The following is a 114,729-nucleotide window of genomic DNA, read 5'->3' as shown; positions in this document are numbered from 1 at the left end:
AATGGCGCGTTTCACGTAAAACGTCGTCAGTCGGATCAAGAGCTCACGTCCGTTCATGTTCCACGTGAAACACTCCGCCTCATGGGCATCTAGGGGTCCTACCCGTTTCACGTGAAACCCCTACGCCATTGGCGGCTTCCAGCATCCCTGCCGTCCCTGAGAGCCAATACACGCGCGCGTCTCCAGGCTGACCTTGGTCCGATCAGAACGCGCCAGACGTCGCAGAATCGTGAGGGGACGGCAATTTAGAAACGGCAATCGTCCGACGCGCGGCACTGTCTACACGCAAGAGACCGTTTCATACCTATCGGCTCCCAGCCGCCCTGAACAGATCCGACGAGCTCAACTCAGGTCAAGGATGAGTACGTTTCACGTGGAACAAGAAGCGCGATGTGGAGTGCTCATCACAACCGACGGTCAAGACGCGCTTCCCTCAAGACGGCCTACCAACCAGAATCCAGTCTCGGTGTGATGGAAGATCACCGCGCTGCAGTAACCCAGCGATCAGGACCCCCACCAATGAGTCGGTCCATGGGCGGCACTATCCGCAATTCTCCCGTGACCCCGTCGCGTGAAGCCGAGCTGCCGGACCAGCACCGCTGAGCTGCACGTCATCTCCTCAGTGAATGCACCATCATTGCCTTTGGAAGCAACTTGGGAGGGGCTAGCCCCCCCAGCCCTTGGTCGACGTGGCTGTTTCACGTGAAACGGCACGCCTCCGACCGCCAGGGTTTTCCCACTGAACGCGGTGCTATCCCGCCGACGCCACCCACGGTATGCGAGTCGAGTCGCATCGACAGGCGCGGTGCGCTCAAGGTGCAAATCATGCCAACCACCGGCGGTAGTTCGAAGCCAGACGCCAGCTGTGGGGAGATGCAAAGTGGGCGCTGCGGTCGAGATTCAGTGCTCCTCAGCCCAACGACGCTGGCTATCGCACGTTGACATTACCTAGTTTCACGTGAAACAGCATAGATGCGGCCGTTCTGGACAGAGCCTCCAAGACGAGGCGCTTCCTCGATGAAAGGGGCGCACCTATTCCAACCTTTTCCCGGCGCCACGTCAGGCAACTGCTCCAGCGCGATGCACTGCGCAAGGGCCGGCCCTAGAATTCAGCCTCTACAGCGGTAGCGGCCTCAGAAGGAATAGCAGGTATCAGCCAGAAGTGATTGATTCAGACAACAGTGCACATCTGCATCGCCACGTCAGATGCCGGCTGCGTGACCCCGATCAGCTATCTCCACCGCAGCCTCCCGGTAGGACAGGGCACCGGTGGACTGCGGATCATAGGTGAGCACCGTCTGCTGGAAGCTCGGAGCCTCGGAGATGCGAACGTTGCGGGGGATCACGGTCTTGAGCACCTCGGCCGGGAAATGCTCACGCACCTCGTCAGCCACCTGGGTCGCCAAGTTGGTGCGTCCGTCGTACATGGTCAAGATGATCGTGGACACCTTGAGCGACGAATTCAGGTGCTTCTGGATCATCTGGATGTTGTTCAGCAGCTGCGAGAGACCCTCAAGTGCGTAGTACTCCGTCTGAATCGGGATGAGGACTTCGCTCGCGGCCACGAAGGCGTTGACGGTGAGGAGACCGAGGCTCGGAGGACAATCGATGAAGACATAGTCGATCCGCGGGAGACCCTGCTTCTCCCGGTAGGTGAAGTACTCGTTCAGCGCACGAGACAGGCGTTGTTCACGGGCCACCAGGGAGACCAGCTCGATCTCTGCTCCTGCCAGGTCGATCGTTGCCGGAGCCACCACCAGCCCATCCACATCAGGACAGGGCTTGACCACATCGGCCATGGGCAGTTCGTCGATGAGGACGTCGTAGACACTGTCCACGTCCGAGTTGTGGGGGATGGCCAGCGCGGTGGAGGCATTCCCCTGGGGATCGATGTCTACGACCAGGACCTGCATGCCCGCGCGCGCCAGGGCCGCCGAGAGGTTGACCGTCGTCGTGGTCTTGCCGACACCGCCCTTCTGGTTGGACACGGTGACAATGCGCGTCTCACTCGGCGTGGGCAGTTTCCGGCCCTTCAGCTTGTCCCGTCGACGGTTCTCCTGGGCCAGCTCACGGGCCAAGGGCGTCTCGATGTCATCCGCCACGGACGAGTCCACGATGCTGACGGTTTCCCGTGAAACTTCCGACTCATTGGTCAATGAGAACAACCTCCCGAGGTTGATAGACGGCGAAACAAACCTTCGGCCGTGGCATCCAGCCACTCCAGCCTACTGGTCAGCGTGAGGAGCCCACACGCACCCGTACCACCGTGGTGGGTTCAGCCAGCAGATCCTCGCCCACGATCTCAATGACCGGGGTGGACCCCTTGTGCTTCTTCAGGACCTTGGCCGCCGACTTGACCTCGTCGGCCGCACTCCGACCCTTGATGGCCAACAGTTGTCCGGACCCCTGCAGCAGTGGAAGGGTCAACGGAATCAAGGTCTTGAGGGCAGACACGGCGCGGGCGGTCACGATGTCCACGACCACGTTGCCCACCACCTGTTCCGACCGGGCCCGGACCACGTCGACGTTGTCCAATCCAAGATCATCGACCACCATGTCCAACCAGGCCACCCGCCGTTCCAGCGGTTCGATGAGGATGAACTGGCAATCTGGCCGGGCCAACGCGAGGGCGAGGCCCGGCAATCCGGCGCCCGAGCCGACGTCGGCCACCAGGGCGCCTTCCGGCAGCAGATCACCGACCACGGCGCAATTCAAGACGTGTCGTTCCCACAGCCGCGGTACCTCGCGCGGACCCAGCAGCCCCCACTCGATCCCGGTGGAGGACAGGTGTTCCACGAAACGAACGGCGAGATCGATCCGGTCGCCGAAGAGTTCCTCAGCTGCGGTCAACAGGCCACCGGTCAGTTCTGGTGGGTCCTGGGCCTCGATCGGGGGCTTCTCAGCATCCCGAGTGGGCTGCGGAGAGGTCTGGTTGTTCTCTGGTTGGGGCTGATCAGACACCGGCGGAGACCACCACATGCCGGCGCGGGCCCTCGCCCTCCGATTCGCTCACGAGACCACCCTCAGCGATGACGTCGTGAACGATCTTGCGTTCGTAGGCGCCCATCGGCCTCAGGTGCAGCGGCTCTCCGGTCTCCCGGACCTTGACGATGGCCTCTTGGGCGAGCTGCTCCAACTCCTGTGCACGTTCGGTGCGGTGCCCTGCGACGTCCAGGACGAGCCGGGAGCGGTTGCCGGTGGCTGACAGCACGGCCAGGCGCACCAGCTCCTGCAGGGCCTCCAGGCCCTTGCCGTCCTTGCCCACGAGGCCGCGCAGACGGTCGTCTCCCTCTTCCGCGATCACAGAGACGTAGGTGCGGCCATTGCGGATCTCGATGTCGATGTCACCGTCGAGGTCAGAGATGTCCAGCAGTTCCTCGACGTAGTCGGCAGCGATGTCCCCCTCCTCCTCGAGGCGGCTGGCGGACGGGGCGGAGGAGTCCTCGGACGCATCCGGCGACGCGACAGCGCCCTGGCCGGCCTCTGCGGACTCTTGCTCTCCGGACACGGCCTCGGCTGCAGAGAGGTCTGCGGGTGTCGTCGAGCCGGTGGGTGTCACGGTGGCCTGATCAGTGGACTGCCCGATGGCTTGGTCCGCGGTCTCGGCCGACTCCGCGGCCTCACCGGACGGCGTGCTGGACGCGTCACTCATGGTCATCTCCTCTTCTTGGTCTTGCGCTTGGGCTGCTGGCGCTGACCGGTCTGCTGCGGCTTGGCCGCCTCGATCTCCGCCTTGGCAGCCGCCTCCTGGGCAGCCTTGCCGACGGGGGGAAGGCCCTTGACCGCGCGGCGTTCGTTCAATTCCTGCTCCGCCAGGGAGCCCGGGGTCGGGTTGTTGCGGATGATCCACATCTGCTGGGCCACGGCCCAGAAGTTCGTGGCGGTCCAGTAGATGAGCACGCCGATCGGGAAGTTGATGCCACCGATGCCGAACACCAACGGAAGGATGTAGAGCATGAACTTCTGCGACTGGGCGAAGGGCCCGGTCATGGCAGCTTCGGACATGTTCTTGCTCATCAGCATCTTCTGCATGAAGAACTGCGAGCCGGACATGAGGATGATCATGACCACGGAGACCATGATGACGGCCACGTTGAGGTTCTCGCCCAGGGACCCCAGGAACGTGGACTGCATGGGGGCGCCGAGGAAGATCGCGTCTCCGAAGGAACGGATCTGGTCCGCAGTCAGCGCGGCCTCACCCTCACCTCGCTCGGCGGCGGCTCCGGCTCCGGTCAGGATCTGGAACAGGGCGAAGAAGAAGGGCATCTGCACGAGCATCGGCAGGCAGGCCGCGAAGGGGCTGGTGCCGTGTTCCTTGAACAGGGCCTGCTGTTCCATGGCCATGGCCTGACGGGACAACTGGTCCGTCTTGCCCTTGTACTTGGCCTGGAGCTTCTTGATGTCCGGCTGGAGCGCCTGCATGGCGCGCTGCGATTTGATCTGCTTGACGAACAGCGGAATCAGCAGGGTCCGCACGAGCACCACGAGCAGGATGATCGACAGGGTCCAGGTGAACCCGCTGTCCGGGTCCATGCCGACCAGTTCCAGGACCGTGTGGAAGGCACCGAGGATCCAGGACATCACCCACTTGAAGGGCCAGAGAATGATTTGGAAGAAGTCCATGATCTCCTACTGTTCCGCCGGAGGATCCGGGGGGATGACGGGATGGTTTAGGTCAATGATCTTGGGTCGGCGGCCCGGTGGCCAAATCCTTCGGCCGGGTGGGACCGCATCGACACCGCCTTTCGACCAGGGGTGGCAGCTGCCGAGACGGCGTGCCGAGAGCCACGAGCCCTTCACGGCCCCGTGGACGTGGACCGCCTCGAGCGCATAGGCCGAGCACGAGGGAAAGTAGCGGCAGACCTGGCCGTAGAGCGGCGAGATCACCGCGCGGTAGGCCATCAGCAGCCAGGCCAGCAGGGTGGACGGCAGGGCGCGAGGCCAGCTCCACTCGGCAGCGCCGGGCCGGGTGGTGAACGGGGACTGCGTGATCATGCGTCCATCTCCGTCCCCGGGCCCTGATCCTGTGATGCGGACCGCCCGTGAGGCACGGGACCGCCGGGACGACGCCGGCCGGTTTCCTTCCGCAGAGCACCCGCCAAGGCCGAGTCCAGGTCCTTCTTGAGCTCGTCCCAATCGGCCGTTCCCGACGCCGGCAGGGCACGGACCACGACCGTCGCACCTGGATGCCGCGCCAGTGGTCCGTTGAGCTGATCGGCCACGGCGGCCCGAAGCCGGCGCTTGACGCGATTGCGCACCACCGCGTTGCCGACGGCCTTGGAGACGACGAAACCCACGCGCACCGGTCCGGCCGAGCTATCGGCCTCGCTGGGGAGCGTGGGATCGAGGAGGTGTGCGGACACGACAACGTTCCGGCGCCCTGTCCGGGCGCCGGAACGCAGTGTCTGGGAAAAATCCGCGGGGGTGCGTACCCGTTTCTCGCGGGGCAGCACGCCGTGTCGTCCGCTCTGCTGATCGGCCTCAGGCCGGATCAGGCGGACAGTTCCGTGCGGCCCTTGGTACGGCGGGTTGCCAGGATGGCGCGGCCGGCGCGGGTACGCATCCGGGCGCGGAAACCGTGCTTCTTGGCCCGGCGGCGGTTATTCGGCTGAAAAGTCCGCTTGCTCACTTGATATCTCCACAACGTGTGTATGCGCCCGGACCCGTTGTACCTGGGGGAAGAACCGGTAGACGCTCTGACTAGGACTTCCCCGCTGAGGACACCGATCCACAGGCCTGGGCCTTCGGGTGTCCGCTGGTTGACTGCGTCCTGAGGTCGATCCGGATCATTCCAGTCGGTTCAGAGCACGGCTAAACAACCCCGCGGGGACCAATCAAGTTTAGGGACGGTGGGCTATCAGCGTCAAATTACCCTCTCCGGTGGCCACGTGGGCACCGGACCTGTACCCTCGCCGGAGTTATCCACTGCCTGTGAATAACTCTGTGGATTGCCGTTAGACTCGGTTCGACGCCGACGGAAGGACCCCAGCCCCCATGGTTGCAGATGAGGCTGTCAGCAGCTCGTGGCGCAAGGTGGTCCGCACCCTTGAGGAAGACGACCGCGTCTCACCCCGCCAACTCGGTCATGTCGGCCTCGCACAGCCCCAGGGGCTGATCGGTACGACCCTGTTGCTCGCTGTTCCGAACGAACTGACCCGTGAGGTCCTGCAGTCCCAGCTCAAGGACTCCCTCGCCGAAGCGCTCGGGAACGTGTTCCGGACCGAGATCCTGTGTGCCTATTCGATTGACTCGACCCTGATGGCCCAGTCGAGCGACGACTACCAGCTCCCGACCGCCGCGGTGCCGCCGGTCCGCGAGGTCCAGCACACCCGTTCGGCGCCGTCCCCCCATGCCCCGGTCCGCTCAGCTGCGCCGGCGCCAGCGCCGCCGTCGACCTCGGATGAGACCAGCCGGCTGAACCCGCGGTACCACTTCGAGACCTTCGTCATCGGTTCCTCGAACCGTTTCGCCCATGCCGCCGCAAACGCCGTTGCCGAGGCGCCCGCGAAGGCCTACAACCCGCTGTTCATCTACGGCGAGTCCGGGCTGGGGAAGACGCACCTGCTGCACGCGATCGGTCACTATGCCCGTCACCTGTACCCGGGGCTGCGCGTCCGGTACGTGAACTCCGAGGAGTTCACCAACGACTTCATCAACTCGATCCGCCACGACGAGGGAGCGAGCTTCAAACAGGTGTACCGCAATGTGGACATCCTCCTCATCGACGACATCCAGTTCCTGGCGGACAAGGAAGCCACCGTCGAGGAGTTCTTTCACACGTTCAACACCCTCTACAACAACAATAAGCAGGTCGTGATCACCTCCGATCTGCCGCCGAAGCAACTGTCCGGCTTCGAGGAGCGCCTGCGTTCCCGCTTCGAGTGGGGTCTGATCACGGACATCCAGCCGCCGGACCTGGAGACGCGCATCGCCATCCTCCGGAAGAAGGCAGAAGCCGAGGGACTGACGGCCCCGCCCGAGGTCCTCGAGTACATCGGCTCCAACATCTCCACCAACATCCGCGAGTTGGAGGGCGCCCTCATTCGCGTCACCGCCTTCGCCTCGCTGAACAAGCAGCCGGTCGGGATCCAACTGGCAGAGCAGGTGCTGCGTGATCTCATCACCCATGAGGACGCACACGAGATCACCGCGCCGACGATCCTCAACGAGACGGCCGCGTACTTCAACCTGACCATGGAGGAGCTGACCTCCAAGTCACGGACCAGGACCCTCGTCACGGCTCGGCAGATCGCCATGTACCTCCTGCGTGAGCTGACAGAGATGTCCCTGCCGAAGATCGGCCAGGAGCTCGGTGGACGGGACCACACCACGGTGATCCACGCTGACCGCAAGATCCGAGAGCTGATGGCTGAACGCCGGACGATCTACAACCAGGTCACCGAGCTGACGAACCGGATCAAGCAGCAGCAGCGCGCCCGCTGACCACTGTGGTCGTTGCGGCCGGACCCTCCCGAATCTCCAGGTCTCGGCCGGCCCCAGCCCGAGCCCTCCCTCATCCAGAGGCAACCTTGATCCTTAACGACAAGGTCGTTCCACAGGCAGAACCCCGGATCGAGCGCTCGAGACCTTGTCTTATCCACAGTCGTCCACAGATATCCACAGGTCTGGAGAGGCCCTCGCCGAGCACAACCCACAGCTGTGGACAAACCTGTGGATGCTTAAGTGGAGTGTTCGGGCGAGTCTCTGGATAACTACACGCTTCCCTGTGAATTCGCAGATCCACGCATGAAAGTTATGCACCAACGGTGCACAGGGCAGACGAGAGAAGTCCACCGCAGGGTCCACAGGAAGAACGCCGGAACCATACCGACGGATCGGGTTATCCACAGTATCCACAGGACTTATTAACACTACTAATCCCTGTTAAGAATGAATCCCAAGAACATCCACTCCTGCCTGCCGAACGCCGCTCGCCGGATCTGACGAATCCGTCGAAACGTGGGACGCTTCGAGGACGGTCCTCATCCCCGAGACACATCGCCCAACCACATCCGAGGCTCAAATGCCAACATTCGCGCCCTCGGCGAGTCACGGTAAGCTGACACAGCACACGGGTCAGACGTGTGATTCAAAAGATGCCCGGCGGGGGTATCTGGAGGAAGACCACCATCACCTGCCGTCTACGAGAAAGGCGGAAACTTCTGTGAAGTTCACCGTTGAGCGAGACATCCTGACGGACGCCGTCTCCTGGACCGCACGTTCCCTGTCCCCTCGCCCGCCGGTACCGGTGCTGTCCGGGCTGCTGATCACCGCCGAGGACAACCTGGTCTCCATCGCCAGCTTCGACTACGAGACCTCAGCGCAGCTCGAGATCGAGGCAGACATCGAGGCACCCGGCAAGATCCTGGTCTCCGGCCGGCTGCTCAACGACATCGTCCGGTCTCTTCCGGCAGCGCCTGTCACCCTGGAAACCGATGGCTCCAAGGTGGTCCTGACCTGCCGGAACTCGCGCTTCTCCCTGGCCACCATGCCCGTCGAGGAGTATCCGGCCCTTCCGGAGATGCCTGAGTCGGCTGGCACAGTGGACGGGGACGCCTTCGCACACGCCGTCGCCCAGGTGACCGTGGCGGCTTCCAAGGACGACACCCTGCCCATCCTCACCGCCGTGAAGCTTGAGATCGAGGGCGACCGCATCACCTTCCTCGCCACAGACCGGTACCGGCTGGCCATGAAGGAACTCAACTGGTCTCCTGCCGATCCCTCGATCTCGACGTCCCTGTTGGTCAAGGCCAAGACCCTCACGGAAGTCGCCAAATCATTGGCTGGCGGCGGGGATCTGCAGCTGCGGTTGCCCAAGGAGTCATCCACCTCGGACCTGGTGGGCTTCGCCTCCGGAGGACGACGCACCACGAGCCTGCTGGTGGACGGGGAGTACCCGAAGATCCGGGCACTCTTCCCGGAGTCCAGCCCTATCCACGCCGTGGTCCCGACCGGTCCGCTGGTCGAAGCCGTCCGGCGGGTGGCCCTCGTCGCCGAACGCAATACCGCCGTGCGCATGATGTTCAATGACGGCCACGTCACCCTGGACGCCGGTGCCGGCGACGACGCCTCGGCGAACGAATCCCTGGACTCGGTCCTCGACGGCGACGAGATCACCGTGGCGTTCAACCCGTCCTACCTGGGCGAGGGACTCAACGTCATCAACGCCCCGTACGTGCGCTTCTCCTTCACCACGGCCCCGAAGCCGGCCCTGATGACCGCCCAGCAGGAACAGGACTCACCCGAACAGGACGACTACCGGTACCTGGTCATGCCGGTTCGCCTGGCCAACTGACCCGACTGCCAGCCCAGTCAGGTCACCGACAGCGAAACGTGTTTCTCTCCCACCTCTCCCTCACTCAGTACCGCTCCTACCACCAGGCCGATGTCTCCCTGGTGCCAGGTCCCAATGTGCTGGTCGGATCCAACGGGGTCGGAAAGACGAATATCGTCGAGGCGGTGGGTTACCTGGCCACGCAGGTCTCCCACCGCGTGTCCACCGACTCCCCCTTGGTGCACTTCGGTGCCTCGCAGGCGATCATCCGCGGGCGCATCCACCGAGGAGACCGGGCCATCTCCCTCGAACTGGAGATCAATCCCGGGAAATCCAACCGGGCCGCCGTCAACCGGGGCGCCCCACAACGGGCTCGCGAGGGCCTCGGACTGCTCCGGTCGGTGCTGTTCGCTCCGGAGGATCTGGCCCTGATCAACGGCGACCCGTCCGTTCGGCGTCGGTTCCTGGATGACCTCGTGGTTCAGCTGCGCCCGGCCCTCGGGGATGCCCGCAGCGATTACGACCGGGTGCTGAAGCAACGCAACGCGCTGCTGAAGAACGCCAAGCACTCCGGACGATGGACTGAGGAACACACGCACACCCTCGGGGTGTGGGACGAACATCTCGCCCGTGCCGGTGCCCGGGTCCTCAACGGCCGGCTCCATGTGCTGCAGATGCTCGCCCACCCCCTCACCGAGTCCTACACCGCCCTGGCCGCCAGTGTGAAGACCGCAGGGTTCAGCTATGAATCCACTGTCCCGCTGGCGGGCGGCCAACATCAGAAGATCCCGGACGAACAGGAGCTCCACGAGGCACTGCTCGCAGAACTCGAGTCCCGTCACCGGCAGGAACGGGACCGCGGCGTCACCCTGGCCGGCCCGCACCGGGACGATCTGGCCCTGACCCTCGGCCCGGCCCCGGTGAAGGGGTTCGCCTCCCATGGCGAGACCTGGTCCATGGCATTGTCGCTCAAGCTGGCCAGCTACCGCATCCTGGTGGCCGACGATCCGGATCCTCATGCCCGGCCCGTGCTCATCCTCGACGATGTCTTCGCCGAACTCGATGCCGCCCGCCGCAGCCGGCTCGCTGAGTTGGCCTCCGACGCGGAGCAGCTGCTGGTCACGGCCGCCGTCGCCGCAGACATCCCGGACGAGCTGTCCGGGCCGAGGATCAACGTCACTCTGGGGGACGACGGGAGCGTGGTCCACCAGGCTGAATCCTCCGGATCGGCCGCCGCACCCGAGCCGGAGGACGCCCCGTGAGCGGCCCTGACGAGCCGGTGCCCCCACCGGAGCGGGAAACCTCCCCGGACGGGATCGAGGATGATCCTGATGCGGCGATCGTGGCCCTCAACCGAGTGCGCCAGGCCGCGGAGTCCCGGGGTGAGGTCCGACGTCGGCGCCCGGCAGCCAAAGGCCGCGGGGCCACCGAGGCATCGGGGGCCGGGAGCGGGCCGGCACCGGGCCGGCGTCGGGGTCCGGATGCCCGGGACCCGAGGATGGTGGGCGATGTCTTCGGCCGGCTGGTCACCGAACGCGGTTGGTCCTCGCCCGTGGCCGTGGGATCCGTCCTGTCCCGATGGGACGAACTGGTCGGCGCAGACATCGGGCTGCACTGCCGGCCCGAGAGCTTCGAGAACGCCGTGGTGACCGTCCGCTGCGATTCCACCGCATGGGCCACCCAGCTCAAGCTGCTGACACCGGCCCTGCTCCAGCGGTTCGAGGTGGAACTGGGTCCCGGGATCGTGACGAGCCTGCGGGTGGCGGGCCCAGCTGCTCCCTCGTGGCGCAAAGGCCCACGGGTGGTCAAGGGGCGCGGCCCCCGGGACACCTACGGTTGATCGGATCTGGTGCTGGCGCAGGTTCCAGAGGTCGCGGCATGCGCTGGAGAACCCGCCAACGGCGATTTGGCGAACTGGAACCCCGTTGGGCGGATCGGGACCGGGAGGGGGTACCCCGAGTGGTCGGAATCGCCGATTCTGTTCCGTAGAGGCCATGTTTTATCCCCGGAACACCCCTCTGAAGACGCACGAATCGGCGTGTCGGGGGTAGAATGAGACGGAATCGTGCCGAAAGGGACATCTTCCGTGCGCCCCAGCGCCAGAACCCCTTGGTACATGCGATGTGAAACCCAGTACCCCAACAGAGGAGCCGTAGACGCCCGTGGCCGAAGAGAACAACGGCACAGATCAGAGCGGCGCCCCGCAGGATCCCACCGTCGAGACCGCCGCCCCGGCGGAGATCGACGCGGCGGTCCCGGAGGCATCCACCCCGTCGACGCAGATCACCGAGGCGACCCGCAAGGTGGAGCACGAATACGGCGCCGGTGACATCACGGTCCTCGAGGGGTTGGAGGCCGTCCGCAAACGCCCCGGCATGTACATCGGTTCCACGGGCCCGCGAGGTCTGCACCACTTGGTGTCCGAGGTCGTGGACAACTCGGTGGACGAGGCGTTGGCCGGGTACTGCGACACCATCCACGTGACCCTCCAGGCGGACGGCGGCGTGCGCGTGGAGGATAACGGCCGCGGCATCCCGGTGGACATGCACCCCACCGAGGGCAGGCCCACTGTGGAGGTCGTCATGACGATCCTGCACGCCGGTGGCAAGTTCGGCGGCGGCGGCTACGCGGTCTCCGGTGGTCTGCACGGAGTGGGCATCTCCGTGGTGAACGCGCTGTCCACCCGCGTGGACACCGAGATCCGCCGCCAGGGAAACCTCTGGAAGATGAGCTTCGCCGATGGCGGTGTGCCGCAAGGCGAACTCGTCAAGGCCGGGGAGACGGACGAGACGGGCACCACCCAGACGTTCTACCCGGATCCCGAGATCTTCGACACGGTCGATTTCGACTTCGAGACCCTGCGCGCGCGTTTCCAGCAGATGGCGTTCCTCAACAAGGGTCTGCGCATCACCCTCACGGATGAGCGGTTGATCGAGACGAACGAGATTCAGCAGGACGAGATCGCCGGGGACACCGACGGCGACGGCGTCCCGGGCACCGAAGCGGACCGCCAGACCGAGAACGAAGCCCAGCCGGACACCATCGGCGAGGACCTGGCCAGCGCGAAGAAGCGGATGGTCGACTACAAGTACGACAACGGGCTGCTGGACTACGTCCAGCACCTGAACTCGAACAAGAAGGTCGAGATGGTCCACGAGGACGTCATCGCCTTCGAGACAGAGGACACCGAACGCAAGATGGCCGCCGAGGTGGCCATGCAGTGGACCACGGCCTACTCCGAGTCCGTGCACACCTACGCCAACACCATCAACACGCACGAGGGCGGCAGCCACGAAGAGGGGTTCCGTGCGGCCCTGACCTCCCTGGTCAACCGCTATGCGCGGGAGAAGGAGATCCTGAGGGCCAAGGACGAGAACCTCTCGGGTGATGACGTCCGCGAGGGACTGACCGCCGTGCTGTCCATCAAGCTCTCCGAACCGCAGTTCGAGGGCCAGACCAAGACCAAGCTCGGCAACTCCGAGGCCAAGGGCTTCATCCAGAAGATCGTCTCCGACCAGCTCGGTGACTGGCTGGAGCGCAACCCCGGCCCGGCCAAGGACATCATCCGCAAGGCCCAGCTGGCCTCCCAGGCGCGGATGGCCGCCCGCAAGGCCAGGGACAATGCCCGCCGCAAGTCCCCGCTGGAGTCCTTCGGCATGCCCGGCAAGCTCGCCGACTGCTCCTCGAAGAACCCCGTCGAGTGCGAGGTCTACATCGTGGAGGGTGACTCCGCCGGCGGCTCGGCCAAACAGGGCCGCAACCCCGGCACCCAGGCCATCCTCCCACTCCGTGGCAAGATCCTGAACGTGGAGCGGGCCCGCCTGGACCGTGCGCTGTCCAATGCCGAGATCCAGTCGATGATCACCGCCTTCGGTACCGGTATCGGTGAGGAATTCGACATCACGAAGCTGCGGTACCACAAGATCGTGCTGATGGCGGATGCCGATGTGGACGGCCAGCACATCACCACGCTGCTGCTGACGGTGCTGTTCCGCTACATGCGGCCGCTGATCGAGCACGGATTCGTGTTCCTGGCGCAACCCCCGCTGTACCGGGTCAAGTGGTCCAACGCGCCGCACGACTACGTCTTCTCCGACGAGGAGCGGGACCAAGCGGTGGCCGCGGGTCTCGCCAGGGGCTGGCGCTACCCGAAGGACAACGGCATCCAGCGCTACAAGGGCCTGGGTGAGATGGACTTCAAGGAGCTGTGGGACACCACCATGGACCCGGAGCACCGCACCCTGCTGCAGGTCACCATGGACGACGCGGCCGCGGCGGACGAGATCTTCTCCATGCTGATGGGAGAGGACGTCGAATCACGCCGTTCCTTCATCCAGCAGAACGCCAAGGACGTCCGCTTCTTGGACATCTGAGCCTTCTGAGGCTTCTGATCCCCTTCGCTACCCACCCCGGCCGGAAACGGCCACGGCCCGGCAGCACCGAGTGATCGGCGCCCGGGCCGTGGTGCCGGCCCCCCACACTTCGAGACCCGAGGACACCGCGCGTGACTGACGAGCAGAACCCTGAGAACGAGAACGTGAACCCGGACAACACCGGGAACCCCGACGCCGGCCTGCCGGCTGGCGAGGGAGAGGCCCCGATCATCGCCCCGGCACTGACCGAGCACGACAAGGTCGAGCAGGTCGACCTGCAGACCGAGATGAAGCGGTCCTACCTGGACTACGCCATGGCGGTCATCGTGGGCCGCGCACTGCCGGACGTGCGGGACGGGCTGAAGCCCGTGCACCGCCGGGTGCTGTACGGCATGTTCGACGGCGGCTACCGTCCGGATCGCTCGTTCAACAAGTCCGCCCGCGTGGTCGGCGAGGTGATGGGCAATTATCACCCGCACGGCGACTCGGCGATCTACGACGCCCTGGTCCGTCTCATCCAGGACTGGGTCATGCGCTACCCGCTGGCCCTCGGCCAGGGCAACTTCGGATCCCCCGGCAACGACGGCGCCGCCGCCCAGCGTTACACCGAGACCAAGATGGCGCCGCTGGCCATGGAGATGGTCCGGGACATCCAGGAAGACACGGTCGACTTCCAGGACAACTACGACGGCAAGCAGCAGGAGCCGACCGTCATGCCGGCCCGGTTCCCGAACCTGCTGGTCAACGGCTCCTCCGGCATCGCCGTGGGCATGGCCACCAATATCCCGCCGCACAACCTCCGCGAGGTCGTGGACGGCGTGCAGTGGTACCTGGAGAACCCCGAGGCCTCCCGCGAGGAGCTCCTGGCCGCCCTGATGCAGCGTATCAAGGGGCCGGACTTCCCCTCCGGCGCGCAGATCCTCGGCCGCAAGGGCATCGAGGACGCGTACCGCACCGGCCGCGGCTCCATCGCCATGCGGGCCGTGGTCAACGTCGAGGAGATCCAGGGCCGGACCTGCCTGGTGGTCACCGAGCTGCCGTACATGGCCAACCCGGACAACCTGGCCGCCAAGATCGCCGAGATGGTCCGCGACGGCAAGCTCTCGGGGATCGCGGACATGCGCGACGAGACCTCCGGCCGCACGGGTCAGCGCCTGGTGATCGTCCTCAAGCGGGATGCCGTGGCCAAGGTGGTGCTCAACAACCTCTACAAGCACACCCAGCTGCAGGAGAACTTCTCCGCCAACATGCTGGCCCTCGTGGACGGTGTCCCACGGACCCTGTCCCTGGACGGATTCGTGCACCACTGGGTGATGCACCAGATCGAGGTGATCGTCCGGCGCACGGAGTTCCGCAAGCGCAAGGCCGAGGAACGTGCCCACATCCTGCTGGGGCTGCTCAAGGCCCTGGACATGCTGGACGAGGTCATCGCCACCATCCGGGCCTCCGCCAACGCGGATGCGGCCCGGGACGCCCTGATCTCGCTCCTGGACATCGACGATGTCCAGGCCAAGGCCATCCTCAACATGCAGCTGCGGCAGCTGGCCGCACTGGAACGCCAGGGGATCCAGGACGAGTACGACGAGTTGCAGGCGAAGATCGCCGAGTACAACGCGATCCTGGCCTCCCCGGAGCGCCAGCGCGAGGTGGTCTCCACCGAGTTGGCGGAAATCGTGGCGAAGTACGGTGACGACCGCCGCACGGAGATCATGTACGGCTATGACGGCGACATGTCGATCGAGGATCTGATCCCCGAAGAGGAGATGGTGGTCACCATCACCCGCGGCGGCTACATCAAGCGCACGCGGATCGACAACTACCGGGCGCAGAACCGTGGCGGCAAGGGCGTGCGTGGTGCCTCCCTGCGCAACGACGATGTGGTGGAGCACTTCTTCACCACGTCCACGCACCATTGGATCCTGTTCTTCACCAATCTGGGCCGGGTCTACCGCATCAAGACCTACGAGCTGCAGGAAGCGGGGCGGGATGCCAAGGGCCAGCACGTGGCCAACCTGATGGCCTTCCAGCCCGAGGAGCGGATTGCCCAGGCACTGCCGCTCGCCGACTACGGACGGGCGCCCTACCTGGTGCTCGCCACCCGGCAGGGCCTGGTCAAGAAGACCCTGTTGGCGGACTACGACACCAACCGCACTGCCGGCGTCATCGCCATCAAGCTGCGCGATGACGACGAGGTCGTCTCGGCCAAGCTGGTCTCGGAGGAGGATGACCTGATCCTGATCTCCAAGAACGGCCAGTCGCTGCGCTTCAACGCCACCAACGAGGCACTGCGTCCCATGGGCCGCGCCACCTCCGGCGTCACCGGCATGAAGTTCCGTCAGGGGGACGAGCTCCTCACCGCAGACGTGGTCCGCGAGGACGCCTTCGTGTTCATCGTCACGGACGGCGGCTACGCCAAGCGTTCCACGGTGGACGAGTACCGCGTGCAGAATCGCGGTGGACTGGGCATCAAGGTCGGCAACATCGTCGAGGATCGCGGAGAGTTGACCGGCGGCCTCGTGGTGGAGGAACAGGACGAGGTGCTCGTGGTGATGAACTCCGGCAAGGTGGTCCGCTCCGCCGTCACCGGTGTTCCGGCCAAGGGCCGCAACACCATGGGCGTCATCTTCGCCAAGCCGGACAAGAACGATCGGATCATCGCCGTCACACTCAACAACGAGAAGCAGCTCAACGGTGTGACGGACGAGGATCCCGAGGGCGAGGTCGCAGGGGATGTTACCGAGGGTGAAGTACCCTTGGACTCTGAGACGGCCGCCCCCGCCAGTGCGGAGGGGACCGACACGACCGTGACAGCCACCGAATCCGCAGCGGTCGATCCTGACCCGGACGCGGAGATTGACGGAGGACAGTAGTGAGCACATCCGGAACGCCCCGGCCTGCAGGCCAACGCCCGGCCGGCGGTTCGTCGGACAGGGGAGCCGCACCTCGCGGGACGCAGCAGCGACCCTCGGCGCAAGGTTCCCGTCAGCCCGGCCAGCGTCCGCAGAATGCCCGTCCCGCAGGGTCCTCGGGATCCGGACAGAAGCGCCCCGCGCAGCGACCCGCCGCCCAGGGCTTGGTGCGTCCGGCGCCCAAGGCCAAGGTCCGCAAAGCCCGGCTGCTCGTCTCCAAGGTCGATCCGTGGTCAGTGCTGAAGATGGCCTTCCTGCTGTCGGTGGCTTTGGGCATCGTCACCGTTGTCGGAGCCGTGGTGCTGTGGACCGTCATGGACCTGACCGGCATCTTCGACCAGGTCAACGACCTGTTGGCCCAGGTCCTGGGCTCAGAGGGAGGATCGTTCACGGTGCAGCAGCTGATCTCGCTGGGCCAGGTCGCCTCCTTCGCGACGATCATCGCGGTGGTCAATGTGGTGCTGCTGACGGCCTTGAGCATGCTCGCCGCCGTCCTGTACAACATCTCCGCGACCCTCGTCGGCGGGATCGGGGTCACCCTGACCGATGACTGAACACCACAGCGTTCGCTGCGCGGGCAGAGATGAGGGTTAAGCACCTCTGATCTCTGCCCGCACAGCGAGAGGCTCGACCGGATCATTCATCGATTTTGACGGTCAGCCCTGCTGGGGTAATGTTGACTCTCGTTCCGGAGACACGATTTGGTTCGGTCTTTCGAAACGTGAGGGCGTATAGCTCAGGCGGTTAGAGCGCTTCGCTGATAACGAAGAGGTCCCAAGTTCAAGTCTTGGTACGCCCACCCACGCAGTCCCCCATCCGGCCGTAGGCCGGGGAAGGCGGCACCATGAAGCCGGTAGTTCGACTGGCTGCCCTGGCAGCTGGCGTGGCCGCAGTGCTCGGAATCCGCTTCTGGCGGGAGAACGAACGTGGCAAGCAGGTCTGGAGTTCCGCCACAGATTCACTGGACAGCCCCGGAGATCCGCGTGAGAATCAACCGGACGCACATAACTGAACACCCCTCGGGGGCATGGCGCAATTGGTAGCGCACCTGCTTTGCAAGCAGGGGGTTAGGGGTTCGAGTCCCCTTGCCTCCACCGAGAGAAGGGCCCGGGACACCAGTGGTGTCCCGGGCCCTTCTGTTTCAACCGGCAGCCGGGCGCCGGGTCAGCATCACTCTGCGGACTTCGGGGCGGGAATCCCCTCGACCTTCTCCTCGGGGGCATCCACGGAGTCCACGGTGGCGGTGCCCGCGGCGACGCTGGGAGCCGGGGTGGCTGCAGCGGAGCTGGTGGCGGGAGTCGGCCCCGGAACGGAGGGAGCCTTGGTGGCCAGGTCCGGATCGGCACCGGCCGATGCCGGGGCGGACGGGGCGTCCTGCTTCGGCAGCGGTGAGGGGGCCGGGGTCTTCCACGGATCCTCGACCGGCTTGGTCAACTGCCAGACGGCGATCGCCGCGACGCCAGCGGCCACCACGATGCCGGTCACGAGCCAGCCCTTGCCGCCCTTGTGCTGCTTCTTGGCCTGCTTCTTCAGCTGCTTCTCCGCCGCCGTGGCGTACTCCTCGGCGGCCTTCTTCAATTTCTTCACGGTCTTCTTGTCACCGGTGATGTTCACCAGGGCCTTCTCGACAGCTGGGGAGACCTTGACGCCGTGAGCCGCCTTCGAGGCCTGGCCGGCCACCGTGGCGAGGCGTGCCGACGCGGCGGGGACGTACTCGCCCTCCACCTTGCTTCGAGCCCCCTCGAAGGCCGGGGCCAGCCGGTCGAGCTGGGCCTGGACCTGCGGGGAGACCCTGTCAACGGCCCCAGACAGCACCGAGCTCGCCTGAGCCAGGCCGGCCCTGACCTGCGGGCTGAGCTTCTCCACGGCCTCGGACACCTGCTGGGAGGTCCTCTCCCCGGCGGCCTTGCCCTGGACCTTGCCCTCACCGAGGCCCCGTTCGGCCCAGGCCAATGCGGCCTCCACCTTCGGGGCAGCCCAATGTGCCGCATGGTCCACGCCGGAGTTGATCCGGTCTTCGATGCTCGGGACAGTCGTCTTCTTGCTCATCTGAACCTCCATGACGTGCGGTTGTGCACTGTGGTGTGCCGGCAACCCACCGGTCCGCCGGTCCTGGAGATAGCCTACGGGGTCCGGGCCGCCACGGCACGGTGAGCCCGGAGCGCGGGGATTCGGCTGTGGGCGAAGTTGTCACCACCGTTGAGCCGCGGCGGGCTCTGACCGGCGCGGTGATGGAACAATGGCGACCATGACTGCCATTGCAACGCACACCGCCACCATCAAGACCACCGCCGGCGACATCCTCGTCGAGCTCTACGGCAACCACGCCCCGAAGACCGTCCAGAACTTCGTCGGGCTGTCCACCGGCGAGCGGGAGTGGACCCACCCGCAGACCGGGGAGACCCACAACGGCACCCCGCTGTACAACGGGACCGTCTTCCACCGCATCATCAAGGACTTCATGATCCAGGGCGGAGACCCGCTCGGCCAGGGTTTCGGCGGCCCCGGCTACCAGTTCGACGACGAGATCAGCCCGGACCTGGACTTCAACGCCCCCTACAAGTTGGCCATGGCCAACGCAGGCATCCAGAACGGACGCGGGACCAACGGCTCCCAGTTCTTCATCACCACCGTGCCGACCACCTGGTTGCAGGGCAAGCACACCATCTTCGGTGAGGTGAGGGACGAGGCCTCCCAGAAGGTCGTCGACACCCTGAACGCCGTGGCCACCGATGGTCGTGACAAGCCGCTCGAGGGCGTCTCGATCGAGTCCATCGAGATCAAGGAAGCCTGAGTCTCCTTGTCCCACCAGACCGCGGGCGGTCCGGACGGAGGGGCGGGCCGGCAACTGCCGGTCTGCCCCCGCCACCCGGACCGCCCTTCGTTCATCCACTGCCAACGCTGCGGACGTCCCGCGTGCCCGGAATGCCAGCGTCCGGCCGCCGTCGGCATCCACTGTGTTGACTGTGCCGCTGGCCGGGGCCCGGACGGAATAGGCAGTGCCGGCCCCGGACAGCCGTCCACCGATCCGTGGGGGGTTCCGCTCTCCGGACCGGCCGAGGGGGCGAGGCCACCCTACGGCGAGGGCCGGCTGATCCTTCCGACGGGCACGGGCAGGGGCCGTCCCGGGCAGACAGTCGTGCGCCGCCGGTCCGGGCAACCGTGGGTCACCTGGACCATGATCGGGCTCTGTGTGGCCATGTACGCCCTGCAGTGGGTCACCTCGGGCCAGCGCATCGGGATCACCGAGCAGTTCTTCTACGCCGGATTGCACACCTCTTCACAGGCCATGGAGCCGTGGCGCATGCTGACCTCGGCCTTCCTGCACTCGCTGGGCAACCCGCTGCACATCGTGCTCAACCTGTACACCCTGTGGCTCATGGGACGGATGCTGGAACCCGTTCTCGGATGGCCTCGGTTCCTCGCGCTCTACCTCCTGTCCGCCTTCGGCGGCTCCGTGGCGGTGCTGTTGCTCTCCAACCCCTACGTCCCGGTGGTGGGCGCCTCCGGCGCCGTGTACGGACTCTTCGCGGCCCTGTTCATCGTGATGCGCAGGACCGGGGGGAACGTCACCGGGATCGCCGCCCTGATCGGTGTGAACCTGGTGATCTCCTTCCTCCCGGGGGCCAACATCTCCTGGCAGGGCCACGTCGGCGGCCTGGTCACCGGGGCCGCCTGCGCCGCGGTGGTGGCCTATCTGCCCCGTGGTCATCGCGGGCCAGGGTTTCCGGCGCGATTGGACCAGCGGGCGGTCACCGTCCAGTGGCTCCTCCTGGCGGGGATCCTCGTGGTGCTGGCGGCCCTGACGGTCGTGGGCATCCTGCGGCTCACGGACGCCACGCTGGTCGAGTACTGGCTGGACACGTGAGCAGGCCATGCCTGGTCGCTGACGCCGGGCCTCTGACTCGCACCGGTTGACGCCCTCCGAGTCACGCTGAGGCGGTGCGGCAGCACGGACCCGTGGAGGTTCGATCCGTGAGGATCGATCCGCCACGGGTCTCTTGTTTATCCACAGAGTTATCCACTGATGTGGATGGAATGACATGGTTGTGATTCGACGCCCAAGTTATCCACAGGCGTTATCCACAGTGTGGATGAATCACAGGCATGTTGTTCACACTGTGGATAGCTCTGTGGATAGTAAACCACCATGTCAGAGACGCAATTGCAGAGAATCTGGCAACTGTGGAAAACTCGGGCGTTTTGTTGATCCTCTCCGGCAGGTCTTCCACAATTGCGAAGGAGGCGGGAACATCGGATCATGACCGAGGAAGCCGCTGAATCCACAGGCCCGTCAAAAGATAACCACAGGCCTGTCGGCCTGCCGCTCGAACAGCTGGCACAGCAATTGCGCTGGCATTGGGACCACCATCTGTCCGCCCGTCTGGCGGGGATGAGCGACGAGGAGTACCACTGGGAACCGGCACGCGGGGCGTGGGGTCTGCGTCCACGGGGCGCCGCTCCACCGGACTATCCGGGCGCCGTGCAGGCCGGTAGTGGCGACTGGGTGATCGACTTCGCCTTTCCCGAGCCGGAACCCGCACCGGTGACGACGATCGCGTGGAGGATGGCCCACGTGCTCGTGGGCGTGTTCGGGACACGGATGGCGGGGCACTTCGGCGGTCCGGAGATGGACTACTTCACCTATGACTACCCGGGTACGGCACGGGAGGCCTATGAGAGGCTCGACGCCGCTGTGGCGGCCTGGTGTGAGGCGGTGGACACGCTCGATGCGGATGCACTCAGCGCAGCCGCGGGAGAGGCCGAAGGGCCGTGGAAGGAGCACTCCATGCTGGAGCTGGTCCTACACATCAACCGCGAGGCCATCCACCACGGGGCCGAGATGTGTCTACTGAGGGACCTCTATCGCGCGGACAGGAACGTCTAGCGCCGACGTGTGATCGTACGGATGGGAAGCGTCTAGCGCCAACGCGTGGTCATGAGGAAGCCCACGCAGGCGATGCCGAAGCCGATGCCGATGTTCCAGCCACCGGCCTGTGGAATGGGTGCCACGCCCATGGTCAGGTAGTAGACGACGATCCACAGCAGGCCGACGATCATCAGACCGAACATGATGGCCTTGTACCAGGTGGGCAGCGGGCCCGGCTCGGGCTTCTCCGCGCGGCGATCGGCCCGGCGCTGGCCTCGCTCGGCCTGCGCAGCAGTCTTGCTCTTCTGGCCGATCTGGCCGGTCTTGCGGGACTTCGACTCGGGCACTTCGATTCCTGTCCACGATGGTTCGGTCACGTCGCCGCACCGGAAGCGGTCACGGCGTAGTCTGCTTCAGATGAAGTACTCGGCCCAGTCTAGCGGCGAACTGGTGGAGGACCTGGGTCCACCCGTGGGTCCACCCGGGGGCTCGCCCCGTTGCGCCGAGAACCTCCCGACCCGCCTCCGCTGCCCTGCCCGCCCGACACACGATGGGACCTCTGCTCATGACCTCCCCGACCGCATCCACCGACTCGGACCACGCCGCCGTCTCCGGGGTCGGATCCTCCGCCCGGATCCTCGTGGTCGACAACTATGACAGCTTCGTCTACACACTGGTGGGGTATCTGCGGGAACTGGGGGCAGACACCCTCGTGGTCCGCAATGATGCCGTGAGCCTTGATGAGGCCACCGAGCTCGCGGCAGAACGGGACGGGATCCTGTTGTCCCCCGGCCCCGGGACCCCCGCTGACGCCGGGATCAGTACGGACATGGTCCGGTGGGCCGCCGCGCAGGGCAAGCCCCTCTACGGGGTCTGCCTGGGCCATCAGGCGATCTCCGAGGCCCACGGGGCCACCGTGACGCACGCCGAGGAACTCATGCATGGCAAGACCTCCCGGGTCCTCCACGGGGGACACCCGATGTTCGCCGGCGTCCCTGACCCGTTCACCGCTACCCGCTACCATTCCCTGGCGGCCGTGCGCGCCACCGTCCCGGAGGAACTGGAGATCACCGCGGAGACGGACGGCGGGATCGTCATGGGTGTGGCCCACCGCAGCGCTCCGCTGTGGGGCGTGCAGTTCCACCCGGAGTCTGTGCTGACCGAGGGCGGCTACCGGATGCTGGGCAACTGGCTCGAGTACCTTGGCATGGCAGGTGCCGCCGCCCGGGCCGATACGCTCTCACCGGTGATGGACTGACATTCCCGCCGCTGTTGCATCCGGCGAGCCTGTCGCTCAGCCGCTCAGCCGCTATGCCCGTGGCCTCGATTGTTGCCCGGTCCGGTGGGCCGAGACCCGGAGGCCCCGGCAGACGATTCCGACGGGCTGGGCGACTCGCTGGGTGAGCCGGTTGCGGAGTCGCTCGGACTCGGGGACCCGCTGGGCGACTCACTTGACGGAGACGGCGAGGCAGACGACTCCTCGGGGGCCTTCGCCACCTCGACCGTGACGGACGAGTCCTGGGGCACCTCGGTTCCCTCGGGCTGTTCCTGGCCGACCACAGTGCCCGGTTCCACCGGCGCTTCGCGTTCCACCTCGGAGACGGTCATCTGCAGGCCCAACTCCTGGAGGGCCGCTCGAGCCTCCTCCTGGGTCAGGCCGACGAGGTTGGGCACCCCGACGTCGCCGGAGGACATCTGCAGCTCCACGGAAGAGCCCGACTTCACGGTGGCTCCGAGTTCCGGGGAGGTGCCGACCAGTCGGTCCCGCGGGACGTCCGCCGAGGGGACATAGCGGACCGAGGAGATGGACAGACCCACACCCTCAAGGGTGTCCCGCGCCGTGGCCTCTGACTGCCCAGCCAGGTCCGCGGAGATCTCCACCTGTTCGGGGCCCTTGGAGATGAAGAGGGTGATCTCCTGGTTCTTCTGGACGGTGGTTCCGCTGTCGGGTTCAGTGCCGACGGCCAGATCCCGCTGGATCTCGTCATCATGCACCTCTTCCAGGATGGGCCGCAGTTCCGCGGAGGTCAGCGCGTTCTGGGCCTCGATCTGGGTCATCTCGGCCACGGACGGGACCGTCACCTGATTGGCCTCCACATTGCGCCGGTTCAGTTCCTCCATCAGGAACCACCCACCGGCCACGGCGGCCAGGGCCAGGATGACCACGAGGATGGGCACCCAGACGCGGTGCGCCTTGCGCTTCTTCTTCGGGGTACCCGGGCGTGGCTCCTCGCCGAGGTCCAGCGGGTGGCCCGCGTCTTCCGGGGGAGCGGGAGGCGTGGCCGCGGTCGGGGCCGAGAGTCCTCCGGCCGGCTGACCGGAGTACCGGTCACCCGAGAGGCCCGTGTACCTCTCGGTCCTGGGCTCGCCACCGGACTCATTCCCGACGGCGGCCATCGCCCTGGTCTCTCCCTCCGGCCGGGGAGAGACGGCCGTCATGGCCTCCGTGGCGCCGTCCGGATACATCCCGGCGGCGGCACCGGCGGCAGCTCCAGCGGCGGCACCGGCAATGCCGCCGGATCGGTCCCCAGCGGCAGTCGGGCGGGACGAGTGCTGCGCAGAGCTGGCATCGGGCTGCTCAGCTGCCCGGTACAAGCTGGCACGGAATTCCAGGCCGGACTGAAACCGATCCTCTCGGTCCTTCGAGAGCGCGCGGGAGACCACTGCGTCCAGGGCGGGCGAGACGGTCGGGTTGAGCGTGGAGGGAACCGGAGGTTCCTCCCGGACATGCTGGTAGGCCACGGCCACGGGGGAATCCCCCACGAACGGCGGGCGCCCGGTCAACAGCTCGAACAGCAGGCAGCCGGCCGAGTACAGGTCGGACCGTGAATCCACGGACTCGCCCCGGGCCTGCTCCGGTGACAGGTACTGGGCGGTTCCCACCACGGCCTGGGTCTGGGTCATCGTGGCGGCCGAATCGGACAGGGCGCGGGCGATGCCGAAGTCCATGACCTTCACGGCCCCGGACTTGGTGACCATGATGTTGGCCGGCTTGATGTCCCGGTGGACGATGCCTTCCTCGTGGCTGTAGTTCAGGGCAGCCAGTACCCCGGAGGTCCACTCGATGGCCTGGTCCACGGTGATCTCGTCATGGCGCAGCAGGTCGCGTAGCGTGCGGCCGTCCACGAACTCCATGACCATGAAGGGGCAGGCGACACCCTGGTAGGCGCCGTCCTCGAACCGTTCCTCGCCCGTGTCGAACACCGAGACGATGTTCGGGTGGTTCAGCGCGGCGGAGGACTGAGCCTCCCGGCGGAACCGGGACTGGAACTGCGGATCGCGGGCCAGGTCCGGGCGCATCAGCTTGATGGCGATCTTGCGGCCGAGTTTCTGGTCCCGACCCTGGAACACATCGGCCATGCCACCCCGGCCGATGAGGTCACCGACCTCGTAACGGCCGTTGAGGATGCGTTGATGTGGCACTGTCGTTCGTCCTGTTCTCGCTGAAGTTGCTGGCTGGCCGGGGTCCCCGGGCGGTCTAGGCGGCCGGGCTCTCGTCCGTGCCCGTGGGGTCGATGGGACTCTCGGCGCTCTGGGGGGCCGTAGTCGCCGTGGGCGTTACGGTCGGAGCCGCCGAGGTCTCGGTGGGACCCGGGTCCAAGGGTGGCGGGGTCTCCGTGCCCGTGTCCGTGGGGGTGGATGGGGCCGGCGTGGTCGGGTCAGGCTGCGGGCCGGCGGAGTAGGTGACGATGATCAGCGAGCCGACCTCGACGTCCGTGTTGCTCGGCGAGAGATTGATGACCGTACCGGCGGGGGCATCGTTACGGATCTCGGCGCCCTCTACCTCCATGCCCAGGGCGCGCAGCTCACTTGCGACAGTCTCGAAGTCCCGGCCTTGATACGTCGCGGCCTGGATCGACACGGTCTCGGCCCCGGTCTCGGTGGGAGTCGGCGACTCGGTGGTCGGTTCGGACGTGCTCGGTGAGGGCGAGGGCGAGGCGGAGCCCGACTCCGACTCGCTGGCCGAGGAGCTGGCGGAGGTCACTGGCGCCGAGGAAGACTCCTCGCCACCGCCGCCGGTCAACTGGGGCCCGAGCCAGATGCCGAGGATGACGAAGACGATGAGCGCAAGCAGCCCGATCATCGGCCAGGTCCACGGGCTGCGCTTCTTCCGTCCGGCGGTGCGGTCGAGCTGGTCGTTGTAGCCCTCGGCGTCCGGGTCCAGGGAGTCTCCGGCGCGGTAGGCATCGGGGTTCTCCGTGGCGGAGATGGCACTGGCTGCGCCAGCGCCGGCACCTGCGCTGGCGGCCTCGGCCACGGGCAGTGCGGAGGTGCCCGTGCCCTCCGAACCGGAGGCACCGCTGATGACCTCGGTGGCATGGGTGTCTGACATGCCCGAGTAGTCGACGGCCTGTGTGAGCGCTTGGGTCTGGGCGCCCTGGGCGGCAACGGCCGCGGCGGCGGCACCTCCGGTCAGGAACGGAATCATTCCGGGCACGGCGGCGGCGGCGGACGCCGTGTCCTGCTGGCGCAGGGACTCTGCAGCCTCGGCCAGGGCGGTGGCGTTGGCCGGACGCTCGTCGGCCTCCTTGGCCAGCATGGACATGATCAGGGCCCGCACCGGCTCGGGGATGGTGTCCGGCAGGGGCGGTGGTGGGTCGTTGACCTGGGCCAGCGCGATCGCGATCTGGGACTCACCGGAGAAGGGACGGTGTCCCACGAGGCTCTCATAGCCGATGACACCGAGGGAGTAGATGTCCGAGGAACCGGTGGCCTGCTGTCCCGTGGCCTGTTCCGGGGCCAGGTACTGGGCGGTGCCCATGACCTGGCCGGTGGCGGTCAACGGCACCTGGTCGGCGAGCCGGGCGATGCCGAAGTCGGTGACCTTGACGCGTCCGTGCGGCGTGATCAGCAGGTTCCCGGGCTTCACGTCGCGGTGCACCAGGCCCTGGGCGTGGGCGGCGGACAGGGCACGGGCGGTCTGCGCGATGATGTTCAGGGTCCGGTCCGGGGAGAGGACCTTCTCCTTGTCCAGGATCGCCGAGAGTGGCGGTCCGGGGACCAACTCCATGACGAGGTAGCCGGAGCCGTCCTCCTCGCCGTAGTCGAAGACGTTCGCGACGCCGGGATGGTTCAGCAACGCCGTGTGCTGGGCCTCGGCCCGGAAGCGGCGCAGGAAGTTCGCGTCACCGGTGTACTCCTCCTTGAGGATCTTCACCGCCGTCAGCCGGCCCAGGATCTTGTCCTTGGCCTTCCAGACCTCGCCCATGCCGCCGATGGCGATGCGTTCGGTGAGCTGATACCTGCCGCCCAGCGTGATACCCGATGTCGGCCTCACTGTGTGACCACCGCCTCCATGATTTCCTTCAGGTTGGTCGACGTCAGCTCGCTGCCGGTGTCGAAGTCGATGTTCTGGTACACGATCGTGACGGCCACCTGCGGGTCATCGGCCGGGGCGAACCCGGTGATCCAGGAGTTGACCAGGTCATTGTCCGCTCCCAACTGGGCAGTGCCGGTTTTCGCGGCGATGTCCACGCGGTCTGACTGGGCCCGGTAGGCCGTCCCGCCGTCGAGCGGGCCGCGCATCAGCTCCGTCATCTGTTCGGCGATCTCCGGGGTGGTGGAGCGCTTGAAGACCTCCGGCTGCACGTCCTCCAGCAGCGTCAGGTCCGAGCCGCGGATCGTGTCGATCAGCTGCGGTTTCATCATCGTCCCGTCGTTGGCGATCGCGGCGGCGACCATGTTCATCTGCAGGGCGGTGGCCTTCACGTCCCGCTGGCCGATCGAGGACTGGGCCAGGGCTGCGTCATCCAGGTCCTCGGGGAACTGCGAGGCGGCGACCGTCAAGGGGATGTCGAAGGACTCGTTGAACCCGAAGTTCTCCGCCGTGGTGCGGATCCGGTCCTGGCCCAGCTCCATGGCCGCGAGGGCGAAGGGCGTGTTGCAGGACTGGGCGAAGATCTCGGCGAGGGTGGCCTCGTCCATCGGGCCGCACAGGCCGCCGCCGAAGTTACCCAGGGGCGTGTTCGTGTTCGGCAGGGTGATGGAATCCGGGACGTCGAGGACCTGATCCGGTTGGTACTCGCCGGACTCGAGCATGGCCACCGTGTCGATGAGCTTGAACGTGGAGCCCGGGGCCGGCAAGGAGGCGGTGGGCCGGTTGAGGTAGGGGCTCAAGCCCGGCACAGACTGCAGCTCCTCCATGTTCGCCGAGGCCTCGGCCCCGCTGTGCGTGGCGAGCAGGTTCGTGTCATAGCTGGGCTTGGAGGCCATGGCCAGGATGTCCCCGCTCTCCGGATCGGTGATCACCACGGAGGCCTCCACCCCCTCCGGCATCACCGAGTAGGCGAGTTCCTGCATCTCGGGGTCGATCGTCAACTCCACCTGGGCACCCTCCATCTGGGTGCCGGAGAACAGTTCGATGATGCGATCCACGAACTGGCCGTCCGAGGAGCCGGCCAGGTAGCGGTTGAGCTTGTCCTCCAGGCCGGTGGCGCCGTAGGTCAGCGAATAGAAACCGGTCAGCCCCGAGTACAGCTCGGTGTCGTGATAGACGCGCTGGTAGTTGAAGTCGTCGTTGGACTCCACCGATTCGGCGATCGGGTTGCCGTCCACGAGGATCGGTCCGCGGGCGGAGCCGAACTCCTGGTAGAGCTGCCGCGAGTTGAAGTCGTTGTTCTTCAGGGCATCGGCGGCGATGACCTGGATGATGGAGATGGCCACCACGAGCACCATGAACATGGCGACGATGACGACCCAGGAATTACGGATGGCCTGATTCATGCGGTGACCCCTCCTGCCGGCGTCTCGACCGGAACCCCGGACGTGCGGTCCTGGTGCCCTGATCCAGAGCCGGACGCGTTGACCATGGGGCCGACGGCGACCGGCTTGCGCGCCGACTGGGACACCATCAGTACGAGCGCCACCACGATCCAGTTGGCCAGCAGTGAGGAGCCACCGGCCGCCATGAACGGAGTGGTGAGGCCGGTGAGCGGGATCACCATGGTGACTCCACCGATGACCACGAAGCACTGCAGGGCCATGGTGAAGGCCAGTCCGGCGGCCAACAGCTTGCCGAAGGTGTCACGGGTTCCCAGGGCGGCGCGGAGCATGCGGGTCACCAGCAGCACGAAGAGCATCAGAATCGCGGACAGGCCGATGAAGCCCAGCTCCTCGCCGAACGAGGCGATGATCATGTCCGAGTTGGCGTAGGCCACGATGTCTGGCCGCCCTCCGCCCAGGCCGGTGCCGAGGAGTCCGCCGGAGGCGAGACCGAACAGTCCCTGGACGATCTGGTAACTGCCGGCGCCGCGGTTGTAGACCTCCGGGTCGAAGGCATGGAGCCAGGCGTCCACGCGCAGCCCCACATGGGAGATGGTGTTCACGGCGATCAGCCCGCCCACGGCCACGAGGACCAGGCCGAGAATGATCCAGGACACCCGGGAGGTGGCCAGGTAGATCATGGCCATGAACAACCCGAAGAACAGGATGGCGGAGCCGAGGTCCCGCTGGAACACGAGCACGCCCATCGAGATCAGCCACGCGATCACCAGGGGGCCCATGTCCCGGAAGCGGGGGAAGGTCACGGGGCCGATCTTCTTGCCGGCCAGCAGGATGAGGTCCCGGTTGGCAGAGAGGTAGCCCGCGAAGAAGATGGCCAGGGTGATCTTGGCGATCTCTCCCGGCTGGAAGGAGCCCACGCCGAGGTTGATCCAGATCCGGGCGCCGTTGATCTCCATGCCCAGCCCCGGGATCAGCGGCAGCAGCAGCAGGATGCCGGAGGCGGCGAGGAACAGATAGGGCCAGCGCCGCAGGACACGGTGGTCCTTGAGCAGCCAGAGCAGGGCGATCGCCACGCCCATGGCCACCACGGTCCACATCAGCTGGCGGGAGGCGGCGTCGTCCCCCTCTGCCACGTCGATACGGTGGATCATGGCGATCCCGAGGCCGTTGAGGGTGACCACGATCGGCAGGATGTACGGATCCGCATACCGTGCGCGTAGCCGCAGCACCAGGTGGAAGACCAGGGCCATGATGGCCAGCACGGCCGACTGCACCCAGTATTCGGAGGTGATCTCGCGGTCCATGCCGAGGCCGGCGAGCAGGCTGGCGCCGGTGCCGATGCTCAGGCCCACGATCAGCAGCACCAGTTCGGTGTTGCGTCGCGGACGGGGGGCGGAAGAGATCTGGGACATCAGCGATCACCTCCTGGAGGGGTGGACGGGGGCGTGGAGGTCGGACTGCCTGAGGGAGTCCCCGATGGCGAAGCGCTCGGCGACCCGGACGGGGACGGGCTCGGCGTGGCCGGCGGATCCGGGGTCACGGAGTTCTCCAGGTCGGCCACGATCTGCTGGGCGTGCTCGAGGTCGCGGGCCGGCAGGCCCGATTCGACGCGTTGACGTGAATATGCTGGCAGGTCCTCCAACGCCACGTCCGTCTCACTGTCCAGGTGGGACAGCTGGATCGGACCCAGCCGCTGGGAGACTCCGTTGTAGATGGCCACCCGGCCGTCCTGGGCCCCCACGTAGTACTGGGTCTGTGTCCACAGGTAGCCCCAGAGCAAGAGCACGGCGAAGATCAGCGCCAAGAGCGCGGTGAAGACCGGGATGAAGACGGAACGACGTCGGCGCGGCCGCTCCTCCTCCCGTGTCCCGTCCCGCGTTTCCTCCGGTCCGGGCCCGCCGGAATCCGAGCCGTCACCGAGACCGTCGTCCGAGCCACGATGGCCCTCGATGAGCTCCGAGGCGGCGGAGACCGCCAGCGGGTCGGGCAGGACACCCTCCGCCTGGGCACCGTGGCTGGCCGCGCCGGTCAACAGGGCGGCCGCACGCTTCTGGGTGCTGCGGCGGGTGACGATGGGGATCTTGCCGGTCTGGGTTGCCAGGTCGGCGGCACCGACGAGGACATGGGGGCGTGACTCCAGATCCTCCCGCAACAGGGAGGCCGAGACGGGGCCGGCCTCGCCGGGGGTGGCGGCGGCGAGGGCCTGGTCGGAGAGGTGGGCGGGCGGGGGCAGGGCTGCCTCGGCCTCAGTGGCCTCGTCCACCTCCAGTGCCACGACGGTGACGTTGTCCGGGGCACCGCCGGACAGGGTCAGCTCAACCAGTTCATCGGCCACGGCCTGCAGGTCGCTCCGGTGGCGCAGCTTCTGCTCGATCACGGAGGGCGGCACCACGGCGGTCAGCCCGTCAGAGCACAGCAGCCAGCGCTCGCCGGGTGCGGCGTCCACGGCCGAGATGTCGAGCTCCGGGGAGGCATCCACGTCCCCGAGCACCCGCATGAGCACGTTCTTGTGCGGATGCGACTCGGCCTCGGCCGGGTTCAGCCGTCCCTCGTCCACGAGGCGCTGCACGAAGGTGTGGTCGATGCTGATCTGCTCGAAGGTGTCGTCCTTGAGCCGGTAGGCCCGGGAGTCTCCGATGTGCGCCACGTGGATGGTCCGCCCGGCGAGCAGCATCGCCGTGCACGTGGTCCCCATGCCGGCGAGCTTGGGGCTGGCATGGACCAGGTCGTTGAGGATCAGGTTCGCGTTCTGGATCTCGTCCGGCAGCACGGTCTCCGGACTGGCATAGCCGGTGGCGTCCAGGGGGGCCAGGTCCAGCACCGTGGAGGCGCTGGCCACATCGCCCCCGACGTGCCCGCCCATGCCGTCGGCCACGACGGCAAGGTGTAATCCGGCATAGGCAGAGTCGTCGTTCTTCGACCTGACCCTGCCCACATCGGATCGCGCAGCGAAGCGGAGGACCAAAGGCATCGGCGTCAGGACCTCAGTTCGAGGACGGTCTTGCCGATCCGGATCGGGGTGCCCGGGTCCACGGCCACGGTGCGCGTCAGCTGGGAGCCGGACACATAGGTGCCGTTGGTGGAGCCGAGGTCCTCGAGGAACCAGCGTGAGCCCTGCGGGAACAGGCGGGCATGACGGCCCGAGACATAGTCGTCGTCCAACACCAGGTCAGCCTCTTGGGCGCGCCCGAGCAGGAGCGGTGATCCGTGCAGTTCCACGACGGAGCCCTGGAGTGGGCCCTCGGTGACCTGGAGCCGCGTCGGCAGCGGCCGGGCCTGTTGCTGGCCGGTGGTCTGGCCTCCGGTCCCGGAGGCGGGTGCACCACCACTGGGGCCACCACTGGGACTGACGGCCGTACCGGCGGCTGCGCCGGCGGCGACGGGCGCCGCGTTCTTGCCGCGGGGACGGACCTTGTTGCGGGCGCCGACCATGAGATCCCGCCCCTGGGAGGAGACGATCGAGATGATGAGGATCCACATGACCAGCAGCAGGCCCAGCCGCAGGGCGGCCACGGCAAGTTCACTCATGAGGCACCTCCCTGGCCCGGCGTGTCCCGCGCGGGCAGCATCCTGAAGACCATGGCAACACGTCCCATCGTGATTCGGTCGCCGTGCCGCAGCACGGTGGAGCCGTCCACTTTACGGTCGTTCACGTAGATGCCGTTCGTCGAGCCCAGGTCAACCGCCATGACGGTGCTGCCCCGGGTGATGATCTCCAGGTGACGGCGGGAGACGCCCGTGTCCTCCACCAGGATGTCCGCATCGGCGGAACGGCCGAGCACGATCGAATCGGCGTTGATGCCGTACTTGCGGCCGTCGATCTCGAGCACGGGCTGCAATGGTGCGGTTGCCGGCCGGGACGGCTGGGCCGGGCGCTGGGGAGACGGGCTCGGTGTCCGCCGGACCGCTTCCGCAGACGCAGCACGGGAGGGCGCGGGCCGGGAAGTCGCGGCCGGGGCCACGGGCGCCGCCGGCGGGACGGGCACGTTCCGGTCCACCGGAGCCTGGGACACGACGGCGGCCGAGCCGGTCCCGGAGGGCGAGGAGCCGGCGTCGTGCATCTGGTCCGAACCGCCGGAGCGGTCCGAGGCGGACTCGATGTCCAGCTTGCCGGCGCGCAGCGACTCCTCCTCCACGAAGGTGACGCGCACCGGGCCATGCAGGGTGTAGCCCTGGTCCCGGGCATGCCGGATGGCCTCGTCGCAGAGTTCCTCCGCCAGGGCGGAGCCCCATTTGCGGGCCAGTTCGAAGTCCGGGGTGGAGAACCGGATGATGAAGACGTTGGGCACGAAAGTGCGGCCCTCCGAGAGGACCATGGCCTCATCGTCCATGGTCAGTCTCAGGGCATTGGCGATCTCGACCGGCTTGACTGCTCGGGGGCCGCCGGCCGAGAAGGCTGACTGCACAGCCTTCTCCAGGCCGCGCTCGAGGTTATCCAGAAGACCCACGCGGGGGTGCTCCTTTCCGCAGATGTCTGTGTCGATAGTACGCGGCACGCACGAGCAAACCGGGATGAACAGGCCGGTGACGGATCTCAATGCGGTTTCAATGCGATCTTCCAGGCTGGGCTCAGGCCCCCGATTGGCCCTCGATTTGGGAATCCGTCACGGTGGGGATAGGATAGATCCTGCTGTTCTGACCGGTACGAAGGATTCCATACAGGCCTTTCGACCGGGAAGACAGACCAAAACCTCGCGCGAGTGGCGGAATTGGCAGACGCGCTGGCTTCAGGTGCCAGTGTTCGAAAGGACGTGGGGGTTCAAGTCCCCCCTCGCGCACGCGAGTCTATAACGGTGAAGGCCCCGGATCATGGATCCGGGGCCTTCACTGTTCCCGGGGACTCGCTGTAGCTGGCGAGCGGGGCTCCTCAGTCCAGTGTCCGCGGCATCGGCTTGGCGAAGCGGTCCAGGAGGGGGCCGTTGAGTTCCCGGTGGGTGCTGCTCCAGTGTGCCTCGATCGACCGCTCGTAGAAGCCCACGAGGGCCTCGGTTGCAGCACGCCAGGAATGCCGCTCGGCTTCGGTGCGGGCCGCCTTACCCATCGAGGCCTGGAACCCGCGGTCTTCGAGCAGGCGCGCCAGGCGGTCCACCCAGCCGTCCACATCGCCGGGATCGACCAGGAAGCCGGTGGCGCCGTCGTCGATCACGAAGGGGATGCCACCGGCGCGGGCTCCGACCACCGGCACCCCGGAGGCCATGGACTCCAGGGCCACCAGGCCCAGGGTCTCCGTGGTGGACGGGAAGGCGAAGGCGTCCGCGCTGGCGTAGGCGGCGGCGAGGTCCGCGCCGGACAGGTAGCCCGTGAACACGGTGTACGCCGGGTCGAACATCTTCTTCAGCTCGTCCACGTACGGACCGGAGCCCACCATGGCCAGCCGGGCACCGGGGACCCGCTCGCGGACCCGGCGCATCGGTTCCACCAGCTGGTCGAGGTCCTTCTCGCGGCTCATGCGCCCCACATAGACCACCAGCGGGGCCTCGGGATGGCCTGCGGTCAGCTTCTCCCGCATCCGGTCCGTGGCCTTGGAAGGGTGGTAGCCGACCGTGTCCACGGCCTTCGGCCACAGGTCCACCCGCTGGATGCCGACCTCACGGGCCCGGTCCACCATGGGCCCGGAGGTGCACAGGTTCACCTCGGCCTTGTTGTGGAGGAACTGGATCCAGGACTCGAGGGGGTGCCGGGCCCAGCCCACGCGCAGTGATTCCGTGTACTTCGGCACGTCGGTGTGGAAGCTCGCCAGCTGGGGCAGGTCCCGCCGCCCGGCAGAGAGCACGCCGTAGGCGGCCAGCCAGATCGGGTTGACGGTGTGGACCACGTGCGGGCGGAAGGCCTCCACCCGCCGGGCGATGGCCGGCGTCGGGACTCCCACCTTCAACTCCGGGTACAGGTAGCGCAGCGAGAAGCTCCGCACCCTGACCACCTCGTGCCCGGCGTACTCAGCCGGTGGCTCACCGGGCGCGAAGAGCAGGACCTCATGCCCCATCGCCTCCAGCTGTTCCAGGGTGCGCACCACGCGGGTCACCACGCCATCGATCTTCGGCAGGAAGACCTCGGTGAACATCGCGATGCGCATGTATAGGGCCCGCTCCCGCTACTTCACCGGGGCATGATCCGGAACAGCATCCGGAACAGCGCTCGGAACGGAGTCCGAAGCCGGAACCGGGGACGACGCCGGCCCGGCCGGGGCCGTTTCCGGGACGCCGGCCTGCTGATCGGCGGTCCAGAGCGAGGTGGCGGGGATCTTGGACAGGTCCGCGCGGTCCCGGTACTTCTCGGCGATCTGCTCGACCTCAAGCAGGAGCCCCTCGGACAGGGTGGTCGGGTGGAGTCCGAGGTCCAGGAAGGTGTCGTTGACAACGTGCAGGTCGTTCTCGGCCGACTCCTTGCGCGGGTTCGGCACCATCGCCACTTCGGCGCCGGTGATCCTGCCGATCATCTCGGCCAGGTCCCGCACGCGGTGGGTCTCCGTCATCTGGTTGAAGATCTTGACGCGCTCGCCCGCAGCCGGAGGGTTCTCCAGGGCGATCTGCACGCAGCGGACCATGTCCTGCAGGTGGATGAACGCGCGCGTCTGGCCGCCCGTGCCATGCACCGTGAGTGGATGTCCCACGGCGGCCTGCATGAGGAAGCGGTTCAGCACGGTGCCGTAGTCGCCGTCATAGTCGAAGCGGTTGATCAGGCGCTCGTCGAGTTGGGTCTGGGCCGTGTGGGTGCCCCAGATGATGCCCTGATGCAGGTCGGTGATCCGCACCGAGTCGTTCTTCACGTAGTAGGCGAACAGGTGCTGGTCCAGGACCTTGGTCAGGTGGTAGATCGAGCCTGGGTTGCTCGGATACAGGATCTGCTGTTCGATGCGCCGCGGTTCGGCCGGCTGGTCGGACGGGCCGTTCGCCTCGCCGTCCGCAGCACCGTTCGCGTCGCCGTCTGCGGTGACCTCGATGTCCAGGTAGCCCTCGGGGATCTTCATACCGGCGGTGCCGTAGCCGTAGACGCCCATGGTGCCGAGGTGGACCAGGTGGATGTCCACGCCGGACTCGACGATCGCGCTCAGCACATGGTGCGTGGCGTTCACATTGTTGTCCACGGTGTAGCGCTTGTTCTTCGAGGACTTCATGGAATAGGGCGCGGCCCGCTGCTCGGCGAAGTGGACCACGGCGTCTGGGCGCTCGGTGCGGAAGAACTCCAGGAGTCCCTCGTAGTCCTGCGCCACGTCGATGAAGGCGAAGCCGATCTGACGGCCGGAGACCTGCTTCCAGGCCGCGCGGCGTTCGGAGAGCGATCGGATGGGGGTCAGGGACTCGGCCTCGAGCTCCTCGTCGATCACGCGCCGGGAGAAGTTGTCCACGATGGTGACCTCGTGGCCCTGGTCCGAGAGGTGCAGGGAAGCGGGCCAGCCGCAGAAGCCGTCGCCGCCGAGGATCGCAATCTTCACAAGTACTCCCAATGCAGGTTGTCGAGGGACCGAACACGGCGAGCCACGGTCCGGATGCGCAGGCGGGCACCGGGGTTGGCTTCCGTGTGGGTCGAAGGGTCGTCTTGAGCCTATCCAACCGACCGGTCCTCGGGGGCCAGTGGGACGCGTGGACCTCAGGAGATTCGACGGTTGGTGGGGTGGGAGGCCCGGCTCCATGCGGGGCAGGACGGCCGCCATCGGCCGCCGTCCGCGAGGGCGCCTCGATCCGTTCATCCGAAGTTCATGCCGGTGCGGGGAATAGTTTCGGGCCGGCCATGGTTCCATTGAATGTTCAACCAATATTGGTGGAACGGCCGGGCTGCGGTCCGGACGCCACCGCTTTCAACGCAAGGAGACCCCTCATGACCGCATTGACCCCCGGAACCTGGAACCTGGACGCCACCCACACCGATGTGGACTTCACGGTCCGCCACGCCGGCATCTCCAAGGTCCGCGGCACCTTCAACGCCGTTGAGGGATCGCTGGTCGTGGCCGATGACGCCACCGCCTCGAACGTGAACATCGCCATCGACGCCAACTCGGTGGACACCGGTCAGCCGGACCGCGATGCCCACATCAAGGCCGCCGACTTCTTCGAGACCGAGGCCCACCCGAACATGACCTTCGTCTCCACCGAGGTGCGCGCCAAGGGCAACGACCCGCAGGAGTTCATCCTCGTGGGCAACCTGACCATCAAGGGCGTCACCAACCCGGTCGAGCTCAAGGCGGAGTTCGGCGGCCAGACCGTCGACGCCTTCGGCATGACCCGCGCCGGCTTCGAAGCCGCCGGTGAGATCTCCCGCAAGGACTTCGGCATCACCTGGAACGCCCCGCTGCAGGCCGCGGCCGGTGGCGTGCTCGTCTCCGACGCCGTCAAGATCCAGATCGACGCCTCCTTCGTCCTGCCGGCCGAAGAGGGCGCCCAGGCCTGAGCCTGAGCGCACCCCCGCCTGCAACGGCAGGCCAGAGCGCCCCGTTGTCCCGGAGATCATCCGGGACGACGGGGCGCTTTTGACCTCTGGAGGCGACCTGGCGCGGCAGGCAACGGCTCAGGCGGTGGCGTCGTTGGCCTCCTGTCCGGCGATGTCGGCGTTGACGGCTCCGCGGTCCGGGAACAGCAGGTGGTAGGTCAGCCCGGCGATGGCAGCGCCCACGAGCGGGGCCAGGATGAACAGCCAGACCTGACCCAGTGCCTCACCGCCGGCGAACCAGGCCACGCCGAGGGAGCGGGCCGGATTCACGGAGGTGTTGGACACCGGGATGGAGATCAGGTGGATCAGGGTCAGGGACAGGCCGATCGCCAGCGGGCCGAAGCCGGCCGGGGCGCGGCGGTCCGTGACACCGAGGATGACGTAGAGGAACACGGCGGTCAGGACGACCTCGATCAGCAGCACGGACAGCATGGTGTAGCCGTCCGGTGAGCGCTCTCCGTAGCCGTTGGTGGCGAATCCGGACTCCTGGGCGTCGAATCCGGTCTTTCCGGAGGCGATCGCCAGCAGGACGCCGCCGGCCACCGTGGCGCCGAGGATCTGGATCAGCATGTAGGGGCCGACGTCGGACCACTTGGTGCGGCCCGCCAGGGCGGTGCCCAGCGTGACGGCCGGGTTGAAGTGGCCGCCGGAGATGTGTCCCACCGCGTAGGCCATGACCACGACGGTCAGGCCGAAGGCGAGGGCGACCCCGAGGAAGCCGACGCCCATGTTGACGCCGGCGGCATCGTCCATGACCTGGGCGGCGAAGACGGCGGTGCCGCAACCTCCGAAGACGAGGACGAAGGTGCCGATGAACTCGGCCACCAAGCGGGCTGGGGTGCTGGGAGCAGATGAAGCAGGCATGGTGCGATCCTCCAGTGCTGTCATGGCAGACCGGCACCGGCCCTCCGGGTGGGGGCTAGACGGGCGGCTGCTGGAAGCCCCAGTATCTCCACTTGTCCGGTCTGAAGGCACGCCTAGACTGACCGTGACCGATACCAGCTTCATCCGCGGATCCAAGGAGGACCAGTGGCCGGAAAGACCCCGCACCAGAACACCACCTTTGCCTTGCCGGAGAAGGAGGGGACCGAGGGCGGCGACCATCGTGGCCACGGCTACCTGGCCACCCCCGAATCCGGGTCCGGCCCCGGCGTCATCGTCATCCAGGAATGGTGGGGCCTCACGGACCACATGCGGGACGTCTGCGACCGGTTGGCGGCGGAGGGCTTCACGGCCCTGGCCCCGGACCTGTTCGGCGGTTGGGTCGCCCATGATGGCGAGGAGGCCGGGGAGATGATGCAGAACCTCCCCGCGGAGGAGGGGGCCCGCCAGCTGGCCGGGGCCGTCGACTACCTGCTGTCCCTGGACTCGGTCACCTCGAAGACCGTCGGTACTGTCGGGTTCTGCATGGGTGGCGGGTTCGTGCTCGCCCTCGCCGCTGACCAGGGTGCGAAGGTCTCTGCCGCGGTGCCGTTCTATGGCGTCGGCCAGGCCGTCCCGCAGGCCTACGCCGGGGTGAAGGCTGCTGTTCAAGGCCACTACGCCGAACAGGACTCCATGTTCCCGCCCCAGGACGCACGCGCCCAGGAGCAGCAGATCCGCGACGAGTCCGGTGCCGAGGTCGAGTACTTCTTCTACGATGCCCCGCACGCCTTCCACAATGACGAGAACCCTCAGGGCAACTACCGCCCCGAGGAGGCCGAGCTCGCTTGGTCCCGCACCGTGCGGTTCCTGAAGGACAAGGTCGAGTAACCGCCGGTGCCCCCGTCCTCGCCCCCGTCCGGGCGGTCTTCAGCAGACGAGACCGTCCCGGAGACGCTGTTCCTCTCCACCATCCCCGGCGCCTCGCCCTCCAAGTGGGTGGACCGCTTCACCTCCCGTGAGCGCCGGGTCCAGTTGGTGAACCACGACGTCGGTGCGCAGGTCGCGTTCCTGGCACCCGGCCCGGACGGCTTGGCCCCGCGCGGGCTTCCTCAGCTGGGCTACCTGCGCTGGCGGCTCGACTCCACCCCAGAGGCACTCCTCGCCGCCGGCGGCGTGGATCCCGCCGACGTGCACGTGGTCCGGTTCTACGAGGAGGACCCGGTGGTGTGCGTTGGCCAGGATCACCTGCTGGCAGCGTGGGATGCCGCAGCCGACGGCCCCGTCCCGTGTTCCGAGCTGGATCCGGCCGAGCGGATGGACCCGGCGAGGTTCGCGCCCGAGCCGCCGATCGACGCGCTGGACGCCCCGGAGATCCCGGGTGCAGGCGAGCGGATGGCCGTGGAGATCGTGGCCACGGGCGCGGGCCACGTGGTCCTGCCCGCCTCGGTGGCCCGCATGTTCGGCCGCAAGGACGTGGTGGTGCTGCCCCTGGAACGCCGCGATGAGGCCGCGGAGGCATCGGACGGCCATCCCGGGTGGGGGGTGGGCCTGGCCTGGTTGAAGGCCGTGGACTCCCAACTCGTGCAGGACTTCGTCGGCGCGGCGAAGGGCCGCCGCCCCGGCTCGTCCCGGAATGACCACCTCCAGGCCTCCACCGCGGCGCCTCAGGGCGGCGCCACGGCCACGAAGGGTGCCAAGGGTGCCACCGGGGCTGGCTCCAAGAGTTCCAAGGGCGGGTCGAAGGGCGCGGCCAAGGGATCGAAGGGTTCGAAGGGGTCCCCGGGATCGAAGGGCGGCAGGGGCGGCAAGCGCCGCTGAACGAGGCCTGACCTGCGGAGGGGGAGGACCGGCGTCGTGCATGTTCGCCGTTGCCCCGTGGCCGTGCGGGTCAGCCCAGGCGGCCGGGTTCGGAGGACTCGTAGGGCTTCTCATCCGGATCCGCGGGCACGGGTTCGGTGCCGCGCCAGCGGGCGATGGCGGTCATGAGGTGGAAGACCACGAGCACCGTCGCGGTGCCGAGGGCGATGCCGCCGAACTGCATGCCGGCGACGTCCAGGGTCGGGTCGGCGATCGCGACGATGAGGCCTGCGCCGGCGGACATCAGGTTGATCGTGTTCGAGAAGTCCACCCGGTTCTGCACCCAGATGCGCACGCCCATCACGCCGATCATGCCGTAGAGGATGATCCCCGCCCCTCCGGCGACGCCCGCGGGGATGGTGTTGATCAGGGCGCCGAATTGCGGGAAGAACGCGAGGGCGAGGGCCACGATCCCGGCCACCCAGTAGGCGGCGGTGGAGTAGACGCGGGAGGAGGCCATGACGCCGATGTTCTCCGCGTAGGTGGTGGTGCCCACGCCGCCGCCGAGGCCGGAGAGGGTGGTCGCCAGACCGTCGGCCATCAGGGCCCGCCCGTTGGAGGAGTCCAGGTTGCGGTTCGTCATGAGGCCGACCGTCTTGACGTGGCCGATGTTCTCCGCCACGAGCACCAGCACCACGGGCAGGAAGAGGAACAGCACGTCCCAGTGGAACTCCGGGGCGTGGAAGGGCGGCAGGCCGACCACGGCGGCCTCACCGATGGGACTGAAGTCGATCTGGCCCTGGGCCAGGGCCACGAGGTAGCCGACGATGATGCCGAGCAGGATGGACAGCCGGCCCAGCAGGCCCTTGAACAGCACGGCGCACACCACGATGGCCAGGGCGGTGGAGAAGGTGGTCAGGGGCACCGTGACCATGGCCTCCGTTGTGGAACCGGCGAGGTTCAGGCCGATCAGGGCCACGATCGTTCCCATGACCACCGGGGGCATGAGCGCGTGGATCCACCCGGTCCCGGCCCGCTGCACGATCAGGCCGACGAGGAACAGCGCGACGCCGGAGACGAGGACGCCGCCGAGGGCCCCGCCGATGCCGTGCTGGTTCATGGCCGCGCTGATGGGCGCGATGAACGCGAACGAGCTGCCGAGGTAGGAGGGGACCCGGCCGGCGGTGATGATCAGGAACAGCAGAGTGCCCACGCCCGAGAAGAACAGGGACGCGGTCACGGGGAAGCCGGTGATGGTGGGCACGAGCACGGTGGCGCCGAACATGGCCATCACGTGCTGGACGCCGACGCCGATGGTCTGTGGCCAGGCGAGCCGCTCGTCCGGGGCGACGACCTCGCCCGGGGTGATGCGACGGCCGTCGCCATGCAGGTGCCAGCCCATGCCGAGCCGGCGGGCCAGGGACCGCTGCTCTCTGGTGGTGGACGCGGTGGTGGCTCCTGCGGCTCCGTCGGTGGCTTCCGCGGCGGCTCCGTCGGTGGGCTCTGTGGGGTCCTTCGAGGTCACGGGTATCTTTCCGGTCGGTTCGGGGGTGCTGGAATTGCCCTGCGGACGTCCGGAGGACCGGTCAAAAACCGAGAGGGCAACTGAGCGGTAGGGTACCGTTGATCTGTGACTGATTACGTGGGTGTGATCGGCGAGGCGCTCGTCGACGTCGTCCTTTCCGATACCGCGACGCCGCGGGTCCACGTCGGCGGCAGTCCCCTCAATGTGGCCGTTGGCCTGGCCCGGCTCGGGGAGAACGTGTTCTTCGCCGGACGCTATGGCCACGACGACTACGGCACCATGGTCCGCGAGTACCTCGACCGCAACGGCGTGACAACGGTGCTGGACCCGGACGGCCTGCCGACCTCCGTGGCCACCGCCCGCCTGGACCCCACCGGCGTGGCCCACTACGAGTTCGACCTGGACTGGTCGCTGCCCGATCCTGACGAGACCGCCCGGCTGGTGCGCGCCGTATTGGACCGGGACGGCCGGGCACGGACCCTCAAACACCTGCACACGGGATCCATCGCCACGATGCTCGAGCCGGGTGCCTCCACCGTCATGGAGTTGCTGACCACGCTCGAGCCGGACGTCACCCTGAGCTACGACCCGAACTGCCGCCCCTCGATCGTCCCCGACCGGACCACCGCCCGCCGCCGAGCTGAGGAGTCGGTGGCGTTCGCGGACATCGTGCACGCCTCGGACGAGGATCTGGCCTGGCTGTATCCAGACCGTGCGCTCGAGGACGTGATCGTCGAGTGGCAGCGGATCGAGCCGGCCATGGTGGTGGTGACCCGCGGGGAGACCTCGATCCTGTGCGCCACCGCCGCCGGCGTGACCGAACATCCCGTGACGCCCGTGGAGGTCGCAGACACGGTGGGTGCGGGCGACTCCTTCACCGCCGCCCTGCTGGTCGCCCTGAAGGACCGCGGGCTCCTGGGCGCGGAGAACCGCAAGGAACTGCGGAGCATCAGCCCGGAGGACACCGCGGCGGTGCTCGCCTACGCCGCGCGGGCCGCGGCCATCACCTCGTCCCGGCTGGGGGCCGATCCGCCCACACGTGACGAGCTCGGCTGAGGCGCCCCGCCGGTTCGCCTCGCACCGTCACCCCCGCTGGCCCGCGGCCTAGAATGGGGACCATGTCCCGTCCAGAACCGACCTACGAACCGGCGCCGCCGGCTCCGGCCGGTCCGGCCCTCCGCCGGCCCCGGATGATCGCCAGCGACCTGGACGGCACCATCATCGGCTACGACCACACCCGCACCGGGCTGATCTCGCCGCGGACTGTGGAGGCCTTCCAGGCCGCGCATGACGCCGGCATCCAGGTGGTCTTCGTGACCGGCCGGCCCATCCGCTGGCTGACGCCGCTGACCGAGGCGCTGGGTCATGCCGGACCCATCATCTGCTCGAACGGGGCCGTCATCTATGACCTCGTGCGGGAGACCGTGCTCGACTCCAAGCCCATGGACTTCGAGACCGTGCTGCAGGCGCGCGAGATGATCGCCACCCTGGACCCGTCGGCGTCCTTCGGGGTGGAGACCCTGGAGGGATTCCACCTCGATGCCGCCTTCGTCGACCGCCAGGACGCGGAGGTCACCGGGGACCTCGTGTCCGGCGAACTGGCCGCCGGCGTCCACGTGGCACCGCGTCTGGATGAGGTCCTGCCCGAGGATCCTGCCGTGGTGAAATTCCTGGTCAAGACCCGCTCCCACGAGCCCGATGCCTTCCTGGCCGAGGTCCGGGATCTGCTGGGGGACCTGCTCGCCGTGACGCATTCTGCACCCGGGATGACCCTGCTGGAGTTGTCCCGGCCGGAGGTCAACAAGGCCACGACCCTGGCCGGCTTCGCCGCCGAGCACGGCATCTCCGCCAGTGAGGTGGTGGCGTTCGGGGACATGCCCAACGACCTGGAGATGATCCACTGGGCCGGCACCGGGTACGCCGTGGCCTCGGGGCACCCTGCCCTGCTCGCCGCCGCGGACGCGACCACCGGAGCCTGCGATGACGATGGGGTGGCCCAGGCCATCGAACATCTGCTCACCCTCGACTGACGGTTAGGGTGGACGCGTGAAGCGCCCCCTCCTGCCTCCCTACCTGACGGACTCCCTTCCCGCCCGCCGAGGCTGGCCGCTGGCCTTCGCCCACCGCGGGGCGGACACCACCCGGGAGAACACGCTGACCGCTTTCCGCAGCGCCGTGGACCGTGGCTACGGCTACCTCGAGCTGGACGTGCGCACCTCGAAGGACGGGGTGCTCATGGTCTTCCACGACGAGGTCCTGGACCGCGTCACCACCGGCTCGGGCAGGATCTCCGACCACACCTGGGAGGAGCTCAGCGCGCTCCGGGTGCTGGATCCAGCCACCGGGCAGGGGTCCGACCGCGGTCCGGTGCGGGAGCGGGTGGCCTCCGGTGGCGGTGAGGCGCTGGAGCCCGAGGTGGGGTTCGCCGGGAGCGACCTGCTCGAGGGCGAGCACCTCCTGCGCTTCGAGGATCTGCTGACCGAGTGGCCTGACGTGCACCTCAACGTGGACCTCAAGGACGATGCCGCGGGCGAGGCCATGGTGCCCCTGCTGGCCCGCCATGATGCCTGGGACCGGGTGCTGATCGCCTCCTTCCATGATTCCCGACGCCGGCGCTTCACTCAGACGGCCGGCCGCCGGATCGCGATGTCCGGCGGCGGATGGGCCATCGCCGCCCTCGTGCTGGCGGCCCCCTTGGGGCTGACCCGCTTCGTGGCGCGCCGGCTCGTCCACGTCGACTGCGTCCAGGTCCCCGTGAAGCAGGGCCCCGTTCCCGTGGTGACCCGCACCTTCGTGTCCCGGTGCCAGGCCGCCGGACTGCAGGTCCACGTGTGGGTGGTGGACGAGCCCGCGGAGATGGAGCACCTGCTGGCCCTCGGCGTGGACGGGCTGATGACGGACGACGCCGAGGCCCTGGCCTCCGTGATGGAGGCTCGCGGGTACTGGCCGCAGCGCTGAACCCCCGCTGTGACCAGAGCGGCTGCGAGGTATCGGGCCCTTGCCATTACCGTGGGGGCATGCCCCAGATTCCGGACTTCATCGCGGACCAGACCCTGAACCCCGGCCAGCACGGCGAGGGACCCGGTCAGGAGGACGCCGCCCTCGATCCGGCGTCGATGCTGCACGTCCCGGCCGGACCGGACGTGGCGAGCGGGAACGAGGAGCCGGGCGCCGCCGTCGCGAGGATGCGCCAGGCCGCCGCGCTGCGGTTGGCGCACCCGCGGCGCTTCCGGGCCGGTCAGCTCAAGGGCATCCGGCGGATGCTGGAGGAACAGGCTGACGCGATCTGCGCGGCCTTGGCGGTCGACCTCGGCAAGCCCGCCGTCGAGGCGATGCTGACCGAGGTCCAGCCCACCCGTTCCGAGGTGGACCACGCCCTGCTGTACCTGACCGACTGGATGGAACCGGAGTCGGTGAAGGTGCCGCTGGCGTTTCGGCCCGCCAGCGCCAAAGTCGAGGCCCGGCCTCTGGGGACCGTGCTGATCATCGGCCCGTGGAACTACCCGGTCCAGACCCTGCTCGGCCCGCTGGTGGCGGCCGTGGCGGCTGGCAACTCCGTGGTGCTCAAGCCCAGCGAGAAGGCCCCCGCCACGTCCGAACTCATCGGCCGGCTCATCCCGCAGTACCTGGATCCGCGTGCGGTCGCCGTGGTGCAGGGCGGGGCCGAGGCCGTGCAGGCCCTGCTGGCCGAGAAGTTCGACCACATCTTCTACACCGGAGGGGAGCGCGTGGGGCGGATCGTCTACGAGGCCGCCGCGAAGCAGCTGACGCCGGTGACCCTGGAGCTCGGCGGCAAGTCCCCGTGCGTGGTGGCGGACGGACGCAACTGGCCGGCGATCGCCCGCCGGATCGCCTTCGGCAAGTTCACCAACGCCGGGCAGACCTGCGTGGCCCCGGACTACGTGCTGGCCGTGGGCGAGGAGTCCCAGCGGCAGCTCGAGAAGCACCTGCCGAAGGCCATCGAGGAGTTCTACGGCAAGGACGCGCAGCAATCGCCGGATTACGGCCGCATGGTCAGCACCGAGCACCTGGAACGGACTGTGGCCCTGCTGGAAGACTCCCTGTCGGGTGGCGGTGGCGGTGGCGGTGCCGAAGGCGAGGGCCGCCCACCGGCGCGGCTCGTGCATGGCGGCCGGGCCGACGTCGCCGACCGGTTCCTGGAGCCGACCGTGGTGGCGGACGTGTCACCGGACAGCGCCCTGATGGCGGAGGAGATCTTCGGGCCGGTGCTGCCGATCGTCCGGGTGGACACCTTCGAGGAGGCAGTGGAGTTCATCGCGGCCCGGCCGCATCCCCTGGCCGCCTACCTGTTCACGGACAAGCACCGCTACCACCGGGCCTTCGAGGAGCGTGTCACCGCCGGCGGCATGGCCTTCGACGTGGCCCTGCTGCAGGTGGGACTGCCCACGCTGCCCTTCGGCGGGGTGGGGGCCTCCGGCCTGGGCGCCTATCACGGGCGGTCCGGCTTCGAGACGTTCTCCCAGCTGCGCCCGGCCCTGACGAAGACCGATCAGGTGGACACCCTGAGGATGGTCTACCCGCCCTACACCTGGACCAAGCGCCAGGCCCTCAAGCGCCTGCTGTAGGCGAAGTCTGCGCTTTCAGTCGACTTGGGGTGGGTTGTTTCGCGGCCCACCCACTCCAAGTCGACTGAAAGCCCGGGGTCAGGCGATGACGGCGTCCACGATCGCCTTGGCCTCCGCCTGCACCTGGGCCAGGTGTTCGGAGGAGATGAACGACTCGGCGTAGATCTTGTACACGTCCTCGGTGCCGGAGGGCCGGGCCGCGAACCAGGCGTTCTCGGTGGTGACCTTGAGGCCGCCGATCGCCGCGCCATTGCCGGGGGCCTCGGTCATCTTGGCGGTGATCGGCTCGCCGGCCAGGATGTCCGCGGTGACGTCGGACGGGGACATCTTCTTCAGCTTCGCCTTCTGCTCGGCGGTGGCCGGGGCGTCGATGCGGGCGTACACGGGATCGCCGTACTGCTCCACCAGCTCCGCGTAGTACTCGGTGGGCGTCTTGCCCGTCACCGCACGGATCTCCGCCGCGAGCAGGCACAGCAGCAGTCCGTCCTTGTCCGTGGACCAGGCGCTGCCGTCGAAGCGCACGAAGGAGGCGCCGGCGGACTCCTCGCCGCCGAACACGCCGGTGCCGTCCAGCAGCCCGGGCACGAACCACTTGAAGCCGACCGGGACCTCCACGAGGGGCCGTCGCAGCCCGGCGGCCACCCGGTCGATCATCGAGGAGGAGACCAGGGTCTTCCCGACGCCGGCCCCCGCCGGCCAGCCGTGCCGGTGCCGGTAGAGGTAATCAATGGCGACGGACAGGAAGTGGTTCGGATTCATCAGCCCGCCGTCCGGGGTGACGATCCCATGGCGGTCGGCGTCGGCGTCGTTGCCGGTGGCGATGTCGAAGGGAGCATCCCCGGCCGACTCGTTCTCCCCGGTGCCCTCCGCCCGCATCCGCTCGATCAGCGAGGCCATCGCGTTGGGGGAGGAGCAGTCCATGCGGATCTTCCCGTCCCAGTCCAGGGTCATGAACCCCCACTGCGGGTCGACCTCCGGGTTCACCACGGTCAGGTCCAGGCCGTGCCGGACTCCGATCTCTCCCCAGTACCCCACGGAAGCGCCGCCCATGGGGTCCGCTCCGATGCGTACCCTGGCCTGGCGGATGGCATCCAGATCGATGACCTTGGGCAGGTCGGAGACGTAGCGATCCAGGAAGTCGTAGGTCCCGAGGGCCTCGTGCTGACGGGCCTCGGTCAGCGGGATGCGCTGGACGTCCGCGAGGCCGCCGGCGAGCAGGGCGTTGGCGCGGTCGGCGATCCAGTTCGTGGCGTCCGTGTCCGCGGGGCCGCCCTGCGGAGGGTTGTACTTGATGCCGCCGTCGGTGGGCGGATTGTGGGACGGAGTGATGACGATGCCGTCGGCCTGCCCCGTCTGTCCGGCCTGAGAAGGCCCGCCGCCGGCTGGCACTTCCGCATTCAGCGCCAGGATGGCGTGGGAGACGGCGGGGGTGGGGGTGAACCCTTCCCGGGAGTCGATCAGGGTGTGCACGCCGTTGCCCATGAGCACCTCGAGCGCGGTGTCCTGTGCGGGGCCCGAGAGGGCATGGGTGTCCCGGCCCATCAGCAGGGGGCCGGTCACGCCCTGGGCGGCACGGTACTCGATGATCGCCTGGGTGATGGCGGCGATGTGGTCCTCGTTGAAGGAGGCCTTGAGCGAGGAGCCGCGGTGGCCTGAGGTCCCGAAGGAGACCTGCTGGGCCGGGTTGGCGGGATCGGGATGCAGCTCTGCATAGGCGGCGAGCAACGCCGGCACGTCCACCAGATCCTGCGCGAGAGCGCGTGTCCCGGCTCGTTCGGCGGCGGGCTTCGCCTGGGTGGCGGCGGCATCGGGTGAGGCGTTCTCAGAGCTCATGCCACCACTGTGGCACGCCCGGCCCGGGGCGGGTAGAGAGGTGCCTACCGTGACGCCACTCGGTTCTTCTCAGTATTCCTGTCCATGCCGGACTACTGGGGTTCCGGACTACTCTGGCGTGGTCACCACGGAGATGAGGGCATCCACCTCCGGATCACGACGCCGGCCCTCCTCGTCGCACTGCAGGGAGCCTTCCCCACAGGTCACGGCCCAGATGAAGCCGTCCCGCAGCCGACCCGGCCCCCCAGGCTCCGGCCTCTCTTTGCCCGGCCCCTCTGTCCCCTGCCCCTCGGTTCCCGGCACTGCTGTGCTCAGCTCCGCGATCCGGTGCGCCGCACGCGCGGCCGGGCCGCCGTCGTCGGGAACCGGGGCGGACCATCGGCGCACCATCCCGGCGATCCCGCCGGAGCGCTCCACCGTGACCTCGAACCGTGCGGTGCCCGAGCCTTGCTGAGGTGCTCCAGGTGCACCAGGTTCTCCACGAGCCCCCAGTGGACCCGGGGGGCGGTCAGCAGTGCCATCCATGGTGCAAGCCTACGCAGGGGGTGCCGGGTGCCGGTTGTTCCGGGTCAGATCAGGATCGGGCGGCCAGGACCCCGACCTGCTCCCAGGCGTCCCGGATCGCCGTGGCCACGGCCTCGTCGAATCGTTCTCCGGCCGCCAGCACGGTGGCCTCCGCGAAACCGGCGAAGTCGGCATCACGCGGCAGTGTCTCGCCCGTGACGACGTCGAACCAGACCTGCCCTGCCCGCTCCCAGGAGTGTCCGCCGAGGGCCATCGCCGCGAGGTGGAAGGCCTTGTTGGGGATGCCGGAATTCAGGTGCACCCCGCCGTAGTCCGCCTGGGTCTCCACGTAGTCGTCCATGTGCGCCGGTTGCGGATCCCGCCCCAGCCGCGGGTCGTCATAGGCGGTCCCCGGCGCGGCCATGGACCGCAGCCCGTCAGCCTGGACGCCCTCGCCGAAGATCTCCGAACCGATCAGCCAGCTGGCCTGCTCGGCCGTCTGACCCTGCGCGTACTGGTCCACCAGGGCGCCGAGCACGTCGGAGAAGGACTCGTTGAGGGCACCGGACTGGCCTTCATAGAGCAGGTCCGAGGAATACTGCATCAGCCCGTGCGCGAGCTCGTGGGCGATCACGGACACCGAGGGAGTGAAGCCCGTGAAGATCTCACCGTCGCCGTCCCCGAACACCATCTGCGTCCCGTCCCAGAACGCGTTGTCATAGCGCTGGCCGTAGTGGACGGTCGCGAGCAGTCCCAGCCCGGTCCCGTCCAGAGAGGACTGCCGGTAGACCTCCTCGAGGAACGCGTGCACGGAGCCGATCCCGTCATAGGCCCCGTTGACGGACACGTCCTCCACCGGTGGCTGTCCCTCCGTCCGCACGGTCCTGCCGGGGAGCTCCTCGGTGTTCTCCGCATCCGAGATCGTGCGGTCCAGGGTGCCTGCCGGGGCCACCAGGGCGCGCTCCGGCAGCGCCGCCCCACGGTGGCGCCGCTCGCGGACCTGTTCATCCAGTTCCAGGGTCCTCGCGATGGCGGCCGGCGGCCGGTGCCGGGACAGGTGGTCCAGCAGATACGGGGGCACGGCGCAGTGGCGTTGATACACCGGTGCCGTGGCCGTCTCGCGAGGCGTGGTTGCCATGAACATCGTCATCAGATCCCTCCCGTTGCCGCCAGCGTCGGACGGTCCGGCCCTGCGGTTTCGATCATCCTGCATGCGGGCGCGGACACGATAGGGATCTGCCGCGACCGGGACGGTGTCTGATCCGTTCCGTAGACTGGGGCTCATCATTCCGCCTGCCGGCGGCTGGCTGGTCCAGTTTCCGGTCCGGCCCGCAGCAGCCGAAGAGTCAAGGGGAGCCATGTCCGATCGGGACCCACGTCAGCACGGTGGCCAGTCGTCCGAGTCGTCGGGCGGCGACCGGCCGTTCAACGACCCGCATCACCCCTCCTGGTACTCGGATCCCTCCGCGCCGGCCACGCCCGCCGCTCCGCAGCAGTCGCCCGGACAGCAGGCCGCCGCGCGCAACCCCTATGCCGACCAGCCGCTGGCCGGTCCCTACGGCAACGGTCAGGGCCAGTACCCGATCCAGGGCGAGTATCCCGTCATCGCCAATCCGTCAGGCCAGGGCACTCCGTCCGGGCAGAACGGACCCTCCGGGCAGAGCGGACCCTACGGCCAGGGCGGGGCCGGCAATCCCTACGGACCACGCCCGGGCCACACCGGACCGTGGGACGCGTCCGGTCGCCAGGCGGGCAGCCCGTTCCCCGTGGCCGGCCACTCGGCCCAGCCCACCGGCCTGGCCGTGGCATCCATGGTGCTGGGCATCGTCGGTGTGGTGACCGGCGGGTTCCTCTTCGTGCCCCAGATCCTGGCGGTCATCCTCGGTCACATCAGCCTGAACCGGGACCGTCAGAGCCGGGGTTTCGCGATCGCCGGGCTGGTCATGGGCTACCTGATGACCGGGCTCACGCTCCTCGGCGTCCTCGGATTCATGGCGCTGCTCTTCGTCTGACCGGGTCTAACCGGCCAGCAACTGCTCCATCCGGGCGGCGAGGGCCAACAGGGGGCCTTCTGTCCCGGGCCGGCCGATGGCCTGGACGGACCAGCTGAACCCGTCCGCGTCCCGTAGCACGGGGACGGAGATGGCCGGCAGCCCCATGACGTTGACCATGGACGTGTACGGCGTGAACCGGCACTGCAGCTCGTAGTCCTCGGCCGGGGGCAGGGCGGTGAACGTGCCGATGGCCGGCGGGGCGAAGGCCAGGACCGGCGTCAGCACCACATCGTGCGCGGCCAGCTGACGGCGGGCATCGCCGGCCCAGTCGGTCAGGCGTCCCACCGAGGTGGCGAGATGGTCCTCGGAGTAGCCGCGGGCCAACTCCAGGAAGTGGGCGGACAGCGGCCCGAGGAGCGGCTCTGCCCCCTCCGGCAGGGGGACCCTGGTCAGGGCCGACGTCCAGACGGTGCGGAAGTCCAGGTGGTACCCGGGCGCGTAGGAGAGGTCGGCCTCCACCACCTCGTGCCCGTCCCGGCCCAGCGCCGCGGCGGCGGCGGTGAGGGCGTCCACGGCCGGCCGGGCCAGCGTGATGTCCAGGTCCGGGGAGAAGGGGGAGGCGGTGGAGTACCCGATGCGCAGTTGTCCCGGCGCGGCCTCGAGGGCCCGCGGCAGGCTTCGACCCTCGCCGCCGGGGCCACCCAGCATGGCGTCGTACAACAGTGCGGCGTCCGCGGCGTTGCGCGCCAGGGGCCCCGAGACCGTGAGGTTGCGCACCGAGTCGTCCTGCTGGTCGGTGGGAACGGTCCCCCGTCCCGGTTTCAGGCCCACCAGTCCGCAGGCCGCCGCCGGGATGCGGACGGACCCGCCGCCGTCGCTCCCGGGGGCGAACGGCAGCATGCCGGCCGCCACGGCCGCGGCGCCGCCGCCCGTGGAGCCGCCCGCGGTGCGTTCGGGGTCGAGCGGATTGCGCGCGGGGGCGGAGATGAGGTTCTCCGAGTGGCAGGGCAGGCCGAACTCCGGAACGGTGGTCTTGCCGGTGGAGAGGGCCCCGGCGGCGTGCAGGGCGGCCGCCAGCGGGTCGTCCTCTGTGGCTGCGGGGGCCTGCGCCGTCACGCGGGAGCCGAACGTGGTGCGCATCCCGGCCACGTCCACCAGGTCCTTGAACGCCAACGGCATCCCATGCAGGGAACCGATGGCGCCGGCGTCGGCGAAGCGCCGGTCCAGATCCTCGGCCCGCTGGAGGGCTGCCTCCGGGGCAAGGGTGATGAACGCCCCCAGCTCGGGGTTGCGCCGCTCGGCCACGGCCAGGAAATGGCGGGTGGCGTCCACGGCGGAGACCTGTCCCGCGGCGAGGGCGTCGCGCAGTTGCAGAGCGGTGAGGCCATCCAGGCCGGGGCCGGTCGGGTCGGCCACGTCGGCAGGGGTATCCCGGTGATTCATCCCCCCACTGTAACGAGCGTTCACCGGGGACGCCGAGACGCATGGTTCCGGCCGTCGGCCTCGCTCTATAGGCTGGGAACCATGAGCATGTTCGAAACCGTCCCCGTCGGCGACGTCCCCGAGAACGCCACCATCCTCGATGTCCGGGAGGATGACGAATGGGTCCTGGGCCGCGCTGCCGGCGCCCTGCACATCCCCCTCGGTGAGCTGCCCGAGCGGCTCGAGGAGTTAGACCCGGACACCGACTACTACGTGATCTGCCGGACCGGCGGCCGCTCCATGCGCGCGGCCGGATTCATGGTGGACCACGGCTACTCCGCCATCAACATCGCCGGCGGATCCGGTGCCTGGTTCGAGTCCGAACGGCCCATGGAGGCGGACGGCGGCGCCGAACCGACCGTCAAGTGAAGGCTGTGGTTTCCGATCCCATGCACGACGCCGGATCGGCCACCACGGGCGCGGCGGGCACCGGCCGCGCCCGGTACGTCTACCTCGGCCCCGAGGGCACGTTCACCGAGGCCGCCCTGCGCCAGGTCCCGGGGACCGAGGAGGCCCAGTGCGACCCGGTCGGCTCGGTGATCACGGCGCTCGCGGAGGTCCGCAACGGCACCGCCGACTATGCCGTGGTGCCGATCGAGAACTCCGTGGAGGGCGGCGTCACCGCCACCCTGGACGACATCGCCGCGGACGAGAACCTGCAGATCCGGCGCGAGATCCTCGTGCCGATCAGCTTCGTGCTGGTCGGTCGGCGCCAGCTGGAGCTGGGCGAGATCCAGACGGTCTCCACCCACACCCACGGCTGGGCGCAGGTGCGCAATTGGGCCGCGGCCCACATCCCCCAGGCGGAGTTCGTCCCCGGCAACTCGACCGCCGGCGCGGCCCGGGGCCTGCTGGACGACTCCACGACCTACGATGCCGCCGTCTGCGCGCCGCTCGTGGCGGAGCAGACCGGCCTGCCCGTGCTGGCCTCGGCCATCGAGGACACCGCCGGCGCCGTGACCCGGTTCGTCCTCGTCTCCCGCCCGGGCACCGTGCCGGCGCCGACGGGCTCGGACAAGACGACCGTCGTCGTACCCCTGCCGGAGGATCACCCCGGCGCGCTGATGGACATCCTGGACCAGTTCTCGACGCGCGGGATCAACCTCTCGCGGATCGAGTCCCGTCCCACCGGGGCTGGGTTGGGCAGCTACTTCTTCTCGATCGACTTCGAGGGCCACGTGGCCGAGGAGCGGGTGAAGGCCGCGCTCGCCGCCCTGTACCGGATGATCCCGGGCATCCGGTTCCTGGGGTCCTATCCCCGTGCCGACAAGCTGAAGTACTCGATCCCGGCGCATACCCGGGATGCGGCCTACCGTGCCGGGCAGGAGTGGGTCGCGGCGATCATGGAGCGGTAGGGCTCAGTCCTCTGCCGCCGGAACCGCCTCCGGCTGCATGAGGGGGGCGGCGGCCGAGTCCGGCACGTCCGTGGCCGGCATCTGCACCCGGAGGGAATCCGGCTTGACCCGCGCGTCGATGACCTTGACCTCCATGATCGCGTCGCCGTCGAGCTGGGCGGTCATCGGCTCGTGTAGCACCACGCGGCACCGGGTGGCCTGGTGGGTCTCCATCACGGGGATCTCGGTGGTGGACTTGGTCAGCGTCTTGGCGGCGATACGGACCCAGTCGCCCACGTGGCGCGGAGAGAGCATGACCACGTCCAGCAGGCCGTCGTCGAACCGGGCGTCCGGGATGAAGTCCATGCCCGCGGTGAGCTCGCCGCAGTTGGCGACCATCACGGACCGCACCTTGCGCCGCTGGGGGGCGCCGCCGTCGAGCGAGATGGAGATCTCCTTGCGCTTGCCGGCCAGGTGGCGCATGCCGGCCTCGCCGTAGGCCAGCCAGCCGGCCTTGGCCTTGAGGTCATCACGGGTGTCGCCCATGACCTCCGCGTCGATGCCCGCGCCGGCGATGACCAGGAAGGTGTTCTTCTTGACCTCGCCGTCGGTGCCCTCGAGCTTGATGGTGACCGAGTCGATCTCCCGCGTGGACCCGTGGATGGCCGTGTTGATGCAGGCCTGGTGGTCGTCCAGCGGCAGCTTGAGGTTCCGCGCCAGCAGGTTGCCGGTGCCCATCGGCACCAGCGCCAGCGCGACGTCGGTCCCGGCCAGTTCCTCGGCCACGAACCGCACCGTGCCGTCGCCGCCGGCGGCGATCACGACGTCGGCACCGTCCCGGATGGCATCGCGCGCCATCTGCTGGCCCGGGTCCTCCACGGTGGTCTCGTAGACCTTCAGCTCGGGCAGTCCGGCCTCGGCGACGGCGGCGGTGGCCTTCGCACGGATGTGGTCCGCGCCGTTCTTGGAGGGGTTGAGTACCAGGGCGATGCGCTGGGGGTGGTCCATGGCGCGGGCCACCAGAGGTGCGTCAGCGATCTCGCTGACCTGTCCGTCCAGGACCTGGACCCTGCCGTTGAGGTCGTCCATCCGACCCGGCAGGGTCTGGACGTTGCCGTGCAGTGAGGTGACCTGGCCGTCGAGGCGGTCCATGCGACTGCGCAGGCGCCGCTGCCCGGTCCAGAGTCCCGTGGCGAAGGCCAGCGCGGCCACCACGAGGACAAGGGCGATGATGACCAGGACCAGTTCAACGGGCATGAGCAGCAGTCTACGGGGGCGCGCCCCGGCTCCCGCGTCGGCGTGGGTGGTCAGATGATCTCGCGCTTGGCTGCGCAACCGCGACATCAAGTGACGGCTCACGGTGGTGGCGGGTGGGCCGACTAGGCTTGTCCCCGTGATCGACGTCAAGCACCTCATCGAAAACCCGGACCTCTATGTGGCCTCCCAGCGCGCCCGCGGCGCCGACGAGTCACTCGTCGAGCAGATCGTGTCCGCCGATGCGGAGCGCCGATCATCGATCACGGCGTTCGAGGAGCTCCGCGCCGAGCAGAAGGCCTTCGGCAAGCGGGTCGCCGCGGTCAAGGGTGAGGAGAAGCAGCAGCTGCTGGCCGAGGTCAAGGAGCTCTCCGCCAACGTCAAGGCGGCCGAGGCTGCCTCGGACGAGGCGAAGAGCCGGCTCGACGGCCTGCAGCGCCGGTTCCCGAACCTCATCGAGGATGGCGTGCCCGCCGGCGGCGAGGACGACTTCAGCACCATCAAGACCGTGGGCACCATCCGGGACTTCTCCGCCGACGGCTTCACCGCGCGGGACCACCTGGAGATCGGCGAGCTGATCGGCGCGATCGACATGGAGCGCGGCGCCAAGGTCTCCGGCTCCCGGTTCTACTTCCTCAAGGGAGTCGGTGCCCGCCTGGAGCTGGCGCTGATGCAGATGGGGCTGGACCTGGCCCTGAAGAACGGCTTCATCCCCATGATGACCCCCACCCTGGTGCGTCCCGAGACCATGCAGGGCACGGGCTTCGACGTGGAACACGACGACGAGATCTACAAGCTCGAGCGGGACGACCTGTACCTGGTCGGCACCTCCGAGGTGGCCCTGGCCGGCTATCACGCGGACGAGATCCTCGATCTGGGGGAAGAGCCGATCCGCTACGCCGGCTGGTCCACCTGTTACCGCCGCGAGGCCGGTTCGGCAGGCAAGGACACCCGCGGCATCATCCGTGTGCACCAGTTCAACAAGCTGGAGATGTTCATCTACACCTCGCCGGAGAACGCCGCCGAGGAACACGCCCGGCTGCTGGACTGGGAGGAGCAGATGCTCGCCATGGTCGAGCTGCCCTACCGCGTGATCGACACGGCCGCCGGCGATCTCGGCATGAGTGCCGCCCGCAAGTTCGACTGCGAGGCCTGGGTCCCCACCCAGGAGACCTACCGGGAGCTGACCTCCACCTCGAACTGCACCACGTTCCAGGCCCGCCGCCTGAACATCCGTGAGCGCGTGGCCGCCGAGGAAGGCAGCAAGAGCGGCTCCAAGGGCGGCACGCGCATGGTCGCCACCCTCAACGGCACCCTGGCCACCACCCGGTGGCTCGTGGCCATCCTGGAGAACCACCAGAACCCGGACGGCTCCGTCAATGTTCCGGCGGCCCTGCAGCCCTACCTGGGTGGCCTCGAGGTCCTGCCGGTCCTCTCGAAGTAGGCCTCCGTGGGTGGATGTCCACACTCAGGGCAGATGTCCACACTGGGGACAACCTGTGAGTGTTCACCGTCCCGTCATCCGCCGGCAGGGAACGGACTACTGCGTGTCCGCGCGGTCTGCTTGACTAGAGGCATGCTCAATTCAAGGAACGCCGGCACCGAAGACCGGCACGAAGAACGGAACCCGATCACCGGTTCCCTCCAGACCACCTACCGTCCCACCTCGGACATGACCTCGTCAGGGCATCAACCGAATGGCAATGGCACCCGCAAGATGGTGTGCCTGGACGTGGACGGCACGCTCGTGGACCATGACGGCCACATGGACGACGAGGTGCGGGATGCCGCGCGTGCCGTCGTCGAGGCCGGCCACCACGTCCTCATTGCCACCGGCCGCTCGCTCGCGGCGACCCTGCCGATCATCCAGTCCATCGGCCTGGAACAGGGGCACAGCGTCTGCAGCAACGGCGGCGTCACCCTGAAACTGTCCACCGCCCTCGAGGACGGTTATGAGGTCATCGACCGCAGGACCTTCGACCCGGCACCGGCCCTCCGCTCCCTGCGCCACCGCCTTCCGAGCGCGAAGTACGCCATTGAGGACGACCGTGGACGCTTCCTGTCCACCGAGCGCTTCCAGGACATGAGCTTCGGTGTCCAGGCCGAGGGCGTGACCTTCGAGGAGTTGATGGAGGCCACCGCGGTGCGCCTCGTCGTGTTCTCCACCGATTCCTCGGCCGAGGAGTTCGGCGAGGCCGTCGAGTCGATCGGCCTGCAGGGTGTCACGTACTCCGTGGGCTGGTCCGCATGGCTGGACATCGCCGCCGCCGGCGTCACGAAGGCGTCCGGACTGGAGGCCCTGCGCGACCATCTGGGCGTGCACATCGACGACACGGTGGCCGTCGGTGACGGCCGCAACGACATCGAGATGCTGGCGTGGGCCGGCCGCGGCGTGGCCATGGGCCAGGCGCCGCCGGAGGTCGTCAAGGTCGCCGATGAGGTCACCGGACACGTCAACGAGAACGGCGCCGCCGCCGTCCTGCGCTCGCTGCTGGGCTGACCCTCAGCGGGGGAGTTCGACCGCGTCCACCAGTGAGAGCAGTCGTTCGGCCGCCGGGCGGCAGGCGTGTTCCTCGTTCCAGAAGGAGCGCTGCACCGCCTTGGAGACGGCCTGCACCGTGATCCCGAGCTCGGCGGCCACGGGCTTCTGCTGCCCCCGGACCCCCGGAACCAGCAGGTCGAGTACCGCCCACTCCGCGTCCGTACGGGTCAGCACCAACTGCCCGATGAGCCGCAGCACGGCCTGGGCCTCCTCGGCCACGTCCGCATCGGGGCCGTCCACGGCCACCGGAACGCGGACCCCGGTCCTGGCCGCCTCCTCCACCGCCCGCCGCGCGTAGACCAGGCCCGGCCCGCCGACGTCGTGGATCACCTGGGTGTCCGGCAGGGAACCGCCGCGTTCCGGGTCGGCCGGCCCCACCGAGCCGACGCCGATGCCCACGTTCCAGCGCCGCTGGCGCAGGGCCCGCATCGCCGCATCGACGGCAGACCGGGCGTCCGGCACGATGCCGATGGCCTCATCGCCGAAGGAGCGCTGGAAGGGCACCACCGTGCCCACGGGCCGCAGCGATCGCAACAGGTCGCCGACCATGTCCCCGACCTCCCGCGAATCACGCTGGTTGATCGTCAGGACGTAGTGAGGCATGGCCACGATTCTGCCAGCAACCTGCGCCGCGGCCGGCAACGCCACATCCGTCTTGACCACGTCGAGCCCGTTAACCACATCGAGGGCCACCCCCACCGATGGGGATGGCCCATCGACGTGGGTCAGGACAGTGAGGTGGTCAGGACTCGCGGCCCTGAGGGGCGTCCGCCGAGACGACGGGATCCTCTTCCGCTGTCTCGACGTCGCGGCCCTGCGGCTCGTCCTCCGGGGTCTCCTCGCCATGGGCGGCGAAGCGCTCGACCGAGGCGGCGAGTTCAGCCTCGGCGGCCTCGCGGCCCTGCCAGCCATCGGCCTTGACCCACTTGCCGGGCTCCAGGTCCTTGTAGCGGGTGAAGAAGTGCTCGATCTCCTTCTTCAGCCACTCGTCGATGTCCTCGAGGTCCTGGATGTGGTCGAAGCGCTTGTCCTCCGGGACGCAGAGCAGCTTGGCGTCGCCGCCGCCGTCGTCCGTCATGTTGAACACGCCGATGGGGCGGGCCTCCACGATCACGCCGGGGACCAGGTCGAAGCCGGGCAGGAACACCAAGGCGTCCAACGGGTCGCCGTCCTCGCCCAGGGTGTCCTCGAAGTACCCGTAATGGGTGGGATACTGCATCGAGGTGAAGAGGATGCGGTCCAGGCGCAGGCGCCCGGACTCGTGGTCGAACTCGTACTTGACGCGGGATCCGGCCGGGATCTCGATGGTGACGTCATGGCTCATGGACGGTGCTCCTTGGCGCTGCTTCTTCGGTGGGCTTCGGTGGTCACCGCGCCGGATGGCGCTGCCAGGCGCGGCGTCTAGAATCAAGGGTATCCCGCGCCCCACCAGGAAAGCCCCACCGTGACCGAACGCCCCGCCCCGCGCCGGCCTGCCCGCGCGGGCAGACCGGTCTCCTTGACGGCGCGAGCGGCGGCAGTGGCGCGAGTAGCGCTGGGGGCTGCGGCGGCCACACTGCTGGCCGGTTGCACCGTCATCCCGGTCTCGACCTCCGGGACGGCGTCCGGGGCGGTCGCCAGCACCAGCATCAGCTCGACGCCGGCCGGCGCCTCCCAGCCCGGCCAACCTTCCAGCGCCGCCCCGTCTCCCACTACCGCGGAGCCTTCCAGCACCGCCGAACCGCTGGCGGCGGCCTCCGCCGCAGCCACCCTGACCGAGTTCCTGGACTTCCCGGACCTGACGCCGCTGTTGGTCCCGAGCCCGGACCCGGAGATTCTGGAACCCTTGCTGGACGAGGCGCTGACGGTGCAGGACGGCTCCGTCTTCGCCGCGGTCCGGGACGGGTTGACCGGGGAACTGCTCTACGACCAGGGGGCGGATACCGCAGCGGTGCCGGCCTCTGCCGTCAAGGTCCTGACCGCGGTGGCCGCCCTCGAGGTCCTCGGACCGGACCACCGCTACACCACCACGGCCGTGGGCATGCCCGCGGGACCGGAGGGCACCGCCGTCGTGCTGGAGGCCGGGGGAGACGTGATGCTGGGGACCGGGGCGAACGCCGACGAGGCGAACGGCCGGGCCGGACTCGGAACGCTGGCCCTCCGGACAGCCGAGGCGCTCCAGGCCGAGGGCACCACGGGCACGGTGTCGGTCCAACTCGACGACTCGGGCTACGAGGGCCCCACGGCCTCGCCGGACTGGAGCAGCGACATCGTGACCTCCGGCAACGCCTCGGCGGTGCAGCCGATGGCCACCTACGGCGGCCGGGCCGTGCCCAGCAGGGACACCGATCGCCTCCACGACCCGGCGCTGTATGCCGCTGAGGTGTTCCGGGACCAGCTGGCCGCGCACACGCAGACCCTCGGCCTGGACATCACCCTCGCCGCGGAGACGAGCCGGGTTCCGGTTGAATCGGCGGCGGCTGAGCCGACATCGACCGAGTCGGCATCGGCAGAATCGGTGTCACCGGCGCCGGCTTCACCGGGCACCGAGCTGGCGAGCGTGCAGTCCGCGCCGCTGTCCGAGCAGATGGCCTACATGCTCCAGACCTCGGACAATCAGGTCGCCGAGGCGACCGGGCGCAACCTGGCGCTCGCCGCCGGCGGCCCGGCCAGTTTCGCCGGCGCAGCGCAGACCATCGAGGAGACCCTGGCGGAACTCGAGGTGGACACCACGGGGATGGCCCTGGTGGATGCGTCCGGCCTGTCCGGCAAGAACCTGGTGTCCGCCGCCCAGCTGACAGCCGCAATGCAGGTCGCGACGACGGCCCCGGACCTGGAGGCGGCCGTCACCGGCCTGCCCGTGGCCGGGGAGCAGGGCACGCTGGAGCAGCGCATGGTCGGGACCGATGCCGCGGGCAACGCACAGGCGAAGACGGGCACGCTCAGCTCCGTCGCCTCACTGTCCGGCACGGTCCAGACCGAGGACGGCCGGACGCTGCTGTTCAGCTTCGTGGCCAACAATCAGCCGGGCGTGCTGACCAACGCCCGTTTCGCCGTGGACCGCGGGGCCGTCGTGCTGGCCGGGTGCGGCTGCCGCTAGGGTCGGTGTGCGGCTACCCGCCGAACGCTCCCCGGTAGATCGCACCTTTGCAAGTGGAAATCTGGCTAGGATGAACCCCATGCCCTCGCCGGACACCGATCAGCGTCTCGCCCAGCAGCAGGCCATCTACGGGATCTCCCTGTCCGAGCGCTTCGGCGTCATCATGGCCGCCTTCGGGCTGAGCCAACGGACCTTGGCCCGCGTGCTGGGGCTCTCCGCACCCATGCTGTCCCAGCTGATCAACGCGCAGCGCATCAAGATCGGCAATCCGGCCGTCTATGAACGCCTGGTCATGCTGGAGGAGCGCCAGGACGAGGCGGACCTGACCCGGGTGCTGTCCGAGGTGGAGGCGTCGGAGCCGGTGCTCAGCACCCACGCCTCGCGGGCCCGGCAGGCCCGCCTCCTGACGCCCGGCGCCGGCGCCCTCCCGGATGCCGATCCCGCCGCCCCCCTGGGCGGGCTGGCCACGGCGGAGCAGCTCCGCGCCACGGCGCAGGCCGCCCGTGCCACCGGCGCCGCTGCCCTCGCCGACGTCCTGGACCGGGCGGCCGCCCTGCGCGGCTGAGCAGCCCCCAGCGCCGCCCCCGCCTTCACCTCCGCCCTCGCCCCGCTGCCGCCGTCGCTGCCGCCGTCGCGATGCGCTGCGCGCCAAGCCCGCCGTGTGATGGGATGGGGCCATGGAATCCGTCTCCAGTCAGACCATCCCGTCCCCGGTGAACTGGGACCTGGCGGCCGCCACCGCGGCCCGCCTGTGTGCCGCCGGGCCGCGGTTCACCCGTCACCAGGCAGAGCGTGAGGCCAACGGCCTGCGCCGTGCCGCCGAGCTGTCCGTGGACCACGTCCACCGGATCACCCGGCTGGACGCCGCGAAGGACCTGCGCGATTCCGAGGTGCTCGTGGTGGACCGCCCCACCTGGACGCAGGCCAATGCCCAGGCCTTCTCCACCCTGCTGAGCCCGGCCTTCGAGCACGTCCAGTCGATCCGCCCGGACGAGTATGCCCGCGCCACCGGCGGACTCGGCACCGTCGCCACCGCCATGGAGGCTGGCGCCCTCCTGGCGTTCCTCTCCTCAAAGGTCCTCGGCCAGTACGAGCCGTTCTGTGCCCTGCCGGGGCCGGACGGGACCTCCGCCGGGCCCGAGGGCGGCCGCCTGCTGCTGGTGGCACCCAACATCGCCGAGGTCAGGGTGGAGCTCAACGTGGACCCGGAGGACTTCCGGCTCTGGGTCTGCCTGCATGAGCAGACCCACCGCGTGCAGTTCGCCGCCGCCCCGTGGCTGCGCGAGCACCTGCAGTCCCACATCACGGCCCTGGTCTCCGGCATGTTCGAGAAGGCCGACACCCTGTCTGAGCGCCTCTCCGCCCGTGTCCGTGCCCTGCTGCAGGGACCCGAGGCGGACCCGGCCTCCGTGGAACGGGGCCAGGGCTCTGCCGAGCTGGGCACGGACGAGCACCCCGCCTCCATGGGTCTGCTCGAACTGATCCAGGACCCCGAGGACAAGAAGCGGCTCGCCCACCTCAACGCCGTGATGTCCCTGCTGGAGGGACACGCCAACGTGGTGATGGACGCCATCGACTCCTCGGTGGTCCCCACCGTCAAGACCATCCGCCAGCGCTTCGACCACCGCGGTGCCACCCGCTCCTCCCTGGACCGCTGGATCCGCCGTTTCATGGGCATGGACGCCAAGATGCGCCAGTACCGGGAGGGCCAGCGCTTCGTGAAGCACGTGGTCCGGGAACTCGGCATGGACGGCTTCAACGTGGTGTGGGAGGCGGCTGAGAACCTGCCCGGCGAGCAGGAGATCCAGCACCCGGAACAGTGGATCCAGCGCATCCGGGAGACGGGCTGAGCCCGGTACCGGACGGCCCGGCTTCAGCGGGCCAGGACACCTGCCCGACGCCGGCCGGGCCGGAGACCTGGCCGCCCGCCTCCCGCTGGCCGCAAGTCCTCCACCGCGCCGTGCAGGCGGTCGCGGCGGCCACCCAGGGCCGCCGGACGCCGCTGGTCGGCCTCTCCGGCGGCGCGGACTCCCTCGCGCTCGCTGTGGCCACCGCGGAGGCGGTCCGCACCCGGACCAACCCGGCGCTGGCCGGTGGGGCGGGCGCCGTCGTCGTGGATCACGGTCTCCAAGCGGACTCCGCCGCCGTGGCAGACCGCGCCGCCGCCATCGCACGGAGACTGGGACTCGATCCGGTGGTGATCGAGCGCGTCCAGGTCACCGCCACCGGCGCCGGGCCCGAGGCCGAGGCCCGCCGGGTCCGCTACGCGGCGCTCGAGGCCGCTGCCGAGCGCCTGGACTCCGGCGCCGTGTTGCTGGCGCACACCCGCGATGACCAGGCCGAACAGGTCCTGCTGGGCCTCGCCCGGGGATCCGGGACGCGGTCGCTTGCGGGGATCCCCCGCCGTCGGGGGCTGATCCTGCGTCCGCTGCTGGACCTGGCGCGGCAGGAGACGGAGGCCATCTGCCGCTGGGCCGGCGTGAGCTGGTGGCAGGACCCGGCCAACGCGGACCCGGCCTATCTGCGCTCGCGGCTCCGCACCCGTGTGCTGCCCGCGCTCGAGGATCCAGAGGAGGGTCTGGGCCCCGGCCTGTCCGCGGCCCTGGCGCGCAGTGCGGACATCGCGGCCGAGGACGCCGATGCCCTCGAGCAGTGGGCCTCCCGTGAGTACAGCCGACTCGTGGGGTACAGGTCCGGCGAGTACACGTCCGGTGTCGGGGACCGTCTCGACATCACGGCCGACCGGAGTCCGCACGTCTCCCTGCCGCTGGAGGAACTGGCGGCATTGACGGACGCGATCCGGTACCGGGTCATCGGCACCGCTGTCGTCGCGGCGGGCGGTGAGCGGCCCAGTCGCGAACGCGTGCTGGCCGTGGACCGGCTGATCGCCGGCCGGTCCGGTGGGGGGACCTCGGCCGGGCCGGTCCAGTTGCCGGGCGGCGTGGTCTCCCGCCGTCATCGTACCGGCGGGTATGCGACACTGGACTTCGACGCCGGAGAGGTCCTGGAGTCCCCTGCGGACTCCCCAGAGCCCCCGGCGCCTTCCCGGTAGCGCAAACCACAGAACCCCGCAGCAGGAGCAGCCCGCATGGAAGCACAGGACGTGCACGGCGACCTGGATCATGTGCTCATGACCACAGAGCAGATCCAGGACACCATCAAGGATCTGGCAGCCCAGATCGACCGCGACTACGAGGGCAAGGATGTCCTCCTGGTGGCGGTGCTCAAGGGGGCGGTGATGGTCATGGCCGACCTCTCCCGCGCACTGCACTCGCACGTCACCCTCGACTTCATGGCCGTCTCCTCCTACGGTTCGGGGACCCAGTCCTCCGGCGTGGTGCGGATCCTCAAGGACCTCGACGCCGACCTCATGGGCCGCCACGTGCTCATCGTCGAGGACATCATCGACTCCGGCCTGACCCTGTCCTGGCTCAAGACCAACCTCGAGTCCCGTGGCCCCGCCTCGGTCGAGATCTGCGCCTTCCTGCGCAAGCCGGAGGCCATGAAGGTCGAGATCGACGTCAAGTACGTCGGCCAGGACATCCCCAACGAGTTCGTGGTCGGCTACGGCCTGGACTTCGACGAGAAGTACCGCAACCTGGACTTCATCGGGACCCTCGCCCCGCACGTCTACTCCTGACGCCGTCCGCCGCGGGCGCCGGCAGCCATTCCACCGCCCGCGAACGGCGGACTCCCAGACCCCGGCCGTAGACTATCCCCCGGTACCGTGGACGGGTACGGCTGTGCCCGGAGCCGGTGGTTCCGTTCCGCAGCGGGCCAAGGGCACAGTGCCGTACCGGATGGTCACGCCGTGCCCATCGGAGCAGGTCAAGGTCAGGAGAGTTGTTGAAAGCCAAGAAGGTCTTCAAGGGCCCGATCATCTGGATCGTTTTGGCCGCCGTGTTCCTGATGCTGATCATCCCCGCGCTGACGCAGGGGTCCTCCGCCCGGGTGGACACCAACGTGGGCCTGGTCCTGCTCGAGGAGGACAAGGCCGCCCAGGCCAAGATCCTGGACGGTGAGCAGCGTGTCGACCTGACCCTGCGTGAGTCCTACTCCCAGGATGGCCGTGACCTCGGCACGGATGTCTACTTCTACTACTCGACGGCCCGCGCGGACAACGTGGTCGAGGCCATTGACGCCTCCGGCCTGGACGGCTTCACGGATGAGCCGGTGCAGAACAACTGGCTGCTGTCCATGCTGGGCTTCATCATCCCCTTCCTGCTCATCGGCCTGGTCTTCTGGTTCCTGATGTCCCGCATGCAGGGCGGCGGCGGCAAGGTCATGCAGTTCGGCAAGTCGAAGGCGAAGCTGATCTCCAAGGACATGCCGCAGGTGACCTTCGTGGATGTGGCCGGCGCCGAGGAGGCCGTGGAGGAACTCCACGAGATCAAGGAATTCCTCGCCGAGCCCGTCAAGTTCCAGGCCGTCGGCGCCAAGATCCCCAAGGGCGTGCTGCTGTACGGCCCTCCCGGCACCGGCAAGACCCTGCTCGCCAAGGCCGTGGCAGGTGAGGCAGGGGTACCCTTCTACTCGATCTCGGGCTCCGACTTCGTCGAGATGTTCGTCGGCGTCGGTGCCTCCCGCGTGCGTGACCTGTTCGAGCAGGCCAAGAACAACTCCCCGGCCATCATCTTCGTGGACGAGATCGACGCCGTCGGCCGTCACCGCGGGGCCGGCGTGGGCGGCGGCAATGACGAACGTGAGCAGACCCTGAACCAGCTGCTGGTGGAGATGGACGGCTTCGACGCCACCACCAACGTCATCCTCATCGCGGCCACCAACCGGCCCGATGTCCTGGACCCGGCGCTGCTGCGCCCGGGCCGCTTCGACCGGCAGATCCCGGTGGAGGCCCCGGACATGGAGGGCCGCCACCAGATCCTCTCCGTGCACGCCCAGGGAAAGCCCATGGCTCCCGGCACGGACCTGCGCTCGTTGGCCAAGCGCACCCCCGGCTTCACCGGTGCAGACCTGGCCAACGTCCTCAATGAGGCCGCACTGCTCACCGCCCGCTCCAACGCCCAGCTCATCGACGATCGCGCCCTGGACGAGGCCGTCGACCGGGTCATGGCCGGGCCGCAGAAGCGCTCGCGACTGATGAAAGAGCACGAGCGCAAGGTCACCGCCTATCACGAGGGTGGCCACGCGCTGGTGGCGGCCGGACTGCGCAACTCGGCGCCCGTCACCAAGATCACGATCCTGCCGCGCGGACGCGCCCTCGGCTACACGATGGTGGTCCCGGAGGAGGACAAGTACTCCGTCACCCGCAACGAACTCCTCGACCAGCTCGCCTACGCCATGGGCGGCCGCGTGGCCGAGGAGATCATCTTCCACGATCCGTCTACCGGAGCCTCCAACGACATCTCCAAGGCCACGGACACGGCCCGCAAGATGGTCCTCGAGTACGGCATGAGTGAGCGTGTGGGTGCCGTGAAGCTCGGTTCCGCCAGCGGCGAGCCCTTCATGGGCCGGGACATGAGCAGCGGCCGTGAGTACTCCGAGCGCGTCGCCGGCCTGGTGGACGCCGAGGTGCGTCAGCTCTTGGACCAGGCCCATGACGAGGCGTACTGGATCATCAACGAGAACCGGGAGATCCTGGACCGGCTCGCCTACGAGCTGCTGGCCAAGGAGACCCTCAACCAGGCCCAGATCGCCGAGATCTTCTCCGAGATCCGCCAGCGCGAGCCTCGCACGGTGTGGCTCTCCAGCGAGGACCGGCCGGTCTCCGACCAGCCGCCCATCCTGTCCCCGGCCGAGCGCCGGGCCCTGGCGGAGAAGGCCGGATCGAACGGCCAGGGGCGCGACGCCGGCCGCGGGGGTTCCGACGGTCATGCCGGTCACTCCGATCCGGAGCAGGAGCCTCCCGTGGACCCCGAATCCTCCTCGGATTCGCTGAACCCCACGGTGGATCCCACCCCGGGCAGCCAGTTGCCCGGGGAGCCCGACGGCGGGACCGGCCGGCCCGGGGGACCCGCCGGTCCCACGGACCTGCCGCGCGCCGACCAGACCTGACCGGTCCGCCACCGGCCACCGCCCGGTGGCCCGGCCACCCCACCGGTTCACCCACCGATAGGATCGGAATCGTGGAGCAGACACAGAACACCCTGAGGGACGTGGACGTGGACGACGAGGCTGAGCTGGCCCCGGCCGGTGTGGACCGTCCCCGCATCGAGGCCGCCGTGCGTGAGATCCTCGAGGCGATCGGCGAGGATCCGGACCGGGAGGGTCTCCAGGACACCCCGAAGCGCGTGGCCAAGGCGTACGACGAGTTCTTCGCCGGCCTGAAGCAGGATCCCGGCGACATGCTGGGCACCACCTTCGACATCGCGCATGAGGAACTCGTGCTGGTGAAGGACATCCCGTTCTACTCCACGTGCGAACACCACCTGGTGCCCTTCCACGGCACAGCCCACATCGGCTACATCCCCTCCCCGGAGGGGCTGGTCACCGGGCTGAGCAAGCTGGCCCGGCTGGTGGAGGTCTTCGCCCGGCGCCCCCAGGTGCAGGAGCGGCTGACCACGCAGATCGTGGAGGCCCTCATGACCCACCTGAGCCCCCGTGGGGCCATCGTGGTGATCGAGGCCGAGCACATGTGCATGTCCATGCGCGGGGTCCGCAAGCCCGGCGCCAAGACCGTGACCTCGGCGGTCCGGGGACAGCTCCGCGACTCCTCCACCCGTTCCGAGGCGATGAGCCTGATCCTGCACGGCTGACCTCGGCGCCACCGCGCCACCGCCTGCATCTCTGACCTGCCGCGCGCCACCGGTGCCGCCGGCCACCGCGATGAAAGGACCACCGATGGACTCGATGGCAGCACAGACCGGAACCGGGCCCAACACAGGCCCCCTCTCAGTGGTCCGCAAGGTTCGCCGCCGCACCCTCCACGACCTGCCCACGGACCGCACGCTGGTCATGGGCGTCGTGAACGTCACCCACAACTCCTTCTCGGACGGCGGGGAATACCTGGCCGCGGACGCCGCCATCGAGCAGGGGCTGCGCCTGCACTACGCCGGTGCGGACATCATCGACGTGGGCGGGGAGTCCACCCGTCCAGGGGCAGAGGCCATCGATCCGGTCACGGAGCAGAACCGCGTCCTGCCCGTCGTCGAGGCCTTGGTGAAGGCCGGCGCCGTGGTGTCCGTGGACACCATGCACACCGTCACCGCCGAGGCCGCCCTCAAGATCGGTGACGTCATCATCAACGACGTCTCCGGGCTGAACTACGAAACCGAGATGCCCGAGCTGATCGCCCGCACGGGGGCGACGTACATCCTCATGCACAACCGCGGGGACGCCAAGACCATGGACTCCCTCGCTGACTATGGGGACGTGGTCGAGGACGTGGCGCGGGAACTGACCGAGTTGAAGGACGCGTTCCTGGCGGCCGGCGTGCAGCCCGAGCAGCTCATCCTGGACCCGGGACTGGGCTTCGCGAAGGCCGGCGCGCAGAACTGGGAGCTGCTGAAGGGCCTGGACCGCCTGCAGTCCCTCGGATTCCCGGTCCTCGTGGCCGCCTCCCGCAAGCGCTTCCTCGGCACCCTGCTGGCCAATGAGGCCGGCGCCGAACCGGCGCCCGCGGACCGCGACCACGCCACCGCAGCCGTGTCCGCCCTGTCCGCCCTGCACCGGGTGTGGGGCGTGCGGGTCCACGATGTCGAGCCCTCCCTCCACGCCGTCAAGGCCGCCCGGGCCTGGCTGGACCCGGAGGCCACCAGCACCCGCCGTCCGGGGGCCTGAGCCGTGGTCGAGAGCACCGGCGGGCACCCGGCCGACCGCATCTCCCTCACCGGGCTGACCGCCCGCGGCTTCCACGGTGTCTTCGCCGAGGAGAAGCGGGACGGCCAGGACTTCACCACGGACGTGGTGGTGCACCTGGACGCGGCACCGTCCGCCGCCGGTGACGACCTGGCCCGCACCGTCAACTACGCCCAGGTCGCCGAGACGGTGCTCCGCGTGGTCACGGGGGAGTCCCTCGACCTCATCGAGACCGTCGCCGACCGCATCGCCCGCGCCCTCCTCGCCGAACAGCCCGTGGCCACCGCGGTCGAGGTGACCGTGCACAAACCGCACGCCCCCATCGAGGCGGACTTCGCCGACGTCGCGGTCACGGTCTTCCGGAGCCGGACGTGACCTCGCCCGCCTCCCCTGCCGACGAGACCGGTCATCACGGGCCGGACCTCGACCGCGTCCCGTCCGCCCCGGTCCCGGCGGTGCTGGGACTCGGGGCGAACCTGGGAGAGGCCGCCGCGACCCTCAAGGACGCGGTCCGCCAGCTCGCCGAGACCCCGGGGATCGAGCTGACCGGGGTGTCCCCGGTCGCGGTGACCCAGCCGGTCGGTGGGCCCCCGGGCCAACCCGACTACCTGAACCTCGTGCTGACCCTCATGACGAGCCTGTCCCCGCGAGCCCTGCTCGCGGCCGGCCAGGAGATCGAGCACACGCACCATCGCACCCGCGAGGTGCGCTGGGGACCCCGCACCCTGGACATCGACGTGATCACCTACGCGGACCTGGCCTCGGACGATCCGGAGCTCACCCTTCCCCACCCGCGCGCCCACCTCCGCGCGTTCGTGCTCACCCCGTGGTCCTGGGTGGATCCCGAGGCCACGCTCGGCGGTGCGCGCGTCGCGGACCTGGCCGCACAGGCGGACGACGCCGGCTCGGTGCGGCGGCTGCCCATCGACACCGGAAGGCCGGCCTCATGAGCGGCATCCGGCCCCTGTGGCTGCTGCTGATCCTGCTCGTCTCCGGCGGTCTGGGCTGGGTGGCCGCACTGCTGACGGCCGAGGCGGGCGTGGTCGCACCGGTGCTGGTGCGCTCCTCCACGATCACCCTCGGATCCGTCGCCTTGCTGGTGCTGGTGCTCGGCATCCGCGTCCAGCGGGACAAGAGGCGCCCGCCCGCAGCCCGGATGAACCCGCTCGTGGCCACTCGGACCCTGGCGCTGGCACAGGCCGGCGCCTACGCGGGGTCGCTCATCGCCGGCTGGCACGGGGGCGTCCTCGTCCACCTGACCTCGGCCACCGGCTTCGGCACCCCCACCGTGAATGATGCGCTGTTGATGGTGGTCGGCGGGTTGGTTCTGGTTATCGTGGGATACATCGTGGAGCAATTCTGCCGCCTACCCCCGGAAGACGGGGCGGACGGCACCACAGACGCAAACGGCCGGAACGGCGAGGGGCACCGGGGACAGACCGGTCCCGCCTATGGCGCGGAGGGGGAAGGCGGATATGCCCGAACGGACAAATCATGATGTGGCTGACCTGGACCAGGTGGAGTGGACCCCGGTGTCCCCGAAGCTGGTCCCGGCCCATCTCATCTCCACTGGCCTCTCCACGCTGATCATCACGGCGGTCCTGGCCGTCCCGCTGGTCCTCATGCTGGTGGACGTCTGGCCCGCCTATCCGGCCTGGCTGGCATGGGGGCTGCCGGGGATCGTGCTGGTGTGGGGCCTCGTGGACCTGGCCCTCGTCCCACGCCGTGTGCGTGCCATGGGCTACGCCGAGCGTGAGGACGACTTCGTCTTCAAATCCGGGCTCTGGTTCCGCCGCGTGCTGGCCGTCCCCTATGGCCGCCTCCAGTACCTCGACATCAAGGAGGGTCCCGTGCAGCGGCGCTTCGGCATCCGCTCCCTGGAACTGCAGACCGCGTCTGCGGCCACCAACGCCACCATCGAGGGCATCCCGGCCGAGGACAGTGAACGGCTCCGCGACCAGCTCATGGCTCGCGGACAGGCACGTCTGGCCGGACTGTGACGGCGCCGCAGGAGCCGGAGGAGCCGGCAGGCGTCCGTCCGGAACAGGCGCAGCCGGACCACCAGCCGGACAGCACCGCCACGGCGCCGGCCGAGTCGCCTCTGCCGGCCCCCGGTGCGGGCCGTCCGGAGGCCGCCGACGGCGAATGGCACCGCGTGCATCCCATCAGCCCGTGGGTGCGGGGCTGGGTGATCCTCGTCGCCATGCTGTTCTTCGCCACCCAGTCGTTCGGCGAGGACATGGTCCGGGCGCTGGTCGGCCAGGGCGAGTTCCAGGCCGCCGAGGGCCTGTGGATCACCCTGGCCATCTACGGTGCGGTGTTCGTGGTCATGGTCATCATCTATTACTTCTCCTGGCGCTTCACCAAGTACCAGCTCGCCGAGGAACAGGTCCTGCTGGACACCGGCGTGATCTTCCGTCAGCACCGGCGTGTGCGCTATGACCGGGTGCAGGCTGTGGACATCCGGCAGCCGCTGCTGGCCCGTATCTTCGGACTCGCGGAACTGAAGTTCGAGGCCGCGGACGGCGGCAGCACGGCCATGCAGCTGTCCTTCATCAAGGAGGGCGAGGCCCGCATCCTCCGCGCCGAGATCATGGGCCGTGCGGCAGGCATCCGTGCCGGGGCGGATCCCGAGGAGGTTGCACGGCGGGGTGCCGCGGCGGCCACCGCGGAATCAGGAGAGGAGTTGAGTGAGGGAACCGGCGAGGGCCCGCGCCCGGCCGAGGCCCCGACGTCGGCCCTGCCCGAGGCGCCCGAGCACGTCATGCTCAAGGTCCCCGCGGGCCGGATGATCGGTTCGGTGCTGCTGTCCACGGCGATGATCGTGATGGTCTCGATCATCATCGTCCTGGTGGTGGGCGCCTGGATCCTGGACATGACCATCCCCCAGGATGGTGAGGACAACTGGTGGCTGATCCTGTTGTTCATCCTCATCCCCTTCGCCTTCTCCCTGGTCGGCGTCGCGTGGGGCGGATTCAACAAGGGCTACAACTTCACCGTCGCCACCTCACCGGACGGGATGCGCCTGCGGTACGGCCTGCTCGAGACCTCGCAGCAGACCGTCCCGCCGGGCCGTGTCCAGGCGGTGCGCATCAGCCAGGGCCTGCTGTGGCGGGCCTTCGGCTGGTACAGGATGAGCGTCAACGTGGCGGGTTATGGTGCCGTGACGGAGGGCAGCGGCGCCGACAAGTCCACGGTGCTGCCCGTCGGGACCATCGAGGACGTCATGCGCGTGCTCTCCGTGGTGGCGCCGGACCCGGGCGTGGAGGACGCGCCGGAGGTCATCCGTGAAGGCATCACCGGCAGCGGCGACGGGCGGGGCTTCACGCACTCCCCGCGGCGTGTGTGGTGGCTGGACCCGCTGACCTGGAAGCGCAACGCCTACCGGTCCACGGACACCATGGTCCTGCTGCGCTCGGGCAGGCTCGAGCGTTACCTGGTGCTCATGCCGCACGAGCGGATCCAGTCCATCGGCCTGCACCAAGGTCCCCTCGAGCGCCGCCTGCGCGTGGCCACCCTGCGGTTCCACTCCACCGCTGGCCCGGTGGTGCCGTTGCTGCCGCATGCGGATGTGGACGTTGCCGTTCGACTGTTCAACGAGGAGGCGGACATCGCCGCCGTCTCCCGCCGCATGCGGGACCGCAACCAGTGGATGCGCCAGGATGAGCTGGACCGATTCGAGCAGCGCACGCAGCAGGTGATCGAGCAGTGAACACCCAGCCCTGGGCCGCCGAGCCGCAGAACCGGCCCGGCCGGCTGGGCGTCGGCGTCATCGGAGCCGGCAAGGTCGGTGCCGTGCTCGGGGCCGCCCTGCGCAACGCCGGCCACGCCGTCACGGGCGTGCACGCCGTCTCCGAGGCCTCCCGCAGCCGGGTGGAGTCCCTGCTGCCCGAGGTGCCGGTGCTCGAGATCCCCGAGATCCTGCGCCGCTCCGAGATGGTCCTGCTCGCCGTTCCCGACGATGTGCTGCCAGCGCTGGTCTCCGGGCTCGCCGAGGCCGGTCACTTCCAGACCGGCCACCTCGTGGTCCACACCTCCGGGGCACACGGAGTGTCCGTGCTGGACCCGGTGCGGGCCTCTGGGGCGATCCCGCTGGCGATCCACCCCGCCATGTCCTTCACGGGACTGACCCTGGACCTGGCCCGGCTGCAGGACTGCATGTTCGGGGTCACCGCCGACCCGATCGTGCTGCCGGTGGCACAGGCGCTCGTGGTGGAGATGGGCGGGGAGCCGGCCGTCATCGCCGAGGCAGACCGGGGGACCTACCACGCGGCCCTGGCCCACGCCTCGAATCACCTCGTCACCCTGACCTCCCAGGCCGCGCAGGTCCTGGCCTCGATCGGGGTGGAGCAGACCGACCGCATGCTCTCCCCGCTGCTGAACGCCTCGCTCGAGAACGCCCTCGCCAACGGGGACGGTGCCCTCACCGGGCCGGTGGCCCGCGGGGACGTGGGAACGGTGCGCCGGCACCTGCAGGTGCTCGCCGCCGAGGGGATCCCGGCCGACGTCGGGCAGGCCTACCGGGCCATGGCCACGGCGACCGCACAACGCGCCCTGGCCCGGGGCGCGCTGTCCGAGGCCAGCGTGGCAGAACTCCTGGACGCACTACGCCGCTGATGCTCCTCCAGATTGACTAAATTGACCCGGCCGGCCTCCTGCGGACAAACTGGGCTCCAGTCTCGGTACAAGTAGTCGGCCCCGGCCGTCGTGCCTACGGGCTCACCACCAAGGGGCGGTTGCACCTGGCGCAGGAGCAGTCCCAGTGGGCGGCGCTGGCTGCGGCGCTGTGGGCCACCCCTGCCCCCGAGGACCACGATGCCGCCCCCGTCACGACGGGTGCCGTGGAGGAGGAGTCATGAAGGACAGCACGGAGTACCTGGATCGGCTGGAGTCGGATATTCAGGGACAGGGACACTCGAGTGCGGATCTGGAATGGGCCCGTGATGCGTACTTCCGGCTCCTCCTCTCCAGAGTGAAGTCCTCGCCGGCGCAGGGGGAGGTCCGCCGGGCCGCGTCCTCGGCGCGCGAAGCCGGCCAATCCATGGCCGAGGCACACGGCACTTCCGGGGCGTGGGCCGAATCCGTGGCCCGGGGGTGGGCATCTGCGGCGCCCGAACGCTTCGCCTCATCCCGTGGACCTTCCGAACCGTCGTGGAGCCTACGGTCGGCCGTCTGGGGTATTCCCGCCCTCGCGGCGGCGTTCGCGGCAGCCTTCGCCATGGTGGGCCTCATCCCAGGGTGGGGGCCGGACCAAGTGGTCTTGGGTTGGGTGCTCCTGCCCGGGCTGCTCGCCGTGCCCGTGGTTGCAGTGCACGCTGTCTACAGTTCCGCCCTGGGCCGATTCGGCAACACCCGCGCCGTGGCGATGGCCGTGGTCTGCACGGTCATCACGGCGCTGGCCATCGCCTGGACCGTGACCCGGGCGCTGACCGCACCCCTACCCCCGGGGGTGGCATGGGATTGGCTGGCCCTGGCCGGCTACGCGATGCTGGCGGTCCTCGCGTGGAAGGTGGCCACGTTGGTCCCCGGCAGCCGGGCCGGCGAGTCATCGGCTGTCCAGATCCGTGTCCACGAGGCGCGGAGCCCCGTGGGCGACCTCCCGTGGGAACGTCAATTCCGCGCCGCGCTGTACCGGCGGGGAATACGCCGGGACCGTGACGTGGAACGAGCTGTCCAGGAGGCGCTGAGCCAGGCCAGGGCCACCGGCCGCCTGGCGGTGGAGGAGTTCGGCTCCCCCTGGGACTACGCGCTGTCCCTGGCCGAGGACCCGGTGGTGTCTCCCCGCCGGACCACTCTGTTCTATGCAGCCTTGACGGTGCTGTGGGCTGGCCTCTCCGTATCCCATCTCGTTGATCCCACCTCGGAGACCACGTGGGGGGATGTGCTCTTCCGCGGGACGGCGGTGGTGCTCCTGGCGGTCGCCACGGCCCTCCGTGCCCGCGAGTGGCGGCGATCGGCCCGCCTCTCGGCAGAGCGGAAGGGTTGATGGGTGTGCGGATGCCGTGGCGCACATGCCTTTGAACGCGAGGGCAACTGACCCCACCCGGGGGTCGACACGCTGGAACCTCCGTAGACTCGCACCGTGACCCCGCTCGACCGCGCTCCCGACCGCACCCCCGTCCCCGCCGGCACCGGCCTGACCCTGGAGGACACGGCTCGCCAGCCGTCCCCGGGTGCCGGTGACCTGCCCGCCGTGCACACCACCCGGGCGGCATTCAAGGCCGCGCTCGCGGAGAGGGTGCGGGTCGCCGTCGCCGCCGGAGTGCCTGAGCCCACCGTGGGGCTGATCCCGACCATGGGCGCGCTGCACGGTGGCCATGCGGCCCTGGTCCGGCAGGCCCTCGAGGAGAACGACATCGTCATCGCCTCGGTGTTCGTCAACCCCCTGCAGTTCGGTGATCCGTCCGACCTGGAGAACTATCCGCGCACCTTGGAGGCGGACCGGGCGATCCTGGGTGCCGAGGGCTGCGAGCTGGTCTTCGCCCCGGACCTGCACCAGATGTACCCCGGCTATCCGGACGCACCCATGGTCACCGTCACCGCGGGCCACATGGGCGAGGTCCTCGAGGGGGCCGCCCGCCCGGGGCACTTCGACGGCGTCTGCACCGTCGTCGCGAAGCTCTGGCATGCCGCGATGCCGCCCGCCCCCGCGCGCCTGCGCAGCTACTTCGGGCAGAAGGACGCCCAGCAGCTGGCCGTCCTGCGACGGATGCGGGTGGACCTGGACTTCGATCTCGAGATCCGCCCGGTCCCGCTGGTCCGCTCGCCGGAGGGCCTCGCGCTCTCCAGCCGGAACACCCGGCTGTCCGCCTCGGGGCTGGAGGCTGCCCTCGTGCTGCACCGCGCCCTGGAATCCCTGCGCCTTGCCGCCGACGCCGGCCGTCCCCTCGGTCTGGAGGCGGCCCGCACGCTGGTCCGGGGCGAGCCCCTGGCGGACCTGGACTATCTGGAGATCGTGGACCACTCGACCCTGGAGCCCCTGAGCTCCGAGCAGCTCGCCGTCCCGCTGGAGAATGAGGCGCTGGCCCTGGTGGCCGCCACCGTCGAATCGGTCCGGCTCATCGACAACATGATCCTGCCGGCCACCCGGCGGTAGGCCGGGGCGGGCCGGCAACCGCTCCGGCTGAACGCTCCGTATGACTGGTCCGACTGGCGCCGATTGACCGGTCCGACTGACCGGTCGGCGCACCACTGCCCTTGAAAGTCGGGCGCCGGACGTGTTTAGGGTGCAGCATGACGATGAATGAGACCGCACACGGCGAGAAGAAGCAGACTGTCACCCGGACCATCGAGGCCCCGGCCAAGGACATCTTCCAGATCCTGACCCTGCCAGCCCGGCATCAGGAGTTCGATGGCTCCGACATGGTGCGCGCAGATGAGAAGTCCCAGCGCATCCAGCAGGTCGGCGACACGTTCGTCATGAACATGCACGCCGAGTCCCAGGGCGGCGACTACCAGCGGGAGAACCACGTGGTGGCCTATGACGAGAACAAGCTCGTGGGCTGGAAGCCGGGCCCCGTCGGCGGGGAGCCGGGTGGCTGGCAGTGGGTGTACCAGCTGGAACCGGTGGACCAGGACACCACGGAGGTCTCCCTGACCTACGACTGGTCCCAGGTGACCGACCAGGAGCTGCTGGCCAAGAACATCTTCCCCGCCATCAGCTCCGACCAGATGGACCAGTCCCTGGCCCGCCTGCAGTCGCTCGTCTGAGTCGGGGCCCTTCGCCGCTAGGATCGGTGGACATGCCCGGCCCTTCCTAGGAGCATCCGTGACTGAAACCACCCCATCCCCGCAGCCCAGCGCCCGCGAGGACCTGTACCGGCACGTCAACGGTGCCTGGCTGCAGTCCAACTCGATCCCGGCGGACCAGGGTGCCTACGGGGCGTTCATGGAGTTGCGGGACGCCTCGGAGCTGGCCGTGCGGCACATCGCAGAGGACGCGGCCGCGCACTTCTGGTCCGGCCCGGGCGCGGGGCGTGAGTCCGGTCCCTTCACCGCGGGACATGACGACGACGGCGCTCGCCGCCGGATCGGCGCCCTCTACGCGTCCTTCATGGATGAATCCGGAGTGGAGGAGCGCGGCCTCGAGCCGATCGTCGCCGACCTGGCCCAGATCGAGGGCGTGTCCACCCCGGAGGAATTCATCCACCTCTCCGGACAGCTGCAGCGCGCCGGCATCAGCGGGCTGATCGGCACGGGCTCCCTGAATGACGCCGGGAACCCCGAGCGCATGCTGCTGCACCTGATCCAGGACGGCCTTGGACTGCCGGACGAGTCCTACTACCGCGAGGAGAAGTTCGCGGAGCTGGTCACGGACTACCGCCAGCACGTGGACAACTTGTTCATGCTCGCCGGCATCGGCGGGGACCGCGACGAGGCCGAGCGGGACGCGGACCGGGTGGTGGACCTGGAGACCAAGATCGCCGCCGCCCACTGGGACGTCGTCAAGGTCCGTGACGCCGTGGCCCGGTACAACCTCCTGGACCGGACCGCCTTGCTGAAGGCCTTCCCGCTGGCCGAGCGCTGGCTCGAGGGTGTCGGCGCCACGGGTGGCCGCAGCGCCGAGGTCGTCGCCTGGCAGCCGGACTTCCTGGCCGCGATGCAGACGCTGCTCGTGGAGGAGGACCTGGGCACCTGGAAGCGGTGGTTGCAGCTCCAGCTGCTCCGGTCCGCCGCGCCCTACCTGACCGAGGCCTTCGTCAACGAGAACTTCGAGTTCTACGGCCGCAAGATCGCCGGCACCGAGGAGGTCCGTCCCCGTTGGAAGCGAGGCGTCGCCTTCGTGAACGGTGCCGTGGGCGAGGATGTCGGCCGGCTGTATGTGGCCAAGCACTTCCCGGCCGGCCACCAAGCCGCCATGGACGGCCTCATCTCCGCCCTCATCGAGGCCTACCGCCGGTCGATCAGCACCCTCGACTGGATGGGGGAGGACACCCGCCAGAAGGCCCTGGAGAAGCTATCCATGTTCAAGCCCATGGTGGGGTTCCCCGTGAAGTGGATCGACTACTCGTCCCTGGCCGTGGACCCGGAGAACCTCATCGCCAACGTCCGGGCCGCCAACGCGTTCGAGTTCGAACGCGACCTCGCCAAGATCGAGACGGGGCCGGACCCGGAGGAATGGCACATGACCCCGCAGACGGTCAATGCCTATTACTCCCCGCTGGAGAACGCGATCGTGTTCCCCGCCGCCATCCTCCAGCCCCCGTTCTTCGACCCGAACCGGCTGGCAGCGGAGAACTTCGGGGCCATCGGCGCGGTCATCGGCCATGAGATCGGTCACGGCTTCGACGACCAGGGCTCCCAGTACGCCGGGGACGGCTCCCTGCAGAACTGGTGGACCGACGCCGACCGCGCGGCCTTCGAGGAACGCACCACCCGGCTCGTCGGCCAGTACGAGGCGCTGAGTCCCGCTGAGGCCCCCGAGCACCAGGTCAACGGCGAGCTCACGCTCGGCGAGAACATCGGCGACCTGGGCGGACTCGGCATCGCCTCCCAGGCGCTGGGTATCTGGCGCGAGGAAAACCCCGGTGAGGGCAGCGCGGGCGGCACCGACGCTGACCGGGACGGGACCGGCTCCGAAGGACTTCCGAACACCGACGGGCCCGCCGAGCGGGCCGACGCCGACGAGGCCTCGCGCGAGCAGGATCGGGCGTTCTTCGCCTCCTGGGCCGAGTGCTGGCGCCAGCTGACCCGCACGGAGACCGCGATCACGCGCATCACCTCGGACCCGCACTCGCCCAACGAGTTCCGCTGCAACCAGGTGGTGAAGAACCTGGACGCGTTCCACGAGGCCTACGGTACCGAACCCGGTGATGCGATGTGGCTGGATCCGGAGGATCGCGTCACCATCTGGTGACGCGCAGGTGGTGACGCGCAGGCGCGTCAATTGGCGTCCTGCCGGGGGCACGTAGACTGGATGACCGTGACCACCGAGAAGACTCCGCCTCCCACGAACCCCGCCTCCAGTGCCGACCAGCGGCAGGTGCGCCAAGACAAGCGCGCCGAGATCCTGGCAGCCGGCGGCGAGGCCTATCCGGTCTCCGTCGGGCGCACCCACTCCCTGCAGCAGGTCCGGGAGGCCTACCCCGACCTCGAGCCGGGCACAGAGACGGGAGACACGGTCGGTGTTGCCGGCCGCGTGGTGTTCCTGCGGAACACCGGCAAGCTGTGCTTCGCCACCTTGCAGGAAGGCGGCGACGGCGGTGAGGGCGTCCGCCTGCAGGTCATGGTCTCCCTGGCGAACGTCGGCGAGGACTCCCTCGCGGACTGGAAACACCTCGTGGATCTCGGCGACCACCTGGCCGTGAGCGGCGAGGTCATCGCCTCGCGCCGCGGCGAGCTGTCCATCATGGCCGACTCCTGGCAGATGGCCTCCAAGGCCCTGCGGCCGTTGCCCGTGCTGCACGCCGAACTCAATGAGGAGACCCGCGTCCGCCAGCGCTATGCGGACCTGATCGTGCGGCCCGAGGCCCGGAAGATGGTGCACACCCGCGCCGCCATCATCCGCTCGATCCGCCACACCCTGGAAGCGCGCGAGTACGTCGAGGTCGAGACTCCCGTCCTGCAGCTCGTCCACGGCGGCGCGCACGCGCGCCCGTTCGAGACGCACCTGAACGCCTTCGGCCAGGACATGACACTGCGCATCGCCACGGAGCTCTACCTCAAGCGGGCCGTGGTCGGTGGGATCGACCGCGTGTTCGAGATCGGCCGCGTCTTCCGCAACGAGGGCGTGGACTCCACGCACTCACCCGAGTTCACCATGCTCGAGTCCTACGAGGCCTGGGCGGACATGTACTCCATGGCGGACCGCATGAAGGAGATGATCCTGAACGCGGCGGACGCCGTGGGCGCTGGCCGGACCGTCGAGACGCCGAACGGCACGGCGGACCTGGACGGCGAGTGGGCCTGGGTGGAGGTGTACCCGGGGTTGTCCGAGGCCGTGGGCCGAGAGATCACGCCGGAGACCCCCGTGGAACAGCTGCGAGCCGTGGCCGAGGAGCACCAGGTGTCCTTCGACCCCTTCTGGGACGCGGAGAAGATGATCCTCGAGCTGTTCGGGGAGATCGTCGAGCCCACGCTGGTGAACCCCACCTTCGTCTACAACTACCCGCCCGCCGCACAGCCGCTGGCCCGCCCGCACCGGGACCAGCCGGGTGTCATCGAGGCCTGGGACCTGATCATCGGTGGAATGGAGCGTGGCACCGCGTTCTCCGAGCTGATCGACCCGGTCATCCAGCGCGAGCGGCTCGTGGAGCAGTCCCGGGCCTCCGCCGCCGGTGACGACGAGGCCATGCAGTTCGACGAGGACTTCCTGCGGGCCCTCGAGTACGGGGCCCCGCCCATGGGCGGTATCGGTCTCGGCATCGACCGGCTCGTCATGCTCTTCACCGGTGCCGGGATCAGGGAGACCATCCTGTTCCCCCTGCTCAAGCCAGAGGTCACCGGGGTCGGTCACTGATGGCAAGTTTCTGGGATTACTTCTCCGTCCTGGCCCCCTCCGTGGGTCTGGCCCTGATCTTCTGGCTCGTCATGCGCTCGGTGTTCCGAGTGGACACCGGGGAACGCCAGGCCAAGGCGGAGCTCGAGGAGCGCGAGGCGCAGGAGTGGGCTCGCCAGCGTACAGCCCCGGGCTCAGCAGGAGACTCAGCAGCAGACCGGCAGAACAGTTCAGATCACGTCGACGGAGTCGATCGGCTCGCAGGCCCCGATCGGCTCGACGGACGCGCTCAGCCTCCCCGCGACTGAACCTCCCGGTCCGTGCGGGCTGCCGGGCGTGGCAGGGATCCGGCTCCTGGTCCAGGGAAAGCGGATACCCGGAAGGACAACGCCATTCCGGTGCCGATGGCACGGGAATACGTTCACTCCTTGATCAGTGAATTGACCCGTGAATGCCCTGTCTCCTCAGGGTGAAAGAAGCCGATGAGGTTCTTTGCTGTTCGGAAACATCACGCATTCTGAACCTGTGAGTTCGCATGGAATAATCGGGCGCAAGCGCTTCTGAGTTGAACGTTTCTTATCTTCTCCGCAATACTCGGTATTCGGATCAAGATGAGTGGATCAGATTCCAGATTGCCGATGCATTGTCCGTGAATCACCGCGGCCGATTGAACGGATGCTGGAGAGCGAAAAGCAGAACACCTAGGGGGAGTCTTGGCACAGAAAGTGGAAGTGGTCTTGGTTGACGATCTGGACGGAACACCAGCCGAAGAGACCGTTCAGTTCTCCTTGGACGGGCGTCACTATGAAATCGACCTGTCGGCGGATCACGCCAAGGAATTGCGCACGACCCTGAAGGGGTACATCCGCAAGGCCCGCGCCGTGGCACCACCGGCCCCCGCCAATGAGGCGGCGAGGATCCGTGAATGGGCCGCGGACAACGGCTACGAGGTCTCCCGCCGGGGACGGCTGCACCGGGACATCGTCGAGGCCTACCGGAACGCCAAGAAGTAGTCGGTGGCGCGGGAGGGCGGGCAACTCGGCTCCGGCCCCGCGCTGCACCCACGCCCCTTCGGGCGGCTGTTCTCCCAGTGGCGAACAGCCGCCCGAAGTCGTCTTGCGGTGCGTAGCATCGACACCACAGTCAGCAAGGAGTGTGCCCCATGTTTGAGAGATTCACGGACCGTGCCCGGCGGGTGGTGGTGCTCGCGCAGGAAGAAGCGCGGATGCTCAACCACAGCTACATCGGTACCGAGCACATCCTGCTCGGTCTGATCCACGAAGGCGAAGGAGTGGCCGCCAAGGCCCTCGAGTCGCTCAACATCTCCCTGGGCGCCGTGCGCGAGCAGGTCCAGGAAATCATCGGTCAGGGCCAGCAGACCCCGTCCGGCCACATCCCCTTCACGCCGCGGGCGAAGAAGGTCCTGGAGCTCTCCCTGCGCGAGGCCCTCCAGCTGGGCCACAACTACATCGGCACCGAGCACATCCTGCTGGGGCTGATTCGCGAGGGCGAGGGCGTGGCCGCTCAGGTGCTGGTGAAGCTCGGCGCTGACCTGAACCGGGTCCGCCAGACCGTCATCCAGCTGCTGTCCGGTTACCAGGGTGGTGCCGGCGGCAAGGAGACCGCAGGAGCCGGCGTCTCCGCCGGCGGCCAGTCCGAGGGCGCCCCGGCAGGGTCGGTGGTCTTGGACCAGTTCGGCCGCAACCTGACGGCCGCGGCCCGCGAGGGCAAACTGGACCCGGTCATCGGGCGTGCCCTGGAGATGGAGCGGGTCATGCAGGTGCTGTCCCGCCGCACCAAGAACAACCCCGTGCTCATCGGTGAGCCCGGCGTCGGCAAGACCGCCGTGGTCGAGGGACTGGCCCAGGCCATCGTCCGCAACGATGTCCCGGAAACCCTGATGGACAAGCAGCTGTACACGCTGGATCTCGGCTCGTTGGTGGCTGGTTCGCGCTACCGCGGTGACTTCGAGGAGCGCCTGAAGAAGGTGCTCAAGGAGATCCGCACCCGCGGGGACATCATCCTGTTCATCGACGAGATCCACACCCTCGTGGGTGCAGGCGCCGCCGAGGGTGCCATCGATGCCGCGTCGATCCTGAAGCCGATGCTGGCCCGCGGCGAGCTGCAGACCATCGGTGCGACCACCCTGGACGAGTACCGCAAGCACATCGAGAAGGATGCCGCGCTGGAGCGTCGCTTCCAACCGATCCAGGTCAACGAGCCCTCCGTCGAGGAGACCACCGAGATCCTCAGGGGGCTGCGTGACCGCTACGAGGCACACCACCGCGTCTCGATCACGGACGAGGCCCTGAAGTCGGCCGCCACCCTGGCTGACCGGTATGTCTCGGACCGGTTCCTGCCGGACAAGGCCATCGACCTGATCGACGAGGCTGGGGCACGGCTTCGCATCAAGCGGATGACCACGCCGCCGGAGATCAAGGAGTTCGAGGCCAGGATCGCCGAGGTCCGCGCCGAGAAGGAGGCCGCCATCGACGGCCAGGACTTCGAGGGTGCCGCCAACCTGCGCGACCAGGAGCAGAAGCTCACGGACGAGCGCAACCAGAAGGAAGAGGAATGGCGGACCTCCGTCACCGAGGGCATCGCCGAGGTGGACGACGATCTCATCGCCGAGGTGCTCTCCACCTCCACGGGCATCCCGGTCTTCAAGCTCACTGAGGAGGAGACCGACCGCCTGCGCAACATGGAGGCCGAACTCCACCAGCGGGTCATCGGCCAGAACGAGGCCATCAAGTCGCTGTCCCAGGCGATCCGCCGCACCCGTGCGGGACTGAAGGATCCGAATCGGCCCTCCGGCTCGTTCATCTTCGCCGGGCCCACGGGCGTCGGCAAGACCGAGTTGGCGAAGGCCCTGGCCGAGTTCCTGTTCGGTGACGAGGAAGCCCTCATCACGCTGGACATGTCCGAGTTCCAGGAGAAGCACACCGTCTCCCGTCTCTTCGGTGCCCCTCCCGGCTATGTGGGCTACGAGGAAGGCGGACAGCTGACGGAGAAGGTCCGCCGCCGCCCGTTCTCCGTGGTGCTGTTCGACGAGGTGGAGAAGGCCCACGCGGACCTGTTCAACTCCCTGTTGCAGATCCTGGAGGACGGCCGTCTGACCGATTCCCAGGGCCGTGTGGTGGACTTCAAGAACACCGTGATCATCATGACCACGAACCTCGGCACCAAGGACATCTCCAAGGGCGTCATGACGGGCTTCCAGTCCGCCGCGGACACCCAGACCGGCTACGACCGGATGAAGGGCAAGGTCCAGGAGGAGCTGCGTCAGCACTTCCGGCCGGAGTTCCTCAACCGCGTGGACGACGTGATCGTCTTCCCGCAGCTGTCCAAGGGCGAGATCGTGCAGATCGTGGACCTGTTCATCGCGCGCCTGCAGAAGCGCCTGGACGAGCAGGATCTCACCATCAGCGTGTCCACCCCGGCCAAGGAGTTCCTGGCCAATCGGGGTTACGATCCGGCCATGGGCGCCCGCCCGTTGCGCCGCACCATCCAGCACCTCGTGGAGGACCAGCTCTCCGAGCGGATCCTCTTCGGGGAGATCACGCCCGGTTCCGCCATCAGCGTGGGTCTGGAAGGGGAGGCGGAGACGGCCAAGCTCACCTTCACCATCGCTCACCAACCGGAGGCCCTGGAAGCGGCTCCGGAACACCCGGAGATCGAGGCCTCGACCACCGGGCAGTAAGAGCTGGCCCCGCCGTCAGTCCGGACCCCGGCGTGACGGCAGCTGATGTTGAGAGGACCCGCCCCGTCAAGGGCGGGTCCTCTGCCGTTGGGGGCTGATACCGCTGGCGGAGTCCTACACTGAACCGATGGACTCCACTGAACTCGTCATCCGGCCCGCGCGGACTCGGGACGTCCATGCCATCCGCGCCCTCGTGGAGCCGCTGGCCCGTGAACGCGTGCTGCTGCAGAAGGAGGCCGTGGCCTATTACGAGGCCATCCAGGAGTTCATGGTGGCCGAGGCTCCGGATGGCACCCTGGCGGGATTCGGCGCCCTCCATGTGATCTGGGAGGACATCGCCGAGGTGCGCACGCTGGCCACCTCCAGCGAATGGCGTGGGCACGGGGTGGGTCACCGCATCCTGGACCGGCTGCTGGAGCGGGCCCGCGCGCTGGGGGTGTCCCGGGTGTTCTGCCTGACGTTCGAGGTCGACTTCTTCAGCCGCCACGGATTCGAGGTCATGGCAGACCAGTCGGTCGTCGACCCGGAGGTCTACTCCGAGCTGCTGCGCTCCCAGGACGAGGGCGTGGCCGAGTTCCTGGACCTGGCCCGGGTGAAGCCCAACACCCTCGGCAACACCCGCATGATCATCTCCCTGTAGCCACAGCTCGGGGTGGCGTGTTTGACTGCAGGGGCAAGGGTCGGCAGGTGCCGGCCGTTCACCGTAGCGAGGAGGAGACCATGGGTACCGGAGATCGCTTTGAGAACAAGGCCGACGAGGTCAAGGGCCAGGCCAAGCAGGGTCTGGGCGACGCGACGGACAACGACCGTCTGAAGAACGAGGGCCGGGCCGATGAGGCCAAGGCCGGTGTCAAGGACAAGGTCGAGGACGTCAAGGACGCTGCCAAGGACCTCTTCGGCGGAAACAAGAACAACTGATCAACTGACCAACGCTGTCGCCGGAGTCACCGGCCGCCATCCCGGCGGCAGGGGCGGGTTCCGGCACCGGACGGCCCGGGGGCCCTCAGCCAGGCAGGCTGAGCATGGCCTCCGGGCCGTTGCCGTTCCGGACGGCCAATCCGTCTGACACCAGGCCGTCCACGCACCGCTCGTACTGGGCGGCCTCGGGGCGATGCGCGCCCAAGGTGCCGGCCGATGTCGTGAGTGCGGGAAGTGCGGAGAGTGCCACCGAGCCGCGGTCGCGGAGCAGGGCCATGACGGCGCCACGCACCTGGCGGTCGGTGCCGGCCCAGGCCTGGCCCGTGGGCTTGTAGTGCGGCTCCGGCATGCCGGCCACCCGCCAGGCGCAGAGGTCGGCCACCGGGCAGAGCTCGCACTGGGGGGAGCGGGCCGTGCAGATCAGCGCCCCCAGTTCCATCACCGCGGCATTCCACCGGCAGGCCTGCTCCGGGTCCTCGGGCATGAGGTCCCGGGCCAGGGCCATCTCAGCGGTGGTCAGGGATTTCTCCGGCAGCGCGCGGCCGGAGACCATCCTGGCGTGTACCCGGCGGATGTTGGTGTCCACCACCACCTCCGGCTGATCGAAGGCGAAGCAGGCGACGGCGGCGGCCGTGTACGCGCCGACGCCGGGCAGGGCAAGGAGTTGGTCGACACGGTCCGGCACCCGATTCCCGTGGGAGCCGGCGATCTCCGCGGCCGCAGCCTGGAGACGGAGGGCTCGGCGTGGATATCCCAGACGGCCCCAGGCGCGGATGACCTCGCCCGCAGGCTCTGCGGCCAGATCCCGCGGCGTGGGCCAGCGCTCCATCCAGGCCGTCCAGACGGGCAGCACCCGCACCACGGGGGTCTGCTGCAGCATGATCTCACTGACGAGGACACCCCACGGGCTGCACTCCGGATGACGCCACGGCAGATCCCGTGCGTGGGCGGAGAACCAGTCGTTGATCCGGTGGTGAAGGGTGGACGTGATCACCGGCGCAGACATGCCGTCTACTGTAGTGCGCCGGCCGATCATCGGCGTGGCCAGTCCGGGACCGGCCACCGCAGTCCTTAGGCTGGAGGCATGCCCGGTGAGCCCCGAAACAACGACCTGCTGCGACCGCAATCGAGCGCGGTGTACCGCCGTCGCCGGCTGGTCGCCCTGGTGCTGCTCGTGGTCGTCCTGGCGATCGTGGTGGGGCTGGTCTGGTGGCTTGTCTCGCTCTTCAGGCCGGCCGCCGGCGAGGACGCCCCCGCGCCGACGTCGTCCCCGAGCGTGGCCGCCACCCCCTCCGGCGAGGCCGCGGCCTCGCCGGAGGCGTCCGCCACGGGAACCGCGCCAGAATCCGGCGCCACCGACGGGGCCGGTGATGACCCATCGGCCTCGCCCTCGGCCTCCGGTGAGGCCGCGGCCTCGGGCAATTGCCCGCCCGGGGACATCGTGATCTCCGCCGCCACGGACCAGCCGACCTACGGGGACGGGGAGGAGCCGGTTCTGGAGTTGCGCGTGGACAACACGGGTGAGGAGCCCTGCGAGGCGAACCTCGGCACCACGCAGCAGGTGTTCACGGTGTACTCCGGCTCGGACCGGATCTTCTCCACGGAGGACTGCCAGGTGGACGGCCAGGACGCCCTGGTGGAGATCTCCCCGGATGAGCAGGAGCGTGCCCGGTTCACCTGGCCGCGCGTGCGCTCCGCCGAGGACTGCGGCGAGACCACCACGGAACCCCGCAGCGGCACCTACCGCCTCGAGGTGTCCCTGGGAGAGCTCAAGGCCCAGCCGGTGACGTTCAACCTGCAGTAACCGCGGTCAGAAGGCTGGTGGATCAGAAGGCTGGTGGATCAGAAGGCTGGTGGATCAGGAGGCCCAGTCCTTCATGGTCTCCAGGGCCTCCGTCAGCGTGCGGACCTCGGCCACGGCCACGCCGTCCGGCAACTCACCCAGCGGTTCGGGGGACTTCGGCACCACGGCGCGGCGGAAACCCAACCGGGCGGCCTCCCGGATGCGCCGTCCGATGCCGGGCACGGGGCGGACCTCTCCGGCCAGTCCCAATTCCCCGAAGGCGATCAGGCCCTTGGGCACCACCGCATTGAGCTTGGCGCTCGCGATGGCCAGTGCGGCCGCCAGGTCAGAGGCCGGCTCCGTCAGCCGCACCCCGCCCACGGTGGCCACGTAACAGTCGTCCTGGTTCAGGGGGAATCCCGCACGGCGCTGCAGGACGGCCAGGATCATGTTGATGCGCGCCGAGTCCAGCCCGCTGACCGTCCGGCGGGGGCTGCCCTGCCCGGACGGCGTCAGCAGGGACTGGACTTCGGCCACCAGGGGCCGCCGGCCCTCCAGGGTCACCGTCACGCAGGTGCCCTCCACGGGGTTCAGGGTCCCGGACAGGAACAGTCCGGAGGGGTCCTCCAGGGAGACGATGCCGGCGTCCCCCAAGTCGAAGCACCCCACCTCGTCCGTCGGCCCATAGCGGTTCTTCACGGCCCGGACCAGGCGCAGGCGTGAGTGCCGTTCACCCTCGAACTGGCAGACCACGTCCACCAGGTGCTCCAGCAGGCGGGGACCGGCGATGGAACCGTCCTTGGTCACGTGGCCCACGAGCACGGTGGTCATGTTCCGGCTCTTGGCCTCGTTGATCAGGCTGGCCGCCACCTCGCGCACCTGGGTGACGCCTCCGGCGGTGCCGTCCACGGACTGGGACTGCAGGGTCTGGACGGAGTCCACGATCAGCAGGTCCGGCTCGGCCTTCTCGATCTGGCCCAGGGCCCGGCCGAGATCCGTCTCGGCGGCCAGGAACAGGGTGTCGGCGACGGCGCCGATCCGGTCGGCACGCAGCCGCACCTGGGCCGCGGACTCCTCCCCGGTCACGTACAGGACGGACCGCGTGGAACCCTCCGGACGCCGGTGCCGGGCCACCTTGGCGGCCACGTCCAGCAGCAGGGTGGATTTGCCGATGCCGGGCTCGCCGGCCATCAACACCACCGCGCCCGGAACCAGTCCGCCGCCGAGCACCCGGTCCAGTTCGGACACCCCGGTGGTGTGGAAGCGGGCCTGTGAGGCGTCGATCTCACCGATCGGCACGGCCGGAGTCGCGACCGTGGCGGCGGGGGTCCGGCCGGACGAGGCGTCCGCGCCGGACTCGGTCACCGTGCCCCAGGCCTGGCACTCGCCGCACCGACCCACCCACTTGGCGGTCGTCCACCCGCACTCGCTGCAGCGGTAGCCGGGGTTCGCTCGTCTACTGGTCTTCGTCGCCATGGACCAAGGCTAGTGCCGCGCACGGACACGCTACGCGCCGGCCGGTTCAGGGGCCGACTGAGCGCCGAAATCAGAGGCGCGGCAGGTACCCGACGGCCTCGTCGTGGGAGGAGCCGGTGGCCTCGATGAGGTCGACCATCATGGGGCGCAGCAGCATGACGAGTGCCTCGGCGTGCAGTGTGGTGGCGCCCAGTTCGGCTGGATCGAGCCGCGCGGCCGCCCCGCCGAGGGCGCCCCGGGCCACGGAGAGTGACTTGTGCCGGCCGGCCGCCGCCGGCTCCCCCAGGGACCGGCCCAGGATCCCGACGGCGTCCGCGGCCTCATCGAACCAGTCCGCCAGCAACCCGGTCCCCTCGTCGTCCAGGGCGCCGTTGTCGATCACGCTGATGACGCGGCGGGCGACGATGCGCATGCTCCGCACCGCCAGGTCGGACATCTCCACGGTGTGGGCCGTCTCGTCCAGCTCGGGGCGCGCGCGGCGCTTGGTTGGGGAGAAGGTGGCCAGTTCGCGGGCGTTCCTGACGTCCTTGCGCAGGTTCTCCACGGCGGTCTGCGTGCCGCGGCAGGCCACCAGACCCATCCACGCGGTCCGGGACTCATGGGAGCGCAGCGCCTCCGAGCAGTCGCGCAGGGCGCGCGTGAGGGTCCCGTAGAGGTCACGCAGGCCTGTGGCGGACTCCTTGCGCAGGTCCTTCGGCATCAGCAGGGTCACCAGGAGGGCGATGAAACCGCCGACGACGGCGTCCTGGCTGCGCGTGAACGGCCCACCCTGCGCGGCGGGCAGGAGCACCACCAGGATGGACTGGAGGCTCATCTGCAGGGTGAAGGTGGCGCTGGAGTCGATGAACCGGGCCACCAGGATGGAGGTGAAGACCACGAGCATCGCCTGCCAGTAGCCCTGGCCCAGCACGGCCTGCATGAGGTCGCCGATGAGGATGCCCAGGGTGCAGCCGATGGCCACTTCGAGGACCTTGCGGACCTTGGGGTCCCGGTTGAAGCCGAGGGCGATGAGGGACGCGGTGGCGGCGAAGAGGGGATCCTCGTGGCCCAGCACGACCTCGGCGAACACGTAGGACAGCACGGCACAGATGGCGCTGAAGGCGGCCGGGACCAGCGCCGAGGTGACCCGGGAGGCGCCTGAGCGTGCCCGGCGGGTGGCGAAGGACCACGTGCGGGTCCACCACTGCCGTGCCTTCGTCACCGTTCTCGTCCAGGAGGAGCCGGACGCGGGCTGCTGCTCCATGCCGACTAGCTTAGGCCGGACCAGCCGGCGCGGCGGACGATCGACCAGGGCCGGCACCGTCGTCAGGGGACCGCCGAGGAGTCCTGGCGGGACACGGAGGTGGACCACGACGGCGTGAGATTACTCACGCCGTCCAGGAAATGGCCGCAGGACGGGAGCACTTCCGCGCCGTTGCTGGCCTGACCGCCCACCGTGCCCCCGGTGCCGGCGGGGTGCCGGGGACTCGTTAAGCTCGCGTTAATCTTGCACCGCCCCTCGCGTCACCTTGCCCCCATACCTTTCTGGTGGATCGAGGCCATCGGCATCCCTGCCCTGCTTCGTCAGTTGCCACTCGGACAAGCAGTGGTGACGGCCTCGCCTGCACTGTCATCGAACTCGAAAGAGGCATATTCGTGAAGGCTCTTCGCATCGGGCGCTACGCCGCCGTCCTGTCTGTCGCCGCTCTGGCCCTGACCGCCTGCGGTGGCAACGGTGGCTCCACCGAGTCCTCCGCTCCGGCCGGCTCCGAGTCGGGTGCCCCGGCCGAGGTCTCGGGCACCCTGATCGGTGGTGGCGCCTCCTCACAGGAGTCCGCCATGACCGCCTGGACCAACGGTGTCACCGAGGTCCACCCGGACCTGACCGTCCAGTACGACCCGGTGGGCTCCGGCTCCGGCCGCGAGGGCTTCCTGGCCGGCCAGTACTCCTTCGCCGGCTCCGACGCCGCCATGGACGAAGAGGAGATGGCCTCCGCCGAGGAGGTCTGCGGCCCGGAGGGCGTCTTCCACGTCCCGTCCTACATCTCCCCGGTCGCCGTTGCCTTCAACCTCGAGGGTGTCGACGAGGTCAACATGGACGCCGAGACCATCGCCCAGGTCTTCACCGGCGAGATCACCACCTGGAACGACCCGGCGATCGCCGACCAGAACCCGGATGCCGAGCTGCCGGACACCGACATCACCGTGGTGCACCGTGCCGATGACTCCGGCACCACCGAGAACTTCACCGACTACCTGACGGCCGCGGCTCCGGAGTCCTGGACCTACGACGTCGTCGAGACCTGGCCCTCTGAGATCACCGCCGAGTCCGCCCAGCAGACCTCCGGTGTCGTCTCCCTGGCCCAGTCCACCGACGGTGCCATCACCTATGCCGATGCCTCCCAGATCGGCGAGCTCGGAACCGTGGCCGTCCAGGTCGGCGAGGAGTACGTGCCGTACTCCGCCGATGCTGCTGCCGCCGCCGTCGAGAAGGCTGCGCCAGGCGAGGCCGGTGCCGTCGAGCTCGACCGCACCACCACCGAGGCCGGCGTCTACCCGATCGTGCTGGTCTCCTACCACATCTTCTGCAACCAGTACCAGGACCAGGAGACCGCTGACATGGCCAAGGCCTTCGGCGAGTATGTGGTGTCCGAGGAGGGCCAGGCCGCTGCCGAGTCCTCCGCGGGCAACGCTCCGATCTCCGAGGCCACCCGCGAAGCCGCTCTGGAGTCCATCCAGGCCATCTCCGTCCAGGGTTGATCCTCGCCGGTTCCGGCCGGTGCTGATCGGCCTCTCGGCCCAGCCGCCGACCCTCTCAAGTAGGGTCGGCGGCTGTGCCATGCTTGACACGCTATCCATTCCTGAGATGTGGACTCCGGGTCCGCACCACGAACTCCGAGGGGAGTCACCGTGACTGAAACAGCCACTGAGCCGGCGAAGAAGTCGTCGCTCACGGCGTCGCGCGGCGGTGCCGCAGGGGACAAGGTCTTCTCCGGCCTGGCCCTCGCGGCCGGCGTCGTCATCCTGATGGTCCTGGCGTTCGTCGCGATCTTCCTGGTGGTCGAATCCCTGCCGGCCCTGTGGCCGGAGATCTTCTCCGATGAGGAGAGCATCGAGAGCGCAGACACGTTCTGGCAGTACGTCTGGCCGCTCATGGCCGGCACGCTGATCGCCTCGATCATCGCCATCCTGCTGGCCACCCCGGTGGCGGTGGGGATCGCGCTCTACATCTCGCACTACGCCCCCAAGTCGGTGGCGACCCCGGTCGGCTACATCATCGATCTGCTGGCGGCCATCCCGTCCGTGGTCTTCGGCGCGTGGGGCATGACCACGCTGGCCGGCGGTGTGGTGCCCATCTACAAGTGGCTGCACGAGTACCTGGGCTGGATCCCGCTGTTCGGCGGCGATGCCGGCAACACCGGCCGTGCCCTGTTGACGTCCGCGATCGTGCTGGCCGTGATGATCCTGCCGATCATCACCTCCCTCTGCCGCGAGATCTTCATCCAGACCCCCAAGCTGCACGAGGAAGCCGCCCTGGCGCTCGGTGCCACCCGCTGGGAGATGATCAGGATGACCGTCTTCCCGTTCGCCCGCGCTGGAATCATCTCCTCGATCATGCTGGGTCTGGGCCGAGCCCTCGGCGAGACCATGGCCGTCACCCTGGTGCTCTCCCCGGGCATCTTCTCCTGGAGCATCATCACCTCCGGGCGGAACGCGACCATCCCGTCTGAGATCGCCCTGAACTTCCCCGAGGCCTTCGGCATGCGCCAGTCCGAGCTGATCGCAGCCGGCCTGATGCTGTTCATCATCACCCTCGTGGTCAACATGATCGCGCGCTGGATCGTCAACCGGCACAAGGAATTCTCGGGAGCGAACTGATGACCACCTCAACTGACACCACCCAGCGGGGAAATGCCCCGCAGCCGGGCGGAACCAGGAAGAACTCCCTGACCGCCGGCCAGATGCCGCGCTGGACCTGGATCGCCGTCGCCGTCGGTGCGCTGGTCCTCGCCGCCGGCCTCACGTCCCTGCTGGGCGGCGGCTCCTTCAGCTGGACCGGCTGGCTGATCTTCGCCGCGGTCCTCTACATCGTCGGCATGTACGTCACCACCTACGTCATCGAGAACAAGCGCCGTGCCACGGACGGCATCTGGCGCAACCTCGTGTGGTCCGCCTTCATCCTGGCCCTCATCCCGCTGATCTCCGTGATCTGGACCGTGTTCGCCAACGGTCTGCCCACCCTGCTGGCCAACCCCCAGCTGCTGTGGACGGACATGGACGGCGTGACCGGTGCGGATGACATCTCGACTCAGAATGAGGGCGCCTCCCTACAGGGCGGCTTCCTGCACGGTCTGGCCGGCACCCTGATGATCACGCTGATGGCCACGATCATCTCGGTTCCGATCGGCCTGCTGACGTCGATCTACCTGGTGGAGTACAGCCGGGGTGGCTGGTTCTCCCGCTCCATCGTGTTCTTCGTGGACGTCATGACCGGCATCCCCTCGATCGTGGCCGGCCTGTTCGCGTTCGCCCTGGTGGAACTGTTCATCACCACGTTCATCGGGGAGTCACCGCGGCACGTGCAGATGATCAAGATGGGCCTGACGGCGGCCATCGCCCTGTCCGTGCTGATGATCCCCGTGGTGGTCCGCTCCACCGAGGAGATGCTCCGAGTGGTTCCGAACGAGCTCCGGGAGGCGTCCTACGCCCTCGGCGTGCGCAAGTGGCGGACCATCTTCAAGGTCGTGCTCCCCACGGCCATGTCCGGCATCGCCTCCGGCATCACCCTGGCCATCGCCCGTGTCACGGGCGAGACGGCACCGATCCTGGTGACCGCGGGCTATGCGGCGGCGACCAATTGGAATCCGTTCGGCGAGTGGATGACGGCCCTGCCGGTGTTCATCTACCGCCAGCTGATGAACCCGACCGCACCGGCCGCCGGCATGCCCTCGGCAGACCGTGCCTGGGCCGCGGCCCTGGTCCTGATCGTCATCGTGATGCTGCTGAACCTGGCCGCACGCATCATCGCCAAGGCGTTCGCGCCGAAGAACTCCGGCCGCTGAGCCGAGCAGAGACGAAAGACAGAGGAATCCACATGTCAAAGCGCATCGAAGCCATTGACCTCAACGTCTACTACGGCAACTTCCTGGCTGTGGAAGGCGTCAACATCAACATCGAACCGCGGTCCGTCACCGCGTTCATCGGCCCCTCTGGCTGCGGCAAGACCACCTTCCTGCGGACCATCAACCGCATGCACGAGGTGCTCCCCGGGGCACGCGCCGAGGGGCGGCTGCTCCTGGACGGCGAGGACGTCTACGCCTCGGGCGTGGACCCGGTCACCGTACGCACCCAGGTGGGCATGGTCTTCCAGCGCCCGAACCCCTTCCCCACCATGTCCATCCGGGACAACATCCTGGCCGGCCACAAGCTGAACGGCGCCCGGATGTCCCGCTCGGAGGCGGACGGGATCGTGGAGAAGTCCCTGCGCGGCGCCAACCTCTGGAACGAGGTCAAGGACCGTCTGGACAAGCCCGGCTCCGGCCTGTCCGGCGGCCAGCAGCAGCGCCTGTGCATCGCCCGCTCCATTGCCGTGGAGCCGGATGTGATCCTCATGGACGAGCCCTGCTCCGCCCTGGACCCGATCTCCACCCTGGCGATCGAGGACCTGATCAACGAGCTGAAGAACGAGTTCACCGTGGTGATCGTGACGCACAACATGCAGCAGGCCGCTCGCGTGGCGGACAAGACGGCGTTCTTCAACATCGCCGGCACCGGCAAGCCGGGCAAGCTCATCGAGTACGACGAGACCTCCGTCATCTTCAACAACCCGGCCAACAAGCAGACCGAGGACTACGTCTCCGGCCGCTTCGGCTGATCGTCGCCGGCCGGGGCGTCCCCGGCCGGGCTCACCTCAGAACAGCGGGCTGGCGGCTGCGGCGAGGATGAGCGCCACGGCCGCGGGCACCACCAGGCTCGCGAACCAGTAGCCGATCACCCGCTGGACCTGCTGCCAGCGGACCGCGGTGTAGCGCTGGTTCTGGCCGGCGCCGAGGATGGTCGCCGCCGCGGCGTGCGTGGAGGACAACGGCAGGTGGAGGGCGAACGAGCCCACGAACAGCAGCCCGGCGCTGACGGTCGAGGCCACCGCGGAGCGCAGCGGGTCCAGGTGCACGAGCTTCTCCGTGAGGGTGTGGGCCACTCGCCACCCGCCGAACAGCGTGCCGATGGCCAGGGTGAGACCGGCTGCCACCGGAACCCACCAGCCCATGGCATCGGGCCGGCCGATGGCGGTCAGGGCGATGGCGATCATGAAGGTCATGCGCTGGCCGGACTGCACGCCGTGGCCGAGGGCGTTGGCGGCTCCGGTGATCGCCAGCCCCATGCGGGCGGTGTGGTTGACCGTGCCGGGTGCGGCATCGCGGGCCACCCAGGTGGCCGGGGTGACGAGGATCCAGGACAGGAAGCTCCCCAGCAACGGGGTCAGCAGCAGCCCCACCAGCATCGCGGTGACCAGCACGGGGGACCAGATCCCCTCGAAGGACGCGTCACCGGTCACGGTCAGGGCCACGCCAGCCCCGACGAGACCGGCGATGAGGGCATGCGTCATGGACACGGGCAGGCCGCGCTGCCAGGCGAACCACCCCCACGCGATCGCCACGGCCAGGGCGACGACGGCCATCAGCAGACCCGGTCCGCCGCTGGGGATGGCCGGAGGGAGCTCCTGCCACACGGCGGTCAGCAGGCCACCGGACAGGACGCCGCCGCCGAGGTTCATCACGGCGGCCAGGAGCAGGGCCACCCCGGGAGTGAGGGCCCGGCTGCGGACGGGCAGGGCGATGGCGTTGGGGGCATCCCGCATGCCGTTGAGCAGCCCGTACCCGACGGTGAGGGCGAGGACCAGGCACAGCAGGACCAGAACGAGGGGGGACACGTCCGTCAGGACTCCTGCACCAGGACACTGCCGACGTGGACGGTGATCTGCCGGACGGCGAGGATGGCGGCATCCACGGCGTGCGCTGCCTCCCGCTGCCGGTTGTAGCTGCGCTGCAGCAGGTCGCCGGTCATCCCGGAGACCCATTCGACCATGACGCGCTCGGCGCGCTTCGAATTGCGCTGGAGCTGGATCCAGGTCTCCTCGAGGGCGTCGAGGGTCCGGAACTGGGCCGTGGCCTCCTGGAGTAGTTCGGCCTGCCGGCCGAGGGTCTCCAGGATGTCCATGGCCTCGGCGGGCAGCCGGTACTGCTCGGTGGAGACGATGAGCAGTCCGGCGTTGCAGACCTTCTCCACGGCGTTGTTGAGCCCGTCCGCCATCAGGTAGAGGTCCTGGCGCGGCAGGGGGGTGATGAAGGAACTCCGCAGGCTGGTGAGCAGAGCCATGTGGCGGACGCTGGACTCGCTGTCGATCTCGGACAGGCGGGTGCTGACCTCCTCAGCGGCGGCCGTGGAGGAGCCCATCAACTGGGCGACCTGGTGCACGGCGGCGCCCAGACCATCCGCCAGGGCCGCGAGGTGTTCGAGGCTGGCGGTGTCCGGGGCGAGGAGGGAGGACAGTGAGAGGTTCATCAAAGAAGAGGGTATCCCGCGAGAGGGGGCAGTGCCGGACCGGGAACGCCTCTCGGCGAGTGGCCGCTCGTAGCGGCAGAATATTGGAGCCCGGGGTTACCGCGGCCCGGCACCGGTATCCAGTGTGCGCGTTCGGGGTCGGGGATGTCCACCGGCGCCGGTGTTGTCAGCCATCGGCTCAATCGAGCGTGCCGCGGCGCCAGGCGGCCGCCGCCTCCTCGAGTTCCTCGGCGGTGCCCAGGAGCCGTTTGGCCTGGCGCAGCAGGACGGCGGCCTGGGCTGGCTGACCGGCCTCGAGCGCCTCGGAGTGGTGTGCCTGGCCCAGGCAGATCACCCGGCTGTAGGCGGCGGCCCGCTCGAGTGCCACGTCGAAGTCTCCGGTGAACGCCCCGGTGAGGATGTCGGTCGTCAGTTGCTGCAGTTCGCGGGCACCGGGCGGTTCGACCGGCCCCGCCACGGCGCGGGCCACATGTGCCTCGTGGCCGGCGCGGTACCAGGCGGCCCACTGGGCCCCGTTGCGGACCGTCGCAGAGCGGAGCGCATACAGCCGCCAGAGGACACCGCTCAGGGAGATCGCCGGGGCATCGGCCCACCACTGGGCCACGGTGTCTATTCCGGCCTCCTCGACCAGGCCGACCAGCCGACGGACTGCGGCCTGGTCTGTGGTGGACCGGCCGCCGTCGACCAGGGCGCGCGCCAGCAAGGCCGCACCCTCTGCGGTGGCGGCAGGGTCGGCGCCGCCCTGGAAGGCGGCGAATTGGTCCGGGGCGAACGGCCGCGGCCGGTGATGGCGGACGGTGCCGGCCGCCGTCGAGCTCGGGGACCGGCCGGAACGATTCCGGGAGGACGTCACAGGAGGGCCACCTTTCCGGGGATGGGGGTGTGTCTGCTCGGGGTCTCGGTGCTGCGCCGGGCGTGATGCTGCAACGGGCGGCGCCACCGGGAACCCACTCCACGGTACGCCTTCACCGGCGGTACGGTCCCGTCCCCGGGACGCCGGCCGACCGATCGCCTCCCGGGGGCCGCCGTCCGCTAGCATGGGACGCGGTCACCGGCTGGCCAGGGCCTTTAGCTCAGTTGGCAGAGCATCGGACTTTTAATCCGCGGGTCGCGGGTTCGATCCCCGCAGGGCCCACCGCGCAACGGCCCCTGAACCGGCATCATGCCGGGTCAGGGGCCGTTTCTGTGTCCTGAGCCAGGGTTTGCACGCTCTTCGTCCGGGCCGGAACGCTGACAGTTCTCGCCATCTCCCGCCGTCTCAGTCCTTCAGGATGCCAGCCGATCGCTTGAATGTTTCAGGGATGTCTCGGTGGCAGTGCCGAGATCAAGATTTGATAACCGAATGGCCGGCTCTGCGGTTCGGATGAGGGGTGGAACCGTTAAACCACTCTGGAGATAGTGGCCGCGACACGCGCTGTCCTCGCGGTTTTCGGGTCGGTCCGTTGCCGGCGGCCACCGCCCGGCCGGTGCCGTGACCTGGCGATGCGTCCCCGGTATGGCCCTACCGCCGGAGCAGCGTCCGTGCCTAGGGTGGTGCGCATGAGTGCTTTCCCCCGGGTGCTCCGCCGGCGCATGGTGCTTGGCGGTGCCCTTGTGCCTGCAGCCGCCGTGGCGGCGTTGCTTGCCGCACCGTCGGCGACGGCCGCACCGGCCGTCCTGCAGACTCCCGCAGCGCACACCTCGATCTCGCCGGCACAGCGAGTGGCGTCCTTCGACTTCAACGACGCCCTTCCCGAGAATCCCGACCTGCTGCGGCAGATGCTGTGGATCAAGGAGGGGAAGGTGCCGTCTGCCGCCCCGGAGGACCTGCGCGTGGCCACCTTCTCGGCCGGGTTGAGCCGCTCCGCCCCCGGAGAGCTGACCGAGGATCTCTCCACTCCCGGAGATGAGCGGGGTCAGCAGGTGGCCGAGACCGTCCAGCGGGCCGCACCGGATCTCGTGCTGCTGACGGACGTGGACGTGGACGGGGGCGAGGAGCTCGCCCAGTCCTTCCGGACGAACTACCTGGCCGTCGGGACCGGTGGCCAGCAGGGCATCGACTACCCCTACATGTACGTGGCCGAGGTCAACAACGGTGTGGACACCGGGGCGGACCTGGACAACGACGGCGTCATCGGCGGGCCCGGGGACACCTTCGGCCCGGGAGAGTTCGCCGGCCAGCACGGCATGGTGCTGTATTCCAAGTATCCCCTGGACACAGAGGGCATCCGCACCTTCCAGGAACTGCCGTGGGATTCCATGCCGGGCAACGCCATCCCGGAGGACACCTTCTCCGATCTCGAGCGTTCCGTCCTACGGCTCTCGTCCAGCTCACACTGGGATATTCCCGTCCAGGTCGGCGACCAGACCGTGCACGTGCTGGCGGCCCGGCCGAGTGATGCCGGAGACGGCCTCGCCGGAGCGGAACGCCACCACGACGAGATGCGGCTGTGGGCGGACTACGTCTCTGGCGACCCGGCAGAGTCCGGCTACATCGTGGATGACGAGGGTCAGTCCGGGGGGCTGAGCGAGGGTGAGCCCTTCATCCTGGCCGGAGAGTTCGGGCCGCTGACCGGAACCGCCCTGGACGAGGAGGAGCATCCCTCCGTCATCGCCGGCCTGCTGGAGTCGGAGGCCATCCAGGACCCCGAACCCACCTCGAGCGGCGCTGCGGCGATCACCGAGGATGAGCATCCGATGGCCACCGAGGTGGTGGGCCGTGAGGGCAGCGACTGGACGGTGGCTCGGTCGGACTACCTGCTGCCGTCCGCCTCCCTGACCACCGCGGCGTCCGGCGTCTTCTGGCCCCAGTCCGGCCAACTGGGCTCGCACCTGACCCGGGCCAACGCGCCGGGTGGCGAACCGGGCGAGCCCAACGACACGACCCCGAGCGAGCACCGCCTGGTCTGGACCGACCTCGATCTCGGCTCCGGAAGCGACTGACGGCCGCGTGAGAGAGACCCTGTCCACCGGCCACCACGTGGTCTGGTCACGGCCTGAGTCCCAGCGCCACGGCACGGACCTGGTGTTGGTCGTCCACGGCTACGGCGCCAATGAGGTCCGGGCCGCCCAGGCCTACTTCGGGATGCTTCCCGAGAACGCCACGGGTCTGGCCGTGCGCGGTGCGTTCGAGATCGACGCCGGCGCCGCACCGGTCATGGAGGGCACGGACGGTGCCGGGTCCGGTCCGGGCCCCGATCCGGGCGCCTGGGGCTGGTTCCTGCTGGACTACTTCCTGACGAACGACTTCGCCGAGGTGGTGGCGGCCGCCCATCGCGTCTTCGACCTGCTGGACGCCGAGGAGGTCACCCGGAGCGGATTCCGGACGGTCTCGGTACTGGGCCATTCCCAGGGGATGGCCATGGCGTCCACAGTGTACCGGCTCCGCCCGGAGGCCTTCACCTGCGTGGTGGGCCTCAGCGGCTTCGTGCTCTCCAACCCGCTGTTGGAGACCCTGGACTCACCCCCCGAGGGCCCGGGACCCAGGCCCTTCTTCTGGGGCCGGGACGTGGAGGACCTCGTCATCAACCCGGACGCCATCGCGTACACGGCCGACTGGCTGGACGCCAACACCCGGCTCACGGCCCGCACCTATGAGGGCATGGGCCACGGGATGAGCGCCGAGGAGGCCCGGGACGTCCGGATCTTCCTGAAGCACATGCTCCGGTAGCGTCGTCGGTAGGATCCACCAGCTCCAGGAGGCCACCACCATGGCAAAGAAATCGATCATCTCGACGGTCGCCGGGCAGAAGGCGACCGATTTCGCCCTGAACCGGGCCGTGGACCCGCACGGGAACCCGACGCCGGCCTTCCAGAAGATCGTGCTCAGGGCCGTGGAGGTCCAGCGCCCGCTGGTGCTGCGCAACCTCAACCGCCTGCGCCGGTCGCACCCGGATGAGACGCCCGCCCAGCTCGCCGAACGCCTGGGCAAGCAGTACCTGACCGCGGTCACCGGGGGCGGGGCCGCCGTCGGGGGCACCGCCGTGGTGCCGGGGGTCGGCACGGCCGCCGCCCTGGGCCTCTCCGCCGCGGCCACCATCGGTTTCCTCGAGACCACGGCCCTGTACGCGCAGTCCGTGGCCGAGCTGATGGGGGTGACCACCGACGACCCGCAGCGCGCGCAGACCCTGGTCATGGCCGTCATGCTCGGCGACGACGGCCGCAAGCTCCTGCGGGACTTCACCAGCCAGGCGAACGGCTCCGGGTCCGGCCCCCTGGGCGGCGCGGTGGCGGCGATCTCCGGGGCATCCGGCATCTCCGATGTGCTGTTCCAGCAGATGAAGCGCATGTTCATGAAGAAGTTCATCGTCCGCCAGGGTGCCGGCATGCTCGGCCGCCTGGTGCCGTTCGGGGTGGGCGCCGTGATCGGCGGCGTCGGCAACCGGGCCATGGGCAAGAGCGTCATCAAGGCCGCCCAGAACATCTTCGGGCCCCTGCCGGCGTCACTGCCCGGGCGGTTGGTGACGGACCTCCAGGCCCTGCCGGCCGGAAAGAAGCCCAAGGGCTCCGCCGCCGGTGCCCGTGGAGCCGGGGAAGTGACGGCCGGAGCGGATGCGGAATCGGAGGACCCCGGGACGGACCCGGACCTGGCGGCCCTGCTCGAGGAGGGAGTGCGCGCGGACATCGAGGCACTGCGGGCGGACGGCACCCTTGACGCCCTGAAGGCAGAGGACCCGGCCGGGTTCGCGGCCGACGTCGAGGCCGCCCGCGCCGAGCACCTCCGGAACCGCACGCGCGGGCAGTGAGCCGCCCCGCTCGGTCCAGCTAGCCGAAGGCCAGGGTGGCGACCGTGTAGATCGCCAGGCCGGCCAGGGCGCCGACGATGGAGCCGTTGATCCGGATGAACTGCAGGTCCCGGCCGAGGTAGAGCTCGATGGTGCGGGAGGCCTGCCGGCCGTCCCAGCGCTGGATGGTCTCGCCGAAGACCCCCACCAGCTCCGGCCCGTAGCGGCGGGCCAGGTGCTGGGCCCCGTCGGAGGCCCAGCCGTCCACGCGGTCCGCCAGCGCCGGATCCTCCTCGAGCCGGACGCCGAGGTCCTGCAGGGCAGCCACCAGGGCCAGGTGCAGGTCTGAGCCGGGGTCCCGCAACTGGGCCAGCAGCGCGGACTTGGTCGTGGCCCAGGCCCGCTCGGCCCACTCCCGCATGCGCGGATCGTTGAACAGCTCCCTCTTGGCCTGCTCCACCTTCGCCCTGGTCGCCGGATCCCGGTGCAGGTCGGTCACCAGGTCCGCGAGCCAGTCGTCCACGGAGCGGCGCAGCTCGTGGTCCGGATCCTCCCGCACGGCGGCGAGGTACTTCAGGGCCTCGGCATGGATGCGCTCGGCCAGCAATTGGTCGACGACGCCCGGCACCCACTGCGGGGAGCGTTGCCGCACGCTGTTCAGGAAGAACTCGGGGTGCCGGGTGACCCAGTCCCCGGTCCGGGACACCACCAGGTCCACCACCTGATCATGGTGACGCTCGGCGGTCACCTTGCCCAGTACCTCGGACAGGGTGGGCGCCCAATCGGGCTCGATCATGTGCTTCTGGGCCAGGTTGGCCACCAGGTCCCGCACCAGGACATCGTCCATGGCATCAAGGATCCGCTCGGCGGAGGCGGACACCTCCGCCGCCACCCGTTCCGCATGCGGGCGTTGGCGCAGCCAGGCCCCGGCGCGGCCGGCGAGTTTCAGTCCGGCGAGCTTCTCCCGGGCCACCTCCCCGTCCAGGAAGTTCTCCTGCACGAAGGCTCCCAGGGACTCCCCGATGGTGTCCTTCTTCCTCGGGATGATCGCCGTGTGCGGGATCTTCAGTCCCATCGGGTGCCGGAACAGGGCGGTGACCGCGAACCAGTCGGCGAGGGCGCCCACCATGCCGCCCTCGGCTGCCGCCCGGACGTACCGCAGCCAGGGGTAGTCGTCCTGCAGGGCGAAGGAGACCACGAAGACCACCGCCAGCAGCACCAGGACGCCCGTGGCCACCGCCTTCATCCGGCGCAGGGCGGAGGCGCGCTGGGCCTCGGAGGGGCCGGCGTCGGGCATCTGGTTCTCCATGGGTCCTCCGGCTGGGATCAAAGTGTCAGCACAAGTTAACCAGCCCGTCGCCTGTCGCCGGCGGTTCCCGCGGGGCAGGCCCCGTAACCTGAGGGCGTGTCCGACACCCCGAGCCCCGGCACCACCCCGAACCCGACCGACGATGACCGGCACCGGCCGTTGCGACGACCGCTGGTGATCGCCCATCGGGGGTCCTCCGGAGCCTACGCCGAGAACACCAGGGCGGCGTTCCTGCACGCGCTCGCCGAGGGCGCGGACGGTGTGGAGGTGGACGTGCACCTGACCCGGGACCGGCACCTGGTCTGCCTGCACGATCCGACCCTGGAGCGCACCTCCGACGGGTCCGGCCCGGTGGCCGACCACACGCTGGCCCAGCTGCGCCGGCTCGACTTCCACCGGTGGAAGGGTGCGCGGCTCCCGGGTGAGTACGGCCCCGCCTCCACCCAGCTGCTGACGTTGCCGGACCTGGTCGAGCTGCTCGCTGCCGCCGGCCGCCCCGTGCGGCTGGCCCTGGAGCTCAAGCATCCGAGCCCTTTCGGCCATGAGCTCGAGGAACGCGCCCTGTCCTGGCTGCTGGGCGCCGGCTGGGATCCGGAGACCTCGAGGATCGGGGCGGTCGAGGTGACCTTCATGAGCTTCTACGCCGGCTCCCTGCAGTACCTCGCGCCGTCCGTGGGCTCCGAGTACCTGTGCCAGCTGCTCTCCGTGGTGCCCGCCGAGCCGGTGCCGAGCCGCTTCAACCTCGGCCCGCTCAGCCGCGCCGCCGTGCGGGCCACGCTGCGGCAGGCCGCGGCGGATGCCGAACGGCTGATCTGGGAGGGCCGCGCGGGCATCGCCGGGCCGGGGGTGGCCTATGTGCGCGAGAACCTGGCCGACGTGAAGGCGTGGCTCGCGGCGGGGCGCACCCTGCGGGTGTGGACGGCGGACCGGGATGAGGACGTGGACCTGCTGCTGAGGGCCGGGGTGCAGCAGATCACCACGAACCTGCCGGCCCGCGTGCTGGAGCGGGTGCGCCGCCGTGAGCGCGTGCTGGTCGGCACCGGGGCCTGAACGTCAGCGACTCCCGGGCAGGCGCATGAGCTGCTCCAGCGGGCCGATCTGCCGCCATCTCGTCCACAGGTGGGCCAGCAGGACCAGCGCCGCGGACAACACGATCGTGATGAGGTAGCCCCGGAGCAGGGTGTGCGGCTCCGGCCGGATGATGGCGGCGAGGACGAACAGGTGCGCCACGTAGATGGTGAGGGAGAGCCGTCCGGCCGAGACCAGCATCCCCAGGCGGCGGTCCACGAGGTCCCCGGCCCAGAGGAACCCGCCGATGGCCACGAGTGCCGTGCCGATGCTGGAGATCAGCCACAGCGGCATCTGCGAGTGACCGACGGCGGACAGGAGCCGGTCCCAGCCGATCTCGTCGCCCGGCTGGCCCAGCAGCCGGATCAGGACCTGCGAGAGCGCGTAGGCACCGACGCCCGCGACACCGCCCCACAGCACCAGCCGCTTCTGCAGCGTGCGGTCGGTGAGGGGTACCCGTCCCAGGATCAGCCCTGTCAGGAAGGGCACACACCACACCAGCACCGGGTAGGGGCCGGAGAGGAAGATCCGGTGGAGCAGGTGGGGCGCATCGTTGCTCAGGTCCGGGTCAGCGAACTGGAAGACGGTCCCGGAGGCCAGCTGCACTCCGATCCAGACCACGGGCCCCACGGCCAGCAGGACCCCCGCCAGGGCGGCGATGACCGGCGTCGGAGCCTTCAGCAACGGCAGGGACAGCAGGAACAGCACCCCGTACACGGCCAGGATGACGCTGACATCATGGCCGAGTTCCTGCAGGGCCAGACCGCCGGTGAGCAGCAGCGCGGAGCGCCACAGGACCGTCCGCCACGGCAACCGCCCACCGGGCCGGCGGGCGGACCGGGTCAGGAAGGACATCCCCACCCCGGCCAGCACCACGAACAGGATGGAGGCCCGCCCCACCGGCAGGTCGTACACGAATCCCGCCATCCCCGGTTCACCCCGGGGACCCACGTTCACCGCGATCATGCCGATGATGGCCAGCGCCCGGGCCGCGTCGAGACCCGTCAGGCGCACGCCGGACGGCGGAGACGCCGCGGAGGAACCCGAGGCGGTCGGCGCGTTGGCTGGGGTCATGAAAGCCATTCTGTCCTGTGCGGTGGTGGTGGCGGGGGAGGTCGTGGGCAGTGTAGGGACGGCGACTGGATGACGTGCCCAGTCACCGCCCAGACGGCGCACAGGCAGGACCGCTAGGATCGCTCAGGCCCGCCGTACTCGAGCACCCGAGGAATCATAATGCAGCGGACCCGCACCTCCGTCCCCGCCCTGGCCAGCGTGGCCGCCCTCTCGGCCGCGCTGCTGGCCCTGGCCGGATGCACCTCCCCGGCCCCGGATGAACCCTCGGGACCGGCCTCCGGCTCCCCGTCCTCCTCAGCCTCCGGTCCACCCTCGAACGGCACCCCCGGAACGACGCCGGCCCCGTCGGCCTCCGCGGCGGCCCTCCAGGAGCAGGCGGTCGCCGCCGGACACCCGGCGGCGGTGGAGGTCGGGACGGACATCCTGGAACAGGGCGGCAACGCCGCCGATGCCGCCATCGCCACCGCCTTCGCCGTGGCCGTGGTGGAACCCTTCGCCTCGGGCATCGGGGGAGGTGGCTCGGCACTGGTTGCCCGCGGAGACGGCAACCCGCTGGCCTATGACTACCGCGAGACGGTGGCCCAGGACGGGGACATCCCGGACTCCGGCACCGGTGTCCCGGGCTTCGTGGACGGCATGGCCACCCTGCACGCCGAACACGGCTCCCTGGAGTGGTCCGAGCTGCTGGCCCCCGCCATCGGGCTGGCCGAGGAGGGGTTTCCGGTCTCGCCCCTGCTGGCCCAGCGGATGCGCTCCGACTACGGGCCCGGGGCCATCGAGGGGCTCGCCCCGTTCCACTCCGATGCAGCCGGGGGGGGCGCGGAGGGCTCGGGAGGAGCCGCGCCGCTCGAGGAGGGCGAGACCTTGGTCCAGGCCAAATTGGCGGCCACCATGGAGACGCTCGCCGACGAGGGCCCCGACGCGCTCTACACCGGAAGCCTGGCGGAGGAGCTCACCGCCGTGGACGGACTCGATGCCGAGTCCCTCGCCGCCTACGAGACGGTCACCACCGAACCGGTCAGCGGCCCGGTGGGCGACTACGAGTACGTCTCGGCAGCACCGCCGCTGCCGGGTGCCGCCGTCGTGCAATTCCTGCAGGTCGCCGAGGCGCTCGGGGTGGCGGAGTCCGAGCCCGGGTCCGCAGAGTATGTGGACGCCATGGCCGCGGCCTGGCAGGTGGCGGACGCCAGCGTGACGGAGTCCTTCGGGGACCCGGCCTTCGTGGACGTCCCCGTGGACCGGCTCACGGATCCGGAGGCCAACGCCGAGCTGGCCCGGACCGAGGTGGCGCCGGCCCTCTCCTCGGCCGCCGTGACTGACCAGGGTGCAGCCAGGGCAGCCGGGACGGCCGGCACCGGCGGTGACGCGCCCGCTGAGCCTGCTGCGCCCGCTGAGGCGGGGAACACCACGCACCTGACCGTGGTCGATGACGAGGGCCTGACCGTGTCCATGACGAACACGATCACCAGTTTCTGGGGCGGCGCCGAGGCCAGCACCGTCGGAGGGTACTTCCTCAACAACCAGCTGTCCCGGTTCGAGTCGCTGGACACCCCCGCCAACCAGCCGGAGCCGGGACGCAAGTCCGTCAGCTGGTCGGCGCCCAGCCTGGTCCTGGACTCCGAGGGACGCGTGGTCATGGGCCTGGGGTCCCCGGGCGGGCAGGTCATCCCCTCGATCCTCGCCACCGTCATGGTGCCCTGGGCCCTGCAGGACGTGCCGCTGCAGGAGGCGGTCGACTCGCCGCGCCACTACTTCCAGGACGGTGTGCTCTCCCTGGAGGAACAGCCGGCGCAGGACGTCGCCGACCTGATCCGCCAGCGTGGGTGGCAGCCGCGCGTGACCGAGCGGGCCGACGCCGTCTTCGGCTCGGTGCAGGCGCTGGAGATCGACTACAAGACCGGCACCATCACCGGAGCCCAGGACTCCCGGCGGGAGGGCGACGTGGCGGTGGTGCCGGCGGACTAGCGCCCCAGCGCGCCGTGCTCCTGCGCCACCGTGAGGGTGAGCTGGGCGATCGCCATCTCCTCGTTCGTCGGTACCACCAGGACGGGGATGGCCGAGTCCTCGGTGGAGATCACGCGGGGTGCGTCGGACCGCTCAAGGTTCGCCTCGGCGTCGTAGGCGATGCCCAGGGGTTCCAGGCGGTCCAGCACGGCCGAGCGGAAGGGCGCCGAGTTCTCGCCGATACCGGCCGTGAAGACCACAGCCTGGGCGCCGCCGACGGCCACGTGGTAGCCGCCCACGTACTTCGCGAGGCGGTAGGAGGCCACCTTCAGCGCGGTCCGGGACCGCCGGTGGCCGGCGTGGGCGGAGTCGATTACCTGGCGCATGTCCGCGTTGCCGGTCATCCCGAGCAGCCCGGATTCCTTGTTGAGCATCCGGTCCATCTGCTCCGCGTCGTACGCGCCGTTGCGGATGAGGTGCGTGATGATCGAGGGGTCGACGTCCCCGGACCGGGTGCCCATCACCAGGCCGGCCAGCGGGGTGTAGCCCATGGACGTGTCCACCGAGGCCCCACCGCGGATGGCCGTGGCGGAGGCGCCGTTGCCCAGGTGCAGGATCACCGCGTTGAACTCGGTGCGCGGGATGCCCAGTGTCTCCGCAGCGATCCCCGTGACGAGGTCGTGGCTGGTGCCGTGGAAGCCGTAGCGACGGATGCCGTTCTCCGTGTAGAGGGCGTCCGGGAGGGCATACCGCCAGGCCTCCTCGGGCATCGACTGGTGGAACGAGGTGTCGAAGACCACGGCCTGCGGCATGTCCGGCCACTTCTCGGCGATGGCGCGCAGGCCCTGGGCCGCGGCGGGGTTGTGCAGCGGGGCCAGTGGTGCCAGGCGCTCAATGGCACGGATGACCTCCATGGTGACCAGGGTCGGGGCCTTGAAGCGCTCCCCGCCGTGGACCACGCGGTGGCCGGCGGCGTCGATGGTGCGGCCCTGGAGCACCTGCTCCAGCTCCGCATCGATCTGCTCGAGGGCCTCGGCGTGGTTGTCCACCCCGGAGCCGGGCACGCCGATACGTTCCACCAGGCCCTGGGCGACCACGGGCTCCGCAGGTTCCGTGCCGTCCGCGGCGACCTCGCGCAGCTGGTACTTCAGTGAGGAGGACCCGGAGTTGATGACGAGGATCAGCATGGACTCACTCTCACGATCGGCCGGACTGGCCGGACTGGCCGGACTGGTTGGGCCGGCCGGACTGGTCAGACTGGTCTGCTTGGTCGAACTGGGCCTGGATGGCGGTGATGGCCACCGTGTTGACGATGTCGTCCACGGTGCAGCCCCGCGAGAGGTCGTTGACCGGCTTGTTCAGCCCCTGTAGGACCGGCCCGACGGCGACGGCCCCGGAGGACTGCTGGACGGCCTTGTACGTGTTGTTGCCGGTGTTCAGGTCCGGGAACACGAACACGGTGGCCTGGCCCGCCACCTCAGAATCCGGCATCTTCGAGGCCGCCACCGAGGCGTTGACGGCCGCGTCATACTGCAGGGGGCCGTCCACCTTGAGCTGCGGATGCTCGTCCCGCACGAGTTCGGTGGCGGTGCGGACCTTGTCCACGGCGTCCCCCGTCCCCGAACCCCCGGTGGAGTAGGACAGCATGGCCACGCGCGGCTGGACTCCGAACTGCTGCGCCGTCATGGATGAGGCGTAGGCGATGTCCGCCAGCTGCTCGGCGTTCGGATCCGGGTTCACGGCGCAATCCCCATAGACGAGGGCGCGGTCCGGCAGCAGCATGAAGAACACGGAGGAGACGATCGAGACGCCGGGCCGGGTCTTGACGAACTCCAGCGCCGGGCGGATCGTGTTCGCGGTGGTGTGGGCAGCGCCGGAGACCATGCCGTCCACGTCTCCCAGCTGGACCATCATCGTGCCGAAGTAGGCGCCCTCGGTCATGATGTCCCGCGCGCGTTCCAGGTCGATCCCCTTGTGGGAGCGCAGCCGGGAGTACTCCTCGGCGTAGCGCTCGCGGGCCTCGGAGGTGGAGGGGTCCACCAGGGTCAGCCCGGCCAGGTCCACCCCCTCCTTGGCGGCGAGGTCACGGATGGTGGCCTCGTGCCCGAGCACCACCAGGTCACAGACGTCCCGCCGGCGCAGGATCTCGGCCGCGCGGAGGATGCGGGTGTCCTCACCTTCCGGGAGCACGATCGTCTTGTGCTCGGACCGGGCCCGTTCGATCAGCCCGTGCAGGAACCGCAGCGGCGTGGTGCGCGCGGCGCGCGGCAGGTCGATGCGCTGCAGCAGCTCAGTGCCGTCCACGCGCTGGTGCCAGGCTCCCAGGGCCGCGGCCGTCTTGCGGGGCTGGGCGCTGGAGAGTTCACTGCGCACGGCGGACACGGCCCGCGCGGTGCTGAAGGTGTCCGCGAACGTGGTGAAGATCGGGAACGGGGCCTCGGCGTACAGGCGCCGGATCTGCTCGTTGGGCTCGATCCCGTTGGTGAGGATCATCCCGGAGGCCACGGGGAACTCCGGGGCCAGTGACGAGGCCACGGTGGCCAGGACGGCGTCCGAGCGGTCGCCGGAGACCAGCACGAGGGCGCCCTCACGGAGGATCTGCAGGAAGTTGCCGCCCTCCATGGAGACGGCCTTGACCTCGGAGACGTCGCGGTCCAGGTTCAGGTTCCCGGCCACCTGGGTCAGCCCGAGCGCGGTGGCGACCTCGGAGACGGACGGCAGGGACAGCTCCGGCAACTCCGGCAGCACGTACACGGGCCACTCATGGCGGCCGGGCCGGATGGCGGTCTCGATCTCCTCGAGGCGGGCCGGATCCGCCCGGTTGACGATCATGGACAACAGGTCCACCCCGGACTCGTCCAGGGTGCGCCGGGCCAGGTCCACCGCGTCGGCCGCAGCGGTGCCGTCCAGCCCGGCGGCGGACACCACACCCACCACGGGAAGACTCAGGTGGCGGGCCAGCTCGGCGTTGAGATCGAGCTCGACGGCGGGATCAGCGCCTGCCAGGTCACTGCCCTCCACCACCACGATGCCGCAGGCCCCGGCCATCTCCTCGAACAGGGCCACGCAGCGTTCGTAGAGCTCGTCGGTGCGGCCCTCGGCCACCATGCGCCGCGCCTCGGCGGCGGTCACGCCGCCCCGGGCCAGGCCGGCGTCGAGCCCGTAGTCCTCCCGCATCAACTGGACCATGGGGTCCGTCTCCACCGAGTCCCCGGGCACGACCGGGCGGAGGTAGCCGATGCTGCCGGACCGCTTGTAGAGGGAGTCGGCGATCCCGAGGGTGACGAGTGATTTGCCGGCGCCGTTGGTGGTGGTGGTGACGAATATTCCTTGACTCACGGCAAACCACACTAGTCTGTGGTGCACAACGCACGGAGTAGTAACGAGGGGCACAGATGTCAAGAGGCGACCACGTGGACACGGGGCATCCCGTCCACAACCCGAACATCGTCGGTTTCACCGACGCCGAGATCACCGAGAAACCCGTCAAGATCAAGTGGAACTCCCTGGGTCCCGGCATCGTCGCGGCGGCCACCGGCGTGGGCGCGGCGGACCTGGTGGCCACGCTGACCGCGGGCTCCCGCTACGGCTACGCGCTGATGTGGGCGGTGGTCCTGGGCGTCATCTTCAAGATCGTGCTCGTGGAGGGCGTGGGCCGGTACTACCTGTCCACCGGCAAGACGATCTTCCAGGGCTGGCGCACCCTCGGGGTCTGGACCAGCTGGTACTTCGGCATCTACATCATCATCTGGGGCTTCGTCTACGGGGCCACCGCCATGAGTTCGGTGGCGCTGCCACTCGCGACGCTCTTCCCCGCGGTGGACTCCAAGATCTTCGCCATCGCCTCCGGCCTGATCGGCATGGGCCTGGTCTGGCTCAACAAGTACAACCTCATCGAGAAGCTGATGACCGTGCTGATCGGCATCATGTTCATCACGGTGCTGTGGTCCGCGTTCCTGACCGCACCGAACATCGGGGACATCCTCACCGGCCTCATCCCGCGCATTCCCGAGGAGGACGGGGCCATGTTCTACGTGCTCGGCCTGGCCGGCGGCGTGGGCGGCACCATCACCCTGGCGGCCTACGGGTACTGGCTCCGCGAGAAGGGCTGGAACCGGCCCAAGTGGATGAAGGTCATGCGGTATGACAACGCGGTCTCCTACTCCCTCACCGGCATCTTCGTCATCGCCACCATGATCATGGGCGTGGAGCTGCTGCACTCGGCCGGACTGGCCATCTCCGCCGGCGACGAGGGTCTGTTGGATGTCGGCAACGTGCTGGCCGAACGCTACGGCGAGGCCTACTCCTACGTCTTCCTCATCGGCTTCTTCGCCGCGTCCTTCTCCTCCCTGCTGGGCGTGTGGCACGGCGTCTCTTTGATGTTCGCCGACTTCTGGACGAACTTCCGCAAGCCCGCGGACAGCCTGGACCAGGACGACGCCCCGTCGCTGAAGTCGAAGCCGGCCCGCTTCTACCTGATCTGGCTGACCATCCTGCCGATGTCCCTGCTGTTCCTGGAGCGGCCGATCTTCCTGATCCTGCTCTACGGCACGCTCGGTGCCCTGTTCATGCCGTTCCTGGCGGTCACCCTGCTGATCCTGAACAACCAGAAGCGGTTGGTCCCCTCCCAGTTCCGCAACAACTGGGTGCACAACGGCCTGCTCGGCATCACCGCCCTGGTGTTCGTGGTGCTGGGTGGCAACGAACTGGTCAAGGCGGTCTCCCCGCTCTTCGGCGGCTGACCCGGCCCGGGGCTTCGGCCCGCCGGGGGTGGTGGGGCAGACTGGGTGCATGATCGTCGCCTTCTCTGTCTCCCCCTCCGGCAATCCCCGTCCCGATGGCCCGGCCGCCCACAGCCAGCCCGGGGACGGTTCCGTGCATGACGCCGTGGCCGCGGCCGTGAAGGTGGTCCGCGGCTCCGGCCTGCCCCACCGCACCTCCTCGATGTTCACGGAGATCGAGGGTGAATGGGATGAGGTCATGGGCGTGGTCAAGGAGGCCGTCGAGGCCGTGGCCCCCTACGGGTCCCGCATCTCCCTGGTCCTCAAGGCGGACATCCGACCCGGCCACACCGGCGAGCTGGATGGCAAGCTGGAACGGCTGGAAGCAGCACTGAAGGACCAGTGACCCCTCGAGGACACGGTGCCGCCGGCACCCGCTACTACGTTCGCGACGCCGCCCCCGCGGACCTTGAGGCCGTGCTCTCCATGAAGGCCCGGTCCTGGCGGGAGGCTTACGGGCACCTGCGGGACGAGTCGTTCTTCGCTGCGGCGGAGGCCACCCTGGACCGCCAGGTCGAGCACTGGCGCCGGCTGTTGGCGCAAGGGCAGGTCCTCTGGATGGCAGAGGACTCCCGGGGACGCTGCGTGGGCCTGGCCGCGGCCGGCCCCGTCCAGGACCCGCAGGATGCCGATCTGCCGCAGACCCAGCTCTCCGCGCTGTACGTCCTGGCCGAGGCCCACGGCAGCGGCGTGGCCGACGCCCTGCTGGAGCGGGCGATCGGTGACGACCCCTGCCGGCTGTGGGTGGTCGAGGACAACGCCCGCGCCCAGTCCTTCTACCGGCGGCACGGCTTCGCCGCGGTGGGGGACCCGGTCCCCCTGGACGGCCCGTGGGCCGGGCTGACGGAACGGCTCATGGTGCGCCGTGGCGCGTGACCGCGGCTCGAAGTCCGGCAAGAGCGGAGCGACGACCGCCAAGGCCAAAGCCGGAGCAAAGAGTGCCCAGGGCGAGCGGGGCCGTCGCGGCGCCGCCGAGGCGGCCCTTGAGCCGGGGGTCTTCCCCATCGACGCCGGCACCGCCGAGATCCTGCGGGACCCGTTCACGGACGGGGCCTGGCTGCTCAAGCTCAACGGGGCGGAGTCCTCCCAGATCAATCCGGAGACCCCGCTGGACCTGGGTTTCGAGTACATGCGGTGGATGGCCGCCGTCGTGATGCACCGGTGGGAACCGGATGCCGGGCTGCGGATCCTGCACCTCGGTGGGGCCGGATGCACCCTGGCCCGCTGGGCGGCGGTGTGGTTCCCGAACGCCCGGCAGACCGCCGTCGAGCTCGACGCCGGCCTGGCCGCCCTGGCCCGGGAGCGCTTCGCCCTGCCCCGCGCCCCACAGCTGCGCATCCGGGTGGCCGAAGCAGGCAAGGTGCTCGCCGGGGCGCACGAGGGCAGCCGGGACGTGATCATCCGGGACGTGTTCGCCGGGGCCACGCCGAAGGACCAGTCCACGCCCGGACACCTGCTCGGGGTGGAGGCCGCCCGGGCCGCGGCGCGCGTGGTGGGAGACGGGATCTACCTCGTCAACCACGGCGGCGGCCCGGACCTGACGGCGGCCCGGCAGGAGGCGGCGACCCTCCGGGAGGCGTTCTCCACGGTCGCCGCGCTGGCCGATCCGCAGATGCTCAAGGGCCGGCGCCGGGGCAACATCGTCTTCGCGGCGAGCAATGGACCGTTGACCGGAGGGGGCGCCCGCCGGGACGCCCTCGTGCGCCACCTGCTCTCCGACCCCCTGCCCACACGCCTGGTGGAACCCCTCGATGACTTCACGGCCGGGGCCAGGTACTGCGAGGAACCGCTGCAAGGGTCCTAAACTGGAATCACCATCACCCCGTGTCAACGGAGACAACGGGCAGGAATGACAGGAGGCCGTCATGACCGGTTCGCACGAACAGGACAACACCCCGAGCACCCAGGACGCCGCCACCACGCACGGCATCGTGGTGGGTGTGGACGGTTCCGAGCAGTCCGTCTCGGCCGCCAAGTGGGCCGCTAGGGAGGCCGAGCTGCGCGGTTTGCCGCTGACCCTCGTCACCGCCTACACGATGCCCGTGTTCGCGGCCTCGGCCCTCGAGGCCGGCTACGGCGTCCCGGACGACACGATGATCCGTGACGGCGCCATGCAGGTGCTGCAGGGCGTGGTCAACCAACTCGGCCGGCTCGAGGTGCCGCTCGTGCACCGCGTGGAGATGGGGGACGCCGCCGGTGTCCTCGTCGACTACTCCGCCAGCGCCAACCTGCTGGTGGCCGGTACCCGCGGACGCGGTGGCTTCTTCGGCCGGCTGCTCGGGTCCGTGGCCTCCGCCCTGCCCGCCCACGCCAAGTGCCCCGTGGTGATCGTCCCCAAGGGTGAGCACGCCTCCCGCGCCGCCGCCGGGGTGCCCGTCATCGTGGGTGTGGACGGCTCCGAACAGGGCCGGATCGCGGCCCTCGCCGCCGCGCTCGAGGCCGAGATCCGTCAGTCACCGCTGCGAGTGGTGATCGCCATGCCGCCGATCTCCGGGGCCGTCGCCTGGCTGCCTGCCACCGTGGACGAGCAGTCCCTGGTCGGTGAGATGCGGGAGCGGCTCGAGGCTGGCATCGAGTGGCTGAAGTCGGAGTTCCCCTCGCTCGAGATCACCTCGGACATCGTGGACGGTGTCCCCGTGGATGTCATGGTCAACGAGTCCAAGACGGCCCGGCTGACCGTGGTCGGCACCCGCGGCCACGGCGGCTTCGCCGGAGCCCTGCTGGGCTCGACCTCCCAGGGCGTCATCTCCCACGCGCACGGGCCTGTCATGGTGGTCCCGTATCTCAAGGACAGCCGCCTGGCCCATCGCGCGAGCTTCGGCCCCACCTTCTCCTGACCTGGGGGGCAGAGAAGAGTACTCTTCTCTGCCCCCACAGGTCGCCGAGGGTGACCACACCGCGGACGACGCCGGCCGGTCGCCTTCCCTGCGGAAGGTGACCGGCCGGCGTCGTGAGCTGTGCGGGAAGGCGTTGACCTGACGGGTCAGTAGCGCCCGGCGTACGGGTGGATGTTGTACATGCCGCCGTAGTTCAGCGCGGTCACGGAGATGCCCATGCTGGGGTTGCGGGCGTGCGCGATCTTGCCGTCACCGATGTAGACGGCCACGTGGTACATGCTGGAGCCGCCGTTGGAGGACCAGAACACCAGGTCGCCGGGCTGCAGCTGGGACAGCGGGACGTACTGCTTGGCCGCCCGGTACTGGTCCGTCGACGTGCGCGGCAGGTACTTGCCGGCCGCGTCGAAGGCGTCCCGGGTGAAGCCCGAGCAGTCATAGCCCTTCGGGCCGTTGCCGCCCCACGTGTAGTAGGTGCCCGCCTCGTTGGCCTTGTTGACGGCCCAGGTGGTGGCGGTCGAGGTCCACGAGCCCGACGTCGGGGCCGGGGTGGGCTTCGGGGTGGCCGTCTTGGTGGGCGCCGGCGTCTTCGTGGGCTTCGGGGCGGCGGTCGTGCTCGGAGCCGGGGCCGGGGTGGCCGTCCGGGTGGGGGTCGGTGTCGCCGTCGGGGTCTTCGTGGGAGTGGGGGACGCCGTTGCCGTCTTCGTGGGGGTCGGCGACGGTGTGGCGGTGGCAGACGGGCTCGGAGTCGCCGACGCGGTCGGCGCGGCAGATGCCGTGGGTGTGTTCGCCGGGGCAGCGGGGATCACGGGAACCGTGCTGGCCGGAGCGGTGCTGGCCGGAGCGGTGCCGGCAGCGGGTGCGGTACTCGGTGCCTGAGCGTCCGCCGCCGGCTCCTCGGACAGCTGCTCCGAGGCGGCGATGGCCTCCTGGAGTGCGTTGTCCCGTGTGGACTGCTCCATGGCCTCGACCTGGTTGGTGGCCTCGGCCACCGTGAGGTCCTCGAGCTCGGCCAAGAGGGAGATCAGCTGCTGGCGGTCAGCCTCGTTCTCCTGTTCGGCCTGCGCGGCCGCCCGGGCCGCTGCCTCGAGGCGACGCTGCTGCTCCTCGGCTGCGGCCGTGGCCTCCGCCTGGGCGGCCTGCGCTGCCTCGGCCTGGCGGGCCAGCTCTTCGGCCTCCGCGGCCTGGCGCGCGGACTCCTCGGCCACGCGTGCCTTGTCCTCGGCGACCTTCTCGGCGGTGGCCTGGCGAGCCAGGACATCCTCGTCGCCGAGGAGGACCTCGCCGGCGCCGGCCTGGCCGCCGCGATACAGATCCGCCGCCACGGTGCCGGAATCATCACGGGCGGTGTCGGCCGCCTCGGTGGTCGCATCGGCGCGTTGCCGGGCCGCGTTGGCGGTCTCGTTGCGCTCTGCCAGGGTTTCGTTGGCGGTGCGGGCGCCCTCGTTGGCCTGCTGGGCGCGGGCCTCGGCCTGACGATCCCGCTCCGCGGACTGGCGGATGGAGACCTGCAGGCGATCGGCCATCGCGGTCCTGGAGGAGGGCTGCTCCTTGGCGGCCACCACGTCCTCGAGGGCGGGGATCTTCGGGCGGTCGATGTCCGGTTCGGTGGCGTCAGTCGACAGGTCGGCGCGCTGCAGGTTCGCCTGGACGGTGTCCGAGGACGCGTCGAAGACGGCCGGTAGGGATACGGCGGCCAGGGCGGTGGCGGCGACGGCGGCCACGACAGCGGTCACGCCCACGGTGCGGCGGGTGTTCACGGCAGTTCCTCACTGTGGCACCCGTGCGGGGGGTTGGCAGGTCCGGTCATCGTCAGGATGGGCCGAACCACGGTGCGGGATGGTCACGTGACCGTCACGGGAATAACGCGTGATGGTCACGGGCCTGCCAAAAGGCGCCACGGTAGTGACAATAGATGCACCTTTGTCACAAAAGCAACACGAGTCCCATTAGGATCATAAACAACATTGGTGTCATTTCCCGGCGCATCGCCGGGCGTGTTGCCGTTCCCGGGTGGAACGGACGCTCCGGACGGTTAGCCCCACCCCAGGGCACGCAGGGTGTCGTCATCGATCCCGAAGAAGTGCGCGACCTCGTGGACCACGGTCACGGTGATCTCCTCGACAAGTTCCCCGCGGTCGCTGCACATCCGCAACAAGGGACCGCGGAACACGACGATCCGGTCCGGGAGCTGGAATGGCATCTCAGCCCGTTCGGTCAGCGGGATGCCGTCGTAGAGGCCCAGCAGTTCCATCTCCGGGTCCTCCCATGGTTCCGGTTCGTACTCCTCCTCCACGAAGACGGCCACGTTGGACAGTCGCTGGGCCAGGGCGGGAGGGATGGCATCCAGGGCATCGGACACCGCCTGGTCAAAGTCCTCCTCGGACATGTGGACGCCGACGGGGTCAGGTTCGGACGGACCCGTGGGATCGGCAGGGAAGGGGCTGGGATCGTCGTTCACCCCTCCATCCTCCCTCGTATGCGTGGACGCGGTTTGCGATAGGGGGCCTCGACGGCCTAAACTCCTATGGGTCCACTTCGGGAACCCGAAGTGTTCTGGCCCCCATCGTCTAGAGGCCTAGGACACCGCCCTTTCACGGCGGCGACACGGGTTCGAATCCCGTTGGGGGTACGCAGCACTTGCACGACCAGCCCTTCCGGTTGGACCGGCCATTCGTGGTCAAAAGCCCGGAATCAGTCTGGTAGAGTTAGTTCTCGCACACTGGCCCTGTAGCGCAGTTGGTTAGCGCGCCGCCCTGTCACGGCGGAGGTCGCGGGTTCAAGTCCCGTCAGGGTCGCTCGGATGTTCCGATCGCCGGTTTTCCCGGTTCGGAGGATCTTGGCGGTCGCCGGTCTCGGCCGGAGATGCCAGGCTCTGTAGCTCAGTTGGTAGAGCGTTCGACTGAAAATCGAAAGGTCACCGGATCGACGCCGGTCGGAGCCACCAGCAGGAGAAGGCCCCCACTCACCAGGGCGGGCTCTAGCGATCCTCGCAACACCCTATCTTTCAGGGAGTTGCGAGGATCGTGTCGTTCGAG

102 protein-coding genes and 7 tRNA genes are annotated in these 114,729 nt (G+C 69.0%); 70 read left to right on the top strand and 39 right to left on the bottom strand.

What is annotated here, in order from left to right; translation table 11 throughout:
• Nucleotides 1–1,202 precede the first annotated feature (1,202 nt).
• The 7 genes from ACFFIO_RS10960 to rpmH form a co-directional block, all read right to left on the bottom strand.
• Nucleotides 1,203–2,114 (bottom strand): ParA family protein, encoded by a 912-nt coding sequence (locus ACFFIO_RS10960; RefSeq protein WP_378041756.1) that lies wholly within the window; start codon nucleotides 2,112–2,114, stop codon nucleotides 1,203–1,205.
• Between the two features lie 118 nt (nucleotides 2,115–2,232).
• Entirely contained in the window at nucleotides 2,233–2,889 is a 657-nt protein-coding gene (gene rsmG / locus ACFFIO_RS10955) for a 16S rRNA (guanine(527)-N(7))-methyltransferase RsmG (protein WP_378041854.1), read from the bottom strand.
• A gap of 64 nt (nucleotides 2,890–2,953) precedes the next feature.
• Nucleotides 2,954–3,652 carry a Jag family protein gene (locus ACFFIO_RS10950; protein ID WP_378041754.1) on the bottom strand — a complete coding sequence of 233 codons (699 nt, stop codon included), beginning with the start codon at nucleotides 3,650–3,652 and terminating at the stop codon, nucleotides 2,954–2,956.
• Between the two features lie 2 nt (nucleotides 3,653–3,654).
• On the bottom strand, nucleotides 3,655–4,623 hold the full coding sequence (yidC, locus tag ACFFIO_RS10945) for a membrane protein insertase YidC (protein ID WP_378041752.1): 969 nt from the start codon (nucleotides 4,621–4,623) through the stop codon (nucleotides 3,655–3,657).
• Between the two features lie 6 nt (nucleotides 4,624–4,629).
• Nucleotides 4,630–4,995, bottom strand: coding sequence for a membrane protein insertion efficiency factor YidD (yidD, locus tag ACFFIO_RS10940; RefSeq protein WP_378041751.1), 366 nt, complete (start codon nucleotides 4,993–4,995; stop codon nucleotides 4,630–4,632).
• A complete protein-coding gene (gene rnpA, locus ACFFIO_RS10935) occupies nucleotides 4,992–5,453 on the bottom strand; it encodes a ribonuclease P protein component (RefSeq protein ID WP_378041749.1) in 462 nt (153 codons plus the stop codon). Before rnpA ends, yidD begins: the two co-directional genes overlap by 4 nt.
• A 38-nt stretch (nucleotides 5,454–5,491) precedes the next feature.
• Nucleotides 5,492–5,629 carry a 50S ribosomal protein L34 gene (rpmH, locus tag ACFFIO_RS10930; protein ID WP_115932474.1) on the bottom strand — a complete coding sequence of 46 codons (138 nt, stop codon included), beginning with the start codon at nucleotides 5,627–5,629 and terminating at the stop codon, nucleotides 5,492–5,494.
• Nucleotides 5,630–5,994: 365 nt separating this feature from the next.
• On the opposite strand from rpmH, the gene dnaA reads away from it, so the two are divergent.
• From dnaA to ACFFIO_RS10885, 9 genes are all read left to right on the top strand, one after another.
• The gene (gene dnaA, locus ACFFIO_RS10925; protein ID WP_378041747.1) at nucleotides 5,995–7,443 is read left to right on the top strand and encodes a chromosomal replication initiator protein DnaA; all 1,449 of its coding nucleotides are present in this window, start codon (nucleotides 5,995–5,997) and stop codon (nucleotides 7,441–7,443) included.
• A 721-nt stretch (nucleotides 7,444–8,164) separates the two neighbouring features.
• Nucleotides 8,165–9,295, top strand: a complete 1,131-nt coding sequence (gene dnaN, locus ACFFIO_RS10920; RefSeq protein WP_378041746.1) for a DNA polymerase III subunit beta — start codon at nucleotides 8,165–8,167, stop codon at nucleotides 9,293–9,295.
• 38 nt (nucleotides 9,296–9,333) lie between these two features.
• Nucleotides 9,334–10,536, top strand: coding sequence for a DNA replication/repair protein RecF (gene recF, locus ACFFIO_RS10915; protein WP_378041744.1), 1,203 nt, complete (start codon nucleotides 9,334–9,336; stop codon nucleotides 10,534–10,536).
• On the top strand, nucleotides 10,533–11,114 hold the full coding sequence (locus ACFFIO_RS10910) for a DciA family protein (protein WP_378041741.1): 582 nt from the start codon (nucleotides 10,533–10,535) through the stop codon (nucleotides 11,112–11,114). The genes recF and ACFFIO_RS10910 overlap by 4 nt, the downstream gene beginning before the upstream one ends.
• A gap of 400 nt (nucleotides 11,115–11,514) precedes the next feature.
• Nucleotides 11,515–13,647, top strand: a complete 2,133-nt coding sequence (gene gyrB / locus ACFFIO_RS10905) for a DNA topoisomerase (ATP-hydrolyzing) subunit B (RefSeq protein ID WP_378041853.1) — start codon at nucleotides 11,515–11,517, stop codon at nucleotides 13,645–13,647.
• 200 nt (nucleotides 13,648–13,847) lie between these two features.
• Complete coding sequence (gyrA, locus tag ACFFIO_RS10900) at nucleotides 13,848–16,517, top strand: DNA gyrase subunit A (RefSeq protein ID WP_378041851.1); 2,670 nt, start codon at nucleotides 13,848–13,850, stop codon at nucleotides 16,515–16,517.
• A complete protein-coding gene (locus tag ACFFIO_RS10895; protein ID WP_378041739.1) occupies nucleotides 16,517–17,110 on the top strand; it encodes a DUF3566 domain-containing protein in 594 nt (197 codons plus the stop codon). Before gyrA ends, ACFFIO_RS10895 begins: the two co-directional genes overlap by 1 nt.
• A 171-nt stretch (nucleotides 17,111–17,281) precedes the next feature.
• Nucleotides 17,282–17,355, top strand: a tRNA-Ile gene (locus ACFFIO_RS10890).
• A gap of 222 nt (nucleotides 17,356–17,577) precedes the next feature.
• Nucleotides 17,578–17,650, top strand: a tRNA-Ala gene (locus ACFFIO_RS10885).
• A gap of 76 nt (nucleotides 17,651–17,726) precedes the next feature.
• Here the strand turns inward: ACFFIO_RS10885 and ACFFIO_RS10880 are convergent.
• Nucleotides 17,727–18,605 (bottom strand): hypothetical protein, encoded by an 879-nt coding sequence (locus ACFFIO_RS10880; RefSeq protein WP_378041738.1) that lies wholly within the window; start codon nucleotides 18,603–18,605, stop codon nucleotides 17,727–17,729.
• A gap of 199 nt (nucleotides 18,606–18,804) precedes the next feature.
• Here ACFFIO_RS10880 and ACFFIO_RS10875 point away from each other — a divergent pair, with 199 nt between their 5' ends.
• The 3 genes from ACFFIO_RS10875 to ACFFIO_RS10865 all read left to right on the top strand — a co-directional run bounded on the left by ACFFIO_RS10875 (nucleotide 18,805) and on the right by ACFFIO_RS10865 (nucleotide 21,444).
• A complete protein-coding gene (locus tag ACFFIO_RS10875) occupies nucleotides 18,805–19,350 on the top strand; it encodes a peptidylprolyl isomerase (RefSeq protein WP_378041736.1) in 546 nt (181 codons plus the stop codon).
• 384 nt (nucleotides 19,351–19,734) lie between these two features.
• Nucleotides 19,735–20,424 (top strand): rhomboid family intramembrane serine protease, encoded by a 690-nt coding sequence (locus ACFFIO_RS10870; protein WP_378041734.1) that lies wholly within the window; start codon nucleotides 19,735–19,737, stop codon nucleotides 20,422–20,424.
• A gap of 393 nt (nucleotides 20,425–20,817) precedes the next feature.
• Nucleotides 20,818–21,444, top strand: a complete 627-nt coding sequence (locus tag ACFFIO_RS10865) for a DinB family protein (RefSeq protein ID WP_378041733.1) — start codon at nucleotides 20,818–20,820, stop codon at nucleotides 21,442–21,444.
• Between the two features lie 32 nt (nucleotides 21,445–21,476).
• On the opposite strand, the gene ACFFIO_RS10860 is transcribed toward ACFFIO_RS10865, so the two are convergent.
• Nucleotides 21,477–21,773 (bottom strand): cell division protein CrgA, encoded by a 297-nt coding sequence (locus ACFFIO_RS10860; protein WP_378041731.1) that lies wholly within the window; start codon nucleotides 21,771–21,773, stop codon nucleotides 21,477–21,479.
• A gap of 218 nt (nucleotides 21,774–21,991) precedes the next feature.
• On the opposite strand from ACFFIO_RS10860, the gene ACFFIO_RS10855 reads away from it, so the two are divergent.
• A complete protein-coding gene (locus ACFFIO_RS10855; RefSeq protein ID WP_378041729.1) occupies nucleotides 21,992–22,684 on the top strand; it encodes an anthranilate synthase component II in 693 nt (230 codons plus the stop codon).
• A 44-nt stretch (nucleotides 22,685–22,728) separates the two neighbouring features.
• On the opposite strand, the gene pknB is transcribed toward ACFFIO_RS10855, so the two are convergent.
• Genes pknB through ACFFIO_RS10820 form a run of 7 tightly spaced genes read right to left on the bottom strand, consistent with a single transcriptional unit; the run spans nucleotide 22,729 to nucleotide 32,597 of the window.
• Nucleotides 22,729–24,849, bottom strand: coding sequence for a Stk1 family PASTA domain-containing Ser/Thr kinase (gene pknB / locus ACFFIO_RS10850; protein ID WP_378041728.1), 2,121 nt, complete (start codon nucleotides 24,847–24,849; stop codon nucleotides 22,729–22,731).
• A 55-nt stretch (nucleotides 24,850–24,904) separates the two neighbouring features.
• On the bottom strand, nucleotides 24,905–26,704 hold the full coding sequence (locus tag ACFFIO_RS10845; RefSeq protein ID WP_378041726.1) for a protein kinase domain-containing protein: 1,800 nt from the start codon (nucleotides 26,702–26,704) through the stop codon (nucleotides 24,905–24,907).
• A complete protein-coding gene (locus tag ACFFIO_RS10840) occupies nucleotides 26,701–28,149 on the bottom strand; it encodes a penicillin-binding transpeptidase domain-containing protein (protein WP_378041725.1) in 1,449 nt (482 codons plus the stop codon). The genes ACFFIO_RS10845 and ACFFIO_RS10840 overlap by 4 nt, the downstream gene beginning before the upstream one ends.
• Complete coding sequence (locus tag ACFFIO_RS10835; protein WP_378041723.1) at nucleotides 28,146–29,561, bottom strand: FtsW/RodA/SpoVE family cell cycle protein; 1,416 nt, start codon at nucleotides 29,559–29,561, stop codon at nucleotides 28,146–28,148. Before ACFFIO_RS10835 ends, ACFFIO_RS10840 begins: the two co-directional genes overlap by 4 nt.
• Complete coding sequence (locus tag ACFFIO_RS10830) at nucleotides 29,561–31,120, bottom strand: PP2C family protein-serine/threonine phosphatase (protein ID WP_378041721.1); 1,560 nt, start codon at nucleotides 31,118–31,120, stop codon at nucleotides 29,561–29,563. The genes ACFFIO_RS10835 and ACFFIO_RS10830 overlap by 1 nt, the downstream gene beginning before the upstream one ends.
• A gap of 5 nt (nucleotides 31,121–31,125) precedes the next feature.
• Complete coding sequence (locus ACFFIO_RS10825) at nucleotides 31,126–31,677, bottom strand: FHA domain-containing protein FhaB/FipA (RefSeq protein WP_115932488.1); 552 nt, start codon at nucleotides 31,675–31,677, stop codon at nucleotides 31,126–31,128.
• Entirely contained in the window at nucleotides 31,674–32,597 is a 924-nt protein-coding gene (locus tag ACFFIO_RS10820; RefSeq protein ID WP_378041719.1) for an FHA domain-containing protein, read from the bottom strand. The genes ACFFIO_RS10825 and ACFFIO_RS10820 overlap by 4 nt, the downstream gene beginning before the upstream one ends.
• Before the next feature lie 246 nt (nucleotides 32,598–32,843).
• Between ACFFIO_RS10820 and ACFFIO_RS10815 the strand changes: the two genes are divergently transcribed.
• Nucleotides 32,844–32,927 (top strand) — tRNA-Leu (locus ACFFIO_RS10815).
• An 89-nt stretch (nucleotides 32,928–33,016) separates the two neighbouring features.
• Here the strand turns inward: ACFFIO_RS10815 and ACFFIO_RS10810 are convergent.
• Both ACFFIO_RS10810 and ACFFIO_RS10805 read right to left on the bottom strand, forming a co-directional pair.
• Nucleotides 33,017–34,222 carry a glycosyltransferase gene (locus tag ACFFIO_RS10810; protein ID WP_378041717.1) on the bottom strand — a complete coding sequence of 402 codons (1,206 nt, stop codon included), beginning with the start codon at nucleotides 34,220–34,222 and terminating at the stop codon, nucleotides 33,017–33,019.
• Between the two features lie 18 nt (nucleotides 34,223–34,240).
• A complete protein-coding gene (locus tag ACFFIO_RS10805) occupies nucleotides 34,241–35,581 on the bottom strand; it encodes an NAD-dependent epimerase/dehydratase family protein (protein WP_378041715.1) in 1,341 nt (446 codons plus the stop codon).
• A gap of 383 nt (nucleotides 35,582–35,964) precedes the next feature.
• On the opposite strand from ACFFIO_RS10805, the gene ACFFIO_RS10800 reads away from it, so the two are divergent.
• Nucleotides 35,965–36,534 carry a YceI family protein gene (locus tag ACFFIO_RS10800; RefSeq protein WP_378041713.1) on the top strand — a complete coding sequence of 190 codons (570 nt, stop codon included), beginning with the start codon at nucleotides 35,965–35,967 and terminating at the stop codon, nucleotides 36,532–36,534.
• Between the two features lie 117 nt (nucleotides 36,535–36,651).
• On the opposite strand, the gene aqpZ is transcribed toward ACFFIO_RS10800, so the two are convergent.
• The gene (gene aqpZ, locus ACFFIO_RS10795) at nucleotides 36,652–37,437 is read right to left on the bottom strand and encodes an aquaporin Z (RefSeq protein ID WP_378041712.1); all 786 of its coding nucleotides are present in this window, start codon (nucleotides 37,435–37,437) and stop codon (nucleotides 36,652–36,654) included.
• Nucleotides 37,438–37,602: 165 nt separating this feature from the next.
• Here aqpZ and ACFFIO_RS10790 point away from each other — a divergent pair, with 165 nt between their 5' ends.
• Nucleotides 37,603–38,325 carry a dienelactone hydrolase family protein gene (locus ACFFIO_RS10790; protein WP_378041710.1) on the top strand — a complete coding sequence of 241 codons (723 nt, stop codon included), beginning with the start codon at nucleotides 37,603–37,605 and terminating at the stop codon, nucleotides 38,323–38,325.
• Nucleotides 38,326–38,331: 6 nt separating this feature from the next.
• The gene (locus ACFFIO_RS10785) at nucleotides 38,332–39,255 is read left to right on the top strand and encodes a hypothetical protein (RefSeq protein ID WP_378041708.1); all 924 of its coding nucleotides are present in this window, start codon (nucleotides 38,332–38,334) and stop codon (nucleotides 39,253–39,255) included.
• Between the two features lie 70 nt (nucleotides 39,256–39,325).
• Here ACFFIO_RS10785 and ACFFIO_RS10780 read toward each other — a convergent pair whose 3' ends face one another.
• Entirely contained in the window at nucleotides 39,326–40,636 is a 1,311-nt protein-coding gene (locus tag ACFFIO_RS10780) for a uracil-xanthine permease family protein (protein ID WP_378041849.1), read from the bottom strand.
• Between the two features lie 228 nt (nucleotides 40,637–40,864).
• Here ACFFIO_RS10780 and ACFFIO_RS10775 point away from each other — a divergent pair, with 228 nt between their 5' ends.
• From ACFFIO_RS10775 to ACFFIO_RS10760, 4 genes are all read left to right on the top strand, one after another.
• On the top strand, nucleotides 40,865–41,815 hold the full coding sequence (locus ACFFIO_RS10775; protein WP_378041707.1) for a carbohydrate kinase family protein: 951 nt from the start codon (nucleotides 40,865–40,867) through the stop codon (nucleotides 41,813–41,815).
• Nucleotides 41,816–41,877: 62 nt separating this feature from the next.
• Nucleotides 41,878–42,789, top strand: coding sequence for an HAD family hydrolase (locus ACFFIO_RS10770; protein WP_378041705.1), 912 nt, complete (start codon nucleotides 41,878–41,880; stop codon nucleotides 42,787–42,789).
• Between the two features lie 16 nt (nucleotides 42,790–42,805).
• The gene (locus ACFFIO_RS10765) at nucleotides 42,806–43,717 is read left to right on the top strand and encodes a glycerophosphodiester phosphodiesterase family protein (protein WP_378041703.1); all 912 of its coding nucleotides are present in this window, start codon (nucleotides 42,806–42,808) and stop codon (nucleotides 43,715–43,717) included.
• A gap of 59 nt (nucleotides 43,718–43,776) precedes the next feature.
• Nucleotides 43,777–45,345 (top strand): aldehyde dehydrogenase family protein, encoded by a 1,569-nt coding sequence (locus ACFFIO_RS10760; protein ID WP_378041701.1) that lies wholly within the window; start codon nucleotides 43,777–43,779, stop codon nucleotides 45,343–45,345.
• A gap of 78 nt (nucleotides 45,346–45,423) precedes the next feature.
• Here the strand turns inward: ACFFIO_RS10760 and pgm are convergent, their stop codons facing one another.
• From pgm to ACFFIO_RS10745, 3 genes are all read right to left on the bottom strand, one after another.
• On the bottom strand, nucleotides 45,424–47,178 hold the full coding sequence (gene pgm, locus ACFFIO_RS10755; protein WP_378041699.1) for a phosphoglucomutase (alpha-D-glucose-1,6-bisphosphate-dependent): 1,755 nt from the start codon (nucleotides 47,176–47,178) through the stop codon (nucleotides 45,424–45,426).
• A gap of 108 nt (nucleotides 47,179–47,286) precedes the next feature.
• Entirely contained in the window at nucleotides 47,287–47,703 is a 417-nt protein-coding gene (locus tag ACFFIO_RS10750; RefSeq protein WP_378041697.1) for a hypothetical protein, read from the bottom strand.
• Between the two features lie 49 nt (nucleotides 47,704–47,752).
• The gene (locus ACFFIO_RS10745; protein ID WP_378041695.1) at nucleotides 47,753–48,820 is read right to left on the bottom strand and encodes a M4 family metallopeptidase; all 1,068 of its coding nucleotides are present in this window, start codon (nucleotides 48,818–48,820) and stop codon (nucleotides 47,753–47,755) included.
• Nucleotides 48,821–49,040: 220 nt separating this feature from the next.
• Here ACFFIO_RS10745 and ACFFIO_RS10740 point away from each other — a divergent pair, with 220 nt between their 5' ends.
• A complete protein-coding gene (locus tag ACFFIO_RS10740) occupies nucleotides 49,041–49,694 on the top strand; it encodes a DUF4190 domain-containing protein (RefSeq protein ID WP_378041694.1) in 654 nt (217 codons plus the stop codon).
• Nucleotides 49,695–49,700: 6 nt separating this feature from the next.
• On the opposite strand, the gene ACFFIO_RS10735 is transcribed toward ACFFIO_RS10740, so the two are convergent.
• Nucleotides 49,701–51,119 carry an amidase gene (locus ACFFIO_RS10735; RefSeq protein ID WP_378041693.1) on the bottom strand — a complete coding sequence of 473 codons (1,419 nt, stop codon included), beginning with the start codon at nucleotides 51,117–51,119 and terminating at the stop codon, nucleotides 49,701–49,703.
• 81 nt (nucleotides 51,120–51,200) lie between these two features.
• On the opposite strand from ACFFIO_RS10735, the gene ACFFIO_RS10730 reads away from it, so the two are divergent.
• Together ACFFIO_RS10730 and pheA are read left to right on the top strand one after the other, a co-directional pair.
• Nucleotides 51,201–51,527, top strand: coding sequence for a rhodanese-like domain-containing protein (locus ACFFIO_RS10730; RefSeq protein ID WP_366217669.1), 327 nt, complete (start codon nucleotides 51,201–51,203; stop codon nucleotides 51,525–51,527).
• A 20-nt stretch (nucleotides 51,528–51,547) separates the two neighbouring features.
• Complete coding sequence (gene pheA, locus ACFFIO_RS10725) at nucleotides 51,548–52,513, top strand: prephenate dehydratase (protein WP_378041692.1); 966 nt, start codon at nucleotides 51,548–51,550, stop codon at nucleotides 52,511–52,513.
• Nucleotides 52,514–52,516: 3 nt separating this feature from the next.
• Here pheA and ACFFIO_RS10720 read toward each other — a convergent pair whose 3' ends face one another.
• Entirely contained in the window at nucleotides 52,517–53,749 is a 1,233-nt protein-coding gene (locus ACFFIO_RS10720; protein WP_378041690.1) for a diacylglycerol/lipid kinase family protein, read from the bottom strand.
• A 136-nt stretch (nucleotides 53,750–53,885) separates the two neighbouring features.
• Here ACFFIO_RS10720 and serS point away from each other — a divergent pair, with 136 nt between their 5' ends.
• Nucleotides 53,886–55,190 (top strand): serine--tRNA ligase, encoded by a 1,305-nt coding sequence (gene serS, locus ACFFIO_RS10715; RefSeq protein ID WP_378041688.1) that lies wholly within the window; start codon nucleotides 53,886–53,888, stop codon nucleotides 55,188–55,190.
• Between the two features lie 228 nt (nucleotides 55,191–55,418).
• Complete coding sequence (locus ACFFIO_RS10710) at nucleotides 55,419–56,246, top strand: HAD family hydrolase (protein ID WP_378041847.1); 828 nt, start codon at nucleotides 55,419–55,421, stop codon at nucleotides 56,244–56,246.
• 3 nt (nucleotides 56,247–56,249) lie between these two features.
• On the opposite strand, the gene ACFFIO_RS10705 is transcribed toward ACFFIO_RS10710, so the two are convergent.
• Together ACFFIO_RS10705 and ACFFIO_RS10700 are read right to left on the bottom strand one after the other, a co-directional pair.
• The gene (locus ACFFIO_RS10705; protein WP_378041687.1) at nucleotides 56,250–56,891 is read right to left on the bottom strand and encodes a hypothetical protein; all 642 of its coding nucleotides are present in this window, start codon (nucleotides 56,889–56,891) and stop codon (nucleotides 56,250–56,252) included.
• A gap of 139 nt (nucleotides 56,892–57,030) precedes the next feature.
• On the bottom strand, nucleotides 57,031–57,612 hold the full coding sequence (locus tag ACFFIO_RS10700; RefSeq protein WP_378041685.1) for an inorganic diphosphatase: 582 nt from the start codon (nucleotides 57,610–57,612) through the stop codon (nucleotides 57,031–57,033).
• A gap of 120 nt (nucleotides 57,613–57,732) precedes the next feature.
• On the opposite strand from ACFFIO_RS10700, the gene dacB reads away from it, so the two are divergent.
• The 25 genes from dacB to ACFFIO_RS10575 all read left to right on the top strand — a co-directional run bounded on the left by dacB (nucleotide 57,733) and on the right by ACFFIO_RS10575 (nucleotide 83,177).
• Nucleotides 57,733–59,367, top strand: coding sequence for a D-alanyl-D-alanine carboxypeptidase/D-alanyl-D-alanine endopeptidase (dacB, locus tag ACFFIO_RS10695; protein ID WP_378041683.1), 1,635 nt, complete (start codon nucleotides 57,733–57,735; stop codon nucleotides 59,365–59,367).
• 79 nt (nucleotides 59,368–59,446) lie between these two features.
• On the top strand, nucleotides 59,447–59,932 hold the full coding sequence (locus ACFFIO_RS10690) for a DNA-binding protein (RefSeq protein ID WP_378041681.1): 486 nt from the start codon (nucleotides 59,447–59,449) through the stop codon (nucleotides 59,930–59,932).
• 112 nt (nucleotides 59,933–60,044) lie between these two features.
• The gene (locus ACFFIO_RS10685) at nucleotides 60,045–61,217 is read left to right on the top strand and encodes an Rv3626c family coenzyme F420 biosynthesis-associated protein (protein WP_378041680.1); all 1,173 of its coding nucleotides are present in this window, start codon (nucleotides 60,045–60,047) and stop codon (nucleotides 61,215–61,217) included.
• Nucleotides 61,187–62,419, top strand: a complete 1,233-nt coding sequence (tilS, locus tag ACFFIO_RS10680) for a tRNA lysidine(34) synthetase TilS (RefSeq protein ID WP_378041678.1) — start codon at nucleotides 61,187–61,189, stop codon at nucleotides 62,417–62,419. Before ACFFIO_RS10685 ends, tilS begins: the two co-directional genes overlap by 31 nt.
• A 36-nt stretch (nucleotides 62,420–62,455) precedes the next feature.
• A complete protein-coding gene (gene hpt, locus ACFFIO_RS10675; protein WP_115932510.1) occupies nucleotides 62,456–63,007 on the top strand; it encodes a hypoxanthine phosphoribosyltransferase in 552 nt (183 codons plus the stop codon).
• Nucleotides 63,008–63,213: 206 nt separating this feature from the next.
• On the top strand, nucleotides 63,214–65,379 hold the full coding sequence (gene ftsH / locus ACFFIO_RS10670) for an ATP-dependent zinc metalloprotease FtsH (protein ID WP_378041676.1): 2,166 nt from the start codon (nucleotides 63,214–63,216) through the stop codon (nucleotides 65,377–65,379).
• 92 nt (nucleotides 65,380–65,471) lie between these two features.
• Complete coding sequence (gene folE / locus ACFFIO_RS10665) at nucleotides 65,472–66,080, top strand: GTP cyclohydrolase I FolE (protein WP_378041846.1); 609 nt, start codon at nucleotides 65,472–65,474, stop codon at nucleotides 66,078–66,080.
• A gap of 85 nt (nucleotides 66,081–66,165) precedes the next feature.
• Nucleotides 66,166–67,104 carry a dihydropteroate synthase gene (gene folP / locus ACFFIO_RS10660; RefSeq protein WP_378041675.1) on the top strand — a complete coding sequence of 313 codons (939 nt, stop codon included), beginning with the start codon at nucleotides 66,166–66,168 and terminating at the stop codon, nucleotides 67,102–67,104.
• 3 nt (nucleotides 67,105–67,107) lie between these two features.
• A complete protein-coding gene (gene folB / locus ACFFIO_RS10655) occupies nucleotides 67,108–67,497 on the top strand; it encodes a dihydroneopterin aldolase (protein ID WP_378041673.1) in 390 nt (129 codons plus the stop codon).
• Nucleotides 67,494–68,072, top strand: coding sequence for a 2-amino-4-hydroxy-6-hydroxymethyldihydropteridine diphosphokinase (gene folK, locus ACFFIO_RS10650; protein WP_378041671.1), 579 nt, complete (start codon nucleotides 67,494–67,496; stop codon nucleotides 68,070–68,072). The genes folB and folK overlap by 4 nt, the downstream gene beginning before the upstream one ends.
• The gene (locus tag ACFFIO_RS10645) at nucleotides 68,069–68,620 is read left to right on the top strand and encodes a DUF3180 domain-containing protein (protein WP_378041669.1); all 552 of its coding nucleotides are present in this window, start codon (nucleotides 68,069–68,071) and stop codon (nucleotides 68,618–68,620) included. The genes folK and ACFFIO_RS10645 overlap by 4 nt, the downstream gene beginning before the upstream one ends.
• Nucleotides 68,598–69,122 (top strand): PH domain-containing protein, encoded by a 525-nt coding sequence (locus ACFFIO_RS10640; protein ID WP_378041667.1) that lies wholly within the window; start codon nucleotides 68,598–68,600, stop codon nucleotides 69,120–69,122. Before ACFFIO_RS10645 ends, ACFFIO_RS10640 begins: the two co-directional genes overlap by 23 nt.
• Complete coding sequence (locus ACFFIO_RS10635) at nucleotides 69,119–70,834, top strand: PH domain-containing protein (RefSeq protein ID WP_378041665.1); 1,716 nt, start codon at nucleotides 69,119–69,121, stop codon at nucleotides 70,832–70,834. Before ACFFIO_RS10640 ends, ACFFIO_RS10635 begins: the two co-directional genes overlap by 4 nt.
• On the top strand, nucleotides 70,831–71,739 hold the full coding sequence (locus ACFFIO_RS10630) for a Rossmann-like and DUF2520 domain-containing protein (protein WP_378041664.1): 909 nt from the start codon (nucleotides 70,831–70,833) through the stop codon (nucleotides 71,737–71,739). Before ACFFIO_RS10635 ends, ACFFIO_RS10630 begins: the two co-directional genes overlap by 4 nt.
• 119 nt (nucleotides 71,740–71,858) lie before the next feature.
• Nucleotides 71,859–71,981, top strand: a complete 123-nt coding sequence (locus ACFFIO_RS10625; protein ID WP_378041662.1) for a hypothetical protein — start codon at nucleotides 71,859–71,861, stop codon at nucleotides 71,979–71,981.
• Nucleotides 71,978–73,108: a hypothetical protein gene (locus tag ACFFIO_RS10620; RefSeq protein ID WP_378041660.1), complete on the top strand. Its 1,131-nt coding sequence runs from the start codon at nucleotides 71,978–71,980 to the stop codon at nucleotides 73,106–73,108. Before ACFFIO_RS10625 ends, ACFFIO_RS10620 begins: the two co-directional genes overlap by 4 nt.
• Nucleotides 73,109–73,204: 96 nt before the next feature.
• A complete protein-coding gene (panC, locus tag ACFFIO_RS10615) occupies nucleotides 73,205–74,218 on the top strand; it encodes a pantoate--beta-alanine ligase (RefSeq protein WP_378041658.1) in 1,014 nt (337 codons plus the stop codon).
• A 143-nt stretch (nucleotides 74,219–74,361) separates the two neighbouring features.
• On the top strand, nucleotides 74,362–74,832 hold the full coding sequence (locus tag ACFFIO_RS10610; protein ID WP_373286688.1) for an SRPBCC family protein: 471 nt from the start codon (nucleotides 74,362–74,364) through the stop codon (nucleotides 74,830–74,832).
• Between the two features lie 58 nt (nucleotides 74,833–74,890).
• Nucleotides 74,891–76,978 carry a M13 family metallopeptidase gene (locus ACFFIO_RS10605; RefSeq protein WP_378041656.1) on the top strand — a complete coding sequence of 696 codons (2,088 nt, stop codon included), beginning with the start codon at nucleotides 74,891–74,893 and terminating at the stop codon, nucleotides 76,976–76,978.
• A gap of 60 nt (nucleotides 76,979–77,038) precedes the next feature.
• Nucleotides 77,039–78,580 carry a lysine--tRNA ligase gene (gene lysS, locus ACFFIO_RS10600; RefSeq protein WP_378041654.1) on the top strand — a complete coding sequence of 514 codons (1,542 nt, stop codon included), beginning with the start codon at nucleotides 77,039–77,041 and terminating at the stop codon, nucleotides 78,578–78,580.
• Nucleotides 78,580–78,867 (top strand): hypothetical protein, encoded by a 288-nt coding sequence (locus ACFFIO_RS10595; RefSeq protein WP_378041652.1) that lies wholly within the window; start codon nucleotides 78,580–78,582, stop codon nucleotides 78,865–78,867. The genes lysS and ACFFIO_RS10595 overlap by 1 nt, the downstream gene beginning before the upstream one ends.
• Nucleotides 78,868–79,272: 405 nt before the next feature.
• Nucleotides 79,273–79,572, top strand: a complete 300-nt coding sequence (locus ACFFIO_RS10590) for a histone-like nucleoid-structuring protein Lsr2 (RefSeq protein WP_378041650.1) — start codon at nucleotides 79,273–79,275, stop codon at nucleotides 79,570–79,572.
• A 149-nt stretch (nucleotides 79,573–79,721) separates the two neighbouring features.
• Entirely contained in the window at nucleotides 79,722–82,259 is a 2,538-nt protein-coding gene (locus tag ACFFIO_RS10585; protein WP_378041648.1) for an ATP-dependent Clp protease ATP-binding subunit, read from the top strand.
• Nucleotides 82,260–82,386: 127 nt separating this feature from the next.
• The gene (locus ACFFIO_RS10580) at nucleotides 82,387–82,899 is read left to right on the top strand and encodes an amino-acid N-acetyltransferase (protein ID WP_378041646.1); all 513 of its coding nucleotides are present in this window, start codon (nucleotides 82,387–82,389) and stop codon (nucleotides 82,897–82,899) included.
• An 80-nt stretch (nucleotides 82,900–82,979) separates the two neighbouring features.
• Nucleotides 82,980–83,177 carry a CsbD family protein gene (locus ACFFIO_RS10575; protein WP_378041644.1) on the top strand — a complete coding sequence of 66 codons (198 nt, stop codon included), beginning with the start codon at nucleotides 82,980–82,982 and terminating at the stop codon, nucleotides 83,175–83,177.
• An 85-nt stretch (nucleotides 83,178–83,262) separates the two neighbouring features.
• Here the strand turns inward: ACFFIO_RS10575 and ACFFIO_RS10570 are convergent, their stop codons facing one another.
• Nucleotides 83,263–84,183: an iron-sulfur binding domain-containing protein gene (locus ACFFIO_RS10570; RefSeq protein ID WP_378041643.1), complete on the bottom strand. Its 921-nt coding sequence runs from the start codon at nucleotides 84,181–84,183 to the stop codon at nucleotides 83,263–83,265.
• 78 nt (nucleotides 84,184–84,261) lie between these two features.
• Between ACFFIO_RS10570 and ACFFIO_RS10565 the strand changes: the two genes are divergently transcribed.
• On the top strand, nucleotides 84,262–84,981 hold the full coding sequence (locus ACFFIO_RS10565) for a hypothetical protein (RefSeq protein ID WP_378041641.1): 720 nt from the start codon (nucleotides 84,262–84,264) through the stop codon (nucleotides 84,979–84,981).
• 54 nt (nucleotides 84,982–85,035) lie between these two features.
• On the opposite strand, the gene radA is transcribed toward ACFFIO_RS10565, so the two are convergent.
• The gene (gene radA / locus ACFFIO_RS10560) at nucleotides 85,036–86,436 is read right to left on the bottom strand and encodes a DNA repair protein RadA (protein WP_378041639.1); all 1,401 of its coding nucleotides are present in this window, start codon (nucleotides 86,434–86,436) and stop codon (nucleotides 85,036–85,038) included.
• Between the two features lie 70 nt (nucleotides 86,437–86,506).
• Complete coding sequence (locus tag ACFFIO_RS10555) at nucleotides 86,507–87,679, bottom strand: FUSC family protein (RefSeq protein ID WP_378041637.1); 1,173 nt, start codon at nucleotides 87,677–87,679, stop codon at nucleotides 86,507–86,509.
• A 392-nt stretch (nucleotides 87,680–88,071) separates the two neighbouring features.
• Between ACFFIO_RS10555 and pstS the strand changes: the two genes are divergently transcribed.
• From pstS to pstB, 4 genes are all read left to right on the top strand, one after another.
• Nucleotides 88,072–89,175: a phosphate ABC transporter substrate-binding protein PstS gene (gene pstS / locus ACFFIO_RS10550; RefSeq protein WP_378041635.1), complete on the top strand. Its 1,104-nt coding sequence runs from the start codon at nucleotides 88,072–88,074 to the stop codon at nucleotides 89,173–89,175.
• Nucleotides 89,176–89,325: 150 nt separating this feature from the next.
• Complete coding sequence (pstC, locus tag ACFFIO_RS10545) at nucleotides 89,326–90,294, top strand: phosphate ABC transporter permease subunit PstC (RefSeq protein WP_378041633.1); 969 nt, start codon at nucleotides 89,326–89,328, stop codon at nucleotides 90,292–90,294.
• The gene (gene pstA / locus ACFFIO_RS10540; protein ID WP_378041631.1) at nucleotides 90,294–91,478 is read left to right on the top strand and encodes a phosphate ABC transporter permease PstA; all 1,185 of its coding nucleotides are present in this window, start codon (nucleotides 90,294–90,296) and stop codon (nucleotides 91,476–91,478) included. Before pstC ends, pstA begins: the two co-directional genes overlap by 1 nt.
• Nucleotides 91,479–91,510: 32 nt before the next feature.
• Nucleotides 91,511–92,290 carry a phosphate ABC transporter ATP-binding protein PstB gene (pstB, locus tag ACFFIO_RS10535; RefSeq protein ID WP_159553339.1) on the top strand — a complete coding sequence of 260 codons (780 nt, stop codon included), beginning with the start codon at nucleotides 91,511–91,513 and terminating at the stop codon, nucleotides 92,288–92,290.
• A 36-nt stretch (nucleotides 92,291–92,326) separates the two neighbouring features.
• On the opposite strand, the gene ACFFIO_RS10530 is transcribed toward pstB, so the two are convergent.
• The 3 genes from ACFFIO_RS10530 to ACFFIO_RS10520 all read right to left on the bottom strand — a co-directional run bounded on the left by ACFFIO_RS10530 (nucleotide 92,327) and on the right by ACFFIO_RS10520 (nucleotide 94,831).
• Nucleotides 92,327–93,346, bottom strand: coding sequence for an inorganic phosphate transporter (locus tag ACFFIO_RS10530; protein ID WP_378041630.1), 1,020 nt, complete (start codon nucleotides 93,344–93,346; stop codon nucleotides 92,327–92,329).
• Between the two features lie 5 nt (nucleotides 93,347–93,351).
• Nucleotides 93,352–93,978 carry a hypothetical protein gene (locus ACFFIO_RS10525; RefSeq protein ID WP_378041628.1) on the bottom strand — a complete coding sequence of 209 codons (627 nt, stop codon included), beginning with the start codon at nucleotides 93,976–93,978 and terminating at the stop codon, nucleotides 93,352–93,354.
• Between the two features lie 178 nt (nucleotides 93,979–94,156).
• Nucleotides 94,157–94,831 carry a hypothetical protein gene (locus ACFFIO_RS10520; protein WP_378041626.1) on the bottom strand — a complete coding sequence of 225 codons (675 nt, stop codon included), beginning with the start codon at nucleotides 94,829–94,831 and terminating at the stop codon, nucleotides 94,157–94,159.
• A gap of 209 nt (nucleotides 94,832–95,040) precedes the next feature.
• Here ACFFIO_RS10520 and ACFFIO_RS10515 point away from each other — a divergent pair.
• The 4 genes from ACFFIO_RS10515 to ACFFIO_RS10500 all read left to right on the top strand — a co-directional run bounded on the left by ACFFIO_RS10515 (nucleotide 95,041) and on the right by ACFFIO_RS10500 (nucleotide 98,702).
• Nucleotides 95,041–95,113 (top strand) — tRNA-Lys (locus ACFFIO_RS10515).
• 404 nt (nucleotides 95,114–95,517) lie between these two features.
• Nucleotides 95,518–96,900, top strand: a complete 1,383-nt coding sequence (locus tag ACFFIO_RS10510) for an endonuclease/exonuclease/phosphatase family protein (protein ID WP_378041624.1) — start codon at nucleotides 95,518–95,520, stop codon at nucleotides 96,898–96,900.
• Between the two features lie 7 nt (nucleotides 96,901–96,907).
• Nucleotides 96,908–97,627: an alpha/beta hydrolase gene (locus ACFFIO_RS10505; protein ID WP_378041623.1), complete on the top strand. Its 720-nt coding sequence runs from the start codon at nucleotides 96,908–96,910 to the stop codon at nucleotides 97,625–97,627.
• A 40-nt stretch (nucleotides 97,628–97,667) separates the two neighbouring features.
• A complete protein-coding gene (locus ACFFIO_RS10500; protein ID WP_378041621.1) occupies nucleotides 97,668–98,702 on the top strand; it encodes a hypothetical protein in 1,035 nt (344 codons plus the stop codon).
• A 19-nt stretch (nucleotides 98,703–98,721) separates the two neighbouring features.
• On the opposite strand, the gene ACFFIO_RS10495 is transcribed toward ACFFIO_RS10500, so the two are convergent.
• Complete coding sequence (locus ACFFIO_RS10495; protein ID WP_378041620.1) at nucleotides 98,722–99,990, bottom strand: DUF445 domain-containing protein; 1,269 nt, start codon at nucleotides 99,988–99,990, stop codon at nucleotides 98,722–98,724.
• Between the two features lie 96 nt (nucleotides 99,991–100,086).
• On the opposite strand from ACFFIO_RS10495, the gene ACFFIO_RS10490 reads away from it, so the two are divergent.
• The gene (locus tag ACFFIO_RS10490; RefSeq protein ID WP_378041619.1) at nucleotides 100,087–101,040 is read left to right on the top strand and encodes a glycerophosphodiester phosphodiesterase family protein; all 954 of its coding nucleotides are present in this window, start codon (nucleotides 100,087–100,089) and stop codon (nucleotides 101,038–101,040) included.
• Between the two features lie 3 nt (nucleotides 101,041–101,043).
• On the opposite strand, the gene ACFFIO_RS10485 is transcribed toward ACFFIO_RS10490, so the two are convergent.
• A complete protein-coding gene (locus ACFFIO_RS10485) occupies nucleotides 101,044–102,132 on the bottom strand; it encodes a DUF418 domain-containing protein (RefSeq protein WP_378041618.1) in 1,089 nt (362 codons plus the stop codon).
• A 159-nt stretch (nucleotides 102,133–102,291) separates the two neighbouring features.
• Between ACFFIO_RS10485 and ACFFIO_RS10480 the strand changes: the two genes are divergently transcribed.
• Nucleotides 102,292–104,097 (top strand): gamma-glutamyltransferase, encoded by a 1,806-nt coding sequence (locus ACFFIO_RS10480; RefSeq protein ID WP_378041616.1) that lies wholly within the window; start codon nucleotides 102,292–102,294, stop codon nucleotides 104,095–104,097.
• Here ACFFIO_RS10480 and ACFFIO_RS10475 read toward each other — a convergent pair.
• Both ACFFIO_RS10475 and pta read right to left on the bottom strand, forming a co-directional pair.
• A complete protein-coding gene (locus tag ACFFIO_RS10475; protein WP_378041614.1) occupies nucleotides 104,094–105,263 on the bottom strand; it encodes an acetate/propionate family kinase in 1,170 nt (389 codons plus the stop codon). The genes ACFFIO_RS10480 and ACFFIO_RS10475 overlap by 4 nt on opposite strands.
• Before the next feature lie 10 nt (nucleotides 105,264–105,273).
• On the bottom strand, nucleotides 105,274–107,415 hold the full coding sequence (gene pta / locus ACFFIO_RS10470; protein ID WP_378041612.1) for a phosphate acetyltransferase: 2,142 nt from the start codon (nucleotides 107,413–107,415) through the stop codon (nucleotides 105,274–105,276).
• A gap of 56 nt (nucleotides 107,416–107,471) precedes the next feature.
• Here pta and ACFFIO_RS10465 point away from each other — a divergent pair, with 56 nt between their 5' ends.
• From ACFFIO_RS10465 to ACFFIO_RS10445, 5 genes are all read left to right on the top strand, one after another.
• On the top strand, nucleotides 107,472–108,818 hold the full coding sequence (locus tag ACFFIO_RS10465) for an Nramp family divalent metal transporter (protein ID WP_378041610.1): 1,347 nt from the start codon (nucleotides 107,472–107,474) through the stop codon (nucleotides 108,816–108,818).
• A 49-nt stretch (nucleotides 108,819–108,867) separates the two neighbouring features.
• Nucleotides 108,868–109,203, top strand: a complete 336-nt coding sequence (locus ACFFIO_RS10460) for a thiamine-binding protein (protein WP_378041608.1) — start codon at nucleotides 108,868–108,870, stop codon at nucleotides 109,201–109,203.
• Nucleotides 109,200–109,733 (top strand): GNAT family N-acetyltransferase, encoded by a 534-nt coding sequence (locus tag ACFFIO_RS10455; protein ID WP_378041606.1) that lies wholly within the window; start codon nucleotides 109,200–109,202, stop codon nucleotides 109,731–109,733. Before ACFFIO_RS10460 ends, ACFFIO_RS10455 begins: the two co-directional genes overlap by 4 nt.
• Complete coding sequence (locus ACFFIO_RS10450) at nucleotides 109,723–110,661, top strand: spermidine synthase (RefSeq protein ID WP_378041605.1); 939 nt, start codon at nucleotides 109,723–109,725, stop codon at nucleotides 110,659–110,661. The genes ACFFIO_RS10455 and ACFFIO_RS10450 overlap by 11 nt, the downstream gene beginning before the upstream one ends.
• Before the next feature lie 61 nt (nucleotides 110,662–110,722).
• Nucleotides 110,723–111,694, top strand: coding sequence for a universal stress protein (locus ACFFIO_RS10445; protein ID WP_378041603.1), 972 nt, complete (start codon nucleotides 110,723–110,725; stop codon nucleotides 111,692–111,694).
• A 146-nt stretch (nucleotides 111,695–111,840) separates the two neighbouring features.
• Here ACFFIO_RS10445 and ACFFIO_RS10440 read toward each other — a convergent pair whose 3' ends face one another.
• Together ACFFIO_RS10440 and ACFFIO_RS10435 are read right to left on the bottom strand one after the other, a co-directional pair.
• A complete protein-coding gene (locus tag ACFFIO_RS10440) occupies nucleotides 111,841–113,451 on the bottom strand; it encodes a C40 family peptidase (RefSeq protein WP_378041601.1) in 1,611 nt (536 codons plus the stop codon).
• A 275-nt stretch (nucleotides 113,452–113,726) separates the two neighbouring features.
• Nucleotides 113,727–114,080 (bottom strand): metallopeptidase family protein, encoded by a 354-nt coding sequence (locus ACFFIO_RS10435; RefSeq protein WP_378041845.1) that lies wholly within the window; start codon nucleotides 114,078–114,080, stop codon nucleotides 113,727–113,729.
• A 170-nt stretch (nucleotides 114,081–114,250) separates the two neighbouring features.
• Between ACFFIO_RS10435 and ACFFIO_RS10430 the strand changes: the two genes are divergently transcribed.
• The 3 genes from ACFFIO_RS10430 (at nucleotide 114,251) to ACFFIO_RS10420 (ending at nucleotide 114,638) form a co-directional block, all read left to right on the top strand.
• Nucleotides 114,251–114,323: transfer RNA gene (locus ACFFIO_RS10430), tRNA-Glu, on the top strand.
• 92 nt (nucleotides 114,324–114,415) lie between these two features.
• Nucleotides 114,416–114,489 (top strand) — tRNA-Asp (locus ACFFIO_RS10425).
• 73 nt (nucleotides 114,490–114,562) lie between these two features.
• A tRNA-Phe gene (locus ACFFIO_RS10420) sits at nucleotides 114,563–114,638 on the top strand.
• The last annotated feature ends 91 nt before the right edge of the window (nucleotides 114,639–114,729 follow it).

Origin of the sequence: Citricoccus parietis, assembly GCF_042433045.1 — a bacterium.
In the GTDB taxonomy this organism is placed as follows: domain Bacteria; phylum Actinomycetota; class Actinomycetes; order Actinomycetales; family Micrococcaceae; genus Citricoccus; species Citricoccus parietis.
This window is presented reverse-complemented; position numbering and strand designations above follow the sequence as displayed.

Coding starts and splice junctions, on each gene's coding strand:
- ACFFIO_RS10950 (WP_378041754.1), bottom strand. CDS start 3,652: ATGAGTGACGCGTCCAGCACGCCGTCCGGTGAGGCCGCGGAGTCGGCC.
- yidC (WP_378041752.1), bottom strand. CDS start 4,623: ATGGACTTCTTCCAAATCATTCTCTGGCCCTTCAAGTGGGTGATGTCC.
- yidD (WP_378041751.1), bottom strand. CDS start 4,995: ATGATCACGCAGTCCCCGTTCACCACCCGGCCCGGCGCTGCCGAGTGG.
- dnaA (WP_378041747.1), top strand. CDS start 5,995: ATGGTTGCAGATGAGGCTGTCAGCAGCTCGTGGCGCAAGGTGGTCCGC.
- ACFFIO_RS10880 (WP_378041738.1), bottom strand. CDS start 18,605: ATGAGCAAGAAGACGACTGTCCCGAGCATCGAAGACCGGATCAACTCC.
- ACFFIO_RS10875 (WP_378041736.1), top strand. CDS start 18,805: ATGACTGCCATTGCAACGCACACCGCCACCATCAAGACCACCGCCGGC.
- ACFFIO_RS10870 (WP_378041734.1), top strand. CDS start 19,735: ATGATCGGGCTCTGTGTGGCCATGTACGCCCTGCAGTGGGTCACCTCG.
- ACFFIO_RS10865 (WP_378041733.1), top strand. CDS start 20,818: ATGACCGAGGAAGCCGCTGAATCCACAGGCCCGTCAAAAGATAACCAC.
- ACFFIO_RS10855 (WP_378041729.1), top strand. CDS start 21,992: ATGACCTCCCCGACCGCATCCACCGACTCGGACCACGCCGCCGTCTCC.
- ACFFIO_RS10840 (WP_378041725.1), bottom strand. CDS start 28,149: ATGAATCAGGCCATCCGTAATTCCTGGGTCGTCATCGTCGCCATGTTC.
- ACFFIO_RS10835 (WP_378041723.1), bottom strand. CDS start 29,561: ATGTCCCAGATCTCTTCCGCCCCCCGTCCGCGACGCAACACCGAACTG.
- ACFFIO_RS10830 (WP_378041721.1), bottom strand. CDS start 31,120: ATGCCTTTGGTCCTCCGCTTCGCTGCGCGATCCGATGTGGGCAGGGTC.
- ACFFIO_RS10825 (WP_115932488.1), bottom strand. CDS start 31,677: ATGAGTGAACTTGCCGTGGCCGCCCTGCGGCTGGGCCTGCTGCTGGTC.
- ACFFIO_RS10810 (WP_378041717.1), bottom strand. CDS start 34,222: ATGCGCATCGCGATGTTCACCGAGGTCTTCCTGCCGAAGATCGATGGC.
- ACFFIO_RS10800 (WP_378041713.1), top strand. CDS start 35,965: ATGACCGCATTGACCCCCGGAACCTGGAACCTGGACGCCACCCACACC.
- aqpZ (WP_378041712.1), bottom strand. CDS start 37,437: ATGCCTGCTTCATCTGCTCCCAGCACCCCAGCCCGCTTGGTGGCCGAG.
- ACFFIO_RS10780 (WP_378041849.1), bottom strand. CDS start 40,636: ATGGGCTGGCACCTGCATGGCGACGGCCGTCGCATCACCCCGGGCGAG.
- ACFFIO_RS10770 (WP_378041705.1), top strand. CDS start 41,878: ATGTCCCGTCCAGAACCGACCTACGAACCGGCGCCGCCGGCTCCGGCC.
- ACFFIO_RS10760 (WP_378041701.1), top strand. CDS start 43,777: ATGCCCCAGATTCCGGACTTCATCGCGGACCAGACCCTGAACCCCGGC.
- pgm (WP_378041699.1), bottom strand. CDS start 47,178: ATGAGCTCTGAGAACGCCTCACCCGATGCCGCCGCCACCCAGGCGAAG.
- ACFFIO_RS10750 (WP_378041697.1), bottom strand. CDS start 47,703: ATGGATGGCACTGCTGACCGCCCCCCGGGTCCACTGGGGGCTCGTGGA.
- ACFFIO_RS10745 (WP_378041695.1), bottom strand. CDS start 48,820: ATGGCAACCACGCCTCGCGAGACGGCCACGGCACCGGTGTATCAACGC.
- ACFFIO_RS10740 (WP_378041694.1), top strand. CDS start 49,041: ATGTCCGATCGGGACCCACGTCAGCACGGTGGCCAGTCGTCCGAGTCG.
- ACFFIO_RS10735 (WP_378041693.1), bottom strand. CDS start 51,119: ATGAATCACCGGGATACCCCTGCCGACGTGGCCGACCCGACCGGCCCC.
- ACFFIO_RS10730 (WP_366217669.1), top strand. CDS start 51,201: ATGAGCATGTTCGAAACCGTCCCCGTCGGCGACGTCCCCGAGAACGCC.
- pheA (WP_378041692.1), top strand. CDS start 51,548: ATGCACGACGCCGGATCGGCCACCACGGGCGCGGCGGGCACCGGCCGC.
- ACFFIO_RS10720 (WP_378041690.1), bottom strand. CDS start 53,749: ATGCCCGTTGAACTGGTCCTGGTCATCATCGCCCTTGTCCTCGTGGTG.
- ACFFIO_RS10710 (WP_378041847.1), top strand. CDS start 55,419: ATGACCTCGTCAGGGCATCAACCGAATGGCAATGGCACCCGCAAGATG.
- ACFFIO_RS10705 (WP_378041687.1), bottom strand. CDS start 56,891: ATGCCTCACTACGTCCTGACGATCAACCAGCGTGATTCGCGGGAGGTC.
- ACFFIO_RS10700 (WP_378041685.1), bottom strand. CDS start 57,612: ATGAGCCATGACGTCACCATCGAGATCCCGGCCGGATCCCGCGTCAAG.
- ACFFIO_RS10690 (WP_378041681.1), top strand. CDS start 59,447: ATGCCCTCGCCGGACACCGATCAGCGTCTCGCCCAGCAGCAGGCCATC.
- ACFFIO_RS10685 (WP_378041680.1), top strand. CDS start 60,045: ATGGAATCCGTCTCCAGTCAGACCATCCCGTCCCCGGTGAACTGGGAC.
- hpt (WP_115932510.1), top strand. CDS start 62,456: ATGGAAGCACAGGACGTGCACGGCGACCTGGATCATGTGCTCATGACC.
- folP (WP_378041675.1), top strand. CDS start 66,166: ATGGACTCGATGGCAGCACAGACCGGAACCGGGCCCAACACAGGCCCC.
- ACFFIO_RS10645 (WP_378041669.1), top strand. CDS start 68,069: ATGAGCGGCATCCGGCCCCTGTGGCTGCTGCTGATCCTGCTCGTCTCC.
- ACFFIO_RS10640 (WP_378041667.1), top strand. CDS start 68,598: ATGCCCGAACGGACAAATCATGATGTGGCTGACCTGGACCAGGTGGAG.
- ACFFIO_RS10620 (WP_378041660.1), top strand. CDS start 71,978: ATGAAGGACAGCACGGAGTACCTGGATCGGCTGGAGTCGGATATTCAG.
- ACFFIO_RS10610 (WP_373286688.1), top strand. CDS start 74,362: ATGAATGAGACCGCACACGGCGAGAAGAAGCAGACTGTCACCCGGACC.
- lysS (WP_378041654.1), top strand. CDS start 77,039: ATGACCGTGACCACCGAGAAGACTCCGCCTCCCACGAACCCCGCCTCC.
- ACFFIO_RS10595 (WP_378041652.1), top strand. CDS start 78,580: ATGGCAAGTTTCTGGGATTACTTCTCCGTCCTGGCCCCCTCCGTGGGT.
- ACFFIO_RS10585 (WP_378041648.1), top strand. CDS start 79,722: ATGTTTGAGAGATTCACGGACCGTGCCCGGCGGGTGGTGGTGCTCGCG.
- ACFFIO_RS10580 (WP_378041646.1), top strand. CDS start 82,387: ATGGACTCCACTGAACTCGTCATCCGGCCCGCGCGGACTCGGGACGTC.
- ACFFIO_RS10575 (WP_378041644.1), top strand. CDS start 82,980: ATGGGTACCGGAGATCGCTTTGAGAACAAGGCCGACGAGGTCAAGGGC.
- ACFFIO_RS10570 (WP_378041643.1), bottom strand. CDS start 84,183: ATGTCTGCGCCGGTGATCACGTCCACCCTTCACCACCGGATCAACGAC.
- ACFFIO_RS10565 (WP_378041641.1), top strand. CDS start 84,262: ATGCCCGGTGAGCCCCGAAACAACGACCTGCTGCGACCGCAATCGAGC.
- radA (WP_378041639.1), bottom strand. CDS start 86,436: ATGGCGACGAAGACCAGTAGACGAGCGAACCCCGGCTACCGCTGCAGC.
- ACFFIO_RS10555 (WP_378041637.1), bottom strand. CDS start 87,679: ATGGAGCAGCAGCCCGCGTCCGGCTCCTCCTGGACGAGAACGGTGACG.
- pstA (WP_378041631.1), top strand. CDS start 90,294: ATGACCACCTCAACTGACACCACCCAGCGGGGAAATGCCCCGCAGCCG.
- pstB (WP_159553339.1), top strand. CDS start 91,511: ATGTCAAAGCGCATCGAAGCCATTGACCTCAACGTCTACTACGGCAAC.
- ACFFIO_RS10525 (WP_378041628.1), bottom strand. CDS start 93,978: ATGAACCTCTCACTGTCCTCCCTCCTCGCCCCGGACACCGCCAGCCTC.
- ACFFIO_RS10510 (WP_378041624.1), top strand. CDS start 95,518: ATGAGTGCTTTCCCCCGGGTGCTCCGCCGGCGCATGGTGCTTGGCGGT.
- ACFFIO_RS10500 (WP_378041621.1), top strand. CDS start 97,668: ATGGCAAAGAAATCGATCATCTCGACGGTCGCCGGGCAGAAGGCGACC.
- ACFFIO_RS10495 (WP_378041620.1), bottom strand. CDS start 99,990: ATGGAGAACCAGATGCCCGACGCCGGCCCCTCCGAGGCCCAGCGCGCC.
- ACFFIO_RS10485 (WP_378041618.1), bottom strand. CDS start 102,132: ATGACCCCAGCCAACGCGCCGACCGCCTCGGGTTCCTCCGCGGCGTCT.
- ACFFIO_RS10480 (WP_378041616.1), top strand. CDS start 102,292: ATGCAGCGGACCCGCACCTCCGTCCCCGCCCTGGCCAGCGTGGCCGCC.
- ACFFIO_RS10475 (WP_378041614.1), bottom strand. CDS start 105,263: ATGCTGATCCTCGTCATCAACTCCGGGTCCTCCTCACTGAAGTACCAG.
- ACFFIO_RS10465 (WP_378041610.1), top strand. CDS start 107,472: ATGTCAAGAGGCGACCACGTGGACACGGGGCATCCCGTCCACAACCCG.
- ACFFIO_RS10460 (WP_378041608.1), top strand. CDS start 108,868: ATGATCGTCGCCTTCTCTGTCTCCCCCTCCGGCAATCCCCGTCCCGAT.
- ACFFIO_RS10445 (WP_378041603.1), top strand. CDS start 110,723: ATGACCGGTTCGCACGAACAGGACAACACCCCGAGCACCCAGGACGCC.
- ACFFIO_RS10435 (WP_378041845.1), bottom strand. CDS start 114,080: ATGTCCGAGGAGGACTTTGACCAGGCGGTGTCCGATGCCCTGGATGCC.